Origin of the sequence: Pseudomonas sp. P39-UII1 (assembly GCF_039672635.1) — a bacterium.
In the GTDB taxonomy this organism is placed as follows: Bacteria; Pseudomonadota; Gammaproteobacteria; order Pseudomonadales; family Pseudomonadaceae; genus Aquipseudomonas.
The window spans coordinates 1-112869 of sequence record NZ_JBDFPP010000014.1 but is presented as its reverse complement, the minus strand read 5'-3'; the positions used below and the strand labels follow the sequence as shown (position 1 = coordinate 112869).

Sequence of the window (112869 nt, the reverse complement as noted above, 5' to 3'; positions counted from 1 at the left end):
GGAAAGCGTTGAGTACTCGGATGACAGCGGCGGCGAGCGCATGCTCGACAGCGACGGTAACTTCTGGGCCGCCTTGCAGGAAACGTTCGACCGGATGATGGAAATGCCACCCATTGCCTGACGCGCAAATGTGAGAGTGCATGGGCCTGCACACACGCGTTGAACGCAGACTCATGCATCAATAACCGCCCGCTCGGATGAGTACTTGAAAAAGGCACTTGATCATGAATGAAGATAGAGATTATCTGGACCTTACCGACATACCGGCACATTTACACGGGTTCGAAGTGCTCAAGCACAAGGCAACCTGGAGACTCGATGAAGCACTGCAGGGGCAAGGCATCGACATACCTGCCGATCAGCTGTTCATCAACAGCGTGAACAATCCCGTCGACAGGATTGTCACCAGCAGTACTGCATTGCCAACCTTTATTGCCAACGCAGTTCTAGAAAACAATCATCCTGTGATCACAGATGAGTTCAGCGGTGTATTTGGTGTGGCGTTCTCCTTCCAGGACGAACACCGCATCGATAGCAGGTTCGCTAGCATTGAAACCTTCGCGGCCATCGCCAGCGATGTTTATCAACAGCTGCAAGGCTGAGTAGGCGCTGTACCAAAACTGTGTAACGCCGTCACTGTAGGCGCTGGCTTGCCTGCGCCTACAGTTACAAACCCTAGTGGCTGAGCTGGCTTGAGAACTGCCCGACTGCATCCACCACCCTCTTCGCCCCTTCCTGAATCTCGACGATCACGCCACCGGTATCTGCGGCTAGCGCCAGCCCTTGCTCGGCCTGGCGTTTGCTGGTGTCGATGATGTCCACCGCCGCCTGGGCCAACTGCTCGTTCTGCTGTACCACCTTGGCGATTTCTTCAGTGGCGGTGCTGGTACGTGAAGCCAGCTGGCGCACTTCGTCTGCGACTACCGCAAAACCACGCCCCTGCTCACCGGCCCGGGCGGCCTCGATGGCGGCATTGAGCGCCAGCAGGTTGGTCTGGCCGGCGATGTCGCTGATGGTCTTGATGATCGCGCCAATCACCTTGGACTGCTTGTCCAGCGCTTGAATGCCTTCGGCGGCATCCTGCATCGAACCTTCCAGGCCACGCATCACCTCAACCGTCTGGGTCACCACATCGGTGGCCTTGCGGGCACTGCTGTCGGTTTCCAGCGAGGTGTTGTAGGCAATGTCTGCTGCCTGCGCCACGGCCTGCTCCTGATTGACCTGGTCGGTAATCACCGTGGCGAACTTGACCACCTTGTACAGCACGTCATGGGCATCCATGATCGGGTTGTAGGACGCCTCCAGCCATACCGTGCGGCCATGGGCATCGATCCGTTTGAAGCGATCGGCCACGTACTCGCCGCGGCGCAGCTTGTCCCAGAACGCCTGGTAACCTGCCGAGTTGGCTTCCTCCGGTTCACAGAACATGCGGTGATGCTTGCCGCGCACCTGCTCAAGGCTATACCCGACCGTTTGCAGGAAACGGTCGTTGGCGGTCAGCACCTGCCCATCCAGGTTGAATTCGATCACGGCTGTAGAACGCATCAGCGCCTTGATCAGGCTTTCGTGTTCGCGTGAGGCTTCGATGGTGCGGGTCAGGTCGCTGGAGTGCATCGTGAAGTACTTGATGCGGCCGTCGCTGCCCTTTACCGGTTGCAGGATCGAGCGCAGCCAGGCCTCTTCACCAGTACCACGCAGCAGGCGGAAGGCGCCATTGAGGTGCTCACCGCGGGTGATGGCGTTTTTCATGCGCTGATGGAAGTCGAGCTTCTTCACATGGGCCGGCACGATGTCTTCGATGTGACGCCCGATCAGTTGCTCGGGGCGGTAGCGCATCTCTTTCTCGAAGTTGCCGTTGACCATCTCGATACGCCCCTGAGGGTCGAGCTGGAGCACCAGCATTTCGCTGTCCAGGCTGTTCTTGACCTGCTCGACGGAAAACAGCTCCTCGCGCAGTTGCTGGATTTCTTGCTTGAGCTTGTTGTTGAACATCACCGCTCCCGGAGCGCATCACCTGATCGAATGCATCTCCATCGGCTGCCCAGGGTCGGTTCTTGAGTGCACGGCACGGAAATATTCACGCAGACGTTATACGCGTCATCTGCGCATCACCAGGCTGTCACATGGGCGCAACGCAGCAGGCGGAAACTTTTTGTCATGAACACACCTGCCCTACGCATCACCCTCGTCAGCGAAACCTTCCCGCCCGAAATCAACGGCGTGGCCAATACCCTTGGGCGCCTTGGCGATGGCTTGCGCCAGCGCGGGCATCACGTGGAAGTCGTGCGGCCCAGGCAGGTGGGTGAACAGCCTGCAGGTGATGCCCCTGACTTGTTTTTGTGCCGTGGCTGGGGCGTGCCGGGCTACCCGGGCCTGCAGTGGGGTGAGGTGTCGATGCACACACTGTTGCGCCGCTGGCGCCGGCACCGCCCGGATGTGCTCTTCATCGCCACCGAAGGCCCGCTGGGGCTGAGTGCCTTGCGAGCAGCGCGGCGCCTGGGCGTGGTCGTCGTCAGCGGTTTTCATACCAATTTCCCGCAGTATTGCGGGCAATACGGCCTCGGTTTGTTGGCACGTCTGCTTACGCATTACTTGCGCTGGTTTCACCGGCGTAGCGTTGCCACGTTGGTACCCAGCGCCAGCCAGCGCCTTGAACTGCAGCGGCGCGGCTTCGAGCGCCTGGTGCTGATGGCCCGTGGCGTGGATGCCGGGCTGTTCAACCCGGCCCGGCGCAGCCAGGCCTTGCGCGATGCCTGGGGGCTCGGCCCGGAAGATATTGCCGTGCTGCATGTCGGGCGCCTGGCCGCAGAAAAGAACCTGGGCCTGCTGCGCCCGTGCCTGCAAGCCTTGCAGAACACTTATCCACAGCGGCGGCTGCGCCTTGTCGTGGTCGGTGATGGGCCGCAGCGCGCCACCCTTGCACAGCAGTTGCCGGATGCCGTGTTCTGCGGTACCCAGCGCGGTGAGGCGCTGGCCGAACACTTCGCCAGCGGCGACCTGTTCCTGTTCCCGAGCCTGACCGAAACCTTTGGTAATGTGGTGCTCGAAGCGATGGCCTCGGGGCTGGCCGTGGTCGCTTATGACGAAGCCGCCGCCGCCCAGCACATCCGTCATGGCCACAGCGGCGCGCTGGCCATGCCGGGTGATCAGGCCGCCTTCATCGATGCGGCCTGCTGGCTGCTGGAGGAAAGCGAAACCTTGCGCCGAGTGCGCCTCAATGCCCGCCAACATGCCAGCCGCCAAGGCTGGTCGGCGATAATCGAGCAGTTCGAGGCGCACCTTTACGCCGCCTGCCACACGGTACGTGCGGGCCGCGAGCCCGCAGGCCCCGGCCTGGAAATCAAGCCAACGTCGCCAGCGCCTCGCGGCTGAACGGCAACACGTCCGCTTCACGCCCGTCGCGCACTTTCTGCGCCCACTCGGCATCCACCAACAGGGCCCGGCCTACCGCCACCAGGTCGAACTCCTCATCGCCCAGACGCCGCAGCAAGCCTTCCAGGCTGGCGGGTTGGGCCACCTTGTCGGTAGCGACCATGAACTGCAGGAATTCGCCATCGAGCCCGACACTGCCCACCGTGATGGTCGGTTTGCCCGTCAGTGCGCGAGTCCAACCGGCCAGGTTCAGCTCGGAGCCTTCGAATTCCGCCTCCCAGAACCGGCGGGTGGAACAGTGGAAAATATCCACACCCGCGTCGGACAGTGGCTTGAGGAACGCCGCCAGCGCCTCGGGTGTGTCCACCAGCCGTGCGCTGTAGTCCTGCTGCTTCCACTGCGAAAAGCGGAAGATGATCGGGAAGCCCGGCCCTACAGCTGCCCGCACAGCCTGGATCAGCTCGATGGCAAAGCGCGAACGGCCGGCCAGATCGCCGCCGTACTCATCGTCGCGGCGGTTGCTGGCCGCCCAGAAGAACTGGTCGATCAGGTAGCCGTGGGCGCCATGAATCTCCACGCCGTCCATGCCGATGGCCTGGGCATCGCGGGCCGCCTCGGCGAACGCTGCGATCACCTCACGGATGTCGTCGTGGGTCATGCCATGCACCTGCACCTGGCCGTCCTTGACCTCGTCGCTCGGGCCGAAGCCCGGCACGCTGGCGTCAGGCTCGGTACCCAGGCGGCGCACCGCACCGACGTGCCACAGCTGGGGCACGATACGGCCGCCTTCGGCGTGCACTGCATCGACCACACGTTTCCAGCCAGCCAATGCATCCTCACCATAAAAACGGGGGACATTGGCGTAGCCGTTGGCAGCCCTGTGCCCAACCGTGGTGCCTTCGGTGATGATCAGGCCTACCCCGGCGGCGGCGCGGCGGCGGTAGTACTCGACCACACCGTCGTGGGGCACGCCACCGGGGCAGAAGGTACGGGTCATGGGTGCCATGACGACACGGGTCGGCAGCTCGAGTGCGCCAAGGGTGAACGGCTTGAACAGGGGATGGGTGGACATGGGGGCGCTTCCGTCAGGGTGAGGAAATGCGCTGAGGTTAGGAGCAGTGGAAAGGTTGGCCCAGCATTATTGATCTGGGTGATTCTGCAGTATCGCCGGGGCCGCTTGGCAGCCCCTTGGATATTCAACCCAGCGCTTTCTCGATGGCCTGCACCACCGTCGGGTCATCCGGTGCAGTACGCGGCGCGAAGCGGGCCAGTACGCGCCCATCCTTGCCCACCAGGAATTTTTCGAAGTTCCAGCTGATGTCACCCGGAAACTCGGCACCCTCGCCGGCCAGCAGGCGATACAACGAATGACGCTGCGGCCCGTTGACCTCAAGCTTGGCGCCCAGGGGGAAGCTCACACCATAGTTGAGGCTGCAGAACTCCTGGATGTCCTTCTCGCTGCCAGGCTCCTGGCCGGCAAACTGGTTGCAGGGCAGGCCCAGCACATTGAAGCCCTTGCCCTTGAACTGCTGATGGAGCTTTTCCAGCGAAGCGTATTGCGGCGTCAGGCCACACTTGGAGGCGACATTGACCACCAGCACCACCTGGCCCTTGAACGGTGCCAAGGGCAGGTCCTGGCCGTTCAGCGCCTTCAACGTCAGGTCGTGAAATGCACTCATGATGAATCCCCTCTCAGGTTCCCAGGTGTCGCTGGGGCGAATTGCGCCCACTAAAAAGGCGCTCGTCCAAGCCGTTCACCTCCCGCGGGAGGCGTGTCGGCTTGTCCGAGCGCCTGGCGACTTTCTGAGCTTAGCGCAGAAAATCAGTGGTGATGGCCACCTTCACCGTGGATGTGCTTGTGAGCGATTTCTTCCTGGGTGGCGTCACGCACGTCAACAACCTTGACCTGGAAGGTCAGGCGCTGGCCGGCCAGCGGGTGGTTGCCGTCGACAGTCACGTCGTCGCCGTCCAGGTCACGGATGGTGACGATCTGCATCTGGCCGTCCGGCGCAGAAGCGTGGAACTGCATGCCCACTTCCAGTTCGTCGACGCCTTCGAACATGCTGCGGTTCAGGGTGCTGACCAGTTCGGCCAGGTATTCGCCGTAGGCATCTTCAGGCTCGATGGTGACGTTCAGTTCGTCGCCAGCTTGTTTGCCTTCCAGGGCTTTTTCCAGGCCCGGGATGATGTTCTGGGCACCGTGCAGGTAGACCAGCGGCGCGCCACCGGCGGAGCTGTCGATGGTCTCCCCGGCGTCGTTGGTCAGGGTATAGTCGATGGAGACAGCCTTGTTGGCGGCGATCAGCATGGGGCAAGACCTTTTGCAAAAGTATGTAGAACGGACAAGTGTAACCAACGCATCGTCTGATTGCGAACCCAGCAGGGACGAGGGGTGCCCCATCAGTCGGATCATTGGCTTCCACCAGGACGATGAGGGCCACTGGGTGGTCGACCTGTCCTGCGGCCACACCCAGCACCTGCGCCACCAGCCACCGTGGCAAGCGCGCCCTTGGGTGCTCGACCCCGAACAGCGCGCGCAGCGCATCGGCCAGGCTTTCGCCTGTGGCTGGTGTGCACAAGGGGCCGATAGCGCTACCCTTGCCCGTTGATTCCTTGCAACGCTTTATTTCGAGAAGCACGCATGCAGACATTTTTCATAGCGCCGACCGATTTCGGTGTCGGCCTGACTTCGATCAGCCTGGGCCTGGTGCGCACCCTGGAGCGCGCCGGGCTCAAGGTCGGCTTTTTCAAGCCGATTGCCCAGCCGCACCCTGGCGACACCGGCCCGGAACGCTCCACAGAGCTGATCGCCCGCACCCACGGCATCAAGCCACCCAAGCCACTGAGCCTGGCCCAGGTCGAGCGCATGCTTGGCGATGGCCAACTGGACGAGCTGCTCGAGGAAATCATTCGTCTTTACCAGCAAGCCTGCATCGGCAATGACGTGGTGGTGGTCGAGGGCATGGTGCCGACCCGCCATGCCAGCTATGCGGCGCGGGTAAACCTGCACCTGGCCAAGAGCCTGGACGCCGAAGTGATTCTGGTGTCGGCGCCGGAAAACGAAGTGCTCAGCGAACTGTCGGGGCGGGTCGAACTGCAGGCCCAGCTGTTCGGTGGCCCGCGCGACCCGAAAGTGCTTGGGGTGATCCTCAACAAGGTGCGCACCGACGAGAGCATGGCCGAGTTCGCCACGCGCCTGCGCGAGCACTCGCCGCTGCTGCGTGGCAGCGACTTCCGCCTGCTCGGTTGCATCCCCTACCAGCCCGACCTGAATGCCCCGCGCACCCGTGACGTGGCCGACCTGCTGGGCGCTCAAGTGCTCAATGCCGGCGACTACGAACAACGGCGCATGAACAAGATCATCATCTGTGCACGCACCGTGGCCAATACCGTACCGCTGCTCACCCCCGGCACGCTGGTGGTGACGCCGGGCGACCGCGACGACATCATCCTCGCCGTCAGTCTGGCGGCGATCAACGGTGTGCCGCTGGCGGGCCTGCTGCTGACCAGCGACAGCAAGCCCGATACCCGCATCCTCGGCCTGTGCCGCGGCGCCCTGCAGGCCGGGCTGCCGATACTCTCGGTGAGCACTGGCTCCTACGACACGGCCAACCAGCTCAACTCGCTCAACCGCGAAATCCCGGTGGATGATCGCGAGCGCGCCGAGTTCATCACCGACTTTGTCGCCAGCCACCTCGACGCGGCCTGGCTGCACCAACGCTGCGGCACCCCGCGCGAGCTGCGCCTGTCGCCAGCGGTGTTCCGCTACCAGCTGATACAGCGGGCGCAGCAGGCGAATAAGCGCATCGTCCTGCCGGAAGGCGCCGAGCCTTTGCTGGTGCAGGCTGCCGCCATCTGCCAGGCGCGAGGTATCGCCCGTTGCGTGCTGCTGGCAAAACCGGAAGAAGTCGAAGCCGTGGCCCGAGCGCAGGGCATCACCTTGCCGGCGGACCTTGAAATTCTCGACCCCGAGCTGATTCGCGGTCGCTATGTGGAGCCGATGGTCGACCTGCGCAAGAGCAAGAACCTCAATGCGCCCATGGCCGAGCAACAGCTTGAAGACCCGGTAGTGATCGGCACCATGATGCTGGCACTGGACGAAGTCGATGGCCTGGTCTCGGGCCTGGTGCACTCCACCGCCAACACCATCCGCCCTGCCCTGCAACTGATCAAGACCGCGCCGGGCGCAAGCCTGGTGTCATCGGTGTTCTTCATGCTGTTTCCCGAACAGGTGCTGGTGTACGGCGACTGCGTGATGAACCCGCACCCCAGCGCCAGCGAACTGGCCGAGATCGCCCGGCAGAGCGCCGAATCGGCACAAGCCTTCGGCATCGCGCCACGGGTGGCGATGATCAGCTACTCAAGCGACTCGGCGAGCGATGAAGAAGTGGAAAAAGTGCGCGAAGCCACGCGCCTGGCGCAGAGCGCGGAGCAGAACCTGCTGATTGATGGGCCGTTGCAGTACGACGCTGCCGCCAACCCTGATATTGCCCGCCAGCTCGCCCCCAACAGCCCGGTGGCCGGGCGCGCCACGGTGTTCGTGTTCCCCGACCTGAATACCGGCAACACCACCCACAAGGCGGTGCAGCGCAGTACCGACGGGGTCAGTCTGGGGCCGATGCTGCAAGGCCTGCGCAAGCCGGTAAACGACCTGCCACGCGGTGCTCAGGTGGATGACATCGTGCATACCATCGCCCTTACAGCTATTCAGGCCAGCGTCGTGCGCTGAAACCTGAGGGCTGCTGTGCAGCCCAATCGCCGGCAAGCCGGCCCCCCAGCGATGTGCAGCGGTTGCGATCCTGTGGGAGCCGGCTTGCCGGCGATAGGGCCGCACAGCGGCCCTGAAAACTCACGGGTACTGCTGAACCTGCCCCTGCTGGTCATACTGCTGACCCGGGATCGGCTTCAGGTTGACCTCTACCCGGCGGTTCTGAGCGCGGCCATTGGCATCGGCGTTGCTGGCAATCGGCTGGTCCGGGCCCATACCACGTACGGTAACGCGCGAGGCATCCACACCTTGCGAGGTCAGGTAGGCGCTGACCGCCTGGGCGCGGCGCTGGGACAAGTCCATGTTGTGCTGGCGGCTGCCGGTGCTGTCGGTGAAACCGACCACTTCGATGGTGTTCTGGTTGAACTGCTTGAACGAGGTCGCCAGGTTGTTCAGCGGCGAGTAGAAACTCGGCGCGATGTTCGCCGAATCGGTGGCGAAGGTGATGTTGCCTGGCATGATCAGTTTGATCTGGTCACCCTGGCGTTGCACTTCGACGCCGGTATTGGCCATTTGCGCACGCAGTTCGGCTTCCTGCTTGTCGGCGTAGTAGCCGTAACCGGCAGCGGCGGCACCGACAGCGGCGGCGCCAATCAACGCGCCCTTGCCACGGTTGTTGTGATCGATGGCGGCACCGGCGATGGCGCCGGCCAGCGCGCCCAGGCCACCGTACTTGGCGGTCTTGCTCATGCCCGTCGAGCCGCCCTGTGCCTGACCTTGGTTGTCATAAGGGTTCTGGCTGGCGCAGCCGGTCATCAGGGCTGCAGCGGTCGCGACGATAATCAGACGACGCATGGTGAACATGGACAAGCTCCTACAAAAATTCGTGTGTGCGGCAAATCGTGAATGGATCTATGCCAGCCTTGGATTACAGCGCGGCGAAATAATTCCATGAAAACCTGTTCATGCCCGCACGAACGGGTTCTCGCGCATTTCGTCGCCAAGGCGGGTATCCGGCCCGTGGCCGGTGACCACGATGGCGTCTTCATCCAGACGGTACAGCCGCTCCTTGATCGAACGAACGATAGCCCGTTGGTCGCCCCCCCACAAATCGGTCCGGCCAATGCCACGGCGGAACAGCGTATCCCCCGCTACCAACAGCTTGGCATCGGCGAACCAGAAGCTCATCGAGCCCGGCGTATGCCCTGGGGTGTGCAGGGCCACGCCACAGCCGCAGGCCAGCGCTTCGTCATCACCCAGCCAGCGGTCCGGCGGTGGCACCGGGGTGTAGGGTACGCCGAACATCTGGCACTGCATCTCCAGGTTGTCCCACAGCGGCTGGTCGTCCTTGTGCAGGTGCAAGGTGGCGCCGGTCAGCTCCTTGAGCTTGCCCGAGGCCAGGAAATGGTCGAAGTGCGCGTGGGTGTGGATGATGCTCACCAGGGTCAGGCCGTGGGCCTGCAGGCGGGCGAGGATCTTGTCCGGGTCACCGCCCGGGTCGACGACGATGGCTTTTTTGCTGAGCGGGTCGCCGATCAGGGTGCAGTTGCACTGCAGCGGGCCTACGGGGAAGGTTTCGCGGATGAGGGGGGGCTGGGAAAGCATCTGGGGCTACCGCTGCGAGTCGTGAGTGGGTGGAACCGGGCGCTTGCCTTTAGTGGTATGGCGCCAAGCAGATCGAGCGCCGCGCGGGCGGCGCTCGATTTCATGTGCGCAGGATAACCCAAGGCAAGCCCTGGGCCCCACGCGCTCAATCACGGCAAATACAACCGGAACAACCCACCCCCAAGCGCCCCGCCATTGGCAATCTCGATCCGCCCTTGCACCCCATCGCGCTCGTGCAACGCCGCAATCCGTGCCGCGAAATACAGGCCAAGCCCGGTGCTGCCACTCTGCCCGTCGATCCCGAGCGCGTAGTCCTGCTGCCGCTCGAGCAGGCGCGCGGGGTAGCCGGGGCCGTCGTCGTTGACGCTGATTACCAGTTGCTCGTCTTCTTCCTCGATGCTGATCAGCAGCGCATGCCCGGCGTAACGGGTGGCATTGGTGATCACGTTGGCGATCACCGAAGCGACCAGCTCACGGTCGAAGAAGCCCAGCGGGTTGTCGCTGTCGACACGCCAGGTGGCGAGGATGTCGTTGTGCTCAAGCACCTGCTGGTGGGCCGCCAGTTGCGCTTCGATGAAGTCGTCCAGCTCGTGGTAGTCCGGGCACACCGGAAGCTGGTTGACGCCCAGCTTGTACAGGCCCAGCAACTGCACCAGCATGCCGTTGAGGTGACGGAACTCATGCTCCATTACGCCCTGCTCGGTGCCACTGCGCAGCTCTTCGGGCAGGCGCGCCAGCCACTGGTCGTGGGACTGGATGAGCGCGGACAACGAGTTTTTCAGGTCGTGCACGGTGGAGGCGATCACCGTGGAAAAATCCAGCCCCTGATTATCCTGGCTCATGCGCCGAAAACCTTGATGTGCAATTTGCGGTAGCGGTCATAGCGGCTGTCACTGGCAGGGATGCCTGCCACGCTGGTCAGGCAGCTGCGACACTCCTCCAGGATGGCAGGCGGGGTCACTTCGCCACCAATCCGCAACAGCGCCTGGGAGGTGTTGAGGGCAATGCTGATGTTCTTGGGCTGCAGCGACAATGCCCTGCGGAACATCTGCAAGGCTTCGTTGAGTTGCCCAGCCTGGTAGCTGCGCACGCCTTGGCGGTTGAGGTCGACTGCCTCGGTGACGGCGTTGAGCACTGCCGGGTCGTCGGTCAGCGCGGCTACACTCTGCATGACCTTGGGGTCATCACCATAGGTTTCCACACACGCCTTGAGGATGGTGTTCGCCGCGCCAGCCTGGTCGAGCCCTTGCAGCTGCCTGGCCACGGTCAGTGCTGCTTCGACCGAGAAGAACTGGTCCATCTTGTCCAGCCGCTGCAGGGCCTGTTCGGTGAGCTTGGCGGCGGTATCGGCATCACCGGCCTGCTGCAGGCTGGCGGCCTTCATCATGCGCGCCCGCACCTGCAGGCCTTGATCGTCGAGGTTGTCCTTGGCCACCTCGCTGAGCACGGTGTTGATCTCGACCCGGGTGCGCGCATCCAGGCCAAAACCGGCGTTCTTGCTCATCAGTGCCTGCACCAACCCGAGGTTGCTCTCGGCATCCTTGTAGCGCGAACTCTGCCCCTGGTTCACCGCATGGCGGAAGGCCTTCGCCGCGCTCTCGAAGTCTTCGTTACCCAGCGCCAGCTTGCCCAGTGCAGCCTGGCGCCGCACTGCCAGGGGCGACAGGCGCACCGCTTCTTCAAGCATGCCCTGGGCGCGCTTGGTGTCGCCTTGGGCCACCAGCACGTCGGCCATGCCGTCATACAGGCTCGGCATGATCGGGAACGCCTTGAGGCCTTGCTCGTAAACCCCCTGGGCCTGGGCGTTCTGGCCACGCTTGTGCATCAGGCTGCCCAATGCTGCGTATGCCCAAGGCTGCGGCCGGCTGGCAAGGATGCCCTTGAGGAACTTGTCGAGCTCTTCGAAACGGTTGAGGCCGCGCAGGGCATCGGCGCGGTAGCGCAGGCACAGCGGCGCGAAACGCGGGTCTTTCTTGCACAGCTCGGCGCACGCCGCCAGCACTTCGGCCGGGCGGCCGCGGTCCAGCGCCTGGAGGATAGGCTTGAGCAAGGTCTTGCGTTGCGTCAGTTTGTCGAGGCGCTGGGCCAGGCCAACCCGGTTGAACGGTTTGGTCAGGTACGCATCGGGCTCGTGCTCGAGCGCGCTGAGCACGATGGCCTGGCTGCTTTCGGCGGTCACCATGATGAACACGCACTCATGGCTGATGAGCTTGTCGAGGATCAGGTCCTCGAGCACTTGCTGGCCATTCTTCTTGCCATCACCCAGGTGAAAATCCTGAAGAATGTAGTCGTAGCGCTTTTGCCCGCACATGCGCAGGGCCTGCTCGCCGCTATCGGCAGTGTCGACGTCGCGCACGCCCAGCTCACGCAGCATGGAGCGGGTCGACGTACGAAAGTCGGTGAAGTCATCGACGATCAAAAAGCTCTTTTGCCCGTACTGCAGCATCAACACGACCTGTATTGGATGATGGGAGGATGGCGCGGGGTGATGCATACCGCCGAATACTGTATCGGCCGCTGGTCGGAAAAGATTAGCCAGGCATTGCTACGCCAGGACTGCCCCCTCAAGCCACTGCTTTTTTATCGGACAAACGCTCGGCAGCTACCGTCAGGCGAGCAAGCCCAGCGACTTGGCCCGCGCCACCGCCTGGGTTCGTCGCTCCACGCCAAGCTTGCTGTTGATGTGGCTGGCGTGGGTCTTGACGGTGTGCAGCGAGATGAACAGGCGCTCGCTGATCTGCTGGTTGGAACAGCCTTGCGCGATCAGCTCGAGTACCGCCAGCTCACGCCCGCTCAGGGCTTCGTTGGTGCCGCTGCTGGGCGCCACCAACTCGGGCAGGCGCGCCAGCAGGTCGGCTTGCACCTTGCAGGCCGGGCGCGCCAGCAGTTGCTCGCGTAACCATAGCGGGTGCTGCTCGATCAGCCGCTGGAATGGCTGCATCACCCCACCCTGGGCCGCCGACAGGGCCGCAGGCAGCAACTCCGTGGCCTGCGCTTCGCGCCCTTGCTCCAGTGACAATGCGATCCATTGGCACAGCGCGCTGAGGGTCAACATCATGCCGCCGCTGCCCTGCCCACGCTCGACCAGACCGCGCAGGCGCACCACAGCATCTTCACTGCGCCCCTGGATGCGGTCGAGCAATGCCTGCTGCAATTCGATGTGCAAGGGCAGCAATGGGTGGAACTCCGGCGCCGCGGCCGGGTGTTCGCCGCCATAGGTCTGGCCAAGGCGCAGCAACCAGGATTCGGCCAGGTCGGTACGGCCCTGGGCCAGCCACAGCTCACACTTCACCAGGGTAATCATGGCCAGGTAGAAGATCGGCGGCACATCCCAGATATGCATCAACCGCTCGGCCTCCGCCAGCTCGGCGAACGCCTCAGCGTAATGGCCTTCGCGGCCGTCGAGCGTGGCAATCACGCAATGGCCGATCAATACGCTGATATCACGGCAGGCACGCGCTTCACCCAGCCCTGCACGCAAACGCGCACGCCCTTGTGCAGGTTGCAGGCGCGTAACCAACAGGTAGCCCTCGTACAAGGTCAGCCGTGCACGTACCGCATACAGCCGCTGGGCCGATAGATCCTGCAAGCGCTGCAACCCTTGGCGCACTTCATCCAGGGCGCGCAGTGCTTCGCCGCGGGCATGCAGCACCCGCGCACGGTCGTAGTGGGCCAAGGCTTCGAACAACGGATTGCCGACCCGCTGGGCCAGTTCGAGCGCCTCGCGGTTCCACCCCCGCGCGCGCCAGAAATCGCCATCGGCAATGGCCAGGTTGGACAGTGTCGACAGGCACACCAGGCGCTGACCATAGCGCTTGCACGGCAGGCTCTGCAGCGCCTCGCCACAGTAGGCCAGGGTGCGTTCACGGTCGCCGCGGCCACGGGCGATTACCCCGCTCAAGGCTAGCCACTGCGCCAACATGGACTTCTGCGCGGTGGCCGAAGGCGCTGGCAGGAAGCGGCTGAGGTAGCTTGCCAGCTCCTGCGCAGCATCCAGTTGACAGGCCAGGCCCAGCGCCCAGCTGTACAGCACGATCAACCGTGGCGTGCTGATCAGCAGGCTATCGGGCAGGTCCATTTTCCAGCGCAGCAACATGCCGACATTCTGCTCGGCCAGCAGTTGCTCTTCCGACAGGCTCTGCACCAGATCGGCGGCGACATCCAGGTGGCCGGCGCGCAACGCCTGCTCCACCGCTTCGTCGAGCAGCCCCTGGGCCTGGAACCAGCGGCAGGCACGCAGGTGCAGGCGCGCTTGCGGTTCGCTGGACTGGCGGCTGCGCAACAGGTCGGAGAACAGGTGGTGGTAACGGTACCAGTGGCCATGCTCGTCCAGTGGCACCAGGAACACCTGGTGGGCCTGCAGGTAGCGCAGGATGGCAGCGCTGTCGTCGCGCTCGCGCAGGGCATCGCACAACGCCGCACAGAAGCGCTCCTGGCAGGCGGTGTCGAACAGGAAGGCCTGTACTTCGGCCGGCAGGATATCGATGACTTCTTCGAGCAGGTAATCGCGGATCAGCCCTTCGCCGCCATGCAAGGCGTGGGGCAAGGCATGTTCATCGCCGGACTCGCTGGCCGCCAGCTGCCAGAAACGGAGCCCGGCCACCCAGCCGTCACTGCGCTGGATCAGGTTATCCAAGGCCTGGCCACGCAGGCCAGTGGGCTGCCGGCCAATGACAGCCAGGGACTCGTCGGGCGTCAGGCGCAATTCCTGCTCATTGAGCTCGACCAGCTGCCGCGACAAACGCAGGCGCGCCAGGTGCCAGTCTGGCCGTTGGCGGCTGGTGACCAGCAGTACCAGGCCGCCCGGCAAGTGGTTGAGGAAAAACTGCAGGCAGCGATCGAGAACCGGGCCCTGCGCCAGGTGATAGTCGTCCAGCACCAGTAGCAGCGGCGTATCGGCTTGCAGGTACAACGCCAGTTCATCGAGCAGGCCGTCGATCCACTCCTCGAAGGCGAAGGGCTGATGGCGCTGGCGCATCTTCAACAGGCCCATCGCCTGGCCGCCGAGGGCCGGGCAATATTGCTGCAGGCCTTCGAGCAGGCGTTCGAGGAAGCGGCCGGGGTCGGCATCGCGCTGGCTCAGGCCAAGCCAGAGGCTACGCCAGTGGCCAGGCAGCGCCTCGCAGAATTCGATGGCCAGGGAGCTTTTACCAAAGCCTGCCGGGGCATTGACCAGCAGCAAGCGCCCGCCAAGGCCGGCCTGCAGGCGCTGGCACAGGCGTGCGCGGTGCACGTGACCGTCCGGCAGCGGTGGCCGGAAGAAACGCCCGTCCAGCAGGCCCAGGGCCTGGCTGGCGAATCCATGCGTACGGGACAAATCTGTCATGACCGGCTCGTTCTGGTTGAAAAACTACGGCGGTACGGATTGTTGCGAGACTAGCGGGTAACGCGGCGCATTTGAAGATGATGGGCGCAAATCGTCCGGAAAAGACTACGACAAAAAGCGACAACCCTGGTGGACAGCAGCTGTAACGCGGGTTTGGCAGGGTATTCAGCAGCTTTATCGCAGCGCTGGAACAGAAACGCCCCGGCAAGCCGGGGCGTTCTGGGAGATCACACGGAGGTGTGGACTAGCGGTTCAACGGATGCCCGACTGGCGCAGCGCAGCGGGCTGGAAGTCAGCCTTGCTGGCACTGAAGCCGAAGTCGTAGGATCTTTTCTCTTCGTTCTTCATCCCCAAAGCCAGGTAACGGCCCGATTGCAGGTCGTAGATGGTTTCCAGGGTGTACCACGGCACCTGCACGTTGTAGTAGTCCTGGGCATGCGCCTCAGACACGCGCCACAGCTGGTTACGGCCGTCATACTGGTCGATTACCGCTGCCTGCCAGGTATCCTCGTCGATGTAGAAATCACGCTTGGCGTAGATGTGACGCTGGCCAGGCTTGAGCGTGGCGACCACATGCCATACCCGGCGCAGCTCGTAACGGGCCAAGTCCTGGTTGATATGGCCGGCCTTGAGGATGTCGCTGTACTTGAGCTTCGGATCGTCGAGCTTGTAGGCGTTGGAGGCGATGTACATTTCCTTCTTGCCTTCAAGCTTCCAGTCGTAGCGGTCCGGCGCACCGTTGTACATGTCCAGGTTGTCCGAGGTGCGCAGGCCATCGGCGGCGGTGCCCGGCCCGTCATACGACACCTGCGGGGCCTGGCGCACGCGGCGCTGGCCGGCGTTGTAGATCCACGCCTTGCGCGGCTCCTTCACCTGGTCGAGTGTCTCGTGTACCAGCAGTACGGTCCCGGCCAGGCGGGCTGGCGCGGTCACTTCCTGCTTGAAGTAGAACAGGATGTTGCCCGGGTTGTTCGGGTCGTAGTCCTTCATCCGGTCACGGAAGACGAACTGGTCCTGGAAGTACACCAGGCTGTAGGAGCCGTTCTGCTGAGGAGTGGCCTGGGTTACCAGGCGCGTCACGCTGCCGCCACGGTAACGGGTAATGTGGTTCCAGATGACCTCGAGGCCGCTTTTGGGGATCGGGAACGGTACGGCGGTCTGGAAGTTGTTCAGCCCGTTGCCGCCCTCGACCAGCGTGGTCGCGGTGGCGTTCTTCTTGATGGCGGCAAACACTTCATCAGGCACGGTAGCGCCGCGGTGGGTCTTGTACACCGGGATCTTGAAGGTATCCGGGTAGCGCTTGAACATGGCCACCTGGCCCGGTGACAGCTTGTCCTTGTACTGCTCGACGTTCTGCGCGGTGATGGTGAACAGCGGCTTGTCGCTGCCATACGGGTCGGAGAGGAAGCCTTTGGCATCGACGCTGCCGGCGGTCTTCGACAGCGGCTGCCACGCGCTGATGGAGCCATCAGCGTTACCGGCCTTTTCCGCGCCCATCGGTGTGAGGGTGCTGCCCAGCTTTGCCGCTTCATCGGCGGAAACCGCAGCCATGACGCTGGTCGCCAGCAGGGACAGGCCCAGTACACCGGCTTGCAGCAGACTTCTGGTCTTGTTCATGTCGTGTCGTCCTGGATCTGATTGCTTAGAAGTTCACGCCGAAGCTGAGGGCGACGAAGTCGCGATCATCCACGGTGCTGTACTTGCCGTCGAAGAAGTTGGTGTACGACAGGCTCGCGGTGTAGGTGTTCTGGTACTCGGCGTCCAGGCCAAGGCTGACTGCCTTGCGGCCTTCCTCGAAGTTGCCGCCAGGGCCTGGCGAGTAGCCGGACACGTCATGCGACCAGGCCACGTTGGGCTTGAGGTTGACCCCGGCGAACACGTCGTTGTAGTCCCAGATGACCCGGGCGCGGTAACCCCAGGAAGTGCTGGTGGTGTAACCGTCGTTTTCGCACTTGCGGTTCAGGTTGGTGGTCGAAGCCCCGGCACCTGCGCCAGCGATGGTGCTGGTATTGAGCGCCTGGCAGGTATCGGCGCCGCCGGTGGCTGGCAGCGGGCCTGGGCCGAATACCGGGTCACGGCCGTAACGGGTTTCGTGCGCGTTCTCCAGGCCACCCACGTGGGTGACACCCACTTCACCCACTACGGTCATGCGGCTGGCACCCATCACCTGGTCGAAGAAGTGCGTCAGGGTGGTCTGGAACTGGGTAACTTCCTTGCGGCGGTAGCCGTGCAGGTCTTCCCCTGGGGTACCGGTGAGCAGCGAGGCGTTGCTCAGTGCGCCGCCAATCGGGCGTACGCCAGCGAACAGGATGTCGGTGGTGTTCAACTGCACCGGGGCATTGGGCCGGTAGCTGATTTCACCGCTCCACGCGGTGCCGGTGGGCAGCGTGGTGGAGAAGCTCAGGCCATACAGGCGAATGTCCTCGGGGTACTCGACGAAATACTTCGAGTTGCCCGCCACGATCAATGGCGCCAATGCACGCAACTGCGCTGGCAGCTGGCTCAGGCCGGCAAACACCGACGGCGAGGCGCCTGTGGCGCTGAAGATCGGCGCACGGCTGTGGTAGTTCATGAAGTAGGCGCCGAACTCGGTGTCGAGCGGTTCGAACATGTAGCGCATGGCCACCCCGAACTGGCCGCTGTCACGGGCGTCGCGGTCGGCGCCACGGGCCACCATCACACCTTCTTCGTTGATGTTCACGCCACGGGTCGCGAGGAACTGCTGGGCCGCTGCCGGCACTGTGCGGCTGCTGTTGAGCACGCGCAGGTTGTCGGTGCAGCCGTCGGCGATGATGTCGGGTTGCGAGAAGAAGGTGCCGCAGTTGTCGACGACAGTCTGGTCCCACTCGACCTGGTAGAAGGCTTCGGCCGACAGGTTGTCGGTCAGGCTCTGCGAGATGTAGAACATGTTGACCGGGATCAGGCCTTCCTTGATCTCGGCGCCAGGGCGGCGGAAGGCGGCGACGTCGATCGGGTTGATCGAGTTGATGCCACCACCGATGAAGGTGCTTTCGCCCCAGCTCACCACCTGCTTGCCGAAGCGCACCGAACCGGGCTGATCGCCGATCGAGTAGTTGTGGTACACGAACGCATCGAGCAACTGGGCGCCGGAAGACTTGGCGCCTTCCTTGCGGCCGGAGTCGCTGATGTCCTTGAACTCGCGGCTCTCATCCTTCAGTTCGAAGTCGTACCAGTACTTGCCTCGCACGAAGACGCCGGTGTCGCCGTACTTCAGTTCGAGGTCATGGATGCCCTTGAAGATTTTCGAGAAGGTTTCACCCTTCTTGAAGTTGAGGTGGCCATCGTCAGAGGTTTGCGACAGGCCCTTGCCGCCATTGTTGACCCCGATCAGGTTCTTGTTCGGGTTGGCGGTCGACCAGCTGGCGCCGACAGAGAGCGACGAGTCGAACTGACCTTCGATTTCCCCGATGTTGAAACTGACTGCGAAAGCAGGGCTTGCGAGCGTGGAAGCAAGGCTGACGGCCAAGGGCAGCTTGGCCCGACGCCAGAACGGGTTTGCAGATGTCATCGACGCTACTCCATGTACTTTTTTGTTATGGCAGTGAGTCCTTTCAAGAACGGCCCGAGCGACCGGTATGCAGGCTTTCGCCTGCAGCGACACGTGTTGCGCGTGTCGCCCTCCCCCATTCCTGAAAATCCCCTGGCCCCGACTATAGCCAGCAGACTTGGGTGCTTGATCCCTCTAAAGTGTGATTTGCACACTAGCCGCCAATTCGCCCCCGCGTGGTTGCGGGTTGCGCGCTGGCAAGGCAGAAGCATGGCGCATTTTTTTCGTTTGGCAAGGCGCGGGCCGCTCTGGCCTGCGGGTCATGTTCCGAGGTACATGACCCGCAGCGCGGTTACAGCGTGGAAAGGAACGCGCTGTTGCTGGCTTGCCACTGCACGATGTCCTGGCGGATACGCTTTTTGTCGAGTTTTCCTACGCTGGTCTTGGGAATTTCTGTAACAACGGCAATCTGGCTGGGAATCGCCCACTTGTTGATGTGGCCTTCCTCGACAAACGGCTTGAGGTGTTCCTTCAACGCCTTGGCATCGACAGCCTCCCCCTCGCGCACCACCAGCAGGGCAAACGGGCGCTCGCCCCACTGCGGGTCGGCAACGCCCACCACCGCCACTTCGCGCACGGCAGGGTGACGGCTGATCAGGTCCTCGAGGTCGAGCGACGAGATCCACTCGCCGCCGGTCTTGATCACATCCTTGATGCGGTCGCGGATATCGATGTAGCCCATGCCATCGAGGGTGGCGACGTCACCGGTGTGCAACCAGCCGCCTTGCCACAGTTCCTCGCTTTTTTCCGCTTCCTTGAAATAGCCCATGGTCAGCCAGGGCGCGCGCAGCACCAGCTCGCCCTGTGTCTCGCCGTCGGCCGGGAGGAAATTACCGTCGCCGTCGACGATCGCCGCTTCCACCAGTGGTACCGGCACCCCGGCCTTGATGCGGTAGGTAACGCGCTCGTCTTCGCTGCCGGCCTGCAACTCATCGTTAAGGTGTGCGGCGGAGATCAGCGGGCAGGTTTCGGACATGCCGTACGCCGCCGTCAGCTGAATGCCCCGCGCCAGCGCAGCCTGGTAAAGCGAGCGGTTCAGCGCGCTGCCGCCGATGATGATCTTCCAGCCGCCGAAGTCCTGGCCCTGTGAGCTTGGGCAGTTGAGCAGCATCTGCAGGATGGTCGGCACGCAGTGCGAGAAGGTGACCTTCTCTTCGCGCCACAGCTTGACCAGCATCTCTGGCTCGTAGCGCCCCGGGTACACCTGCTTCATGCCGAGCATGGTGGCCGCGTACGGGATGCCCCAGGCATGCACATGGAACATGGGCGTGATGGGCATGTACACGTCGTTGCTGCCGAGCAGGCGCACGCTGTCGATGCTGCCCGTCACCGAAGCCTCGGCCAGGGTGTGCAACACCAGTTGGCGATGGGTGAAGTAGACGCCCTTGGGGTTGCCGGTGGTGCCGGTGGTGTAGAAGGTCGTGGCGACCGAATTCTCGTCGAAGTCGGGGAAATCGTAGTGCGGGCTGGCCGCTGCCAGCAGTTGCTCGTACTCGCCGACCAGGTTCGGCAGCTCGGCGGTCTTGTCCGGGCCATCGGTCAGCAGCAAGGTCTTGTCGACCGTGGTCAGCTGCCCGGCAATGCCCTGGTACAGGCCGACGAAGTCACTGTTGACCAGCACGACGCGGTCATCGGCGTGGTTCATGGTGTAGAGGATCTGTTCCGGCGACAGGCGCACGTTGATGGTGTGCACCACCGCGCCGATCATCGGGATGGCGAACATGCATTCCAGGTAGCGGTGGCTGTCCCAATCCATCACTGCCACGGTGTCACCGGCCTTGACCCCGGCCTCGGTCAGCACGTTGGCCAGGCGGGCGATGCGCTCGTTGAGCTGTGGATAGGTCAGCCGCAACTGGTCGCGATAGACGATCTCGCGGGTCTTTTCATACCGGCTGCCGGACATGAGCAGGCGTTTGATCAACAGCGGGTATTCATAGGCGCCCTCGGCGGGCTTGATGATGCGGGTCTGCAACATGGGTATCCCTTATCTGGAAAGCGGGCCGAACAAGTCTGGGATCTACTGTAGTTCGCCTATGTGACGGTCAAATCAGCCGAAGGAATGATTTGGCTGCGCAAGGTATGAGTGGCATTGTTCGGGTGACGGACCATCCCTGCCCTGCCAACGGAGCCCTACTGATGCCCAGCCCGCGTCGCGCCGTGTTTCTCGATCACCAATCCCTGGACCTTGGTGACCTGGACCTTTCCCCGCTGCAAAGCCAGTTCGATGAGTTCGAACTGTTCGACGCCACCCGCCCGGACCAGGTGGCCCAGCGCCTGCAGGGCGCCGTGGCGGTGGTCAGCAACAAGGTCATGCTCGACGCCGAGGCCCTGGCGGCCAACCCGCAGCTCAAGCTGATCCTGGTGGCCGCCACCGGCACCAACAACGTCGACCTGGCAGCGGCCCGCGCCCAGGGCATCACAGTGTGCAACTGCCAGGGCTACGGCACGCCCTCGGTGGCCCAGCACACCATCGCCCTGCTGCTGGCGTTGGCCACGCGCCTGTGCGACTACAACCAGGCGGTGGCCGACGGCCAATGGGCCAAGGCCAGCCAGTTCTGCCTGCTGGACTTTCCCATCGTCGAACTGGAGGGCAAGACCCTCGGCCTGCTCGGCCATGGCGAACTGGGCGGCGCGGTGGCCCGGCTTGCCGAAGCCTTCGGCATGCGCGTGCTGAGCGGGCAGATCCCGGGGCGCCCGGCACGCGACGATCGCCTGCCGCTGGAAGACCTGCTGCCGCAGGTCGACGCCCTGACCTTGCACTGCCCGCTCAACGAGCATACCCGGCACATGATCGGCGCCCGTGAACTGGCGCTGCTCAAGCCGGGGGCACTGGTAGTCAACACCGCCCGTGGTGGCCTGATCGACGAACAAGCCTTGGCCGACACCTTGCGCAATGGCCACCTGGGCGGCGCTGCCACCGACGTGCTCAGCGTCGAACCGCCGGTCCACGGCAACCCGCTGCTGGCCGGGGATATCCCGCGCCTGATCGTCACCCCGCACAGCGCCTGGGGCGCCGTGGAGTCGCGCCAGCGCATCGTCGGTCAACTCAGCGAGAACGCGCAGGCCTTCTTCGCCGGCCAGCCACGCCGCGTGGTCAGCTGAGCACACAAGCCGGCTCTGCTACACTGCGCCACTTTTTTCAGGAGGCGCCGTCCATGGACCCGCGCAGTGAAGTATTGCTCCGCCAGGCGGACCTGTTCCAGGGTCCGCTGCTGCTCGCCGGCGCGCCGGCTGACGACCTGCTCGGCCAGTTGCCCAACGCCCATGGCTGGACCTGGCATGCCGGCGACCAGGCCATGCTCGATGGCCGTTTTGCCGGGCGTAGCCATTACGGCGTCGAAGTGCCGCCGGTAGCCTTCGAATCGGCGGTGTTGTTCCTGCCCAAGTCGCGCGAACTGGCGGCCTACCTGCTCAACGCGCTGGCCTCGCGCCTGGCCGGCCGCGCACTGTACCTGGTGGGCGAAAAACGCGGCGGCATCGAGGGTGCAGCGAAGCAGCTGCAAGCCTTCGGCAAGCCACGCAAGCTGGACAGCGCCCGGCACTGCCAGCTGTGGCAGGTCACCGTGGACAACGCGCCCGAAGCCAAGGCGCTGGAAAGCCTGGCCGAGCGCTTCGAGCTTGAACTGGACGACGGCCCGCTGCAGGTGGTCAGCCTGCCCGGCGTATTCAGCCATGGCCGCCTCGACAGGGGCACGGCGCTGCTGCTCAAGCACCTGGACAACTTGCCGGTGGGCCATGTGCTGGACTTCGGCTGCGGGGCCGGGGTGCTTGGCGCCACGGTCAAGCGCCGTTATCCACAGAGCCAGGTCACCCTGCTGGACGTGGACGCCTTCGCCGTGGCCGCCAGCCGTCTCACCCTGGCAGCCAACAACCTTGTAGGAGAAGTCATCAGTGGTGACGGGATTGATGCCGCGCCCGGCGACCTGAGCCTTATCCTGAGCAACCCGCCGTTCCACACCGGGGTGCACACGAACTATCAGGCATCGGAAAACCTGCTGAAAAAATCAGGGCAACATCTGCGAAAAGGCGGCGAAATGCGCTTGGTCGCCAACAGTTTCCTGCGCTATCAACCGCTGATAGAAGGCGCGTTGGGCAACTGCAAGACCTGCGCCGAAGCCGACGGTTTTCGGATATACAGGGCAACACGCGGTTAAAAACAGGGCTTGCCGAAACCGTTTCGGCTAGGCAGAATCCGCTCCGTCCTAGGGGAGTAGTCTCCCGCAAGCGCCCTGCTTGCCCGGCACGCGTCAACATACTTGGCCCACAGGCCATGGCGCGTGCGACCCAGCTCTGATGAGCAAGATCCGCACAGACGGATCCAGGGTTTGACAAGACCTATGACACGCACACCTTACCCGGGGCGGGAAGGCTGTACGTGTCATAGCCGTGTCGACCCGCCCCCGTAGGAAACCTGATGCTGGAATCTTTGCTGGTCCCCACTGCGATCGTCGCCCTGGCCGAAATCGGCGACAAGACGCAATTGCTCGCACTCATCCTTGCCGCGCGCTTCCGCAAACCCTGGCCGATCATCGCCGGTATCATTGCCGCCACCTTGGCCAACCATGCCGCCGCAGGTGCCGTGGGTGCCTGGGTCAGCGGGTTCTTCAGCGAAACCACGCTGCACTGGATCCTTGCCGCGAGCTTTACCGCCACGGCCCTGTGGACACTCGTGCCGGACAAAATGGATGACGACGAGAACCCTGCCCGCCGCTTCGGCCCGTTCCTTACCACGCTGATCGCGTTCTTCCTGGCCGAGATCGGTGACAAGACCCAGGTGGCCACGGTGATGCTGGCTGCCCAGTACCCGCACCTGATCATGGTCATCATCGGCACCACATTGGGCATGCTGATTGCCAACGTGCCAGTGGTGCTGGCGGGTAACTTTGCTGCAGAGAAGCTGCCGCTGACGCTGATTCGCCGGCTGGCGGCGACCGCGTTCGTCGTGCTGGCGATCGTCGCCGTCTACTCGGCGATGAAGACCAGTGGTTGGGTGGGGTAACGTTCGAAGCTGGGGCTGCTGTGCAGCGCTATCGCGTCACAAGGCCGCGCCTACAGAACAGCGCGGACCTTGCAGGGGCGGCCCCTCGGCAGCTCGAATTACTTCTTGGCCGCTTCGTACAACGGCATCACTTTCGGAATCGCCGCCTGCAACGAAGCGATCCGGCTATCAGACGCCGGGTGAGTGCTCATGAACTCGGGCGGGGCGCCCTCCGAAGCCTTGCTCATCTTGTTCCACAAGGTGATCGCGGCATTCGGGTCGTACCCGGCCCGTGCCGACAGCTCCAGGCCGATCAGGTCGGCTTCGTTCTCGTTGGCACGGCTGTTGGGCAGGGTCATGGCGTAGTTCACCACCTGGTCTGCCAGGGCGATGCTGTTCTGGCCCAGGCCAAACAACGCACCCGCGCCCTGCCGGGCCATTTCCACGCCATAGGCCTTGGACATGGCTTCACGGCTGTGCTCACGCAAGGCGTGGGCGATTTCGTGCCCGACCACCGCGGCGATCTCGGCATCGGTGAGCTTGAGCTGATCGATCAGGCCGGTGTAGACGATGATCTTGCCGCCCGGGCCGCAGTTGGCGTTGAGCTCATCGCTCTTGATCACGTTGACTTCCCACTGCCACTGCGCGGCATCAGGGCGGAACTTCGGCGCCTGGGCGATCAGCCGGTTGGCGATGGCCTGCACCCGTTTGGCATCGGCGCTGGACTTGTCCAGCACGCCTTTGGTCGAGGCTTCGCCAAGGGTCTGCTGGTACGACTGGGCGTACATCTGGTTGACCTCATCGGTCGAGAGCATGCTGAACATGTACTGCTTGCGCTCGACGCCTACAGCACCGCCGCTGGTGGTATTCACCGCCTGGCAGCCAGCCAGCAGGATGCCAGCACTCAACAGGCTGACGACAAAAGACTTACGCATGAAAACACTCCCTTTTTACATGCGGCGTATCCTAGGCCGAGTCGTCCACGGCTGCCATAGCCGCAGGTAAGATTTCTTCGCCTACGCGAGCCCTATCGCGGGCTTGCCCACGAAGAGGCCGGTGAAGGCCACGATCAGGCCGGCGTCAGGCACTCCGGCGCATCCAGCTTCGGATCGTTGACGAAATTCGCCAACGCCCGCTCCCGCAGCGTTGCCGGCGGGCTGGCCAGCAGTTCATGCAAACGCGGCAGCGGTGTTTCAGGGTCCAGCCAGGCGGCCTGCCCCTCCTTGTCCAGAATCAACGGCCGCCGCTGGTTCATGGCCGCCTGGGTCACCACCGCGCAGCTCAACCACACCTGGTCCTGCACCGGGTAAGCCTCCCAGATCGCCGCAAAATACAGCGACGAGCCCTCACCGGGCGTCAGCCAGTACGGCCGCTTGCGCACCGTGCCGCGCCACTCGTAAAAGCCGTTGGCCGGCATCAGGCAACGCCGCAGGCGCAGCGCTTCGCGAAACATGGGTTGCTCGGCCAGGGTTTCGGCACGGGCATGGGCTGGGGTGCGAGACAGGTCGGTAAGCCAGGCGGGGGTCAGCCCCCAGCGCGCCTTGGCCAGTTGCAACTGGCCGTCGACCTGGCGCTCGATCAGCACCGAAGCGGCGGGCGAGATATTCCATTGCGCCGGCTGGCCGGCAGGAAAACCTGGCAGGCTTGCCAGCTCCTGGGGCCAGCGAAACAGGGCGTAGCGTCCACACATGGGCGAATTCAGAACCTAGCAGATCAAGGTACCGGGATAACTCTCCGGTTCGTCGCCGGCAAGCGGCTGGGCACCATTGTACGCATCGATCAGTTGCCGTGCGTAACCGGCCTGCTCATCGGGCACCGCCAGGCCGAGCAAGCCTTGCACCGGTAGCTCGCCGACGGCGCCGATCAGGTCGCGGCCGACCAGGTGCACCTCGACCCCCTCGCTGGCCAACATGCCCACCAGCATTTCGGCCTCCAGCAGGTTTTCCGGTTCGTAGATTCGTCGCATCAGTCGTTCTCACCGTAGACATCGAGCATCCATTCGTCGCCGTGAACCTGCAGCACGAAGCGAATCGGCTTGCAGCACACCTGGCAATCCTCGATGTACTCCTGATCGCCACCGGAAAGATCCACCGTGGTCTCGACTTCCTCGCCACAATAAGGGCAATCGTAGAACGCAGTTTCCAGCATCGCGGCCTCCGGGGTGACTTGTGCGTATAATTGCCGGTCTGTTTACAGGGCCTGCGTGTGTCCGAGCCGTTTTTCGGACCCCGTCCCTACCTATTACCCTAGCCGTTTCCAACAAGAGAGCATGATGGGCGAATTCGATGCCATCCGACCGTACGACGATGCTGAGGTCCCTGCCGTTCTGGCACGCCTGCTCAGCGACCCGGCATTCCTCGATATCCTCACCCACTTCCGCTTCCCGCGCGCCGCTGGCGCTTTCGGCTGGCTGCTCAAGCCGCTGATCGCCCGCCGCCTGCGCCAGGAGTTTGCTGGGGTCACCTGCGTTTCCACCTTGCAGGACAAGGTCGAATACTACGTCGACCAGACCATCGAGCGCGCCACGGACGGCGTCACCTACACCGGCGTCGAACAGCTCAAGTCCGGTACTGCCTATCTGTTCCTGGCCAACCACCGTGACATCGTCATGGACCCGGCCTTCGTCAATTACGCGGTGTACCACGCCGGCCTGCCGACACCGCGCATCGCGATCGGCGACAACCTGCTGCAAAAGCCGTTCGTCAGCGACATGATGCGCCTGAACAAGAGCTTTATCGTCCACCGTTCGCTGAGCGGCCGTCGCGAAAAGCTCGCGGCCTATCAGCTGCTCTCGGCCTACATCAATCACTCCATCCGCAACGACAGCGCCTCGATCTGGATCGCCCAGGCCGAAGGCCGCGCCAAGGATGGTGACGACCGCACCGACTCGGCCATCCTCAAGATGTTCCACATGAGCCGCAAGGACGAGCCGTTCGGCGCAGTGATCCAGAGCCTGAACCTGACACCGGTGTCGATCAGCTACGAGTACGACCCCTGCGACCAGGCCAAGGCGCGCGAGCTGTATATCCGCGCCACCACCGGCACTTACCAGAAGGCGCCGGGCGAGGACGACAACAGCATTGCCAAGGGCATCACCGGCTACAAGGGCCGTGTGCACATCAACTTCGCGCCGCCGGTGACCGAGTTCTACGAGGATACCAAGCAGCTGGCGCAGGAAATCGACCGGCAGATCCTCGGTGGCTACCGGCTGTTCCCGGTGCACTACCTGGCCTATGCGATGTGGGGCGAGAAGGACGAGGCACTGCAGGTGCCGAGCGCCGAACAGGTGTTCCCGGCCGAAGAGCTGGCCAAGGCCAAGGAAGAGTGGCAGCGCCGCCTGGACGCGTGCCCACAAGAGCAGCGGCCGTATCTGGTCTTGCAGTACGCAACGCCAGTGCGCAACCAGTATCAGGTCAAGCTGCAGGCGCCGGTTGCCTGACCGTGGGGCTGCTGTGCAGCCCTTTCGCCGGCAAGCCGGCTCCCACAATGCCCGCGCTATCCTTGAGCGCGCCGCTGTACCTGTGGGGCCGGCTTGCCGGCCAATGGCCGCAAAGCGGCCCGGAAGCATCAGACCCAGGTACTGAACCAGGACAGCAGCAAGGCCATGGCCAGGCAGGAAAAACCGAGGATGTAGTAGTAGCGCGGCACGCGCTGGTCGAATGCATCCACCACCCCTTCATCCATCGCCAGGCTCTCCCGACTGATGGCCTCGCGGCGCCGTGCATTCTGTAGCAGCAGCCCGCCAGGGCAGGTCATCAGCAGCGCCAGCAGGTTGATCAGCTTGGTCGGGTGGGCGGCCAGAAACCCCCAGAACACTTGCAAGGACATTACACAACCTCGGTTTGAACGACGGCGAAGGCCGGCATTCTACCGAAGCGCAACCTTGGCGCCCGGGTTTGGCGACAAAGTGTCACTTAATTTCATCTGTCACATGCTCGTCATCAGAACAGGCCACCCTGTCGGCCTTTTCCCGATCCGGAGCGCGTTCATGCTGCACGCCGAAAACCAGGACCGCCTCTATTTCGTTGCCCAGAGCGATGAGCAGCAGGCGCTGATCGATGGTTTTGCCATCAACGTCCAGGACCGTCAGTGGCTGGTTTACTGCGCGCTGGGGGGGCATGTGCATGAGCACCTGCCAGAGGTGGACATGCTGACTGGCGTCAGCCTGCTGGATTTTCATATCGAAGCAGCGTAAGACCGCACAGGCCATAAAAAACCCGCTACCTGGTAACAGGCAGCGGGTTTCTTCTGACCCGGCGAGAGGCTTATTCGCCCAGCACTTGCCCGATGGTCGGGTCCTTGAACAGGCGGGTCAACGCATCGCTGAGTACGTCACCCACCAGTTTGGTGTTGGTTTCCTGGTTCGGCGCCATGCCGAAGCGTTGGTCCAGGGAGGCGCCGTAACGGCCGCTGTAACGGCGGTTGGCGTTCGACACATCGGCACGGAAGGTGGCGCCGATGGTGGCTTCGGTCACGTACATGTTGTCTTTCGGCGACTGGTACTTGAGCTCTGCCAGGGTCACGGTCAACTGTGGCGCATTGTAGGCATTGGGCGTAGGCGTGAAGCCCAGCAGGCGCACGGCGGCCTCGGCCTGAGCCTGCAGCTTGGGCACGACGTCATTGCCATTGACGCTGATGGTGCTGGTCTCGGGGTACATGCCACCGCGCGTACCGAGGGACTGCGAAGCCCGACCGTCGACGACCTTCACCACCACCGGCTGGCCATGGCCGACCGCAGCGAGCTGGGCGTTGAGCTTGGGTTGCGGGCTGAGTTGTTGCGGGCTGTGGGCACAACCGACCAGGCTGAGGCTGGCCACGGCCAGCACACCGAACAACAGACGTTGCAACATGCGCGTTTCTCCAGAAAATGCGGCAAAGGCCCACAGTATACCTAGCGGCGAGCTACTAGCGGCAAGCTACAAGTAAAAGCGGATCGCGCTGGGCCGGCTTTTATCTTGCCGCTTGCAGCTTGCAGCTTGGCCGCTGTTGTCATAATCGTTTCATGGCCGCACCGTTAAGCTTGGCACAAGCCCAAACGCACAGGACTGACGATCATGGCCTCGCTCTGGACCCTGCTCTTCCAACGCCCGCGCCACACCACCTATGCCCGCCTCGACAGCGACGGCAACTGCCTGGCCTTCAAGCAATGCCGCCAGCCGCCAAGCGGCAGCAACTGGGTCCAGGTCGAGGAAATACAGCTCACCTGGCTGGGCCGCCCACTGCCCGCCAACGCCCGGGTTTGCGCTGACGCAAGCCGCCATTGGCAGCGACGCACCCTGCCAGCCTGACAAACGCTGCAATAAAAAGCACGAATAACGACCTTTCTGCCCGCGACATCGTTATAATCTCCCCCCGATTATAAGGACGTCTCCTGATCGGGCCCCGCACTCGCCGTTTGACCCCGGCACCTTCACCGCTTCGCCCACAGAGAGCCTTCCACTCAGGTCTTGCATCGGCTGTCGTGCCTGCTTTTCCGGCCCTTCGCACTGCATGAACCTGTGGGTTGCCATCGCGCAGTCCCCTTTTGAGGTTCACGTCTCCAAAAGAGCGTGAAAAAACGGTTTTTCACAACTTCACGAGAGTGTGGCGAGCAAATGAACAGTCTGGCATGTGCAAAAGCAGCTGATGTGTCCCTTACAGCCCTGAACAGGCGGCTGAAGCGCTCATTTCACATGGGCATCTGAGGTCGCTCCATAGCGCACGCACGACACCTTGACCATAAGTCGAATTGCCGCACCTGTGGCAAACGGCGTTCAATAGCTGAACCCGAAGACTGATTGGCGGTGTCCGCGGAAGTTGCAAGAACTGCGAAGAGTCGGACATGGCGATCCCGGCACCCTGGGGTCCTGTGCTGTCAATTAGGTAGCTGTAGATTGTGGAGACGCGTTAAATGGCGCAGAACGAATCGGTTGATGTAGTACTGGTAGGCGCGGGCATCATGAGTGCCACCCTGGCCGTACTGCTCAAGGAGCTCGACCCGACCCTGAAGCTTGAGGTCGTCGAGGCGATGGACTCCGGGGCCGCGGAAAGCTCCAACCCCTGGAACAACGCAGGCACCGGCCACGCTGGCCTGTGCGAGCTGAACTACACGCCGCAGGCCGCCGATGGCAGCATCGACATCAAGAAGGCCGTGCACATCAACACCCAGTTCGAGGTCTCGCGCCAGTTCTGGGCTTACCTGAGCAAGAAAGGCAATTTCGGCTCGGCCCGTGCCTTCATCAACCCTGTCCCGCACCTGAGCTATGTCGAAGGTGACAAGGGTGTGGCTTTCCTCAAGAAGCGTTTCGAGCTGCTCAAGCAGCACCATGCCTTCGCCGAGATGGAATACACCGAAGACAAGGCCGTGATGAATGACTGGATGCCGCTGATGATGCCCGGCCGCCCGGCCGACCAGCACATCGCCGCCACCCGCGTGACGAAAGGCACCGACGTCAATTTCGGGGCCTTGACCAACAAGCTGCTCAAGCTGCTGGGTGATTCGCCGGACGCACAGGTCAAGTACAGCAAGAAGGTCGTTGGCCTGCGCCGTAACGGCACTGGCTGGACCGTCAGCATCAAGGATGTCAACAGCGGCGGCAGCCGTGAAGTCGATGCCCGCTTCGTGTTCCTCGGCGCCGGTGGCGCGGCCCTGCCGCTGCTGCAAGCTTCCGGCATCCCGGAGAGCAAAGGCTTCGGCGGTTTCCCGGTCAGCGGCCAGTGGCTGCGTTGCGACAACCCGGAAATCGTCAAACAGCACCAGGCCAAGGTCTACAGCCAGGCCGCGGTCGGTGCACCGCCGATGTCGGTACCGCACCTGGATACCCGTGTGGTGGACGGCAAGACTTCGCTGCTGTTCGGCCCGTACGCCGGTTTCACCACCAAGTTCCTCAAGCACGGTTCGTTGATGGACTTGCCGCTGTCGGTGCGCATGGGCAACATCGGCCCGATGCTGGCCGTGGCCCGCGACAACATGGACCTGACCAAGTACCTGGTCAGCGAAGTGATGCAGTCGATGGAACAGCGCCTCGAATCGCTGCGCCGCTTCTACCCGCAGGCCAAGGCCGAAGACTGGCGCCTGGAAGTTGCAGGCCAGCGCGTGCAGATCATCAAGAAAGACCCGAAAAAAGGCGGCATCCTGCAGTTCGGTACCGAGCTGGTTTCGGCCCAGGACGGCAGCCTGGCGGCGCTGCTCGGCGCCTCCCCAGGTGCGTCGGTGACTGTCTCGATCATGCTCGAGCTGATCGAACGCTGCTTCCCCGAGCAGGCCAAAGGTGCCTGGGCTGCCAAGCTCAAGGAAATCTTCCCGGCTCGCGAGAAGACCCTGGCCACCGATGCGGCCCTGTACCACAAGATCAGCGCCGACAACGATGCAGCGCTGGACCTGGTGGAAGACAGCCCGGCCAAGCATTACGCCTGAACCGGCTGAAACGGAAAAACGCCCCTCGGGGCGTTTTTTTGTGCCTGCAGATTCTACCTGCAGAGCATCAGCCGCGAGCGTTGTCGATGATCTCGATGTACTCGGGCGCCGTGCGCTGGTCGGCGATCTGCTCGACGAAGGTCTTGCCATGCTCGTCCTTGCCATCGAGGTCGTAGCCCGCCTCGACGAAGAAGCCGACAAAACGCTCGAAGTCGTCCACACGCAGGCCACGGTAAGCCTTGACCAGCTTGTGCAGCGACGGCGAGGTCACGCCATCGGCCGGCTCGAACTGGAGGAACGACTTGATGTAGTCGTCGCTGATTTCGTCACCAATCACCTGCTTCTTGTCTTTACGCATTGCCGGCTCCAACTGGACCATCACGGGATTTCGAAGGCCGGCAGTGTACCCCCCACAGGCAACGGGCCTCAACGCGTACGTACGGTCCCGGTGTGCAAGTCGGCCCAGACATGGCCGTTGGCGTAGGTCAGAAACTGCACATAGACGGTCTCGTTGCGCAGCAGGTCCATGACCACACGGTAGTCGCTGCCCGGGTAGTTCAAGCTCAGCGTACGGGACTTCTCGTCATACACCGGTTTTTTCAGGCTCTTGTTGGCTTCGCCATCGAAGTTCAGCAGCACCTGGGCGATGGTCGCACCTTTGCTCAGCGGCTTGCCTTTGAGGCGAATCTGCAGGGAGGCCGTGATCGGTATCGGTTGCTGGTCAGACTGGCGCTGGGCGCCCACCACCACCGAATAGTCGGTTACCTGCAGCAGCTGCTGGCCGGTCGGCGCTTCCTGGCGCAGAGACTGGTCATCGGGCGGGAGAAACTGGCTGTGCAGCGGTGCCGCAGCGAGGGGCAGGCTGACCGCCAGCAGCAGGGGAAGAATCGCACGCATGTGAGGCTCCTTGGCATGAGGGAGCACTCTAGCATGCGCAGTGACGGCGGCTATCAATCGAACTGCGCGAGCATCCAGGCGTGATACTCGGCCATGCCCTCTGCACCTTCACGCGGCGCCCAAGGGGCATGCTCGCCCTCGACCAACTGCCGGTAGGGCCCGGCCTTGCACTCGAACAGAATACTGTCTGCTTCCAGCACCACCAGGGAATGGAAGATGCCCGGGGGCAGGTCCACGCCCAGGCAATCCCCACCGGCCTCGAGCACGCGCTTGTCGGTCACGACGCCCTGCTCATCGAACATCAACAGGCCCAGGCGGCCCTTGAGCGCCAGCAAGGTCTCGGCCTTGTCATCGCTCAGGTGCCTGTGCGGGGCAATGTAGGTGGAGGGCTGCAAGCCGACTGCCAGGCGGTGGCAAGGGTCTTCCATGGCGTGGAAATTGTGGTGATGACGACCACGCGCGGAGCCTGCGGCTTTTTGTGCCAGCCCAGCGAACAGCGATTGGTCGATGAATGCAGGCTGGCTCATGATCACAGTCCTTTTACGGCGAAGATGCCGTTCGCGTTGCGCCAGTAACCTTTATAGTCCATGCCGTAACCGAAGATATAGCGATCCACGCAAGGCAGGCCGACATAGCTGGCCTTCAGATCAGGGCTGGCCTTGCGGTCGTGGTCCTTGTCGATCAGCACGGCGGTGTGCACCGAGCGCGCACCGGCATGCTTGCAGAACTCGATGATGGCGCTGAGGGTGTGGCCCTCGTCGAGGATGTCGTCGACGATCAGCACGTCTCGGTCGATGAACGACACTTCCGGCTTGGCCTTCCAGAACAGCTCACCACCGCTGGTCTGGTTGCGGTAGCGCGTTGCGTGCAGATACGAGGCTTCCAGCGGGAACTGCAGGTGGGTCAGCAGTTTGCCAGCGAAGATCAGGCCGCCGTTCATCACACAGAACACCACCGGGTTCTTGTCGTGCAGGTCTTTGCAGATCTGCTCGCCGACCTTGGCAATGGCCGCTTCCACTTCGGCTTCGTTGTACAGGCAGTCTGCCTCGCGCATGACTTGACGGATGTGCTCGAGATCAGCGGACATGGCGCTCTCCGGGGGGATTTTGGAAAAGCGGGCAAAGGTACGCATCCGCTCGTCACAGATCAAGCATTTATGGACTAACGTGCAAAAGGACTACACGACAGCAAAGGCTGAATAGATTAATCTAGCGCGGTTTTTTTGCCCGCCTTTCGGAGCCCCCCTATGCCCACTCGTGAGATCCGCCACCCGCTGATCCGCCACAAGCTCGGCCTGATGCGCCGTGCTGACATCAGCACCAAGAATTTTCGCGAACTCGCCCAGGAAGTCGGCGCGCTACTGACCTACGAAGCTACCCAGGACCTGCCACTCGAAACCTACGAGATCGATGGCTGGTGTGGCAAGGTACAAGTTGAAAAAATCGCCGGCAAGAAGATCACCGTGGTACCTATCCTGCGCGCTGGCATCGGCATGCTCGATGGCGTGCTCAGCCTGATCCCGGGCGCCAAGGTCAGTGCCGTGGGCGTCGCCCGCAACGAGGAAACCCTCGAAGCACACACCTACCTGGAAAAGCTCGCGCCGGACATCAACCAGCGCCTGGCGCTGATCATCGACCCGATGCTGGCCACCGGCGCCTCGATGGTCGCGACCATCGACCTGCTGAAAAAAGCCGGCTGCAAGGAAATCCGCGCGATGGTACTGGTTGCAGCACCCGAAGGTATCGACGCGGTGGAACAAGCCCACCCGGACGTACAGATCTACACCGCCTCGATCGACCAACGCCTCAACGAACACGGCTACATCGTTCCAGGCCTTGGTGATGCCGGCGACAAGATCTTCGGCACCAAGCAGAAGGACGCCTGACCATGCAGGACGGCTTCAACGACCCGCTCTGGCGCCAGGTCGTTTCGGGCGCGCAGATGCTCTTCGTGGCATTTGGCGCGCTGGTGCTGATGCCGCTGATCACCGGCCTCGATCCGAACGTCGCGTTGTTCACCGCCGGCATCGGCACCTTGCTGTTCCAGCTGGTCACCGGCCGTCAGGTCCCGGTATTCCTGGCGTCCAGCTTCGCTTTCATTACCCCGATCATTCTCGCCAAGGGCCAGTTCGGGCTGGCCGAGACCATGGGCGGCGTGATGGCCGCAGGCTTCGTGTACACCTTCATGGGCCTTATGGTGAAAATCAAGGGCACCGGTTTCATCGACCGCATGCTGCCACCTGTGGTGATTGGCCCGGTGATCATTTCCATCGGCCTGGCCATGGCACCGATCGCTGCCAACATGGCCATGGGCAAAGGCGGTGACGGCGCCGCGCTGATGCCTTACAAGACCGCCATGCTGATTTCGATGCCGGCGTTGTTGACCACGCTGATCGTCGCGGTCTTCGGCAAGGGCATCTTCCGCCTGGTGCCGATCATCTCGGGTGTGCTGGTAGGCTTTGCCCTGTCGTTCGCCTTTGGCGTGGTCGATACCGCCAAGATCGCCGCCGCACCGTGGCTGGAGATCCCCAACTTCACAGCGCCAGCATTCAACTGGCAGGCCATCCTGTTTATCGTCCCGGTTGCCTTGGCACCGGCGATCGAGCACATCGGCGGCGTGATTGCGGTAGGCAGCGTGACCGGCCGCGACTACCTGAAAAAGCCTGGCCTGCACCGCACCCTGCTGGGTGACGGCCTGGCCACCACTGCGGCTGGCCTGTTCGGCGGCCCGCCCAACACCACCTACGCCGAAGTGACCGGCGCAGTGATGCTGACCAAGAACTACAACCCGAAAATCATGACCTGGGCGGCGGTCTTTGCCATCACCCTGGCCTTCATCGGCAAGTTCGGCGCGCTGCTGCAGAGCATCCCGGTACCGGTGATGGGCGGCATCCTCTGCCTGCTGTTCGGCTCGATCGCGGCGGTGGGCATGAACACCATGATTCGCCACAAGATCGACCTGAGCGAAGCACGCAACCTGGTGATCGTGTCGGTAACCCTGGTGTTCGGTATTGGCGGCGTGCTGATCGGCAGCGGTGACGGCCCGGACGACTGGGGCCTGAAGGGTATTGCCCTGTGCGCCATCGTGGCCATTGCCCTGAACCTGATTCTGCCGGGCAATGATGGCTGGAAGCACAAGAAGCTGGATGATCAGCTGCCTTGAGGCGTGCCAAGCCATGAAACAAAGGGGCTGCATTGCAGCCCCCTCTTGTTTAGGCCTTCTCGCACATCCCAGCCAGCACCCTCACCCACTCCGGGTGATCATTCAGGCATGGCACCAGCACCAACTCCTCGCCCCCCGCCTCGATGAACTGCTCCTTGCCGCGGTCGCCGATCTCCTCCAGCGTCTCGATGCAATCGGCGACGAATGCCGGGCACATCACCAGCAGCTTCTTCACGCCCGCCTTGCCCAGCTCATCCAGGCGCGTCTCGGTGTAGGGCTCGATCCACTTGGCCCGCCCCAACCGCGACTGGAACGAAACCGACCACTTGCCGGCCGGGATGCCCATCTTCGCCGCAAACGCCTTGGCCGTGGCCAGGCATTGCCCGCGGTAACACACCGCACGCATCTCGGCACTGGCGTCCTTGCAGCAATCTGCCGCCTGGAAATCATGCGTGCCGGTTGGGTCGAGCTTCTTCAGGTGCCGCTCCGGCAAACCATGGAAGCTCAGCAACAGATGGTCATAGTCCTGCTGCAGATACGGCCGGGCACTGGCCACCAGGGCATCAATGTATTCCGGGTGATCGTAGAACGGTTGCAGCACGCGCAGCTCCAGCGGCAAGCCGCGCTCGGCGACGGTCTGGTTGGCCAGCGTCACCACTGTGGTCACCGTGCTGTCGGCGAACTGTGGATAAAGTGGCGCCAGGGTCACCTTGCGCACACCTTGGGCCGCCAGGCGCGCAAGCACGTCCGGTAGCGCCGGCTGGCCATAACGCATGGCAACCTCGACCGGGCCATGGGGCCAGTGCTCGACCATCGCGGCCTGCAGGCGGCGCGTGAGTACCACCAGCGGCGAACCTTCGTCCCACCAGATCGAGGCGTAGGCATGCGCCGACTGCTCCGGGCGCTTGATCAGGATCAGTGACACCAGCAAGCGTCGCACCGGCCATGGCAGGTCGATCACGTAAGGGTCCATCAGGAACTGGTTGAGGTAGCGGCGCACGTCGGCCACCGAGGTGGAGGCTGGTGAACCCAGGTTGACCAGCAGCAGGGCGTGATCGGTCATGCAGCGTCCTTTGTCAGAGGCGCCTGGACAGGTTGTCCAGGGCCGATTGCAGATCGTTGAAACGGAAGGTGAAACCCGCTGCCAGCAAGCGCACCGGGCGCGCCCGCTGGCCGCCGAGCAGCAGGGTCGAAAGCTCGCCCAGGCCGGCCTTGAGCAAAAGGCCTGGCATGGGTAACAGCGCGGGCCGATGCAGCGCCCGACCCAGGCGCCGGGCGAACTCGCGGTTGCGCACAGGCTCTGGCGCGCAGGCATTATAAGGACCGCTGGCATCCTTTTGCTGCATGAGAAAATCAATCAGGGCGGCCTGGTCGTCTATATGAACCCAGGGCATCCACTGCCGACCATTACCCAGCGGGCCACCCAGCCCAAGCTTAAAGGGCAGGCGCAGGCGCGACAAAAAGCCGCCATCACTGGCCAGTACCAAGCCGGTGCGCACCAGTACCACGCGCACGCCCAGCGCCTGTGCACGCAGCGCGGTTTCTTCCCAGGCAATGCACAGCTGGCTGGCGAAGTCCTCGCGCACCGGCGGCGACGCCTCCGTCAGCTCGCGCTCACCGCCGTCGCCATACCAGCCCACGGCAGACCCGGAAACCAACACCTCAGGGCGCTGTTCGCGACTGGCCAACCAAGCCAGCAGCTGTTCGGTCAGGGTGATGCGGCTGGCCCACAGCAGGTTGCGTCGGGCAGCAGTCCACGGCCGGTCAGCGATGGGCGCACCGGCCAGGTTGATGACTGCGTCCACTGGCTCATCGGGCGACAGATCCTCCAACTTGGCGATACCGCGCACGCCGCTGCCGCACAGGCGCGCAACCTGCTCGGGGCGTCGGCTCCATACGGTCAGGCGATGGCCCTGGCCTGACCAGTACTGGCAAAGATGCTGGCCGATCAAACCAGTACCGCCCGTCAGCAATATATGCATGGCTGTGTCCTCGCAGAGTCCGGCGATGGTCTATTTTTAACAACAAGGCACTTTTTTAACCAAACGCTCTCGGATGAATCATAGGCCAACCGGCTTTCTGAAGCGGAATAACCTTATACAAACTTTGTGCATTGTACAGGTTTGCCTGACAGCGTAGTCTGCGTATAGCAAGGTTCGAAGAGGCCATCATGACAGTACCTATTGCCATCATCGGTGCCGGTATCGCCGGACTTTCCGCCGCTCAGGCCCTGCAAAAGGCTGGGCAATCCGTTCATCTGTTCGACAAGGGCCACGGCAGTGGCGGGCGCATGGCCAGCAAACGCAGCGACGCCGGTGCGCTCGACCTTGGCGCCCAGTACTTCACTGCCCGCGACCGGCGTTTTGTCGAACAGGTGCAGCAGTGGGTCGCCGCTGGCTGGGCCGCACAATGGAAGCCGCAGCTGTACAACTACCGCAATGGCGAACTCACCCCCTCCCCTGACGAGCAAACCCGCTGGGTGGGCGTACCGCGCATGAGCGCCATTACCCGCGGCCTGCTCAAGGACGTCACGGTGAACTTCGGCTGCCGCATCGCCGAGGTGTTTCGTGGCAAGCAGTACTGGCACTTGCAAGACACCGAAGGCTGCAGCCATGGGCCGTTCAGCCGCGTGGTGATCGCAGTGCCTGCCCCGCAGGCCACGCCGTTGCTCGCTGCCACACCGAAACTCGCCGCCGTGGCGGCCGGCGTGGTGATGGAACCCACCTGGGCTGTCGCCCTGGGCTTCGCCACCGCGCTGGACACGCCGATGCAAGGCTGCTTCGTACAGGACAACCCGCTCGATTGGCTGGCGCGCAACCGCAGCAAGCCTGGCCGGGACGAGCACCTCGACACTTGGGTACTGCACGCCACGTCCGAGTGGAGCAAGCAGCATATCGACCTGGCCAAGGAAGAAGTGATCGAACAGCTGTGGGGCGAATTTGCCGAGCTGGTCGGCTGCGTGATTCCGGCACCCTCTTTCGCCCTGGCCCACCGTTGGTTGTATGCACGGCCCGCCGGCAATCACGAATGGGGCGCGCTGGCCGATGCCGACCAGGGCTTGTATGCGTGTGGCGACTGGTGCTTGTCCGGCCGAGTTGAAGGCGCCTGGCTCAGTGGCCAGGAGGCAGCACGACGGCTGCTGGAGCATCTCGATTAACGCGCGCTGCAAAGCTATACAAAAATACTAGTTTGCATAAGTTTGTGGCTGTGCTGGAATAACCTTGTACACGCATGCGTTCATGTACAAGTATTTCGGAGGCAGCCATGCACGACCCATCCGCCCACAGCAAGCCTCGCATCGCCATCAGCGCCTGCCTGACTGGCCACAGTGTGCGCTACAACGGTGGGCACAAAGCATCCGACTTGTGCCGTACGCAGCTCGAAGCGCATTTCGACTGGTCGCCAGTCTGCCCCGAAGTGGCCATCGGCCTGGGTATACCGCGCGATCCTATCCGCCTGGTAGGCGACCCACAAAACCCTTCGGTGGTCGGCACCCGTGACCCCGACATGGACGTGACCGGCCCGCTCGCCCTGTACGGCGAACGAATGGCCATGGAACTCGATGACATCTGTGGCTACATCTTCATGCAGAAGTCGCCCTCCTGCGGGCTGGAGCGGGTCAAGGTGTATCAGGAAAACGGCTACCCCGCCCTTCAAGGCGGCACAGGTGCCTACGCAGCAGCCTTCTGCGCACGTCGCCCCGACCTGCCGGTCGAAGAAGAAGGCCGTCTGCACGATCCGGTACTGCGCGAGAACTTCATCAGCCGCGTCTACGCCTATGCAGACTGGCAGCACCTGCTTGCCGACGGCTTGAGCCGCGGCGCACTGGTGCGCTTCCATTCGCGCTACAAATACTTGCTGATGGCCAACAACCCCCATGCCTATCGCCAGCTCGGCCGCCTGCTGGGCACCATGCGCCGAGAGGACGACCCGCAGGAGATCGGCCCGCGCTATTTCAGCCAGCTGATGCAGGCCCTGCGCCGCTGCGCCAGCCGTGGCACCCATGGCAACGTGCTGCAGCACCTCAGCGGCTATTTCAAAAGCGCACTGACGGATCAGGACAAGGCCGAGCTGCAGCACCTGATCGACCAGTACCAGCAAGGTGTGGTGCCGCTGGTGGTGCCGCTGACCCTGCTCAAACACTACCTGCGCAAATACCCTGACCCGTACCTGCAGCAGCAGGCCTACCTTCAGCCTCACCCCGACAGCCTGGGGCTGCGCAATGCCGTCTGACACGCCCCTGCCCATCGGTGAACTGGCGCGGCGCACGGGTGTGAACCCGGTGACCCTGCGTGCATGGGAGCGACGCTACGGCCTGCTCAAGCCGCAACGTACTGCCAAGGGTCACCGCCTGTATGGCAGCGATCAAGTCGAGCGGGTCGAGGCTATCCTCGCCTGGCTGGAGCGCGGTGCATCAGTTGGCCAGGTGCGCGAGTTGCTCGACAAACCAGCCGGCGTTGCCCCGCGCGGTGACTGGCAAACCCGTCAGCAACAGTTGATCGAGGCCATCGCCAACCTGTCTCAACGCGCCCTCGACCAGCAACTCAACCAGGCCATGGCGCTGTACCCGGCCATCACGCTTTGCGAGCAGCTGTTGCTGCCGTTGATGGACAGCCTGGCACAACGCTGGCGTAACTATTTCAACGCCCGGCTGGAACAGGTGTTCTTCCATACCTGGCTGCGCAGCAAGCTGGGGGCGCGGGTATACCACGACAATCAATCGCTGCAAGGGCCGCCCGTGCTGCTCGCACAAGACAGTGAGCACGCCTTCGACCCCAGCCTGTGGCTATGCGCCTGGCTGCTGAGCAACAACGGCATCCCCGTCGAAGTGCTCGAACAACCGGTCAGCGGCGTGGAACTGCAACGGGCCGTCACCGCCCTGCAACCTCGCGCACTGCTGTTGCACCTGGGCCCGCGCATCGATAGCCGGGCGTTGCTGCGCACGCTGCAAGGCGTGCCCGGGCCAAAACTGCTGGGCGGCGCCACGGTCTCCCTTCATCAAGCTCAACTGCAAGCCTTCGGCCTTCCCGACCTTGCCCTGTTCGATACCCCCCAGGCGGCATTGCGTGCGCTGCAAGGCAATGACCGCCCGCCTGTAGAGATGATTGCCCCATGCAACTGATCTGGCTGCGCAGCGACCTGCGCATTGACGACAACAGCGCCCTGAGCGCGGCCTGCGAGCGCGGCCCGACCGTGGCCTTATGGCTGGCCAGCCCAGGCCAGTGGCAGGCCCACGATGATGCCGCGTGCAAGGTCGACTTCTGGCTGCGCAACCTGCGCGACCTGCGCCAGTCGCTGGAAAAACTGCATGTTCCGCTGTTGATCCGCACCATCGACACCTGGGACGAGGCCGCGCCGGCGGTGCTCAAGGTATGCCGCCAGCACGCCATCGAAGCGGTGCACTGGAACGATGAATATGGCATCAACGAGAACAACCGTGACCAGGCCACCCGCACGTTGCTTGAAGCTTCCGGCATTCAGGCCCACAGCTACCTCGACCAGCTGCTGTTCCGCCCTGGCACAATCCTGACCCGCAGCGGCGACTACTTTCAGGTCTTCAGCCAGTTCAAGAAGGTCTGCCTGGAGCATTTGCACCGCAGCCTGCCATCGCAAGCCTCACGGGTAAAACGCCAGGCGCCGCTGGAGATTGCCAGCGACCCGATCCCCCAGCACATCGAAGGCTTCGACACACCACCGCGCACCCTCAGCCAGCACTGGCCTGCCGGCGAAGAAGAGGCGCAGGCCCGGCTCTCACGCTTTCTCGACGAGACGGTCGACGATTACCAGCATCTGCGAGACCTCCCGGCCAAACCCGGCACCAGCCAGCTGTCGGCCTACCTGGCAGCAGGGGTAATTTCGCCGCGCCAATGCCTGCACGCGGCCCTGGCCAGCAACCGCGGCGAGTTCGACAGTGGCAGCAGCGGCATCCAGACCTGGATCAACGAATTGCTCTGGCGTGAATTCTACAAACACATACTGACGGGTTATCCACAGGTGTCGCGCCACCGCGCTTTCCGCGCCCAGACCGAAGCCCTGCCCTGGCGCGATGCGCCAGCAGACCTCGAGGCCTGGGAACAGGGGCGCACCGGCTTCCCGATCATCGACGCGGCGATGCGCCAACTGCTGCACACAGGTTGGATGCATAACCGCCTGCGCATGATCGTTGCGATGTTCCTCAGCAAGAACCTGCTGATCGATTGGCGCAAGGGCGAACGGCATTTCATGCGCCACCTGATAGACGGTGATCTGGCCGCGAACAACGGCGGCTGGCAGTGGAGCGCCTCCACGGGCACCGACGCAGTGCCCTATTTCCGTATTTTCAACCCGGTTTCACAGTCGCAACGCTTCGACCCCCAGGGGGCGTTCATCCGCCACTGGTTACCCGAATTAAGCGGGGAAGATGAAAAAAACATCCATCAGCCCATGAAGGTTACGGACCTTTTGGTTAATAATTCGTATCACAGTCCTATAGTCGATCTCAGCAGTAGCCGTAAGCGTGCGCTCGAAGCCTTCAAAGGCCTGCCACGCCGGTCGGATCAGAGGGCAGCAAATTGAATCAATCGCGTATTTTCTGGGTTACGGGCGCCTCCAATGGACTGGGTTTGGCCCTGGTAACGCGTTTGCTCGAACAAGGGCACCGTGTTGCCGCAAGTGCCAAGGAAGGCGATGAACTCGGCGCATTGGCGGCGCGTTATGGCAGCAAGCTGTTGCGCCTGCCTTCGCAGCTGCATGAAGAAGACCAGGCGGCAAGCGCCTGCCAGCAGCTTTGTCATGCCTGGGGCTCACTGGACACCCTGATCATCAACGCAGGTACCAGTGAGTACTTGGCCGACAATTTGCCGCACAGCGAGCTGTTCGAGGCAATCGTCAGCAGCAACCAGCTGGCCGGCGAGCATTGCCTGGCCAAGGTCCAGCCGTTGCTGGCCAAGGGCGACGCACCGCAGGTAATGGCGATATTCAACCGCTATTCAGCGCTGCAGTTGTATGCGCCGACGCAAGTGACAGCGGGCTGGAACAACATGCCGCAGTGGCTACGCGAAGAGCGCCAGGCGTTGAAGGACAAGGGTATCGACCTGACCGTGGTGGCGCCGCAGTCGCTCAAGACACCGGTTACATCGGTGCAAGCTGTGCCGGATGCCTGGACACCTGAGAGTGCCGCTGAGGAGTTGCTGCAGCGCTTGCCGCTGCGCGAGCCGGAGCTGGTGCTGGAAGTGCTCGATGTCAGCAGTTTGTGGCCGTTGCCACGCTGAGTCCTGTATCGGCAGTAGCTGCCTCTTCGTGGGCTAACCCGCGAAAAGGCGGCTACGGAAGAATCAAAGCGCCATACGGTAATGCAGGCTGTAACTTTCAACCCCGTCGTTGGGTTGCTTGATCCCTGCGTTGGAATAGTGAATGGCCCGTACACCGATCTCATGCCCACCGGCAAAGCGCAGGCCAAAACCGATTCGGTCCTCGAACTGGAAAGAGGACCCCAGGTCATTGCTCTCAAGCTTGGTGCGTGAAAACGCAGCGACCCCGATGCCTGCCTCGATGTACGGCTTTACCGACTCCCCGGCAAACTCGTAAACGAACACCGGTGCAAACGACAGGCTGTGGTTGCTGGCCGTCTCGTCACCGTCCCAGTAGGTGTAGGCGCCGTCCCAGTAACCGGTCAAGCGACCGACACTGCTCTGCCACCAGCTCGCATCCCAGTTCGACTGCAGCCCCAAGCGGTAGACCATGGTCGAATCACCCGTCTGCCCTACGGATAACGACACATCGGCAGCCTGCGCCGCCGCGACTTGCCCCAAAACAAGAGCGGCAGCCGCCGCTAAGCCGAGCAGTTTGCTCATGAGAAACATCCTTCTTTCCAATGCTGTTGTAAGTGTTCGCCTAGGTCAGGCAAAAAATAGAAATCAGAAATGGGACGTTAGTTCAGCTGTTTTCACATTTTTTTTACAACTGAAAGGGTTGAACGGCGTCCGACTTATTCCACAGCACAGGAAGGATGTTTTTCAGCGATTGCGGATCGGCACTGGTCCAGAACGCGGCGGCGCGCGCTGGCCCATCGGCAAGCAGGTCGCGGGCGGCCAGCAAGCGCTGCAATTGCCGGGCTACCGCAGCGCCGGTATCGATGATCGCCACGTCGCTGGGCACCATCTCGGCCAGCAACGGGCGCAGGAAGGGGTAATGGGTGCAGCCCAGGATCAGCGTGTCGCAACCGGCTGCCAGCAAGGGTTGCACGTAAGTGATCAGCAACTGGCGCAATTGCGGGCTACCCAGGTCACCGGTCTCGATCAGCTCGACCAGCCCTGGGCAAGGCTGGGTCACCACGCGCACATCGTTGGCGAAGCGGTCGAGCAAGGCGGCGAACTTGGCGCTCTGCAAGGTGCCGGTGGTGGCCAGCACGCCGACCACACCGACGCGGGTGGCTGCAGCAGCCGGTTTTACCGCAGGCTCCATGCCCACCAGCGGCCAGTCGGGGTACAACTCGCGCAGGTCGGCAACCGCCGCCACCGTTGCCGTGTTGCACGCCAGGACCATTGCCTTGGCGCCTTGCGCCTGGAAAAACTCGGCGATGCGCCGGCAACGCTGGCGGATGTAGTCCGGGCTTTTTTCGCCATACGGCACGTGGCCGCAATCGGCAACATAGAGCAGCGACTCGTTGGGCAGCAAGCGCTGGATCTCGGCGAGCACCGACAAACCGCCGACCCCCGAGTCCATCACGCCGACCGGCGCCGAGCGCTCAGCCATCGCGCTTGCCACAGACGGCGCAAGCCGGGTCACGCTTGACCCGCAGCTCACGCAGGCGCGTGCCGAGGGCATCGATCAGCAGCAGGCGGCCCACCAGTGGCTCGCCAAAACCTGCCAGCAGCTTCAAGGCCTCCAACGCCTGCAGGCTGCCGACCAGCCCCACCAGCGGGCCAATCACGCCAGCTTCGCTACAGGTCAGTTCGGCTTCGCTGCCATGGCCGTACAGGCAGTGGTAGCAAGGGCTGGTGTCACGCCGAGGGTCGAACACCGACAGCTGCCCTTCCAGGCGTATCGCTGCGCCGCTGACCAGTGGCTTGCCATGCGCGAAACAGGCGGCGTTAACCGCCTCACGCGTGCCGAAGTTGTCCGAGCAGTCCAGCACCAGGTCAACGGCGGCAACAGCGGCGGCCAGGGAGTCCTCATCCAGCGCCTGGCGATGGGCGACCAGGGTGACTTCAGGGTTGATTGCCTCAAGCCGCTGCAGCGCCGAGTCCACCTTGCTCATGCCAACGCTACTGCTGTCATGGATGACCTGGCGTTGCAGGTTGGTCAGGTCGACGGTGTCGAAGTCGGCCAGGTGCAGCTCACCCACGCCGGCCGCAGCCAGGTAAAGCGCCACCGGCGAGCCCAGACCACCCAGGCCGACGATCAGCGCCTTGCTGTGCTTGAGCCGCAACTGGCCGTCGATGTCCACCTGCGCCAGCAGGATCTGCCGGCTGTAACGCAACAGTTCCTGATCGGTCAGCATGGCAGGCGCCCCAGGGAAATACGTTCATGGCCGCCAAGGTCCTTGCGGCTGGCGACATCGATAAAGCCTTGCGCCACCAGCAGTGTGCGCACTGCATCAGCCTGATCATAGCCATGTTCGAGCAACAGCCAGCCACCAGCCAGCAGATACTGCGGCGCCTCGCTGACGATCAGCCGCAGGTCATCCAGGCCATCGGCACCGGCTACCAGCGCACTGCTCGGTTCGAAGCGCACATCACCTTCGACCAGGTGCGGGTCTTGTGCGGCTATATACGGCGGGTTGCTGACGATCAGGTCGAAACGCTCACCGGCCAGGCTGCTGAACCAATGGCTGGCCAGCACCTTGACGTTCCCCAGGCCCAGGCGCTGGCGGTTGCGCTCGGCCAGGGCCACGGCCTCGTCCACCCGGTCTACCGCCGTGACCTGCCAGGCCGGGCAATCGCTGGCCAGGGCCAGGGCGATGGCACCCGTGCCGGTACCCAGGTCGAGTACCTTGGCGGGCGCGGCAGGCTGCAATTCAAGGGCTGTCTCGACCAACAGCTCGGTGTCCGGCCGCGGGATCAACGTGTGCGGCGCCACTTCCAGGTCGATTTTCCAGAAACCCTGTTGCCCAAGAATGTAGGCAACCGGCTCGCCGGCACGACGGCGCTGAAGGTAGCCGGCGTAGGCCTCGGCATCCTCGCTGCTGACGATGCGCTCGGGCCAGGTGTGCAGGTAGCTGCGTGACTTGCCAATGGCTGCGGCCAGCAGCAGTTCGGCGTCCAGGCGTTCGGTGGGCGAATCCGGCAACTGCGCGTTGCGCAGCAGGCTGGCAATGATGGTCATCAGTCCCCCAGGGCGGCCAGTTGATCGGCCTGGTATTCGGCCAGCAATGGTTCGATCACCGCGTCCACGCCACCGGCGAGGATGTCGTCGAGCGAATAAAGGGTCAGGTTGATGCGGTGATCGGTCACTCGCCCCTGTGGGTAGTTATAGGTGCGAATGCGCTCGGAACGGTCACCGGAGCCCACCAACAGCTTACGCTCACTGGCGATGGCATTCTGCGCGGCGCTGGTCTGCATGTCGTTGAGCTTGGCCGACAGCCAGGACATGGCGCGGGCACGGTTCTTGTGCTGCGAACGCTCTTCCTGGCACTCCACCACGATACCGGTGGGCAAGTGGGTGATGCGGATCGCCGAGTCGGTCTTGTTGACGTGCTGGCCGCCGGCACCCGAGGAGCGGTAGGTGTCCACGCGCAGGTCGGCAGGGTTGATTTCGATCGCCACCTGCTCGTCGGGCTCGGGAAGTACCGCCACGGTGCACGCCGAAGTGTGGATACGGCCCTGCGACTCGGTCTCCGGCACCCGCTGCACACGGTGCGCGCCAGACTCGAACTTGAGTTTGCCGTAAACACTGTCACCTTCGACGCGGGCGATGATCTCTTTGTAGCCGCCGTGCTCGCCTTCGTTCTCGGACAGAATCTCCAGGCGCCAGCCACGCCGTTCGGCGTAACGCGAATACATGCGGAACAGGTCGCCCGAGAAGATCGCCGCCTCATCGCCGCCGGTGCCTGCGCGGATTTCCAGGAACACGTTGCGCCCGTCGTTGGGGTCTTTGGGCAACAGCATGCGTTGCAGCTGCGACTCCAGGCCGACCAGCTGCTCCTTGGCTTCGCGCACCTCTTCGACAGCCATCTCGCGCATGTCGGGGTCGGAGTCCTTGAGCAGCGCCTGCGCGCCTTCGAGGTCATCCTGCACCTTGCGCCACTCTTTATAGGCGGCGATCACCGGCTCCACTTCGGCGTACTCGCGGGAATAGGCGCGGAAGCGGGTCTGGTCGGAAATGACTTCGGCATCACCGAGCAACGCGGTGAGTTCCTCGAAGCGGTCCTGGAGCGTGTCCAGTTTGTTCAGCAGCGACGCTTTCATTGCAAGGATTTGTCCGTCGAGCCCTCGTTGAGGGCAAAGAGTTCCTGGGCCATGGCCAGCGCATCGAGGCGGCCCTCGGCCGAGAGCTTTTTCAACTGCACGCTGGGCGCGTGCAGGAGTTTGTTGGTCAGCCCCCGGGCCAACTGGGCCAGCACATCTTCGGGGTTGCCGCCGTTGGCCAGCAGACGCTGGGCCTTTTGCAGTTCTTCGTCGCGCAGGCGCTCGCTTTGCTGGCGGTAGGCGCGCAGCACATCCACCGCGGCCAGTTCGCGCAGGCGCACCATGAAGTCCTCGGCGCCCACCGAAACCAGCTCCTCGGCCGCCTGAGCCGCACCCTGGCGGCTCTTGAGGTTTTCTGCGACCACTTCGTGCAGGTCATCGACGGTGTACAGATAAACGTCGTCGAGTTCACCCACCTCCGGCTCGATATCCCGCGGCACGGCGATATCGACCATGAAAATCGGCTTGTGCCGGCGCTGCTTCAGCGCGCTTTCCACAGCGCCCTTGCCTAGGATCGGCAATTGGCTGGCCGTGGAGCTGATGACGATGTCGCTGTGGGCCAGCTCCTGGGGGATGTCGGCCAGCAACACGGCATGCGCACCGAACTGCTCGGCCAGCAGGCTGGCGCGCTCCAGCGTGCGGTTGGCCACGACGATACGGCGCACGCCTTGCTCATGCAGGTGGCGGGCCACCAGGGTAATGGTTTCGCCAGCACCGATCAGCAGCGCCTGGCTGCGGCCAAGGTCGCTGAAGATCTGCCGCGCCAGGCTGACCGCGGCAAACGCCACCGACACCGGGTTCTCGCCAATCGCGGTGTCGGTGCGCACCTGCTTGGCCGCACTGAAGGTGGCCTGGAACAGCCGCCCGAGCAACGGGCCGACGGTGCCGGCTTCACGCGCCACGGCATAGGCCGACTTCATCTGGCCGAGGATCTGCGGCTCGCCCAGCACCAGCGAGTCCAGGCCCGAGGCCACCCGCATCATGTGCCGGACGGCGTCGTGCTCTTCGTGGATGTAGGCACTGGCGCGCAGTTCATCCAGGCTCAGGCGGTGATAGTCGGCCAGCCACTGCAGAACCGCCTCGGCGGACAGTTGGTCCTGCTCAATATAGAGCTCGCTACGGTTGCAGGTCGACAGGATCGCCGCTTCGCGGCTGGCGGTCAGTCGGCAGAGCTGCTGCAGGGCGTCCACCAGCTGCTCTGGGGTAAACGCCACGCGCTCGCGTACGTCTACCGAGGCAGTCTTATGGTTGATACCAAGTGCAAGAAAGGCCATGCAAGGTCGCTGGTTGTGACGGGAAGCCGATAATTGTCCTCTTTCGCAGGTTTCAGGACAACCACCGTTCGCTATTGAGCTGATAGCACCTGCTCGCTCGGCCTGCTTTCGCACGGGGAACACAGCCGGCAAGCACACCGGGGCACCCTGGGGGGGCCGGCTTGCCGGCGATGCTACAGCGCGATGATGGCACCGGCTTTGCCGGTGATCGCCGGCAAGCCGGCTCCCACAAAATCTGTGTCGGCCTAAGGAATATTTCCTACAAAATAAGGAGCGCAATGACAACTTTCGATACATTCATAGCGATTTATTCCACGAGTCTGTAGTCCGTTTCTGAAACACAGCCTTAGGTATTGCCCCCTCTCAATTCGACGGCTAGCCTTGCCCTACGCTAAGCGTGCGGCGTTGTTCGCTAAGCTGGATGAGCAGTTGAGCAAAATGGCAGCGTTTGGTGCCAGTTTGCGAAACAACGGGTCGATCAAAAGAACGCTTGGCATCTCCACGAAAAGCTATTTGCATGCAGGGGAAATTGCAGGGTATGCCGATAAGGTCGCAGGGGTTGGCAAGGCAGCGAACCTGATCAAGAAAGGCGCCTATATCGGCATTGCGTTGGAGGTCGCAAGCACAAGCTTATCAATCGAAAAAGCATGCGCAGAAGGGAGAGATGAAGAATGCAAAAGAGCTACCATCGTTGAGAGTGGTGCACTTGCAGATAGCGTGGGAGGAGGCCTGGTTGGCGCAATCGGTGGAAATCTCATTGTAATGGCAGCCTGTAGCGTGGTCTTAGGAATAGCATCAGGCGGGCCTGGAGCGATCGCGTGTGGGGTAGGGGGCGGAGCCTTGGGAGGAATCGTAGGCGGGAAACTCGGAAGTGAAGGAGGAGAATATTTGGGCGAAATTTTGTATGAGCGAGTGACAAAGTGACCACAACCCAACTTGCTTTAGGCGCAGCCTATGGCATTATTTTTACAGCGATTTTTATCTCACTACCTCTAACATTTTATTTATCACATCGTGATACCGAATATATAGAGTCCCTGCTACCCAGCTGCAAAATCATCAACGACAATAGAAAGCTATATTCTGAATTCGGCCTGACCGGCAAAATCATTCGATTTGGAGCGCTGTCTCTGATGTTAGTTTTCCCAGAGGCGTATGCACGCAGAGGCCTGATAAATTTTGACGAGGTTGATCGGCTACCCGAACGAATGAAAAAACGACTCTGCAGACTCGTCATCTTCAACCTCGCCTTATTTCTAGCATTACTGTTAACTCACGCGTGCCGATATCTCATTTGAATCTCGAGATCTGCCAAGCCGGCCCCGGTGTGTGCGTGGGTTTGGGAATTGCCACTGGAGGTTCGGGCGGAGTTTTTTGCGCAGTGGTCGGCGGAGCCATAGGAGGAAAATATGCCGGTGACTACGGCGAAGAGAAGGGTAAAGAATTCGGCGAGATTCTGTACCGAGAACGCCGGAGATGAGCATGATGGAGCCGGGAATAATAGGCTTCCTCATCATCACCCTCATGTCAATCGTCCTGATCGCGCAATGCTATATTGCCCATAAGCACACCGATTCTTTTGAGTCATCTTAGCCAACTGCAAATATATTGCTGACAACAAAAACATTTATCAACACGCAGGACTACTAGAAAAAATTATCCGTACAGGCTCCATCTCACTAGTACTGGCAATTCCTCAACTATTCATATGGCGAGGATTAGCTAAAGCACGTTCGCTATTGTCATCAATCAGCCCGGTATTGGACTATCGCCGGGGTATGCCCTTCCCGCGGGCGCCCTGCCCAGGTGCATGCCAACCCCGGCAAAACGGCCCGGCTCGAGCGAGACGTGAGCGCGGAGCACTCACGCGCCTCGCCGGCCCCTGCTAGACAGGCATAGCTCTCAGATCAAATGGAGTTGGGGCCAACCTTCAACGCCCTCAGGCTCAGCGCGCAACCTGCTCTTACATATTCAACCTGGGCAGTTACCGCATCTTTCACTACTGCTTCGCCAAGATCGGTGAGCTCTTGCCTTTTGATATGTTCGACACTCAGGTGCAGCATGTGCATTGCAACATCCATCGCCTTCTGGAATGCCAGTAGCGTCGTATTCGGCCCTAGCTCAGCAATCACCCTTTCCCAGCGGTTGTCTGCATCCGCCTGCAGGGTCAGGAATTCTTTCATGGAAACCTTGTCGTCGGCATAAATCCTGGTCAGTAAATCTTCAAGCGATTTCGAAACAACTGTCATGGCGATCTCCTTGAGTTCGAGTATTTCGGGAAACGCCTGATGAAGTCGAAAAGATGATTCATCAAGGCGTATTCCGTTAGGCTTCGGTAGGTGAGTCAGTAAACTAACTCAACCACCAAAGGGGGCTATCAGGCCATTCCACTCGAACTGAACAATCCTCCACGCCGACGCAGCGATTTTTTTCAATCGCCCGCTTCAAATGCTCCCTGACATTCTGGTGAACAGGTGCTGGATGCCAGGGGGAGGCCAATCGGGGCCCTCACGCCTCCACCCTCCAACGGGATCGAACGCCCCAAATGCGGATCCCTACAGCTGCACACCCTTGCGAACCTCTACTTCATCCCACTGTCCCACCTAGCAACACCCACGCTGTAAACCGCGACCTTCGCCTGTGGGTTTGCCCCCGCGCTTGTGTCATCATGCTCCGACCGCCGGTAAGTCCTTTTAAGCCTCCTTATATGAACAGACCCTTCGCACTGCTGCTTGCCTTCGCCCTGCTCCAGGGCTGCCAGAGCCTGGCCCCGCAGACGGCCGAGCCTCCCGTTGCCGACGCCGGCAAAGGTGAGGCCGAAAAGCCCGTGGTGTATGGGTCGTTCAAACAGGACACGCTCTATAGCTTGTTGGTGGCCGAGCTGGCCGGCCAGCGCAACCGCTTCGACATTGCCCTGGCCAACTACGCCCACCAGGCCGAGAAGACCCAGGACCCTGCCGTGTCCGAGCGTGCCTTCCGCATCGCCGAGTACCTCGGCGCCGACGAGCCGGCGCTGGACAGCGCGCTCATCTGGGCCAAAAACGACCCGCAGAACCTCGACGCCCAGCGCGCCGCCGCCATCCAACTGGCACGCGCCGGTCGCTATGACGACTCCATGACCTATATGGAGAAGGTGCTGCAGGGCCAGGGCGACACGCACTTCGACTTCCTCGCCCTCTCTGCTGCCGAAACCGACCAGAGCACCCGGGACGGGCTGCTGCAGAGCTTCGACCGGCTGCTGGTCAAGTACCCCGACAACAGCCAGCTGGTGTTCGGCAAGGCGCTGCTGCTGAACCAGGACGGCAAGGCCGAAGAAGCCCTGGAACTACTTGAAGAAAACCCGGCGCAAAATGGCGAAATAGCCCCGATCCTGCTGCGCGCGCGCCTGCTTCAGGCCCTGGACCGTGGCCCGGAAGCCCTGCCGCTGCTGCGCGGGGCCATCCGCGACAACCCCGAAGACAAGCGCCTGCGCCTGACCTACGCGCGTACCCTGGTCGAACAGGACCGTATCGCCGACGCCAAGGGCGAGTTCATCAGCCTGGTGCAGGATTACCCGGAAGACGACGAGCTGCGTTACTCCCTGGCGCTGGTATGCCTGGAAAACAAGGACTGGGACGAGGCCGAGAGCTACCTGCGCGAAATGATCGAGCGCGATAGCAATGTCGATGCTGCTCACCTGAACCTGGGGCGGATCGCCGAAGAACGCCATGACCCGGCCGGCGCCCTGCGTGAATACGCGCTGGTCGGCCCGGGCCCCGATTACCTGCCGGCGCAATTGCGCCAGGCCGATATTCTCATCGCCAACGGCCGGGGTACCGAGGCTTCGCGCATGCTCGCAGAAGCCCGCGAAGCACAGCCGGACATCGCCATCCAGCTGTACCTGATCGAATCGGAAAGCTACAGCAACAACAATAAGGACGCCCAGGCCAACCAGGTACTGCAACAGGCCATCCAGCGCTACCCGGACGACCTCAACCTGCTTTACACCCGCGCCATGCTCGCCGAAAAACGCGACGACCTGCCGCAGATGGAAAAAGACCTGCGCGCCATCATCGCCCGCGAGCCGGAAAACGCCATGGCCCTGAACGCCCTGGGATACACCCTGGCCGACCGCACCACGCGCTATACCGAAGCCAAGGCGCTGATCGACAAGGCCCACCAGCTGACCCCGGATGACCCAGCGGTGCTCGACAGCATGGGCTGGGTCGCCTACCGCCTGGGCAACCTCGACGAAGCCGAAGGCTACCTGCGCCAAGCCTTGCAGCGCTTCCCCGACCACGAAGTGGCCGCCCACCTGGGCGAAGTCCTGTGGGCCAACGGCAAGCGCCGTGAAGCCCGCCAGGTCTGGGCCAAGGCCTTCGAGGCCCAGCCCGACAGCCCTATCCTGCGCAAGACCGTCTTGCGCCTGACCGGATCCGAGACCCTTTAACGCCATGTTTTTGCGCCATTGCATCACCTTCACCCTGATTGCCCTGCTGGCCGGCTGCGCTGGTTTTGGTAGCCGCGAAGCCCTGCAGGGCCACGGCGACCCGCAGCAGTGGCGCGCCCATAAAGAGCAACTGAGCAGCCTCGATGGCTGGCAGATCAACGGCAAGGTCGGTATCCGCGCCCCGCGCGATTCCGGCAGCGGCACGCTGTTCTGGCTGCAACGCCAGGATTACTACGACATCCGCCTGGCCGGCCCGCTGGGCCGCGGCGCCGCGCGCCTGACCGGTCGCCCCGGCGGCGTGGTGCTGGAGGTGGCCAACCAGGGCCGCTACGAAGCCAGCAGCCCCGAAGCCTTGCTTGAAGAACAACTGGGCTGGCAATTGCCGGTTTCGCACCTGGTCTGGTGGGTACGCGGGCTGCCCGCTCCAGACACCAAGAGCAAGCTGACCCTGGACGGCGACAGCCGCCTGGCCAGCCTCGACCAGGATGGCTGGCAGGTGCAATACCTGAGCTACACCGAGCAGAATGGCTACTGGTTGCCCGAACGCCTGAAGCTGCACGGCAAAGACATCGACGTGACCTTGGTGGTCAAGGACTGGCAGCCGCGCCAGCTGGGGCATTGATCGATGCCTACGCTCACCCTGCCCGCCCCGGCCAAGCTCAACCTGTGGCTGCACATCATCGGCCGCCGCCCGGATGGCTACCACGAGCTGGAGACCGTGTTCCAATTCCTCGACCACGGTGACGAGCTGACATTCGCCGTGCGTGAAGACGGCGTGATCCACCTGCACAGCGAAATCGAGTCGGTCCCCCACGACAGCAACCTGATCGTGCGTGCCGCGCGCAAGCTTCAGGAACAGTCGGGCAGCCGCCTGGGTGCCGACATCTGGCTGAGCAAGGTGCTGCCCATGGGCGGCGGCATCGGCGGCGGCAGTTCGAATGCGGCGACCACCCTGCTGGCGCTGGCACATTTGTGGCAACTGGACTGGGACGAAGATCGCCTGGCCGATCTGGGGCTTGCCCTGGGCGCCGACGTACCGGTCTTCGTCCGTGGCCACGCGGCGTTTGCCCAGGGTGTCGGCGAACAACTGACCCCGGTCGCCCCGATCGAGCCGTGGTATGTCGTGCTGGTGCCGCAAGTGTCTGTCAGTACAGCAGAAATTTTTTCACATCCGCAGTTGACACGTGATTCTCTCCCCCTTAAGATGCGCCCCGTTCCCGAGGGAAACAGTCGAAATGACTGCCAAGGGGTGGTTGAGCAGCGGTATCCAGAAGTTCGAAACGCATTGAATTCTCTGGGTAAATTCACCGAAGCTCGACTAACAGGAACTGGAAGTTGTGTGTTTGGGGCCTTCCCAAGCAAAGCCGAAGCTGATAAAGTTCTGGCCCTTCTTTCAGCGACCCAAACAGGGTTTGTGGCGAAAGGAAGCAATGTTTCGATGTTGCATCGCAAGCTGCAAAGTCTGGTCAAGAAGCCGAGTGCCTAGCGCTCGCAGCAACAGATACAGGGGCGTCGCCAAGCGGTAAGGCAGCAGGTTTTGATCCTGCCATGCGTTGGTTCGAATCCAGCCGCCCCTGCCATTTTCCTTATACTCATCCAGGTATACCCTCAGCCTCCAGGTACTGCGCGTGTCCAAGATGATGGTCTTTACGGGGAACGCTAACCCCGATCTGGCTCGGCGTGTCGTACGTCAGCTGCATATCCCTCTCGGTGACGTCTCTGTCGGTAAGTTCTCCGACGGCGAGATCAGCACTGAGATCAATGAAAATGTTCGCGGTAAAGACGTTTTCATTATTCAGCCGACTTGTGCCCCGACCAACGATAACCTGATGGAACTGGTAGTGATGGCCGACGCCTTCCGCCGCTCCTCAGCATCCCGAATCACCGCCGTGATTCCTTACTTCGGATACGCCCGCCAGGACCGCCGTCCGCGTTCGGCACGTGTAGCCATCAGCGCCAAAGTTGTCGCTGACATGCTCACTGTCGTGGGTATCGACCGTGTTCTCACCGTCGACCTGCACGCTGACCAGATCCAGGGATTCTTCGATATTCCTGTCGACAACATCTACGGTTCGCCCGTACTCGTCGACGATATCGAAGACCAGCGTTTCGAGAACCTGATGATCGTCTCCCCGGACATCGGTGGTGTCGTGCGCGCACGTGCCGTCGCCAAGTCCCTGGGTGTCGACCTGGGTATCATCGACAAACGCCGTGAAAAGGCCAACCACTCCGAAGTCATGCACATCATCGGCGACGTCGAAGGGCGCACTTGCATCCTGGTAGACGACATGGTCGATACCGCCGGCACCCTGTGCCATGCGGCCAAGGCTCTGAAAGAACACGGCGCGGCCAAGGTTTATGCCTACTGCACGCACCCTGTCCTGTCGGGCCGTGCGATCGAGAACATCGAGAAGTCGGTACTGGACGAGCTGGTGGTGACCAACACCGTTCCGCTGTCCGCCGCTGCTCAAGCCTGTGACCGTATCCGCCAGCTGGATATCGCACCGGTTGTAGCTGAAGCGGTCCGCCGCATCAGCAATGAAGAATCGATCAGTGCGATGTTCCGCTAAGCGGAACGTGTATTGATATGAAGCGCCCCGCCCCAGCATTTGTTGGGGCGGGGCTTTTTTGCCATCCCCGTTGGCGCTGGTCGCAAACGCCCTCGGGGGGCTATTTTGGAGAAACAAAATGACTGATTTCACTCTGAACGCCCAAGCGCGTACTGACCTGGGGAAAGGTGCGAGCCGCCGCCTGCGTCACTCCGCTCACATCCCAGCCGTTGTTTACGGTGGTAACAAGGACGCCGAGTCCCTGACCATCCTGGCCAAGGAAATCACCAAGCTGTTCGAAGACGAGGCTGCCTTCAGCCACGTGATCGAGCTGAACGTTGACGGCGTCAAGCAAAACGTCATCGTCAAGGCCATGCAGCGTCACCCTGCCAAGCAGTTCATCATGCACGCTGACTTCATCCGCGTCGTTGCTGGCCAGAAGCTGACCGCTGTTGTTCCAGTGCACTTCATCAACGAAGAAGCACCGACCAAGAAAGGCGGCGAGATCTCGCACGTTGAATCGCAGATCGAAGTTTCCTGCGAAGCCAAAGACCTGCCTGAGTTCATCGAAGTTGACCTGGCAAACGCTGAAATCGGCACCATCATCCACCTGTCGGACCTGAAAGCTCCGAAAGGCGTAGAGTTCGTAGCTCTGGCCCACGGTGATGACAAAGCTGTTGCCAACGTTCACGCGCCACGCGTTGCTCCAGAAGCTGAAGAAGGCGCCGCTGAGTAATCCACTCGCGCGCCGGTGTTGATCGGGTTACAGTGCCGCGCACCGTAACCCACCAACTCCAAGGAAGAGCCCCTACGTGACCGCCATCCAGTTGATCGTCGGCTTGGGTAACCCCGGCCCCGAATACGAACAGACCCGGCATAACGCAGGGGCTCTTTTCGTTGAACGCATTGCCAGCGCCCAGCGCGTCTCCTTGACCGCTGACCGCAAGTATTTCGGCCTGACGGCAAAATTCAGCCATCAGGGCAACGACGTTCGTCTGCTCATCCCCACCACCTACATGAACCGTAGCGGCCAGTCCGTGGCGGCCTTGGCCAATTTCTTCCGCATCAAGCCGGAAGCAATCCTGGTGGCGCATGACGAACTCGACCTGCCTCCGGGCGTCGCCAAGCTCAAGCGCGGCGGTGGCCATGGTGGGCACAACGGCCTGCGCGACATCATCGCGCAGCTCGGCAACCAGAACGACTTCCACCGCCTGCGGCTTGGCATCGGCCACCCGGGTGACGCCAAGCTGGTCTCCAACTTCGTCCTGGGCCGCGCGCCGCGCGCCGAGCAGGAGAAGCTCGACGCCAGCATCGATTTTGCCCTCGGCGTGCTGCCGGACGTGCTTGCCGGCGACTTCGCCAAGGCGATGCGCGAGCTGCACAGCCAGAAGGCCTGACACTTTAGAAAGGGGAATACCCATGGGTTTCAATTGCGGCATCGTCGGCCTGCCCAACGTCGGCAAGTCCACCCTGTTCAACGCCCTGACCAAGTCTGGCATCGCGGCGGAGAACTTCCCCTTCTGCACCATCGAGCCGAACAGCGGCATCGTGCCGATGCCCGACGCGCGCCTGGCTGCGCTGGCAGAGATCGTCAAGCCTAACCGCATCCTGCCGACCACCATGGAGTTCGTCGACATCGCGGGCCTGGTGGCCGGTGCCTCGAAAGGTGAAGGCCTGGGCAACAAGTTTCTCGCCAACATCCGCGAGACCGACGCCATCGCCCACGTGGTGCGCTGCTTCGAAGACGAGAACGTGATCCACGTTTCCAACAGCGTCGACCCCAAGCGCGACATCGAGATCATCGACCTCGAACTGATCTTCGCCGACCTCGATAGCTGCGAGAAGCAACTGCAGAAGGTCACCCGCAATGCCAAGGGCGGCGACAAGGAAGCCCTGGCGCAAAAGGCCATTCTGGAAAAGCTGATTCCGCACTTCACCGAAGGCAAGCCTGCGCGCAGCCTGATGAAGAACATGGCTGACGACGAAAAAACCGTCATCCGTGGCTTCCACCTGCTGACCAGCAAGCCGGTGATGTACATCGCCAACGTGGCTGAAGACGGTTTCGACAACAACCCGCACCTGGACGTGGTCCGCGCCATCGCCGCAGAAGAAGGCGCGGTCGTGGTACCGGTGTGCAACAAGATCGAAGCCGAAATCGCCGAACTCGACGACGGTGAAGAGAAAGACATGTTCCTCGAGGCCCTGGGCCTGGAAGAGCCTGGCCTGAACCGCGTTATCCGCGCCGGCTACGAGCTGCTCAACCTGCAGACCTACTTCACTGCCGGCGTGCAGGAAGTCCGTGCATGGACCGTGCGCGTCGGCGCCACCGCCCCGCAGGCCGCTGGCGTGATCCACACCGACTTCGAAAAAGGTTTCATCCGCGCTGAAGTGGTGGCTTATGACGACTTCATCCAGTTCAAGGGTGAAGGCGGTGCCAAGGAAGCCGGTAAATGGCGCCTGGAAGGCAAGGACTACATCGTCAAAGACGGCGATGTGATGCACTTCCGCTTCAACGTATAACGGCAGTAAATCCGCGGCGCCCCGTTCGCGGGTAGACCCGGCCCCACAGGTACTGCGCCGCTCTTCAGGCTGGCGCTAAACCTGTAGGAGCGGGTTTACCCGCGAATGGGGCGCCGCCGTTTCAGGCCAGGGAAAGGAATGACTCACGCCCGTGATGACTTGAGCTGTGTAGGAGCGGATTTATCCGCGAACAATCCACCGCGGAGTATGGCCACCGAGCAACACCTGCCTCAGTGCCAGCTGATATCTCCAGCCTCCCTGGTCAGCACCAATTCGGTCAACGCCCGCCCCATCTGCACGTTGTGTACAGAGTTGACCAGCATGCCGATACCCGGCTCGCCGACATTGCCGCAGATGTATTCGTCCAGGGTGTCTTCGATACCGCGCAGTAGCTGAATCACGTAGAGCAATGCCTCGGCTGAGGGCATGTCGTTGTTGATGGTGTAGAACGAGCGTGTGGTGAGTTTGCTGGGCGGATCAGGAACAATCTTCTTCATGACTTTCTCTCGTTTGATGGCAGAAGCTGCCCCGTTCCCTCTCACAGGATTAGGTGGCAGCTGTACGTGGGGTGAGAGACCGGCCAAACAAGAGCGAAAACCGGCCAGGCAAAGGCCTGCCCACGCACAGCTACCATGACGGTACTGCTCTTGGTTGTAAGCAGGCTCTCACACCCGATCGTCAAACCATGACGACCCGGGGAAATTAGCCCTGATGCTCATCATCGACAACAGCGAAACGGCAGCGGCGCGCGTAGGATAATTCCCAAGCTAACTTGAACTGAAGCATTTGGTTTCAGGTTAGGAAAGATCCTACGCCTGAAGCGCCAAAACGAGGATCAGAAGCGTTCTTCCACCACTTTGAAGGGATACGCCACCGCCTTGTACTTGCCGATCTTGCCGCGCTTGGGCAGCTTCACCACCTAGTCACGGGTGATGTCCTTGTAAGGCACCCGTGTCAGCAAGTGGCTGAACCCCGCTCCCACATGGGTAGTCGCTAACCTTGCGGCCCGGCTAACGGCTCAAATGCGCCGAGCAACACCTGCCTCAGTGCCAGCTGATATCTCCAGCCTCCCGGGTCAGCACCAATTCGGTCAACGCCCGCCCCATCTGCACGTTGTGTACAGAATTGACCAGCATGCCGATACCCGGCTCGCCGACATTGCCGCAGATGTATTCGTCGAGGGTGTCTTCGATGCCGCGCAGTAGCTGAATCACGTAGAGCAATGCCTCGGCTGAGGGCATGTCGTTGTTGATGGTGTAGAACAAGCGGGAGGTGGTTTTTGCGGTGGGCGGATCAGGTACGAGCTTTTTCATGATGCTTCTCCGAGTTCAGTATACGAAGCCCCCACTCAACTTCCTCTCACAGAAGCAGGGTGGCAGCCGGACGTGGGGTGAGAGACCGGCGAACATCGGAATTCCGGCCAGGCAAACGCCTGCCCACGAACGGCTGCCATAGCACTGGCACGATGTATCACCGGGCTCTCACACCCGATCGTCAAACCATGACGACCCGGGGAAATTAGCCCTGATGCTCATCATCGACAACAGCGAAACGGCAGCGGCGCGGGTAGGATAATTCCCAAGCTAACTTGAACTGAAGCATTTGGTTTCAGGTTAGGAAAGATCCTACGCCTGAAGCGCCTAAACGAGGATCAGAAGCGTTCTTCCACCACTTTGAAGGGATACGCCACCGCCTTGTACTTGCCGATCTTGCCGCGCTTGGGCAGCTTCACCACCTGGTCACGGGTGATGTCCTTGTAAGGCACCCGTGTCAGCAAGTGGCTGATGATGTTCAGCCGCGCGCGGCGCTTGTCGTTGGAGTGGGCCAGGAACCACGGTGCCCAGGACGAATCCGAAGCGGTGAACATCTCGTCACGTGCGCGGGTGTATTCGTCCCAGCGGGTATAGGACTTCAGGTCCATGGGCGAGAGCTTCCACAGTTTGCGGCCGTCACTGATGCGGTCCTGCAGGCGGCGGGTCTGTTCGTCGGCGCTGACTTCCAGCCAGTACTTGATGAGGATGATCCCCGACTCGACCATCAATTTTTCCAGCAACGGCACCACGGTGAGGAATTTGCTGGCCTGCTCTTCGGTGCAAAAACCCATCACCCGCTCGACACCGGCGCGGTTGTACCAACTGCGGTCGAAGATCACCACTTCACCAGCTGCCGGCAGGTGGTTGAGGTACCGTTGGGCGTACATCTGGGTTTTTTCCCGCTCGGTCGGCGCTGGCAGCGCCACCACGCGGAATACCCGGGGGCTCACCCGCTCGGTAATGGCCTTGATGGTGCCACCCTTGCCAGCACCATCACGACCCTCGAACACGATGCACACCTTCAGGCCCTTGGCCACGACCCATTCCTGCAGCTTCACCAGTTCGACATGCAGGCTTTTCAGTTGCTTCTCGTAGGCCTTGCCGCCCAGTTTCTCCGTGGGTGCTTGCAGGTCTTTCTTGCGGGAGGACTTGGCCATTGGCAGGTTCCTGAAGGCGGCTGAACAGTCAGTATGGTTCAAACCTGACGGTTCACTTCGCCAGCTTGTCGTAGCTGGTCATCAGGTTGCGGTAGTCCGGGATGTGGTTGGAGAACAAGGTCCCCAGCCCTTCGACATCATTGCGCCAGTCGCGGTGCAGCTCACAGGCCACGCCGAACCAGGTCATCAGTTGCGCCCCCGCTGCCTCCATGCGCCGCCAGGCGGAATCGCGGGTCAGCTCGTTGAACGTACCGGATGCATCGCTGACCACGAACACCTCGAAGCCCTCCTCCAGCGCCGACAACGCCGGGAAGGCCACGCAGACTTCAGTGACCACGCCGGCGATCAACAGCTGCTTCTTGCCGGTGGCCTTCACCGCCTTGACGAAATCTTCGTTGTCCCAGGCGTTGATGTTGCCAGGGCGGGCGATGTACGGGGCGTCGGGGAACAGCGCTTTGAGTTCTGGCACCAGCGGGCCATTGGGGCCGGTTTCGAAGCTGGTGGTGAGGATAGTCGGCAACTTGAAGTACTTGGCCAGGTCGGCGAGGGCCAGCACGTTGTTCTTGAAGCGGTCGGGGTCGATATCGCGGACCAGTGACAGCAAGCCAGCCTGGTGATCGACCAGCAGCACTGCGGCGTTGTTCTTGTCCAGACGTTTATATTGGAAGGCCATGACAAATCTCCTTGCGAACGCAGGTTGGGAGTTTCAGCGTAGGCAAGGATTGAGGTTGGGATCTGCCGTCAGTCGGCGAAGGCCTGGATGATCACATCCCACCGCATGTCAATTACGCACTCGTCGGTACTGCTGGGTCGGACTGCGCGGTGAATCTGGCTCTGTCATTTCGATCAGCCCTGCAGCCAAGGCAGGTTTCAGATAACTTTTGCTAAACGTGGGGCGGTGAGAAAGCCCTAGACGCTGCATCAGCTCATTGCTTTTCAACGCGGAACCCGGCGGAAGGATACTCAAAAGGCTAGCTACTTGATCGGTTACTTGATCGGTTACTTGATCGGTAGCACTGGCTTCAACAAGCGCCTGCAGGAGAGCACTCAGCATGAACTCGGCAAACGGTGTTGCCTCAGCTGCCTGATCAGAAGCTGCAAGCGCTGCGTAATAGGCTTCCTGTTGCTCACGGATAACAGTTTCCACCGGCATGAATGCCATAACAGGGCGCCAGCGACTTAGCAGGAGTGTCTGCCATAACCTCCCCATCCGACCGTTACCGTCAGCGAACGGATGGATGAATTCAAATTCGTAGTGAAAGACGCAGCTTACAATCAGAGGATGCCACTCACTGCGGGCCAGCCAATGCAGAAGGTCTTGTACCAGCGTTGCAACCCGGCTGGCGGGTGGGGCCATGTGCAGCAGCTTTGCCTCACGGTAGATACCCACGCCACTCTCGCGGAAGTGGCCTGCATCATCAATCAGCCCCTGCATCAGTAAACCGTGCGCAGTCAGCAAATCGGATTGACGATCCGGCTGCCAGGTCGGCATCGCATCGTAAGCAGAGAAGGCGTTGCGGACTTCCTGGATCTCGCGTGGCAAACCCATTACTCGCTTGCCATCCAATAGCGCGGTCACCTGCTCGACGGTAAGGGTATTGTTTTCAATAGCAAGCGATGCCTGGATGGTCCGTATACGGTTACCTCGGCGCAGTTGGGGTGTGAAGGTATCTTCCCGATAAGCCGTCAGGTGCCCCACGCACTCACTGATCTCGGCGACCAGTGCCAATATTCGCGGCGTTACTGTCAGCGGCGGCTGATAATTGCTCATCGCCTGTATTTCCCTTGAATTCAAAAGACCTGAAGAGGGCTGCATTGCCACCCAAAGGCCACACGCAATTGCCTTCACCTTATCCACTGCTATGGCATGGGTAAAGCAAGCGGGACTGTTGGTTCACGAATTTCTAAACTAATTATTTCCCCCCAGCGATTTTTCCCCCCGCCCCTCCCCACCAGAATCGCTTCACCACAATCACAATAACCGTGAGGCCACTCCCGTGGACCAGACACTCCAGGTACGGCAGGCTGCCGCCGACCTCGTCGCCGCCTTTGCCAGCAACGACACCGCCCGCTACTTCGCTTGTTTCAGCGAGGACGCCACCTTCCTCTTTCACACTCTGCCGCAACCGTTGCTGTCGCGCCGTGCCTATGAAGACCTCTGGGCTCAATGGCAGGCCGAGGGTTTTGCGGTGCTGGGCTGCGTGTCGAGCAACGTGCAGGTGAGCCTGCAGGGAGAAGTGGCGATCTTCATGCACGATGTGGCCACGCACATCCGCATCGCCGGCGAAGAACACCAACTGGCCGAACGCGAGACCATCGTGTTCCGCCGTCAGGGTGAACGCTGGCTGGCGTGCCACGAGCACCTGTCGGTGGTCACCGCAGCCTGATCCACCCCTTACGCGGCCCTGCCGCCCTGCCATCGCACCCACAAGAGGGCCGCGCCCCGCGCCGGCCTACAACAACGCGCTGGAGCATCACCATGAGCCACTCGACCGGTATCGAGACCAATGGCGTCGAACAGATCCCTGACGATCAACGCGACGCCGCCCCGCTGGACCTGTTCCGCCTCATTTTTGGCGGTGCCAACACCTTCGCCACCGCCGTGCTGGGCAGCTTCCCAGTGTTGTTCGGCCTGTCGTTCCAGGCCGGGGTCTGGGCGATTCTGCTAGGGGTCGGCGTGGGCGCGCTGATCCTCGCACCCATGGGCCTGTTCGGTGCGCTCAACGGCACCAACAATGCGGTGTCGTCAGGCGCGCACTTCGGCGTGCATGGGCGCATCGTCGGCTCGTTCCTGTCGCTGCTGACCGCCGTGGCATTCTTCTCGCTGTCGGTATGGAGCTCGGGCGATGCCCTGGTCGGCGGCGCCAAGCGCCTGGCCGGCCTGCCGGAAACCGACCTGACCCTGGGCCTGGCCTACGGCCTGTTCGCCATCCTGGTATTGGTGGTGTGCATCTTCGGCTTCCGCTTCATGCTGTGGGTGAACAAGATTGCCGTATGGGCGTCGAGCCTGCTGTTCCTGCTGGGCATCGTCGCCTTCGCAGGGCCCTTCGATGCGGGCTACGCCGGTAGCGTCAACCTCGGGCAGGCCGGCTTCTGGGCCGCATTTGTAGGCGCTGCGATCCTGGCCATGAGCAACCCGGTATCGTTCGGTGCCTTCCTTGGCGACTGGTCGCGCTACATCCCGCGGCAAACGCCGAAGGCGCGCATCATGCTGGCGGTGATCGCCGCACAGGCCGGCACGCTGATCCCGTTCCTGTTCGGCCTGTGCACCGCTACGCTGGTGGCCACCCAGGCACCGGACTACATCGCCGCCAACAACTACGTGGGTGGTTTGCTGGCTGTTGCGCCAAGCTGGTTCTTCCTGCCGGTGTGCCTGATTGCGGTGATTGGCGGCATGTCCACCGGCACCACGGCGCTGTATGGCACGGGCCTGGACATGTCCAGCGTGTTCCCGCGCCTGCTCAGCCGCGCCGGCGCCACCCTGCTGATCGGCGTGCTGGCCATTGCCTTCATCTTCATCGGCCGCTTCACCTTCAACCTGGTGCAGAGCGTGTCGACCTTCGCCGTGCTGATCATCACCTGCACAAGCCCTTGGATGGTGATCATGATCCTCGGCCTGATTACCCGCCGCGGCTTCTACCATGCTGACGACCTGCAGGTGTTCACCCGCGGCCAACGTGGTGGGCACTACTGGTTCCTGCACGGCTGGAACTGGCGCGGCATGGGCGCGTGGATCCCCAGCGCGGCCGTCGGCCTGTGCTTCGTCAACCTGCCGGGGCAGTTCGTCGGCCCGCTGGGTGACCTGGCCAGCGGTATCGACCTGAGCCTGCCAGTCACCTTGGGCCTGGCCGGCGTGCTCTACCTGCTGCTGCTCAACCTGTTCCCTGAACCTGCTGGCGTGTATGGCCCCAATGGCCCGCGCTGGGTGCGCTGCAAAAGCACCCCGCACACGCCGGTGCTGACCACTGCCGAAATGGCCTGACTGGATACCGACCATGACCACTTCCCACTACATCGCCGGCCGCTGGGTCGAAGGCCAGGGCAGCGACTGCATCAGCGTCACCGACCCTGCGCTGGGCCTGCCCTTCGCCGAACTGATGGCTGCCAGCGTTGCCCAGGTTGACCAGGCCGTTGCTGCAGCGCGTAAAGCCCTGCCCGCCTGGAAGCACACCAGCGCCAGCGACCGTGCAGCCTACCTGCGCGGCTTTGCCGAGCAGCTCGGGCAGCGCCGTGAAGCGTTGATTGCCCTGCAGATGCGCAACAACGGCAAGCCGCGCCACGAGGCCGAAATCGACCTGGACGATGCGATTGCCACATTCAGCTACTACGCCGACCTGGCCGAGCAACTGCCGTCGAAAAACCGCGACGTCCCCCTGGCTGCGCCCGGGTTCACTGCGCGCACCCGCCTGGAACCGGTGGGCGTGGTCGGCCTGATCGTGCCGTGGAACTTCCCGCTGGTGACCAGCGCCTGGAAGCTCGCCCCGGCCCTGGCCGCTGGCTGCACGGTGGTGCTCAAACCGTCGGAGGTCACCCCGCTGATCGAGCAGGCTTACGGCCAGATCGCCGACACCCTCGGCCTGCCCGCCGGCGTGCTGAACATCGTCAACGGCAAGGCCGAAACCGGCGCGGCGCTAAGCAACCACGCAGGCCTCGACAAGCTGTCGTTCACTGGCAGCAACAGTGTCGGCAGCCAGGTGATGCGCAGTGCTTCGGCACAGTGCCGGCCGGTGACGCTGGAGCTGGGCGGCAAGTCGGCGATCGTGGTGTTCGACGATTGCGATGTCGACCAGGCAGTGGAATGGATTGTCGCCGGCATCACCTGGAATGCCGGGCAGATGTGCTCGGCCACCTCGCGCCTGCTGGTGCAGGATGGCATCGCCGATACCCTGCTGGCGCGCCTGCAGCAAGCCTTGGAGAAGCTGCGGGTTGGCAACCCGCTGGCTGAAGAAGTGGACATGGGCCCGCTGACCAGCCAGGCACAGTGGTTGAAAGTTGCCAGCTACTTCGCGACGGCACGCGAAGAGGGCCTGCAATGCCTGACGGGCGGGCATGCGCTGGACCGTGAGGGTTGGTTCGTGAGCCCCACGCTGTATGCCGACGTGCCTGTGGACAGCCGCCTGTGGACGGAGGAGATCTTTGGCCCCGTGCTGTGCGCACGCCGCTTCTCGACCGAAGCACAGGCGATTGCCGAGGCCAATGACAGCCGTTTCGGCCTGGTTGCCACCGTCTGTTCGGCCGACCTGGAACGCGCCGAGCGTGTGGCCGATGCGCTGGAAGTCGGGCATGTGTGGATCAACTCGGTGCAGGCGGTGTTCGTCGAGACGTCGTGGGGCGGGACCAAGGGCAGCGGGATCGGTCGCGAGCTCGGGCCTTGGGGGTTGTCAGGTTATCTTTCGGTGAAGCACGTCACCCGGTGCCTGGGCTGATACCAACAGGGGCCGCTGCGCGGCCCAATCGCCGGCAAGCCGGCTCCCACAAAGTTTTGCGCAGCCGCTGAAGGCGGCGAGGCCCTGTGGGAGCGGGCTTGCCCCGCGAATGGGCCGCACAGCGGCCCCTGATTCACGCCGGCTCGTCCGCCGGGCGCGAGCCTTCCTGCAGCAGCACCATGCTCTGTGGCGAGGACAGCGGAATATTCTCATCTCGCAAGCGGCCGAGGATAGTGAACAGCAGATCGCTGCGGGCACCCGACACCTGCCGCGGCCCAGCCACATAACCACTGACGCTGATCACCATGCCACTGGTCGTCAGGTCCTTGAACGTCACCGAAGGCGTTGGCGCATCCAGGATCGCCTCGTGCTCGTGATAGGCCGCCAGCAACAGCTCGCGCACCTGGTTGGCATCCGTCTCCAGCGGCAGGGTCAGGGTGATGCCCACCACGCCCAGCGCATTGCCCATGGTCACGTTACGCACGTTCTGCGAGATGAACTGCGAGTTGGGCACGATCACCGTGGAGCGGTCGGACATCTGGATCTCGGTGGCGCGCACGTTGATCCGGCGAATGTCACCCTCGACACCGGCCAGGCTCACCCAGTCACCCACCTTGACCGGGCGCTCGGTGAGCAGGATCAGGCCGGAAATGAAGTTCTGCACGATCTGCTGCAGGCCGAAACCGATACCGACCGACAACGCACTGACCACCCAGGTCAGGCTGGTGAGGTTGATGTGCAGTGTCGACATCACCAGCATGGCCAGGAACAGGAAGCCCAGGTAGCCGACCAGCGTCACCAGCGAAGCACGCATGCCGGCGTCCATGTCGGTTTCCGGCAGCAGGCGCTCGCTCAACCAACGCTTGAGCACGCGAATGCCGAGCATGCCGCCGAATAGCATCCCCACTGCCAGCAGAATGTCGCCAGGCACGATGTTCAAGTTGCCGAGCATCTTGCCACCGGTGCCATCCCAGTCACCCAGGCTCAGCAGCAGCTCGCCCGGGCTGGTGCCCGATGGCATCAACGCCAGCATCACGGCCAGGAACAGCAGGAACGTGCGGCCGATACCGGTCAGGATGGTACTGGCCTGCGCCTGATGGCGTGGCGCCAGGCCCAATGTCGAGGCCAGCGCCAGGCCGCCGGGTTGGCGCGGCGACAGCAGGGTTTCGAACAGGTCACCGATAAAGGTGGTCAGCAGGTAGGCACAGGTGGCGACCACGCTGATCCACAGCAGCTTGGCGGTGAGGAAGTAGGCCAGGGTCAGGTAACCGGCCAGCAGTGTCAGCACGATCAGGCCAACCCACACCACGATCACGAAAGGGATCAGCCCGGCCACGCCGGTCGGGCGCTCCAGTTCATGCTTGCGCAAGGTGCGGCGGTAGCGGACGAGCGCGGTCGTGAAGATTGCCGCCACCACCAGCGCAGTCAGGCCGTTGGTCGCCACCGTCAGCGCCAGGCTGGTGCCGATCACGCTGTTGATGCGCTCCATGGTCAACATCACCATCAGCGCCAGCGCCAGCAACTTGGGGAACCAGCCCAGCGCGCTGGCCACTTCGTCATGGATCGGCGGCAGGCGCCAGGACGGGCGCTGCAGCATCAACATGGCGCGGCCCAGGCCGGTGATGAAGGCACTGAACACCACCAGGGTGAGGAAGTGGTTGGTCAGGCTGGCAATGTCGGAACCCAACTCGGCGCTGCTCTGCAGGCCCCAGCGCAGCAGCGACACGGAACCGGCGATGGTGCCCAGGGTGGCCAGGCTTACGCTCAGGGCCAGTGCGCTGCGGCGCAGGCGACCTTCGGGCAGCCAGCGGATCATGGCATCGGCAAGCAGGCGCTCGAAGAGCAGGCGCACCAGTGTCCAGACCAGAATCGCCGCCACCAGGCTGCTGATGAAGAACCAGCGGTGCTCAGGGCTCAAGGCGCTGGCCAGGGCATCGCCTGCCTCGCCACGCAGGTCGCGCAGGCGCATCACGTCATCTTCGGTCGGGCGTATCAACGACTGCCAGAACGCGGGGGTCAGCGGGCTGGTTGCGCGGCTGGTGACCTGCGAGTTGAACTGGCTGCGGCGCAAGTTGACGATCTGCGTGGACAAGTCGCGGGCTGACTGGGTCAGCTTGGTGGCCTGGTCCTGTTCGGCAACCAAGGCCTTCTTCTGCGCCTCGAGATCCTTGCGTTGCAGGGTGAGGCTTGCGGCTTCATCAGGCTGCGGCGGGCCGATGACTTTCAGCTGGTCATCGATTTTTTGCACATCACCCGTGCGCACCGTACTCAACGCGTCGGCTTGGCGTTGTACCTGCACGGCGGCCATGCGTAGCTGCGAGAGCACGTCATCATTGGCGTTGCTGGTGACCCCCTGACGAATCTGATCGAGCCGATCGCTCAGCTGCTCGATGCTGGCATTCTCATCAAGCGCCGGCAGCTCGCCAGCGGCCAGGTTGGACACTGGCGTGGCGGCCGACCAGGCTGGGGCAGCGAGCGCCAGCATCAGGGCCATGACACCCAGGCAATAACGGGCAAGGCTTACACGCCTCATCGAACATTCCTCTATGCAACTCGATTTGGCGGTGGATTCTACGCGGCTTATGGCAATCAGGAGAGTGCCGTCTCTCGCGCCAATAGCTGTTGTTTTCGCTCCACCCCCCACCGGTAGCCACTGATGTCGCCGTCCCGGCGCACGATTCGGTGGCAGGGGATGGCCACGGCGATGCGGTTGGCCGCGCACGCCATGGCCACGGCACGTACCGCTTTGGGTGCGCCGATGCGTTCGGCGATTTCGGTGTAGCTGGCCCGGCTGCCCAACGGCACCTCGCGCAGGGCTTGCCAGACCCGCTCCTGGAAGGCGGTGCCCTGCACGTCCAGCGGCAGGTCCAGGCCCAAGGCGGGGGCTTCGATAAACCCCACCACTTCGGCGACCACGCGTTCGTAGTCGGCATCACCGCCGATCAGCCGGGCCTTGGGGAACTGGTCCTGCAATTGCTCGAGCAACGCTTCAGGGGCCTCGCCCAACAGAATCGCGCAGATGCCCTTCTCGCTCTGCGCCACCAGGATTGCGCCGAGTGAACATTGGCCAACGGCAAAGTGAATCGTCGCGCCGTTGCCACCTGCGCGATACTGCCGCGGGCGCATGCCCAACCGCTGGTCGGCACTTTCGTAGAAACGGCTGCTGGAGTTGTAGCCCGCGTCGTAGATGGCGTCGGTCACAGAACACTGCCCATCGTTCAGGCTTTCACGCAGGCGCTGGGCGCGGAACGCCGAGGCATAGGCTTTGGGCGTGAGGCCCGTTTCGTCCTTGAACATGCGGTGCAGGTGAAACGGGCTAACGGCCAGTTGCGTGCCGAGCTGGTTCAGGCTGGGTGGGTTGTCGCTGGTTTCCAGTAGACGACAGGCGCGGGCCACGAGATCGGAGCGGCGGTTGGCCGCAGGTTTGGCCTGGCAACGGCGGCACGCGCGATACCCGGCGGCTTCTGCGGCGCTGGCATCAGCGAAGAACTCGACATTCTCGCGTTTGGCCATGCGTGACTTGCAGCCCGGCTGGCAGTACACACCCGTGGTGCGTACGGCGTAGACGAAATGCTTGGCGGCGCTGGGGTCGCGGGTTTGTACGGCTTGCCAGCGTTGGTCGTCGGTTGTGAAAGCGTTCATCACGCTATGCCTCGTGAAGTCATGAAACATCAAGCCCGCCACAGGTACCAGGCTGCCACTGTCCGATGCGGGCTCCATGGGCCACCCAGCGACCGCATCTGCGCCGGCGTCGGCGCCTTTTCCAAGCCCTTGAGCCGACGATACCCCTCGCGCACGCCAAAATCGTCCACCGGCAAGATATCCATGCGCTCCAGGCTGTAGATCAACAGCATTTCCACGGTCCAGCGGCCCACGCCGCGCAACGCGACCAAGCGTTCGATCAAGGCATCGTCAGGCATGCCCAATGCCTCAGCGCGGCCAGGCACCGCACCGTCCAGCGTGGCTTGGGCAATGCCTTGGACAGCGGCCAGCTTGCTCGCTGAAAACCCGCAGGCGCGCATGGTTTCCGGCGCCACCGCCAACAACTGCTGCGGTGCGGGGAATGGTGAGTCCGGAAACAACGCCAGCATTCGCCCCAGAATCGCTTCGGCAGCACGCGCATGCAACTGCTGATAGGCAATCGCCCGCACCAGCGCCTCATAGGGCTCGCGCCCGGGTGTGGCGCGGTGCAGGCACGGCCCGATGGCAGCGATATGCCGCGCCCAGTCCGGGTCCAGCGCAGCCAGGTAATCGCTGGCGTCGCGGTAGGCATCAGGGGAGAGGTCGGCAAGGATCATCCAGGGCTCCAGCGGGTTCAGGGCTGGTCCAGCTTAGCCCAGCCGCACATCGGGTAAACGCCGGATCTTGCGCAGCTAATTCCTGGCATACCATTGCTCCGCGCCACTGTCCCCGCATAGAATTGAGAACCATTAACAGTCGTACACGTTTCTCGGGGTCAGGCCTTCGCTACGATGCAGATCAACGACACGCTCAAACCGGCCGAGGTCGCCCTGCTCTACCAGTCCCATAACGCGTGGCTTCGCGGCTGGCTGCGTAGCCGGGTTGGTTGCCAGGAACACGCCGCCGACCTGGCGCAAGATACCTTCGTGCGCCTGCTGCGCGCACGCCAGGTATCGCCGCTGCGCGAACCCCGCGCCTACCTGAGCAGCATCGCCCGCGGCCTGATGATCGACCAGTTCCGCCGCCATGCCCTGGAACGCGCCTACCAGGAAAGCCTGGCTCATCTGCCCGAAGGGGAAGTGCCCAGTGAGGAACACCGCCTGGTGATTCTCGATTCGCTCGAACGCCTCGACCGCGCCCTGCACCAGCTCAAACCACGCGCTCGCCAGGCCTTTCTGCTGGCCCAGCTCGATGGCTTGAGCATCCCGCAGATCGCCCTGCGCCTCGAAGTGTCGCGTGCCACCGTCGAACGTGACTTGGCCAAAGCCTTGGGCGTTTGCTATCGGTTGCGTTATGCCGAGCTCTGATCGCGCACCCGCACAGGCGCAAGTCGACCAAGCCATCGAGTGGTTGGTGAAACTGCGCTTCGATACCCCGAGCCCGGCAACCGAACAGCAGTTTCAGCAATGGCTGGTCCGCCACCCGCTCAATGCCCAAGCGTGGCAAAGGGTGAGCAACCTCAGTGACGAACTGGCCGGGCTGCCCACCGAACTGAGCCGTCGCACCCTCAATGGCACCCAGCGCCAGCGCATCAACCGCCGTGACCACCTCAAGCTGTTGGCGGTGCTGGCGGTTGGCGGCGGCCTCGGCTGGGCCATGCGCGAACCTTTGGGCCTGCCGGCACTGATGGCCGACAGCAGCACCGGCACCGGCGAACGCCGCCGGTTACAGGGCAGCGATGGCAGCCAGATCCAGCTCAACACAGCCACCGCCATCGACCTGCGCTTCAGCGCCGAGCAACGCGAGCTGATCCTGCTGCGCGGCGAAGTCAGCCTGGCCAGCAACCCCGGCGACAACCGACCATTCCGTATCACCACCGGTGTCGGTGCACTCGGCACCCATGACGCCCAACTGCTGCTACGTGAGAACGACCAGGGCCTGCTGCTGGCTGTGCGCAGTGGAGAAGCCACGCTGTTCCCCTCCTCCGCTTCGCCGCGCCTGGTACACGCGGGCGAAACCCTGCAAGTTTCGCCGAGCGGGCAATACCAGCCCGCCACGCTGCATGGCGACCCGTGGGGCTGGACCGATGGCGTGCTGAGCGTGCAGCAGATGCCACTTGCCGAGTTCTGCACAGAGCTTGCGCGCTACCGCCCGGGCTTGTTGCGCTGCGCGCCAGAGGTAGCCGAATTGAAGGTCTCCGGCACCTACCAGCTTGGCGACACGGAACAGATCCTGCGATTGCTCGCCCGCAGCCTGCCGGTGCGTATCGATTACCGCACACGCTATTGGGTCAGCATCGGCGCTGCCTGATTATTTTCAAAAAAGAATGAGGTGGAATCTCATTCTCGTGCGGCCTGAAGGAACAAAGCCCGAAAAGTGGTCCAAGAAACCTTCAGGAGCGGTCAATGATTCACCCGTGTCTCCCCCGCAACGACAGGCTGCGCCATGCCGTGCGCGGCGCCGTGCTAGGCCTTGGCCTGGCCAGTGCCTTCACCCTGCCCGCGCACGTGCAAGCCGCGCCCGCCAGCCAGAACCTGCAAATCGACTGGAACATCCCGGGCGGCCCATTGGCACCAGCGCTGGACCAATTTGCCCGGCAAGGCGGCTTGAACCTGTCGTACGACGCGAACAGCCTGCAAGGCAAGACCACCCAAGGCGTACAGGGCCGCCACGAGGCTGCCCGGGCGCTGGCCATCCTGCTGCAGGGCAGCGCCGTGCAGGTGCAACAGGAGGGCCCCAGCAGCTTTTTACTGATCCCGGCAATGGACGCTGGCGGTGCTCTGGAGCTGGGCGCTACCAGCATTTCCAGCAATAGCCTGGGCGAGACCACCGAGCACAGTGGGTCATACACCACTGGCGCAGTGACCATCGGCAAGACCGCGCAAAGCATCCGCCGCACCCCGCAGTCGGTAACGGTGGTCACCCGCCAGCGCATCGACGACCAGAACATCACCAACCTCACCAACCTGCTGGAGCAAACCCCCGGCGTGGTGGTGAACCTGACCGACAGCGAACGCGTGCAGTACTACTCGCGCGGCTACGCGATCGATGCCATCCAGTACGACGGCGCCACCGTGGTGCAAGGCAGCGGCGGTGGCTCGTTCATCCAGAGCGATTCGGCAATCATCGACCGTGCCGAAATCCTGCGCGGCGCCACCGGCATGATCCGTGGCGCGGGCAACCCCTCCGGCACCGTCAACCTGGTGCGCAAGCGCCCCACCCACGAATTTCAGGGCGAAGGCAGTGTCACCCTCGGTTCCTGGGATGCCCAGCGCTATGTCGCCGACATCTCCGGCCCGCTGACCGAAACCGGCAACGTGCGTGGCCGGGTGATCGCTGTGCATGATGACAAGGACCACTTCCAGGATTCTCGCCAGGAACGCAAAGAGGTGTTCTACGGTGTGCTGGCTTTCGACCTGACCGACAGCACCACCCTGACCACCGGCCTGGAATGGACCAAGCTCGATGCCACCGGCGCCTGGGGCAACCTGCCCGCGGACTATGATGGCTCGCCCCTGCCGTTGGGTCGCAGCACCTACCTGGGCGCCGACTGGAACCGTTGGGATCGCAGCAACCTGCAGACCTTCGCCGAGCTCGAGCACCGTTTCGCCAACGACTGGAAGCTCAAGCTGATGGCCCAGCGCACGCACTTCGAGCTGGACGACAACGGCTTCAAGCAGACGTACTTCACCCGCGCCAGCGGCGCCGCCAACCCCGGCAACAACCCTTACCTGATGAACTACCAGGTTACCGAGGGCGATGGCGGTGAGAGCCTGCAGAACAACCTCAGCGCCACCCTCAATGGCCCGTTCGACCTGCTGGGCCGTACCCATGACCTGATGCTCGGCGTAGAGCGCATCCGTAATGATTCCTACGCCTCGGCGACCAACTTCGTATCCTCGGGCGTATTCGACATCCGCGAATGGGACCCCAAGACCAGCCTGGCCGAACCGGACATCAACATCACGGCACACCCGGTGCGTACCCGCACCACTCAGGAAGCGGCCTACGCCACCTGGCGCATTTCCCTGGCCGACCCGCTGACCGCGATCATCGGCGCACGTGCCAACTGGTACGACTACGAGCAGGAAAACAACACCAAGTCGAACGGCACCTTCAGCGTCGACAACAAGATCGTGCCGTACGCAGCGCTGATCTACGACCTCAATGACAACTTCAGCACCTACGCCAGCTATACCGAAATCTTCAACCCGCAGACGGCCACCGACGTCAGCGGCTCGGTCCTGGAGCCGACCACCGGCGAGGCGTATGAGACCGGCATCAAGGGCGAGTTCTACGAGGGGCGGCTGAACACCTCGCTGGCGTTCTTTCGCATCTACCAGGTTGGCAACGCCCTGGATGACGTGAGCGGGCCCAACCCTTGCCTGCCCAACTACACCTCGGGCTATTGCAAAGTGGCCGCCGGCAAGAACCGCAGCCAGGGCTTCGAACTGGAGATTTCCGGCGAAGTGCTGCCAGGCTGGAACGTGAGCGGTGGCTACACCTACAACACCACCGAATACCTCAAGGACACCACCAGCAACACCGGCAACGCCATCCGCACCACCGACCCCAAGCGCATGCTGCGGCTGTTTACCAGCTATCGCCTGCCTGGCGAGCTGCAGGCCTGGACCGTGGGTGGCGGTGTGCAGGCGCAGAGCGACATCTATAACCGCAGTGGCAACGTCGAGGCGTCGCAGTCGGGGTATGCGGTGTACAACGCGATGGTCAACTACCGCTTCAACGACCATTACTCGTTGCAGCTCAATGCCAACAACATCTTCGACAAGAAGTACTACCGCCAGGTGGCGCCAACGCCGACCGGTTATTACTGGGGTGATCCGCGCAATGTGTCGGTGACCTTGCGCGGGAGCTTTTGACTTAGGCTGACAACTCCGGCCCTATCGCCGGCAAGCCGGCTCCTACAGAATGGTGGTTTGACTGTGGGAGCCGGCTTGCCGGCGATAGGGCCAGCACTGCCAGCAGCAGAATTTCAGTCTGCCACGGCCCGCAACTTCCCCGCGCGCCGATACGACTGCCGCGCAAAACACACAAACAGCCCGGCCATGATCGCCAGCGCCATCGGCAACCCATGCGGCGCCACGTCCATCGCCGCGCCGCTGACCAGCGGCCCGACCAGGCTGCCCACGCCCCACAGCAAGCCCACGCTGGCATTGGCCGTGACCAGGTCCTGGCCCTTGAAGCGCTGGCCGATCAACACCAGCGCCAGGGTGTAGATCCCCCCCGCCACCGCGCCCAACACCACCAGCAACGGCCACAGCAGCCAGGTCATCTGCAACAGCCACGGCAAGGCAATACCAATCGCCATCGCCACCAGCCCGCAGACCAGGTGCAGCCCGGTCCGCTCGACCCGGTCGGCCAGCCAACCCAGCGGCAGCTGGAAGACCATGTCGCCGGCGAACACCACCGTCACCATCAGCGCCGCGACACCTACTGCAAAGCCATGGCTGGTGGCGTACACCGGCAGCAGCGACAGCACCACGGCATCGAAGAACGAGAAGAACAGCACTGCCACGCACAACGCCGGCGCCACGCGGAAGAAGCCCGCCAGGCCGAAGCTTTTCTCGCCTTCTTCGCCGTGCTCCACGTGGTCGTTGGGTACCGTGAACAGGATGCACAGCAGCGCCAGGCCACAGCAAAAGGTCACCACACCGGTGATCCACGGGCTGTTGGCGCCGATCACCGCGAGCATTGCCGGGCCCAGTACCTGAAAGCCGGTGAAGCTGGTGGCATACAGCGCCATGATCTTGCCGCGGTTGTGGTCAGGACACAGCTCGTTGACCCACGACTCGCCAAGGATGATCGCGATGCCCATGCCGATACCCAGGCCCAGGCGCAGCGCGGCCAGCAGCCAGATCGAGCCGAACGCTGATTCGAGTAACGCGATGCTGACGGTGCACAGGCTGAAGCTGAGGAGGTAGATGGTGCGGCGGGTCAGGTGGCGGCAACAGGCGTCGACCATGAATGCCGAAAGCATCATGCCCGCAGCGGGAATGGCCGAGATGATACCGATCTGCAAGGTGCCGGCACCGGCCTCATGCAAACGCAACGACACCAGCGGCAGGCTGGCCCCCAGGCTGAAGCCGACCACCGACACGGCGAACAGAAGGCCCGCCAGCAAACGCATGTTCATGTACCACTCCTAGCAAACTGAAAAGACGCGCAGATACAGGCGCCCACGCGCACGCCGGAAGGCGGCGACGCAAAGGCGCAGGTCAGTTCAGAACGAGGTGTGGCGAAAAGGTGAACGCAAACAGCACGCTGCGGCGACGCTTGAGCACCGTATCGCTCGGCCACGCACGACGCATGGCCTGCAAAGCAGGCTGGCGAGCGTGTGGGAGGGACTGGTTACGGCGCATTGCTTTGGCTACTACGCAGGTGGATGAGAAGAGGCGGCACTCTAGGCCAAGCCAGCTTGAGCCGTCAATTGCCAGGGCCGCTGCGCGGCCCATTCGCGGGCAAGCCCGCTCCTACAGGAGCCCGGCTGAATCCAGGGCCAGCACTGAACCTGTGGGAGCGGGCTTGGCCTGCGAGTGGGTTGCAAAGCAGCCCGATCAATCTCAGCGCTTACCGGTATTTGGCAGAAACACCGCCAACAACCCGAACAACGGCAGGAACGAGCACAGCCCATACACGTACTCGATGCCGCGCAAGTCCGCCAGGTACCCCAGCAACGCCGCGCCAATGCCGCCGAAACCGAACATCAAGCCGAAGAAGATCCCGGCAATCATGCCCACGCTGCCCGGCACCAGTTCCTGGGCATACACCACGATCGCCGAGAATGCCGACGCCAGGATGAAGCCGATCACCACGCTCAGCACGGTGGTCCAGAACAGGTCGGCATACGGCAGCGCCAGGGTGAACGGCGCTACACCGAGGATCGAGAACCAGATCACCGCCTTGCGCCCGATGCGGTCACCGATTGGCCCGCCGAAGAAGGTACCCGCCGCCACCGCGCCCAGGAACAGGAACAGGTGCAGCTGCGAGCTGGCCACCGACAGGTCGAACTTCTCGATCAGGTAGAAGGTGAAGTAGCTGGTGAAACTGGCCATGTAGAAATATTTGGAGAACACCAGCAGGCCCAGCACGATCAGCGCCGCGATCACCCTCTTGCGCGAGATGCCATGGCTGGCCTGCACCGCCTTGCGCGCCTTGGCCTGGCTAAGGTGCTCGGTGTACCAGCGGCGCAGCATCAGGGTCACGGCAAAGAACAGCAGCCCCGCCACACCGAACCAGGCGACGTGGGTCTGGCCGAACGGGATGACGATGGCGGCCGCCAGCAACGGGCCAAAGGCCGAGCCTGCGTTGCCGCCTACCTGAAAGGTCGACTGCGCCAGGCCGAAACGCCCGCCCGAGGCCAGGCGCGCAATACGCGAAGTCTCCGGGTGGAAGGTCGACGAGCCGATCCCCACCAGCGCCGAGGCCAGCAGAATCATCGGGAAGCTGCCAACGAAGGCCAGCATGACGATCCCCACCAACGTGCACAGGGTGCCGAGCGGCAACAAGTTCGGCGTGGGCCGGCGGTCGGTGAAAAAGCCCACCCAGGGTTGCAGCATCGAGGCGGTGATCTGGAATGTCAGAGTGATCAGGCCGATCTGGGCGAAACTCAGGTCGTAGTTGGCCTTGAGCATCGGGTAGATCGCCGGCAGCACCGACTGAATGAGGTCATTGATCAGGTGCGCCAGCGCGCAGAAGGTGATGATGCGCATCACCAGCGGGTTGGCTTGGCTAGCCGAGCTGGCGGTGGAGGTGCTGCTGATGGCCATGGGCTTGATTTCCGTCCGCAGGGTTGGGATCCGATTATCAGGAAACAAATGGATACATAGCTACCTTTTTATCCCTCCGTCACCGCGTACTTGTAAATGGTTCTCAATATATTTAGCATCCTCGAACTAATTTCCCCGTAATCGTTGGGCGAAACCGCCCTTTCGCGAGCACATCCTCATGAGCCCGATGCCCGCCACGCAGATTCAGGCTGACCCTCAGCAGGAAGCACTGGAATGGTTTTCCCGCCTGCGCCAACCCGGCTGCACTGAACGCGAGCGCCAGGCGTTCGCCATTTGGTGCCAGGCCCCGCTCAACGCGCACGCCTATGCCGAGCTGGAAGCCTGTTGGCAGCAGCTGCAAGTGCCGCCGGCACGGCCGCGGCCACGCCTTGTCAGTGCCCGCCGCAGCCACCTGGGCAAAGCGCTGGCCTTGCTGTTTCTGACAGCCTTGGCGGTGCTGGCGTATGTGTACTGGCCGCTGCTGCAACGCCTGGGCAGTGAGTTGCACACCGACGCGGGCGAACGGCGCAGCCTGCGCCTGGCCGACGGCTCGACGCTGCACCTGGACAGCGCCAGCGCGATGAATGTCGACCTGCGAGGGCGCACGCGGCTGCTGCATCTGGTGCAGGGCCAGGTCTACCTGGAAGTGATGCTGGACGGCCGCGCCATGGAAGTGCAGGTGAACGATGCGCGCATTCAGGTATTCGGCACCCGCCTGATGGTGGCCCGCCACGCCGATCACGACGAACTGGTGGTGCTCAACGGCAAGGCCATGATCGTTCAGGGGGGCGACCAACGCATGGTGTCGGCCGGCGAACGGGTGACATTCACTGAAGCACGTATCAACCCTGTGCAAAAAGTCGATGTCAAAACCGCAGACGCCTGGCGTACTGGCCACCTTCGTGCCAGCGACATGCCCTTGGGGCAGGTGATCGAGCGCCTGGCCAGCTACCAGGGCCGCCGCGTATGGCTGATGGATGAACAGACGGCGTATCGGCGCGTGAGCGGTGACTTCAACCTCGACCGGCCCGGCGAAACCCTCGATGCACTGGCTAGCGAACAGCGCTTGCAAGTGCACGCCGTGCTCGGGCAGTGGCTGATCGTCCAATAAAATCAGGCTTGGCGGCTAAGTTTTTGAAAGCGTGCAAATTTTTTTTGAAATGAGTGTTGACACAGGGGCCTCACAAGCGAATAATGCGCGCCATCGGCTACATAGCTCAGTTGGTTAGAGCATAGCATTCATAATGCTGGGGTCCGGGGTTCAAGTCCCTGTGTAGCCACCAAACTTGAAAAGGGCTTACCGCAAGGTAGGCCCTTTTCTTTTGCCTTCGATAAAGCTCAGCGCCCCTCCCCTCAACGTACGCCCGCTACCACCACCGCCAGCCCCAAGCCAATCAGCGCCACACCGATCACCCGGTCGACAACGACCTGCCGCTCGATCATTGCCTTGCGCAACCCCGCACTCGAGAAGAACACCGCCACCAGGCTGAACCACACCCAATGGGCAAATGACATGAATGCTCCGTAGGCGAAATCCAACCCCAGCGGTGTGCCCGGCTGCACGACCTGGGTGTAGGCGCTTACGACGAAGAGCATGGTCTTGGGGTTCAAGGCATTGGTGAGGAACCCTGTGCGCATTGCCGCGAGCAGCCCGGTGGCCGAGGGCTGCCCTTCAAGGCTGATGCGCGTGGTGTTGGTCAGCGACTGGTAACCCAGGTAGATCAGGTACCCCGCCCCGAGCACCTTCATGGCCAGGAATAGCACAGGGCTCTGGCTGATGATCACGGCGATACCCAGCACCGTGTACAGCACATGCACCTGCACGCCCAGGGCAATGCCCGCTGCTGCCGCCAACCCGGCCTCGCGGCCCTGTGCATAACTGCTGCGGGTAACCATGGCGAAATCGGCCCCAGGGCTGATGACGGCCAGGAGGGTGAATAGAGCAACGGCAAGCAGTTCGGTCACGGGTAGGTCCTCGATAGACGATGAAAATGCACAGATGTGCGCATTATCGAGGCCGGGCAAAGCGCGGAAAATCGATTTATAGTGAGGTAAATCCGCTAGCTTTTCTCACAGAGGTGCATTGCCGCTGCGGGCCTCTTCGCGGGGCAAGCCCGCTCCCACACATGCTCTACAAGTACCCAGGGCGGTGTGCGTTCTGTGGGAGCGGGCTTGCCCCGCGAAGAGGCCCGCAGCGGCAACCATGAAGCCCATGAAACTGCCCCCCCTCACCGCCTTTCGTTACTTCGACATTGCCGCCGAGACCGAGAGCTTCGTGCGCGCCGCCGAGCGCCTGCACGTTACCCATGGCGCCGTCAGCCGTCAGGTGCGCCTGCTTGAAGAAAGCCTCGGCATCGCGTTGTTCGAGCGGCGCAACCGGGCGATCTTCCTGACCCCGGCGGGCCGCGCACTGCAGGGCACAACCCAGGCCATTTTCGAGCAGCTGGAAGGCGCAGTGCAGCGCCTGCAGCAGCAGGAACGGGACAATGTGCTGGTGCTCTCGTGCGAACCGACCATCGCCATGCGCTGGCTGATCCCGCGCCTGCCCCGCTTTCATGCCGCTCACCCGGACCTGCAACTGCACCTGGTGGCCGCCGGCGGGCCACTGGACTTTGCCCGCAGCGGCGTCGACCTGGCGCTGCGCCGCGATGACTTCCACTGGCCACCCGCGCTGCACACCCTGAAGATCTGCGATGAATGGATTGGCCCGATCAACAACGATGGCAGTACCGCGCTCGACGGCCAGCGCTTGCTGCACAGCAACACCCGGCCGAGCGCCTGGCCTGCCTGGCTGCGCCTGAGCGGCCAGCAGGCGCGGCACAGCCAGCGCAGCGACTACGAACATTTCTACCTGTCACTGCAAGCGGCCAGCGCCGGCCTGGGCCTGGCCATCGCCTCGGCATTGATGGTGCGTGATGAACTCGGCAGTGGGCAGCTGAAAGCGCCGTTCGGCTTCATGCGCGATGGCTCCGCCTATCACCTATTGAGCCCGCAGCCGCTGGATGATGGCGGCAAGCGCCAGCGCTTTGCCGAATGGGTGATTGGCGAAAGCCAGGCCTGCCTTGCTCAGCTGGGCTTGCTGCAGAACGACGAACCCGCACTGCCATCGCCGCCCCAGGTGCGATAACCCGCAGTGTCGACATGGATACGGCCTGATGGGTAACGCCCCAGGCCCATGTTCCAGGCCTGGCCGTGCCGCTGCCAGAAGCTGCACAACGGGTTGGGGTCAGCCCAGGCCGGCAGCAGGATATCGACCGCAAACGCTCGGGTATGGGCACTGCCCACGGCGCCGCCGGCGCAGCGGTTGAGGCTTGGATCGCGGTAGGCCGAAACCACTTCGAACTGGCGCAGGATACCCTCGTCATCCAGTGTCTTGATCAGCGCCAGCGTGGAACGCACCGCAGGCCAGTTACCGGGCGGTGGCACTGCGAAGGGTGAAGCCTTGCACAGCCGCCAGTCCGAGGCCGAGCGCAGCAATTGGTGAATCGGCACTACGCCATACAGGCGGGCATCCACCAGCATCTCGCGAAATGGCCGGGTCTGATGATCCCCAGCCCATTGCGCGAACATCCACAGGTCGCGCTCATCCGCCTGCGCCGCACCTGCGCTCAACGCCAACGCCAGCAGCCAGCCTTTTGCACTTCTCATTGCCGCCCCCACTCCAGTATGAGCTCGGCCGCCAACCCTGGCGGTTTGCTGACAAGAGTTAAGCACGCACAGACTGCGCCATGGTGCTTAGGCATCATTGTGGTAATGAAGAAACTGGTGAGCTTGTGCAAACCCGCAGAAACCGAATGATATTTTTCAAGTCATTTCGAGAGCAATGCGGAGCAACACAGTTTTCCGTGGATTTTTGACCCATGATCGAGCCTCATCGGTCATTATTACTCGGCAGCAATAATCCGGACCGGAGATGCTTGTTGACTGGCCCAGTCACGATGGCATAATCACTCTCACTACTCAGCCCCGTACGCGACGATTCAGTTCTTCGGCTGTTGGGGTGAAGAAACCGGCCTAGCGCCGGTTTTTTCGTTTTCAGGAAATGAAAACCTTGCGTACTGCCTGTTTTATCGACGGATACAACGTGTTTTACGGGCTGGTAGCAGGCACAGTCTTCAAATGGCTGGACCTGCCTGCCCTGCTCTGCCACATCATCAAGGTCGAACAACCAGCAAGTGAGCTGACCGCAATCACCTTTTTCACATCTGGCGTGAAACCCTCACTCGCGAGTCGGGGGAACTTGTCCAAAGAAGCTCAAGACACTTACCTACGCGCTCTGATCGCAAGAGGCGTCGTTGTTCATTACGGACGCCATCAACTAGAGCCTCGTAATGCGCCTCGCTTCGTCGACAAGGAGACGGCACCCTCAAGGCACGACAAGGTAGCCATCTGGAAGCTCGAAGAAAAGGAAACGGATGTCCACATTGCCATCAGCATGTACCGACTCGCCTCGCAACAAGTCGCACTCCCCACAGAAGAGCGAATCCAGCAGATGGTTCTCGTTTCGGCGGACACTGATATGACGCCAGCCTTGAGAGCCATCAGAGAAGACTTTCCAGAACTGAAGATAGGCGTGATCCTGCCGCACCGCGAGGGTATGAAACGAACCACGCCTGGCTCACTCAAAAACCATTCACACTGGATGCGTCACCTGGTGACAACCGAGGAGCTCGCCTCACACCAATTTCCAGACCGCGTACCTACCCTGAAAAGACCAGCAATCAAGCCGGAGTACTGGTAACAGATCAGTAAACTTCAGGACAGAAGCACCGTCACTCTCCAAACAACGTACAAGCCATCACCAGCGCATCCTCGCGCCCACCCGCCACCGGGTAGTAATCCCGCCGGCGGCCGATCTCGTTGAAGCCGTACCGCTCATACAACCGATACGCCGACTGGTTGCTGGCCCGCACCTCCAGGAAGCACTCGCGCCCATTGAGCTGATACGCCCGCGCCATCAAATGTTCGAGCAAGCGCAGGCCCATGCCTCGCCCCTGGCTCTCCGGCTTGACGGTAATGTTCAGCAGGTGCGCCTCATCGATGATCACGTTGATCACGCCATGGCCGACTTGCTGCTGGCCATCGAACATCAACCACACTTCGTAGGATTTGAGCGCATCCTGGAAGATCCCGCGGGTCCAGGGATGGCTGAACGCGGCATATTCGATCTTAAGCACGGCATCCAGATCCGCCTCGGTCATGGGGCGGAAACTGATCGATTCACTCATTCAACGCTCTTCCAGCGCGCCATCAGCTGGCGCATCGCTTGCCAGACGTCCGCCTTGCGGTGCGGCTCGTCCATCAACAGTTCAAGGCCCGGCAACGCCCAGGCGTCGCCCAGGCCGTCGAGCTTCAGTACGTGGTAATACGCTTCGGTGTCGGCACTGGCGGCAAAACGCAGGGCCGGCAGGCCGATCAGCCACAGGCAACTACAAGGGGTTTCTTCGAGGCGCGCCTGGATGAAGCCTTTGACGAAATCACGCGCAGCGTCCGGGCCCTGGTCCATGTTGCCGCGCACCAGCAGCGGCCAACGCACCGGCTCGCCGATGATCTGCGGGGCGTCGGGCAGGCCGGCGGCGCGCAGCATGTCCTTGAGCAGCAGGTAGGACGGGTCGCGGCTCTGGAACGGTTGGCCGGTGGCCAGCTCGACCAGCAGCAGGCAACTGCCAGCGCGCAATAGTTGCAGCGAGAAGCGCGGCGGTGGCGCCAGGGCCGGACGTGGCGCGGGGGCCTGCGCCTCGGCCTCGACCGGTTTGGCCACGGGCTTTGGCGTGTTGCCCGGGCGCGGGATTTCGATTTTCGGCCGCTCGCCGGAGCGCGCCTGCGGTACCGGCGGCGCGTCGTGGACGGCCGGTGCGGATGGCCTGATCTCGAATTCGGCTTCCTCGACCGGCACCTGCGGCAACAGCAGCTCGGGGCGCGACGGGGCGGCGAACGGCAGTTCGGCGCGCGGCAGCCAATGCACCACTTGCATGGCGGAAAGGTAGGCGCGGCGGCGGGACTCGGTCAGCAAGGCACGGGTATCCGGAGGGTTGAATCAATCGCGCATTCTAACGCTGTTGGGAGGCGAGCGCCGCAACTGGTCGGCAGAAAATTGCTGCCAGTACTGGCCTCATCGCCGGCAAGCCAGCTCCCACAGGGCTCGGTGGCGTACCTGTGGGAGCCGGCTTGCCGGCGATGAGGCCAGTGAATCCCTTAGCAAACTCAGGGGTAATTCCTCATTACAGACCAAGGGGTGAAATCCTCCCCCCGGGATGCAGTACAATCGCCCCCTTTTTACTTGGCAACGAGTAGACGCCAATGATCGAACCCAAGCGCGTCCTGCGCGCCCTAGCTGAACACTGGGCCCTGATCGAGCCGCTGTGCGAGCGTTTCGACCAAGGCACCCTGAGCCTGGTCGAACTGCGCCAGCAACTGGGCCGCCAGCAAGTGGAAAGCACGCCGCAGGACATCACCCAGCTGCTCGACGTGTGGATCCGCCTGGATATCCTGGTGCCGGTGGCCAAGAGCCCGAACCGCTTCGAGCTCAACGCCCAGATCCACGATTTCCTCGCCTACCTGCGCCGCGAGCACCGCCTGGGCCTGTGCCTGGAGATCGAGGCCTACCTGCGCCACCTGGAGCGCCTTGCCGGGCACATCCAGGATGCCTTCGACAACCGCGACAGCGACGACCTGGCGCGCCAATTGCGCCTGCTCGACATGCGCGTGCGCGACGTACTGAAGAAACTCGACAACGACGAACAGGCACTGGTGGCCGTGGCCGAACGGGCCAAGACCAGCAACCGCCAGATCCCGTTGCGCCAGCGTTATGCCGAGGTACTGGCGACCTGGGACGAATACGTCGAGCCGATGATCCAGCTGGTCAACGCCGACGGCGCCTTCGAACAAGGCGTGCGCAAGGTCGAGACCGTGCTGCTGAAACTGCTGGGCGAACAGGCGCGCCTGGGCCACCTGGTCGACGACGACATGCTGCTGCGCACCCACGCGCGCATCCTCGAAATGCAGACCAGCGCCCAGCTGACCCTGCGCCACGCCCGCGAACTGCTGCTGCCGCTGCGCGAAGAAGCGCGCCGGCACAACGCCGTGACCCGCGGCGCTGCCCTGGCCCTGTCGGTGATCCGCCGCAAAGGCATCGATGCCGTGCCGCACGCAGCCATGCCGCTGTTCACCCGCCCGCAAAGCACCTTCCTCGGCAGCGCCAGCCAGGTCGAGGCGTATGTCTACGCCCTCGCCCGCTTCGAGCCGAAACCGGCCAAGTTCCCCAAGGCGCACAAGACCCAGAACGGCCCGCTGCCGCGTGCGCCACGCACGGTCAAAGAAATGCTCGAACGCTGCGAGAATGCCCTGCCGCTGCCCGACCTGATGGTCTGGCTGCTGGACCAGGAGCCCGAAGGCGCAACCGACGAACTGCTGTACTGGTTCTCGCGCCTGTCGCGCGAGAAGCGCTTCAAGCGCGAACGCCTCGACCGCCGCGAATACACCACCCAGGAACACTTGGTCAGCCTGCGCTCGTTCGCCCTGACCTCCAGCCGCGAAGCGCCACCTGAAACCAACGCGAGCCCAGCCAATGCATCTTGATCTTTCCGAACTGTCCCAGCTCGCGCCGATCTTCCGCGAGCTGTTCAAAGGGTTCCATGTCAGCCGCCGCGACCCGGAGCTGTACGCCCAACTGTCGAACTTCCAGGACCAGTACCGCACCTTGTTCAAGGCCCTGGGCTTCGAGCTGGTGTGCGATACCCGCGGCTTCTACTACTTCGTCCCCGAGCAGGCCGCCGCGCAGGTCAACAAGACCGCCCAGCGCCTGTCGCTGTTCACCTTCATCCTGGTCGAGCACCTGGCCGACCAGGGCCGCGACCCGATGGCCGTGCTCGACGGCGGCAGCATTGGCCGCGACGAGCTGCCGTCGCTTTTGGAAAAGTACCGCGACCTGTTCCTGCAGGCCGAAGTGCAGACCGTCGACGAGCTGGAAGAAAAGATCATGCGCCGCATGACCCAGCTCGGCTTCGCCCACGAAGAAGGCGGCATCTACCGCTTCCTGCCACCGATGCACCGCTTCCTCGACGTGTGCCTGTCGGTGCAGCAGGACCGCGACCTGGCCGCTACCCTGCACAGCGACCTGCCGCTGCCAACCCCGGTGCTGGTCGAAGAAGAAAGCCCGGAAGAACTGGCGCGCACTGACGACCCGCTCGACCTGGCGCCGTTTGAAGGCGACGAAAGCGAAGAAGAGGCCCTGGCCCGGGCCATCCGCGAAGAGCAACAGGAGATTGACGCATGAGCCAGGAACGCTACGGCATCCGCCGCTTCGCACTGCTCAACACCGCCGGCTACAGCCTTGGCCTGTTCCCGCTGGAACACCCGCTGTCGGTCTACGGCGCCAACAACCTGGGCAAGTCGGCGTCGATCAACGCCCTGCAGTTCCCGATCCTGGCACGCATGTCCGACATGAGCTTCGGCAAGTACAGCCTGGAGCAGTCGCGCCGCTTCTACTTCGCCAGCGACACCTCTTACATCCTTTGCGAACTGAACCTGCCCCACGGCCCGCACGTGGTCGGCGTGGTCGGCCGCGGCCCGGGCGGCGGTTTCGGCCACCAGTTCTTCGCCTACAAAGGCGAGCTGGACCTGGCCCACTACCAGAAGAACGACACCTGCCTGCGCCAGAAAGAGCTGTTCACCAACCTCGAGCGCCTGGGCCTGAAGGCCTACGAGCTCAAGCCGGATGAACTGCGCCGGCTGCTGGTCGGCGGCCACACGTCGGTGCCGCTGGACCTGACCATGATCCCGCTGCGCTCGACCAGCGAGCAGAGCCTCAAAACATTCCGCGCACTGTTCATCAACCTGCTGCACATGCGCGAAATCACCGCCGCCAAGCTCAAGCAGCTGTTCCTCGACGCCTTCGAGCACAGCCTGCGCTCGGGCAGCGTCGACTACATTGCTGCCTGCGAAGAAGCCTTCCGCGACGTGCGCCGCATGGAGCAGGACTATAACGCCCTGGTCGCCGCCGGCCCGCTGGTCGAGGCCCTGGCTGGCGGCGTGGCCCAGCGCGACATCCTGCGCGGCAAACTGCACCGCCTTTCGCCGCTGCTCGATAACCTGCTGGGTACCTGGCAGGAATACGCCATGGCGCGCAAGGAAGAGCTGGTGATCCAGGCCGAGCACTTCCGTGGCGAGCAAGACCGGCTGCAGAACGACCAGCGCGGCGGCACCCAGGAGCTGATGCGCCTGGAGCGTGAAATCACGGGCATCCAGCGCTGGCTCGGCGAGCTGTCGGTGCTCAAGCACCGCTTCGCCCTGGTCGACGACGTCAAGGTTCTGGAACAGCAACTGCTGGCGGCCAAGGATGCCCACGACGAACTGGCCGGCGCCCTGGCGCAATCGCGACAGTTCTCCGCCGAAGACCTCGACGAGCGCGTGCGTGACCTCGAAAAACGCATGAAGCAGGTCAAGCAGCAACTCGACCACGCCGACAACAACAGCTATGCCCGCCTGCGCGAAGAGTTCTCGCAGGCCGACGTCGACCGCCTGATGCGCCTGTTCAACGGCGCGCTGTTCAGCCTGCCGTTGGGCGACCGCGGCATCGAGCTGGACGACAGCGACCTGTGGGTGAAATCGCTCGAAGGGGTACTCGATGGCTTCAAGGGCGAGCGTTTCGAGGCCCCGGGCATTTCCATCGACATCTCCCATATCGACCCGCCGGCCCTGCAGGCCTTGGCCGACCGTGCCGCCCTGCGCGATCAGAAGGACCGCCTGGAGCGCGAGCTCAAGCAGCTCAAGACCCAGCAGTCGGTAGCCGCCGACCGCACCGCCTCCAAGGCGCAGACCGAAGCCCTGTACCAACAGGTGCTGGATGCTCAGAAGGCCCTGGAAGACTACCGCCGCAGCGAAACCCTGGCCGCTGAAGAGCCCGAGAAGCTGGAGCAACTGGCGCAGCTGGAAGCCGCCCAGGACGAGCTGAAGCGCTCCAGCGATGCCTTCACCGAACGCGTTCAGCAACTGTCGGCCAAGCTGCAACTGGTCGGCCGCCAGATCGGCGACCTGGAGTCCAAACAGCGCACGCTGGAAGATGCCTTGCGCCGTCGCCAACTGCTACCGGCCGACCTGCCGTTCGGCACGCCGTTCATGGAAGCGGTCGATGACTCCATGGACAACCTGCTGCCACTGCTCAACGACTACCAGGACAGCTGGCAGGGCTTGCAGCGCGTCGACAACCAGATCGAGGCGCTATACGCCCAGGTGCGCCTGAAGGGCGTGGCCAAGTTCGACAGCGAAGACGACATGGAGCGCCGCCTGCAGCTGCTGGTGAACGCCTATGCGCACCGCACCGACGAAGCCCTGACCCTGGCCAAGGCGCGCCGCGCTGCGGTCACCGACATCGCCCGGACCCTGCGCAACATCCGCAGCGACTACGACAGCCTCGAGCACCAGCTGGCCCTGTTCAACCGCGAGATCAACAAGCGCCAGGTGTCCAACCTGGAGAGCTTCCGCGTGGTACTGGCGCCGAACAAGGAAGCGCTCAAGCACATCGACCAGATCATCCACAGCGCCGGCCAGTACGAGGAAGGCGAGACCCTGTCGGTATTCGACCTGACGCAGAACTCGGACCAGGACCACAAGAACGAAGAGGCCAAGGAATACCTGGCACGGCTGGTGGCGGCCAACCATAACCAGTTGGGCCTCAAAGACCTGTTCGAGCTTGCGTTCGAGATCACCAAGATCAACAGCCAGCCGGTGATCCACGCCGACATCGACGGCGCCGCGTCCAACGGCACCACCATGACCATCAAGGCGCTGACCAACATGTACTTGTTGCTGCACCTGATGGACCGCGACCTGGCCGGGCGCATTCGCCTGCCGTACTACCTGGACGAAGCGGCGGACATCGACGAACGCAACCAGGCGGCGCTGCTGGAAACCAGTTTGCAGTTGGGCTTCGTGCCGATTTTGGCGAGCGTGAAGCCGCAGGTGTCGGCGCACGTGGCGATCGACCTGGAAGGCGGTAGCGGGCCGAATGGCATCTACATCGATGAGGCGGATTGGAAGTTCATCAGCCCTCGGGATGTGGAGAAGGCGGTTGTGCGAGAGGATCAGGCTGAGGAGTTGGCCTGAGTCTGGAGTCATGGGGCCGCTTAGCGGCCCTTTCGCCGGCAAGCCGGCTCCCACAGAGATCCGCACAGCCCTCAAGCGCAGTGATAACCCTGTGGGAGCTGGCTTGCCAGCGATTGGAGGCCAAAGGCCTCCCGATTACATCAATGCGCCCAAGGCAGGATCGGAATTGCCGTCACCGCATTCTGCGGGCTACCTTCGATCATGCGGTCGCTGTACACCAGATACACCAGCGTATTGCGCTTCTTGTCCAGGAAGCGCACCACCTGCATGGTCTTGAACACCAGCGAGGTGCGCTCCTTGAACACTTCCTCGCCGTCCTTCAACTCACCCTTGAAGCTGATCGGCCCGACCTGGCGGCAGGCGATCGACGCCTCCGCACGGTCTTCTGCCAGGCCCAGCCCACCTTTCATGCCGCCCGTCTTGGCACGCGACAGGTAGCAGGTCACACCTTCGACCTTGGGGTCATCGAAAGCCTCGACCACTATACGGTCGTTCGGCCCGAGGAACTTGAACACGGTCGACACCTGGCCGACCTCCTCTGCCCCGGCCAGCATCGGCAACGCCAGCGCCGCCACGGCAATTACACGCTTGAGCAGGCTCATACCAGCACCAGGTTGTCGCGGTGCACCAGCTCCGGCTCGGCGCTGTAACCGAGCAGCGATTCGATGGCCTCGGACGACTGGCCGATGATTTTCTGGGCTTCCAGTGCGCTGTAGTTGGCCAGCCCGCGAGCCACTTCCAGGCCATCGGGGCCCACGCAGACGACCATCTCGCCGCGACGGAAGCTGCCTTGCACGGTCTTCACGCCAACCGGCAGCAGGCTCTTGTTGGCCTGACGCAGGGCCTGCACGGCACCGGCGTCGAGCACCAGGGTGCCACGGGTTTGCAGGTGGCCAGCCAGCCACTGCTTGCGCGCCGCCAGCATGCCGCGCTCGGGCGACAGCAAGGTGCCCAGGCGCTCGCCGGCCTTCAGGCGGTCCAGCACACGCTCGATACGGCCACCAATGATGATGGTGTGGGCCCCGGAACGGGCAGCCAGGCGCGCAGCGCGCAACTTGGTCTGCATGCCACCACGGCCCAGGGCGCCACCGGTACCGCCAGCCACGGCGTCGAGCGACGGGTCATCGGCACGGGCTTCGTAGATCAGCTGGGCTTCGGGATTGTTGCGCGGGTCGGCGTCGAACATGCCGTCACGGTCGGTGAGGATCACCAGCAGGTCGGCTTCGACCAGGTTGGCCACCAGCGCGGCCAGCGTGTCGTTGTCGCCGAAGCGGATTTCGTCGGTGACCACGGTGTCGTTTTCGTTGATCACCGGCACCACACCCAGGTCGACCAGCGTGCGCAGGGTGCTGCGGGCATTGAGGTAACGCTTGCGGTCGGACAGGTCGTCGTGGGTCAGAAGGATCTGCGCGGTGTGCTTGCCGTGCTCGCCGAAGCTCGACTCCCAGGCTTGCACCAGGCGCATCTGGCCGATCGAAGCAGCGGCCTGCAGCTCGTTCATCGCGCTCGGTCGCGAAGTCCAGCCCAGCTGGCTCATGCCGGCTGCCACGGCCCCGGAGGAGACCAGTACCAACTCCACGCCTGCTTCACGCAGCGCGACCATCTGCTCGACCCACACGGCCATGGCGCCGCGGTCGAGGCCTTTGCCATCCGCCGTGAGCAGCGCACTGCCGATCTTCACGACCCAGCGCTTGGCGCCAGTCACCTTGCTTCGCATCTTCTCTTCCAACCTATGTCGAATCTGTAGATACCGTAGATACAAAAACGCCGCTCCAGAGAGCGGCGTTTAGTGTACTGCAACCGGTCAGTCGCGCACGTAAATGATTTCCGGGCCGTCTTCGTCGTCCTCGAAATCGTCATCCCATGCATCGTCGTCGCCGATGTCGTGCACGCTCTTGACGCCGGTACGACGCAGGGTACGGGCGTCGTCCAGGGCCTGCAGCTGGGCACGGGCTTCGTCTTCGATGCGCTGGTCGAGTTCGGCCAGCTCTTCGGCGTAGGCCGGGTCGTTGGCCAGGCGGTCGGCGCGGTCTTCGATGTAGCGCATCAGGTCGTGGCTGAGCTGCTCGGTGCCTTGCTTGGAGATGGCCGAGATCACATAGACCGGGCCTTCCCACTGCAGGCGCTCGACCACTTCCTTGACCCGCTCGTCGCGCTCGTCGTCCATCAGCATGTCCGACTTGTTCAGCACCAGCCAGCGCTCACGGTCGGTCAGCGACGGGCTGAAGCGAGTCAGCTCGTTGATGATCACTTCGGCGGCATCGGCCGGGCTGCTGCCGTCCAGCGGCGCCAGGTCGACCAGGTGCAGCAGCACGCGGGTACGCGCCAGGTGCTTGAGGAAGCGGATACCCAGGCCGGCACCGTCGGATGCGCCTTCGATCAGGCCGGGGATGTCGGCGATGACGAAGCTCTTCCAGCGGTCGACGCTGACCACGCCCAGGTTTGGCACCAGGGTGGTGAACGGGTAGTCGGCGACTTTCGGCTTGGCGGCCGATACCGAACGGATGAAGGTGCTCTTGCCGGCATTTGGCAGGCCCAGCAGGCCAACGTCGGCCAGGACCTTCAGCTCCATCTTCAGGTCGCGCTGGTCACCCGGCTTGCCTGGGGTGGTCTGGCGCGGCGCACGGTTGGTACTGGATTTGAAACGGGTGTTGCCCAGGCCGTGCCAGCCGCCTTGGGCGACCATCAGCTTCTGGCCTGGGGTAATCAGGTCGCCGATCACTTCCTGGGTGGACGCGTCGATCACCGTGGTGCCGACCGGCACGCGCAGGAACAGGTCTTCACCCTTCTTGCCAGTGCAATCGGTGCTGCCACCGTTGGAGCCGCGCTGGGCTTCGTGGTGACGGGTGTAGCGGTAATCGACCAGGGTATTGAGGTTTTCGTCGGCCACCATGTACACCGAACCACCATCGCCACCGTCGCCGCCGTTGGGGCCACCGTTCTCGATGAATTTCTCGCGACGGAAGCTCATGCAACCGTTGCCGCCGTCACCGGCTTTGACCCGAATCGATACTTCGTCAACAAACTTCATTTAAAACCGCCCCTCGCCTTCCGGCGAGCTGAATACTTGAAAAACCTGAGGCTCTTGCAAAAATGAGCGCGGCGGCCCCGTACGACCGTAGAAACCCACGCCGGCAGCCCATACAAACAGCTTTGCAAGAGGCTCACCACAAACGAAAAAGCCCCGTCGCATGACGGGGCTTCTGGAGCGACGTCGCGATTAAGCGGCGACGATGCTCACGTAACGGCGGTTGAACTCGCCTTTCTTCTCGAACTTGATCACGCCTTCGATCTTGGCGAACAGGGTGTGATCCTTGCCCATGCCAACGCCGTAGCCGGCGTGGAACTGGGTGCCGCGCTGACGGACGATGATGTTGCCGGCCTTGACGACCTGGCTGCCATACATCTTCACGCCAAGGCGTTTCGATTCTGAGTCGCGACCGTTACGGGTACTACCACCAGCCTTCTTGTGAGCCATGGTTCAATTCTCCAAATAAATTCAGGGGATCTAGGGGATTAAGCCTGGATGCCGGTGATTTTGATCTCGGTGAACCACTGGCGGTGGCCCATACGCTTCATGTGGTGCTTACGACGACGGAACTTGATGATGCGTACTTTATCGTGACGGCCTTGCGAAACGACTTCGGCAACAACTTTAGCGCCAGCGACGACTGGAGCGCCGATGGTGACTTCTTCACCGTTGGCAACCAGCAGAACGCGATCGAAGGTCACGGATTCGCCAGTGGCGACTTCCAGTTTTTCGATCTTGAGGAATTCACCTTCAGCGACTTTGTACTGCTTGCCGCCGGTAACGATTACTGCGTAAGACATGGGTATTTCTCCGATAATCCTGCTCACCCAGCGCTTTATATATTGAGTATTGGCTGGCATGGCTGCATGGGGCTGGAACGGCCCGGTGCAATTGCGTAAGGCAGGTGCTGCCCAGGAAGTTAGGGTGCGCGATTGTACGCAACCCGGGTTTTGCTTGCAAGTACCGGCCCCGCCGCCCGGGCACCGCGCCTTGACACCACGGGACCCGCGACCTAGCATGCCGCGCAACCTCAATGGAGCAGCCGATGCAACCCCAAACCTTCTACCGCGCGGTAGCTGACGATTTCAGCGCCGTCGACGAGATCATCAAGAAGCAGCTGACCTCGCGCGTGCCGCTGGTATCGAAGATCGGCGACTATATCACGTCCGCCGGTGGCAAGCGCCTGCGCCCCCTGCTGGTGCTGCTGTGCGGCAAGGCCCTGGGCCGCGAAGGCGACGACCTGCGCCTGCTGGCCGCGACCATCGAGTTCCTGCACACCGCCACCCTGCTGCATGACGATGTGGTCGACATGTCGGGCATGCGCCGCGGCCGTTCCACCGCCAACGCACTGTGGGGCAACGCGCCGAGCGTGCTGGTGGGCGACTTCCTTTACTCGCGCTCGTTCGAAATGATGGTCGAACTGGGCTCGATGCCGGTCATGCAGATCCTCTCCAAGGCCACCCGGGTGATTGCCGAGGGTGAAGTGCTGCAGCTGTCGCGCGTGCGCGATGCCAGCACCACCGAAGAGGTGTACATGGAGGTCATCCGCGGCAAGACCGCGATGCTGTTCGAGGCCTCGACCCACAGCGCCGCCGCGCTGGCCGAAGCCACCGACGAGCAGCGCGAGGCCCTGCGTACCTTCGGTGACCACCTGGGTGTGGCCTTCCAGCTGGTCGACGACCTGCTCGACTACAAAGGTGACTCGGAAACCCTGGGCAAGAACGTCGGCGACGACCTGGCCGAAGGCAAGCCTACCCTGCCGCTGATCTACACCATGCGTGAAGGCACGCCTGAGCAGGCGGCACTGGTGCGCAAGGCAATCCAGAAAGGTGGCCTGGAAGACCTGGAGCAGATCCGCGTAGCGGTCGAGGCTTCTGGCGCGCTGGACTACACCGCGCAAATGGCGCGCGATTACGTCAAGCGGGCCATTGCCTGCCTGGAAGTGCTGCCGGCCAGTGAATACCGGGATGCGCTGGTTGAGCTGAGTGAGTTTGCGGTCGCGCGTACACACTAAGCCAGCATCGCCCTCTTCGCGGGACAAGCCCGCTCCCACAGGTTATCCACCAAGCTCAAGGCAGAGGGTGTAACTGTGGGAGCGGGCTTGTCCCGCGAATGCTTTTGTACAGACAAAACATTTCCCGGCTAAAACCTTATACAATATGGGCCTTTAACCGCCTGTCTGTTTAAGGAACCGAAGTGAGTACTCTGCCAGCCTGCCCAAAATGCAATTCCGAATACACCTATGAGGATGGCACTCAGCTGATCTGCCCCGAATGCGCCCACGAGTGGTCGGCCAACGGCGAAGCCGATGCTGCCAGTGATGACGTGGTGAAAAAGGATTCGGTCGGCAATGTGCTGCAGGATGGCGACACCGTTACCGTGATCAAGGACCTCAAGGTCAAGGGCTCCTCCCTGGTGGTCAAGGTCGGCACCAAGGTCAAGAACATCCGCCTGTGCGACGGCGACCACGACATCGACTGCAAGATCGACGGCATCGGTGCCATGAAGTTGAAGTCGGAATTCGTGCGAAAGGTCTGATGTTAGTGTGCGACGGGGCTGCCACACGGTGGCCCTGACAGATCCTGCAACAGGATCAGCCGCACCATTCGGAAGAATTCTTCCAATAGTCTCTTGCTATTTTGATAATAAGAATTATTCTCATTGGAACTGCTATCCAAGGAGAATAGCCATGACTTATCTGATCGACGCCTGGCTGGACCGCCCCCACCCTTACCTGCGCATCTTGCACCGCGAGACCGGCGAAGTGTGCGCCGTACTCGAGGAAGAAGCGCTCGACGAACTGCGCGACCAAGGCGACCTGGACCTGCAGGGTTTGAATTCGAGTGAGCCGGTGGTGCTCAAGGAGTTGGTGCGCAATCTGTTCCTGTTCTGCTATGCGCGGGCCTTGCGCCCGGTGGGAACAGACTGGAATTGAGACCGGCAGTACCGGCCTCATCGCCGGCAAGCCGGCTCCCACAGGTACAATGCAGCCCTCAGGTACAGCACAACACTCAGGTACTGCGCGGTCCTTGTGGGAGCCGGCTTGCCGGCGAATGGGCCGCGTAGCGGCCCCAGGGGCATTACAGAACGTCGAGCAGTTCGACGTCGAATACCAGCACGCTGTGCGGCGGGATGCTGCCAACGCCTTGGGCGCCGTAGGCCAGCTCGCTCGGCACGTACAGGCGCCATTTGCTGCCAGCGTTCATCAGCTGCAGGGCTTCGGTCCAGCCAGCAATCACGCCGCCAACCGGGAATTCCGCTGGCTGACCACGATCGTAGGAGCTGTCGAACACAGTGCCGTCGATCAGGGTGCCGTGGTAGTGCGTACGCACGTTGCTTTCGCGGGTCGGCTTGGCGCCTTCGCCGGCGGTCAGCACTTCGAACTGCAGGCCCGAAGCCAGGGTGGTGATGCCTTCACGCTTGGCGTTTTCGGCCAGGAATGCCTTGCCAGCGCCAGCGGCGGCTTCAGCCTTGGCTGCTGCTTCTGCTTGCATGATGTCGCGGATCACTTTGAAGCTGGCCGACAGGTCGGCTTCATTTACGCGGCTGTCGGCGCCGTTGAAGGCGTCGGTCAGGCCGGCCACGATAGCTTCCAGGCTAACGCCCGGTGGCGGGTTGTCGCGCAGCTGGCCGCCCAGCTGACGGCCGATGCCGTAGCTTACGCGGGTTTCGTCGGTGGACAGGTTGAGTTCGGACATTGTCGTGCTCCACTGCAGGGCGCAGTGCAGCCGCGCCCTTGATGAAAAGGGCGAGCAGCCTAGCACACTGGGGCGCTGCGAGCAGCTACCAGGCCGAGCGCGGCGAAATGGGCACCTTGAGGTCTTCTTCCGGGTGTTGCCCCATGCCACACATCTCGTCCTGCACAGACCAATGCAGCAGGTTCATCGACATCATCGGCAAAGGTTTCAACAGCTCCCGCGCCTCTTCCACCGAGCGCACGCGCAGGCGTTTGCCCTGGCTGTCAGCAAGCGGCTGGGCGCGCCCGTTGACCCGGGCTTCGAGCAGGTAATCCCCGCCTTCGATGGCGATCAGATTCAGTTCGTTGACATGGCCGGCCCTGGCCTCGGTATTGAGCTGATGCAGGTTCATGAGAGCACCTCGCTGCTGGAACCAGGCATGAGTGCTCATTTTTTGTACAGCCCCGCCGAAAGCACAAGCCGAAAACGACACCGCCCGTCCGTTTTGCAACGGACGGGCGGCGCAGGCTTGGCAGCACTCAGTGCTTGGTCAGCTTGTCCAGGTAACCCATGCAGAACGCCGATACCACGAAGGTCATGTGAATGATCACGTACCACATCAGGTAGTCGGTGGAGATGTTCTGGGCATCCATGAACACCCGCAGCAGGTGGATGGAGGAAATGGCCACGATCGAGGCGGCGACCTTCATCTTCAGCGACGAGGAGTCCATCTTGCCCAACCAGTTGAGCTTCTCCTTGCTTTCGTCGATGTCCAGTTGCGACACGAAGTTTTCGTAGCCGGAGATCATCACCATCACCAGCAGGCCGCCAACCAGCGACATGTCGATCAGCGACAGGATCACAAGGATCAGGTCCGCTTCGCTTAGGGCAAAGACATTGGGCAGGACGTGGACAACTTCCTGGAAAAATTTCAGCGCCAGGGCCAGCAGCCCGAGGGACAGGCCAAAGTAGATGGGGGCGAGCAGCCAGCGCGAGGCATACATCGCGTTTTCGAGAATACGTTCCATGGAGGGTTTGGGACTCGTCAGGTGACTAAAAAGCGACCGCGAGTATAGCCAGCCACCTGTTACAGCAAAAGCCTGCTTGAAAGGCGGGCCGCTGCGCAGCCCAATCGCCGGCAAGCCGGCTCCCACATGGCCTGCATCGTCTTTACCGCCAAGTCGCCCCTTTGCGGGCCGGCTTGTCGGGGGTGAGGCGACTGAAGGTTCTCAGGTCTCGGGGTGGAACTGGTAATCCCCAAGGTTGCGGCAACGCTCGCCGTTGATCCGTCGCAGTTGCGCCTGCAAGTGCAGGCACCAGATCTGCGGATCCTCGGCCACCTGGTACCCATGCAGGGTCAGGCTGTCGACGATGGCATTGAGCACAGACTCGGCCACCAGCGGGCCATGGAAAGGCCCCTGGGCCTTGATGGCAGAGGGTTGTTCACCGGCCATGCCGGCGGCGAACAGCAAAGTCCACATGCCGTTGTCGCCGGCCAGCGGACGAATGCTGCATTCGATACGGGTCACCAGGCCCAGGCACTGGCGAGTAAGGCTGAGGTTGCGCATGGCAGCGTCCCCCTCCAATAAGCCCTGTTCAGCCCGAAACGTTCGGGCTGTCTCCATCCTGAACCCTGCTGCCGTCCTTAAGTTCCAGCATAGAATAATGCTGTAAAAAGATGGAAAACCGGCGCTGAACGGTAGCACATGGCCGCCAGCGCCGATTTATTGACTCAGGCCGGTTTGGCCTGGGCAATGACCTCTTCCAGGCGTTCCTTTTCCGCCTTCTCGATGTCTTCCTCGCTGATCATCTCGGCAATTTCCCGCAGGCGCTCGACCACCCGGGCATTGACGCTGCCTTCGGTGAACAGGCCTTCGTCGTTCAGCACCCCGGCCTCCTCGCCCACCAGCAAGCTCAGCGCCTCATCGGCCTGGCTGACCGCATAGACATGGAACATGCCGTTCTCGACCGCCTGCAGCACGCGCTCGTCGAGCATCAGCGTGGCGACGTTGGCGCGTGGGATGATCACCCCTTGCTCGCCGGTCAGGCCACGGGCCTCACACAGGCGGAAGAAGCCTTCGATCTTCTCGTTGACCCCACCCACCGCCTGCACTTCACCGAACTGGTTGATCGAGCCAGTGATGGCAAAGCACTGCTTGAGCGGTGTGCGCGACAGCGCCGAGATCAGTGTGCACGCCTCGCCCAGCGACGCACTGTCACCGTCCACATAGCCGTAGGACTGCTCCAGCGCGATGCTCGCCGAGATCGCCAGCGGGAATTCCTGGGCGTAGCGGCTACCGAGGTAACCGGTAAGGATCATCACCCCTTTGGAGTGGATCGGCTGGCCCAGGTTGACCTCACGCTCGATGTCGACGATGCCGCTGCCGCCCGGGTACACCGTGGCGGAAATACGCGCCGGCATGCCGAACGCCGAGTCGCCCACTTCCAGCACGGTCAGGCCGTTGCACTTGCCGATGGCCGCGCCTTCGGTGTCGATCAGGATGATGCCGGCAAGCATGTCGTCGAGCACCCGCTGCGAGACGCGCCCAGTACGGGTGGCCTTGGCCTTGAGCGCACGTTCTATGTGCCCTGCGTCAGTCATCGCGTCACTGGCCAGCTGGCGGATGAAATCGGCCTCGCTGACCAACTGGAACAGGTCGCCGATGCGTGCCGACAGGCGGGACTGGTTTTCCGCCAGGCGTGCGCTGTAAGTGGCCAGGCGCGCCACCGCATCGCTGGTCAGCGGCGCCATGCCTTCCTCGTTGGTACGCGTGCGCAACAGCTGGGCGAACTGCTCCAGGTTCTCGTCGACCATCGGCATGTCTTCGTCGAAGTCGACCAGCACCCGGAACATTTCCTGGAAGTCCGAATCATGATCCTGCAGCGCGTAGTACAGCTGGCGCGAGCCGATGATCACCAGCTTGACGTTGAGCGGAATCATCTGCGGCTGCAGGCTGACGCTGGCAACGCGGCCCAGTTCGCCGATCGGCGACTCCATCTTCAGCTTGCGCGACTGCAGGGCGCGCTTCAGCGCATCCCAGACGAACGGCTCGCCAAGCATCTTCTCGGCTTCGAGGATCAGAAAACCGCCATTGGCACGGTGCAGCGCACCTGGGCGCAGCTGGCGATACGAGGTGTACAGCGCGCCCTGGTCGGTGCTGTATTCAATGCGCCCGAACAGGTTGTCATAGGTCGGGTGCGGCTCGAACACCACCGGTGCACCGCCGGCAGCGTGATGGCCAACCACCAGGCTTGGCGCGTACTGCTCTTCGAGCAGCTTGCGCGCCACGGCGTCGGCCTTGCTGTCATCGACCAGTTGCTCTACCACGGTGCGCAGCAGGTTCACCTGTACCGATTGCAGATAGGCGCACACCGCCGCGTTTTCGGCGTACTTTTCCGACAGCGGCGCCAGCAATGGCTGCAGTGCCAGGGTGATGGTTTCTTCGTTGAGCTGGCGCAGCTGGTTGTTCGACTCGCGCTTCCACTGCGGCAGGCTGGCCAGTTCTTCGTTGAGGCGCTCCTCGAGGAAGGCGATGTCCTCGTGGAACTGCTCGCGGACTTCGTCCGGCAGCTGGGCGAATTCCGCCTCGTCCAGCGCCTTGCCGTCGGCCATCGGGGTGAAGGCCACGTTGCTGGCGTCGCGGTACAGGGCCACGTCCTTTTCCAGCGAGGCGCGCTCGATCACATCCAGGGCGCGGTCGTAACGCTGGTTGAAGGCGCGGTCGATGGCGCCCTTCTTCTGCTGGTAGGACGGGTGCTCGAACACCGCCGGGAAGGTCGCCAGCAGGTTGTCGATCAGGCCACCCATGTCGCTGATGAATTCAGCGGCGCTGCCCGACGGCAGCTCCAGGGCACGCGGCTCGCGGGTGTCATCGAAGTGGTTGACGTAAACCCAGTCGGCCGGGGTCTGCTGGCGCTTGCCCTCGGCCTTGAGGTAGCGCTTGACGAACGAGAAGCGCCCGGTGCCAGGCTCACCCATCACATACACGTTGTAACCCGGGCGTGGCATGGCCACGCCGAACTGCAGGGCCTCGACAGCACGTTCCTGGCCCAGGACTCCGCGAAACGGCTCCAGATCGTCGGTGGTGGCAAAGGCAAACTGCTCGGGGGAAAAACGCCTGGTCAAAGCTTCAGGCGCGAGACGCAGGCGCGCAGCGACAGGATCGGGCATTGGGTTTCCTTACTTCGGCGGGCAGATACGCAGCATTCTGGCGCTGCCCGCGCGCGCCTTGCAAGGCTCCTCGGGACTTTATGTCGCAGGCGGGTCGCTTGATGCACAAGCAAATTTTTCGCAATCAACAACGCAACCTTTAGATCGTGCCTAAACTCCAAGCTGCGCGGGTGGGTGAAACGCTTTCCCGACTTGGCAACCGAGTTGCCAGAAACCTGACCCTTGGTTAAGACAAATAGAGAACAAATGCTATGAAACGGATTCTTCTGGGTACTCTGTTCACCGTGGTTTCCCTCAACGCCATGGCCGAAGCGCCAGGTGGCCCGAACTGCGGCTGGGGCAACATGCTGTTCGAAGGCCAGCGCGGCACCCCGGCTCACTTCCTGGCCTCCACCACCAACGGCACCTCCGGCAACGCCACCTTCGGCATGACCTCCGGCACCAACGGCTGCTCCACCAAGGCTTCGCTGACCTATGGCGGCAAGTCCTGGTTCGCCATGAATGGCATGATGAACGAGCTGTCCGAAGACATGGCCATGGGCCAAGGCGAAGCGCTCACCACCTACGCGGTGGTACTGGGCGTGGCGCCGGAAGACCGCGGCTACTTCAACTCGGTCGCCCACCAGCACTTCAACCAGATCTTCAGCAGCGCCGACGTGACTGCCGAAACTGTCCACACCAACACCCTGGCCGTCCTGAAAAACGACCCACGCCTGGCCAAGTACGCAACCGAAGCTTAAGCGCGGCTGCTCCCGCCCCATCACGGGGCGGGTTTTCGCCTTTCTATCGGCATCGTTAAGAAGTAGTTGCCCGACATGCTCAAACGCCTCGCTTACCTGGCGCTGTGTGCCTGCGCCCCTGTTCATGCCGCACCTGCGCTGGATGAAGGCCGCCTCCAGCAACTGGCCAACACCCCCTACTGGATCGCCCTGGGCCATTACGAAACCGCCAAGCTCGGCGGCTGGCGCAGCTATGTCGACGACCGCAAGTTCTTCCTCGCCGAAGACGGTGCACACCACCCGGACCAGGAACTGCGCGCCACCGTACAGGCGCTGTACGCCCCGGCCAGCCTGGGCGACAAGCATGCCCAGTGCGTATTCCCCGCGCGCACCCGCTGGCTGCGTGAGCAACTCGGCCTGCAAGGCCTGCCGCAACCGGACTGCCAGGAGTTCAAGACCTGGTACCAGTCGATCGACCCGCACAGCGCGGCGCTGATCTTCCCGGCCGCTTACCTGAACAGTCCATCGTCGATGTTCGGCCATACCTTGCTGCGCATCGACCAGTCCAATACCCGCAGCGACGACACCACGCTGCTGAGCTACGCCATCAACTTCGGCGCCTATATCGAGGGCAGCGACAACAGCATCCTGTATGCCTGGAAGGGCCTGATGGGCGGTTATCCCGGCCTGTTTGCGCTGATGCCCTACCAGGAGAAGCTGTCCGAATACCGCAGCCTGGAAAACCGCGACCTGTGGGAATACCAGCTGGACCTGACGCCGGAAGAGACCGGGCGCATGGTCGAGCACGTCTGGGAGCTCAAGCAGGTCCAGTTCGATTATTTCTTCTTCGACGAGAATTGCTCCTATCGCCTGCTTGAGCTGCTGCAGGTGGCCCGGCCGAGCCTTGACCTGACCTCGCAGTTCCCGCTGACCGCGATCCCCACCGACACGGTCAAGGCCGTCAAGCAATCCGGCCTGGTCGCCAGCGAAACCTACCGCCCTTCGCGCGAACGTGAGTTACTGGCCCGCGCCGAGCCGCTGGACCATGACGAAAAGCGCCAGGTACTGGCCGTGAGCGCCGACACCGCGCAGCTGCAAAGCCCCGCGTTCACCGCCCTGCCCCGTGACCGCCAGGCGCTGGTACAGGATGCCGCCTACCGCCTGGAGCGCTACCGCGCCAACGGCCAGCAACGCGACCCGGGCCAGGCCACGCGCAGCTTCGAGCTGCTGCGAGCGATCAACCGCAACCCGCCGCCGCCACTGCAGATCGAGCGCCCAGGCCTGCCCGAAGACGGCCACGACTCGCGCACCTGGCAGCTTGGCGTCGGCACCCGTGAAGACCGCGCCTATGCCGAATACGGGCTGCGCATGGCCTATCACGACCTCAACGACAACGCCTACGGCTTCCCACTCGGCGCGCAGATCGAGATTCTGCAGCTCAAGGTGCGCCAGTACGAAGGCAACGACTGGCAGGTGCAACAGCTGGACCTGGCGACCATTCGCTCGCTGACACCGCGTAACGAACTACTCAAACCCTGGTCGTGGCAGGTTACCGGTGGCCTGGAGCGGGTGCCGGGCAAGCATGACGACGAGGTGCTGGTCAGCCATGTGAACGGTGGTGCCGGCGGCACCTGGCAACTGGCCGACGGGCTGCTGGGCTTTGCCTTGGGCACCGTGCGGGTCGAGCACCACAACGACTTCGCCCAGTTCATCGCCCCGGCGGCGGGGTTCAACGGCGGGCTGCTGTGGCGCAACGGCCTGGGCAACCTGACGCTGGAGGCCAAGGGCGATTACTTCACCAATGGCGAGGTGCGCCGCAGCGTGAGCCTGAACCAGCAGTGGGAGATCAGCCAGAACCTGGGGTTGAGGTTGAGTGCCTCACGGGAGTTCAGCCACCTGGCTACGGCGCAGAACGAAGTGATGCTCGAGCTGAAGTGGTATCACTATTGACTGTACTGGCCCTATCGCCGGCAAGCCGGCTCCCACAGGTACACCACAGCCTTGCCGGCGATAGGGCCGGCAAAGCCTCCACTAGACACTGTGAACCAACCGACTCTTTGACACTGTTTTGACAGCGCCTCGACAACTGGCCACCTAGACTTTTCAGCATCATTCCGAGGGTCTTGTGGCCATGTCGCGGTACTGGTTTGGCGTGTGCATCGCATTGTTGCTTTCCGGTTGCGAAACCACTCACGAGCAGATGGTCCAGAGCGGCTATCCCCCTGCCTACGCCGACGGTTACCGGGACGGCTGCAGCAGCGGCCGCCAGGCGGCCGGGCTGATGGTGGGCAACTTTCGCAAGGACGTGTCGCGTTACCTGCACAACCGCCAGTACGAAAGCGGCTGGGACGACGGCTTTCGCCAGTGCCATGCGATGCAGAACAGCGAAGAGCAGCGCCAGTACCACGAGCGCTTCTGGGACGATCGCGACCGCGAGTGGCAGCAGGAAAAGGACCGCGGCGCCGCGCGAGCCTACCGCCACGACTGAGTCGCAAACGGACATCCATTGAAACCCGCAACCTGCCACCATGGTCTCCAGCAAAAGGAGGCCCAGCATGAGCCGAGCATTCGTCAACGAGGACCAGGCCGCCGCCCAGGCCGACCAGCCGGTGGAGCGGCGTGTCAGCGACCAGCCCAATTACGTTACCGCCAGTGGCCTGCGCCAGCTGCAGCAGCGCGTCGCCGAACTCAATGCCCTGCGAGCCGAGCTGCAGGCCCAGGGCGAACGCGGTGACAAGCAGCGCCTGGCGGATACCGAACGTGATTTGCGTTACTTCAGCGCCAGGGTGCAGAGCGCGCAGGTGGTGCCTGCCGCTACCTCGAACAGCAAGGTGCAGATTGGCAGCCGGGTGAGTTTTAGCGATGAGCAGGGCCAGGAGCAGCGGGTGCAACTGGTTGGGGAAGATGAAGCCGATGCCAGCCGGGGGCTGATCAATTGGGCATCGCCGCTGGGGCGGGCGTTGTTGGGCGCGGGGCCGGGGGACGAGGTGGTGTGGCGGCGGCCGGTGGGGGATCAGATGATCGAGATCATTGAGATCGTTAGCGAGGCTTGAAAAACATCAGGGCCGCTGCGCGCCCCAATCGCCGGCAAGCCGGCTCCCACAGGTACCGCGCTGAGCCTGAGGCCATCGCGGTACCTGTAGGAGCTGGCTTGCCGGCGATTGGGCTGCAAAGCAGCCCCCAGACTTCAAGCTCAGACCACGCCCTGCGCCAGCATGGCATCGGCAACTTTCACGAAGCCGGCAATGTTGGCGCCTTTCACGTAGTTGATCTTGCCATCGGCCTCTTCACCGTAGTGCACGCAAGCATGGTGAATCGACTGCATGATGTTGTGCAGTTTGCTGTCCACTTCACCGGCGGTCCACAGCAGGCGCATGGCGTTCTGCGACATTTCCAGCCCCGACACGGCCACGCCGCCGGCGTTGGAGGCCTTGCCCGGTGCATACAGGATGCCGGCATCAATGAAGATATCCACAGCCTCCAGAGTGGTCGGCATGTTGGCGCCTTCGGCTACGCAGATGCAGCCGTTGCGCAGCAGGGTGCGGGCGTCTTCGGCGTCCAGCTCGTTCTGCGTGGCGCACGGCAGGGCGATGTCGCACGGCAGCGTCCATGGGGTCTGGCCTTTGCGGAACTCCAGGCCGAACTGTGCAGCCAGTTCGCTGATGCGGCCACGCTTGACGTTCTTCAGCTCCATCACCGCATCCCACTGGGCGTCGGTAAGGCCGGCTTCGGCGTACAGGGTGCCTTCGGAATCGGACAGCGAGATGACCTTGCCACCCAGGTCCATGACCTTGCGCGCAGCATACTGGGCCACGTTGCCGGAACCGGAGATGGCCACGCGGCGGCCGTCGATGCGCAGGTCGCGACGCTTGAGCATTTCTTCGGCGAAGTACACGCAGCCGTAGCCGGTAGCTTCAGGGCGGATCAGGCTGCCGCCGTAAGTCATGCCCTTGCCGGTCAGCACCGAGGTGAACTGGTTGGCCAGGCGTTTGTACTGGCCGAACATGAAGCCGATCTCGCGGGCACCGACGCCGATGTCACCGGCCGGTACGTCGCAGTCGGCGCCGATGTGGCGGTACAGCTCGCTCATGAACGCCTGGCAGAAGCGCATGACTTCGGCGTCGCTCTTGCCCTTCGGGTCAAAGTCCGAACCGCCTTTGCCGCCGCCCATGGGCAGCGAGGTGAGGGAGTTCTTGAACACCTGCTCGAAGGCCAGGAACTTGAGCACGCCCAGGTTCACCGACGGGTGGAAGCGCAGGCCGCCCTTGTACGGGCCGATCGCGCTGCTCATCTGGATGCGGTAGCCGCGGTTGACCTGAACCTTGCCCTGGTCATCCACCCACGACACGCGGAACAGCACGGCGCGCTCGGGCTCGACCATGCGCTCGAGGATGCCGGCTTGCAGGTAGTGGGGATTGGCTTCGAGGAACGGCCAGAGGCTGCGCAAAACTTCTTCCACCGCCTGATGGAATTCGGGCTGGGCCGGGTCGCGTTGCTTCAGGCGCGCGAGGAAGTTGTCGACGGATTCGATCATGGTAGACGTCTCACCAAGAGGGATTGGACTTATTGGTTTTTTCCCGAATGTACCAAGAAGCAATCGCACTGGAATAGGGCGAAATGTCGTTTTTATGAAATTATTTGGTGCGTTTTATATAAGTGTATACAAAATGCCGACCTATCGCGGACAAGGCCGCCCCCCCAAAGGCCCTCCTTGACCCTGGCATTGCGCGGCCCTTGTAGGAGCGGGCTTGCCCGCGATAGGCCCAACCCGAATTATCCCAAGCACAAAAATGGGGCCACCAAGGGCCCCATTCTTGTGCAACTGAAACCGGCTTACTGCGCCAGCTTCTTGTGCCGTACACGGTGCGGCTGGGCAGCAGCATCGCCCAGGCGCTTCTTGCGGTCGGCTTCGTACTCGGTGTAGTTGCCCTCGAAGAACATCACGTTCGAGTCGTCTTCGTACGCCAGGATGTGAGTGGCCACACGGTCCAGGAACCAACGGTCGTGGGAAATCACGATCGCGGCGCCTGGGAAGTCCAACAGGGCTTCTTCCAGCGAACGCAGGGTTTCGACGTCAAGGTCGTTGGACGGTTCGTCGAGCAGCAGGACGTTGCCGCCCTCCTTCAGGGTCAGGGCCAGGTGCAGACGGCCACGCTCACCACCGGACAGGTCCTTGACGAACTTCTGCTGGTCGCCGCCCTTGAAGTTGAAACGGCCAACGTAGGTGCGCGACGGAATCTCGTAGTTGCCGATCTTGATCATGTCGGAACCGTCGGAAACCTGCTGGAACACGGTCTTGCCGCCGTCCAGGTCTTCGCGGCTCTGGTCCACACAGGCCAGCTGTACGGTTTCACCAATCTCGATGCTGCCCGAATCCGGCTGTTCCTTGCCCATCAGCATGCGGAACAGGGTCGACTTACCGGCACCGTTACCGCCGATAACACCCACGATAGCGCCCTTGGGCATGGCGAACGACAGGTTGTCGATCAGCACGCGGTCGCCATAGCCTTTGGAGACGTTCTTGAACTCGATGACCTTGTCGCCCAGGCGCGGGCCGGCCGGGATGTAGATCTCGTTGGTCTCGCTGCGCTTCTGGAATTCCTGCGACTGCATTTCTTCGAAACGCTGCAGACGGGCCTTGGACTTGGACTGGCGGGCCTTGGCGCCTTTGCGCACCCACTCCAGCTCCTCTTTCATGGCCTTCTCGTGGGCGCTCTGCTGCTTGGACTCTTGCGCCAGACGGTCCGACTTGGCCTCCAGCCAGCCCGAGTAGTTACCTTCGTACGGGATACCGGCGCCGCGGTCCAGTTCAAGGATCCAGCCGGCAACGTTGTCGAGGAAGTAACGGTCGTGGGTAATCGCAACCACGGTGCCCGGGAAGTCGTGCAGGAAGCGCTCCAGCCAGGCCACCGAGTCGGCGTCCAGGTGGTTGGTCGGTTCGTCGAGCAGCAGCATGTCGGGAGCCGACAGCAGCAGGCGGCACAGGGCCACACGGCGCTTCTCACCACCGGACAGGTGTTCGATTTTTGCGTCCCAGGCCGGCAGGCGCAGGGCGTCGGCGGCGACGTCCAGCTGGCGTTCGAGGTTGTGGCCGTCGGCTGCCTGCAGGATCGACTCGAGCTTGGCCTGTTCGGCGGCCAGCTTGTCGAAGTCGGCGTCGGGTTCGGCGTAGGCGGCGTAGACCTCGTCCAGGCGAGCCTGGGCGTCCTTGATCACGCTGACCGCTTCCTCGACCACTTCACGCACAGTCTTGGTCGGGTCCAGTTGCGGTTCCTGCGGCAGGTAACCCACGTTGATGTCGGGCATCGGACGGGCTTCGCCGTCGAATTCCTTGTCGACGCCCGCCATGATCCGCAGCAGGGTCGATTTACCCGCGCCGTTCAGGCCGAGTACGCCGATCTTGGCGCCCGGGAAGAACGACAGGGAAATATTCTTGAGAATTTCCCGCTTCGGCGGCACGACTTTGCTCAGCCGATGCATGGTGTAGACGTATTGAGCCAAAACCAAGCCCTCTAATCAGATAGGTAAAGACATCGACGATCGCCCAGCCAGGTGGCCAGGGGGATGTGTTTACGGGGTGTCATTGAACAAAGTCGACCATTCTACGCCAACGCGCGGCGTTGCACAGGGTGGCCGGATGGTGGGGCGAATTGGGGCCGCTGTGCGGCCCATCGCCAGCCAGCCGACACCCACGGGCCTGTGGTGGTGACCCTGTGGGAGCCGGCTTGCCGGCGATGAGGCCAGTACTGGCCACACAAAAAATCAGACGTGACGCTGTTTGGCCTTGCCACGCGGCAACCGGCATCGGCCGCCCTGTTCCGCCAGGCGCGCGGCCCAGGCGGATTTGACGCTGAAGCCACCGCTGCGGGCAGGCTGCTCGGCAACCTTGGCCGGCTGGGCGGCAGGCTTGCTGACGACCTTCGCCGCAGGCTTGGCCGCAGCCACAACCTCAGCCGGTGCTGCAGCCGCCTTGGCGGTCTTGCGCAGTTCGGCCAGCGACGGCGTCTTGTTCTTGGCGGCCGAAGCCTCCGGTTTGACCAGCGAACGCTGGCACGACTTGCAGGATACGTCCTCGGTCACGGCAGTGCTGACAAGGGTCTGACTGCTGCGCCCGCAGGCGGAATCGAGGCCATTGGTGGAAAAGTGAGTAACCAAAACCGAACATCTCCGATGCGTTGTCATTTGAAGCGGCCGGCATTCTCGCACAGGAAGCAAGGCCTTGCCGAACCGCCAGCCTTCACCACGACCATCGGCACCTCGAAGCGCAGCTGGCACTTTGCCACAATGACAGGCATGCTAGCCGGTTTCAGGTGTCCGGCCTTATAGTGCGCCACCGCGGTCCGGCCACTGCAGCACCGGCATACACCGTGCATGATCAATCCCTGCCATCGCCAGCCCAGTAGCAGGATCAACGCTTGACCAATCTCAATCATCCGTCTCCGCTGCGCCCCGCCTTACCGCACCCGCGTGCTTCGCTGCGCGGTTCGCTCAAGGGTGCGCTGGCCATGCTGGCCTTGGTGCTGCTGAGTTTGCTGCTTTGGCAACTGTTCGCGCAGTTCCGCCACACCCAGGCCGACCAACGCCAGCAGCACCTCGATGCGAGTGCCGAACTGGCCGACCACCTGGGCCTGAACATGGCGCTAAAGGCCCAGCAGGCGCTGAATGTGGTCCAGCCCTACGTCAAAGCGCCGACGCCCGCCGCCCTGCCCAGCCTGCTCGGCACCTTGCGCGAACGGCTGCCAACCCTGCGCGACATGGCCTGGCTGGACCACAGTGGCCAGTTGCTGGGCGACAGCCTGGCCGGCAGCCCCGACCGTCAGCTGATTGACGAGCTGGTCACGCTGAACCAGGGGCGCCCCTACTTCTTCTCCAATTCGGCAGACAACCGCACCGTCTACCTGCTATTGCGCCAGGCCACCGAGCAGGACCGCGGCTACTGGCTGTTGCGCCTTACCGCTGACTATTACCGCGCCCTCACCGTGCACCTGGACGGCCCCGGCCATCCGCTGTGGCTGCTGGAAAACAGCCGCAGTGGCAATGTGCTGGAACGCCATGCACCCGCACAGACCAGCGGCGAGCCCCTGCAAAGCGTGATGCTGGCGTTCATCGACAACAGCGCCTGGCAATTGCGTGGGCTGTACGATGCAAGCCTGGCCCAGCACAAGCTGCTGCCGGCGCTGCTCGGCAAGGTGCTACTGGCGCTGTTCTGCGCCCTGCTGCCGGTGCTGGCGCTGATCAACATGCGCCGTCGCCAGCGCGCCCTGCAGGAAGACCGCCGGCGCTACCACGAAATCTTCGAGGGCACCGGCGTGGCCCTGTGCGTGCTCGACCTCTCCAGCCTGCCCGGCCAGCTCGACCGCTACCACCTGCGCAACCTCGCCGCGCTCAAGCAAAGCCTGGCGCTGGACCCTGACCTGCGCCGTTCACTGCTGCAGGAACTGAAGATCACCGAGATCAACCAGGTGGCGCGCCAGCTGCTCAATGTCCAATGCCACGAGGGCGCCTGGCAACGGCTGATCGCCGGCAGCGGCGACGGCCGGGATAGCATTGGCATGCAACTGATCGACGCGCTGATCGAACAGCGCCCGTTGCTCGAACTGGAAGTCCGCCTGCCCGCCCCGCTGGGCGGCGAGCTGCACCTGTGGCTGATGGCGCGCCTGCCCACGCAGCGCCGCGACTACCAGGCAGTGATCCTCAGCATCAGCGACATCACCAGCCGCAAGCAGGTGGAGTTGTCGCTGCTGGAGCGCGAAAGCTTCTGGTCGGACGTGGTGCGTACCGTGCCCGACCAGCTGTATGTGCAGGACGTGCTCAGCCAGCGGATGATCTTCAGCAACCGCCACCTCGGCCAGACCCTGGGCTACAACCGCACCGAACTGGCGCAGATGGGCGACCGCTTCTGGGAGCTGTTGCTGCACCCCGAAGACGCCGCGCATTACCAAGCCCTGCGCCAGCAGCAGCGCGACAACGGCCACGGCCAACCGCTGCATTGCCAGCTGCGCTTTCGCCACCGCGACGGCGGCTGGCGCTGCTACGACATCCGTGAACAGGTGCTGACCCGCGACGGCGATGGCCTGGTTACGCGCATCATCGGGGTGGGCAAGGACGTCACCGTGCAGATCGAGGCCAGCCAGTCGCTGCGTGACAGCGAACAGCGCTACCGCATGCTCGCCGAAAGCATCAGCGACGTGATCTTCTCCACCAACAGCCGCCTGCAGCTCAATTACGTCAGCCCCTCGGTGCACGCCGTGCTCGGCTACCAGGCCGACTGGATCTTCGAAAACGGCTGGCAGTCGATCGTCGCCAACCCGTCCCAGCTCACCGGCATCTACAGCCTGATGGAGCGGGTCAGCAAAGCCATGGGCGACAGGGAGCAACTGGCCCAACTGCGCAGCCAGCTGCCGACCCAGCTGTTCCTGTTCGACTGCCTGCGTGCCGATGGCCGCAAGATCCCCATCGAGCTGCGCCTGGTGCTGGTGTGGGACGACCACGAGCGCTTCGAGGGCGTACTGGGCGTAGGCCGCGACATCAGCCAGCAACGCCGCGCGGAAAAAGACCTGCGCATGGCCGCGACGGTGTTCGAGCACTCCACCTCGGCCATCCTCATCACCGACCCGGCCGGGTACATCGTGCAGGCCAACGAAGCGTTCAGCAGGGTCAGCGGCTACGCGGTCAGCGACGTGCTCGACCAACTGCCCGGCATGCTCACCGTCGACGAACAACAGGAAGGCCACCTGCGCTACGTGCTCAAGCAGCTGCACCAGCGCGGCAGCTGGGAAGGCGAAGTATGGCTCAAGCGCCGCGATGGCGAGCGCTACCCGGCCTGGGTCGGCATCACTGCGGTGCTTGACGACGAAGGCGACCTGGCCAGTTACGTGTGCTTCTTTACCGACATCAGCGAGCGCAAGGCCAGCGAGCAACGCATCCACCGCCTGGCCTACTACGACGCCCTGACCCACCTGCCCAACCGCACGCTGTTCCAGGACCGCCTGCACACCGCGCTGCAGCAGGCCGAACGGCAGAAATCGTGGGTGGTGCTGATGTTCCTCGACCTCGACCGCTTCAAGCCGATCAATGACTCCCTCGGCCACGCCGCGGGCGACCGCATGCTCAAGGACATGGCCCTGCGCCTGCTGGCCTGCGTCGACGACGACGACACCGTGGCACGCATGGGCGGCGACGAATTCACTCTGCTGCTGCAATCGCGCGCCACCCGCGAGATGGCGCTCAACCGCGCCATTCACGTGGCCGAGAACATCCTCGCCAGCCTGGTGCGGCCGTTCGTGCTGGAGGGCCGCGAGTTTTTCGTCACCGCCAGTATCGGCATCGCCCTCAGCCCGCAGGACGGCAGCGAGCTGAGCCAGCTGATGAAGAACGCCGACACTGCCATGTACCACGCCAAGGAGCGCGGCAAGAACAACTTCCAGTTCTACCAGGCCGAGATGAACGCCAGCGCCCTGGAGCGCCTGGAGCTGGAAAGCGACCTGCGCCACGCGCTGGAGCAGAACGAGTTCATCCTCTACTACCAGCCGCAGTTCAGCGGTGACGGCAAGCGCCTGACCGGTGCCGAGGCGCTGCTGCGCTGGCGCCACCCGACCCGCGGCCTGGTGCCGCCGGGCGACTTCATACCGGTGATCGAAGAGCTGGGGCTGGTGGTGGATGTTGGCGACTGGGTACTGCGCGAGGCCTGCCGCCAGCTCAAGGCCTGGCACAAGGCAAAGGTGCGCGTGCCCAAAGTGTCGGTGAACATCTCGGCGCGGCAGTTCTCCGACGGCCAGTTGGGCAACCGCATCGCCACGATTCTCGAAGAAACCGGCCTGCCGCCCGCCTGCCTCGAACTGGAGCTGACCGAAAGTATCCTGATGCGCGATGTGAACGAAGCGATGCAGATTCTCGATGGCTTGAAGGTGCTGGGCCTGAGCATCGCGGTCGACGACTTCGGCACCGGCTACTCATCGCTGAACTACCTCAAGCAGTTCCCCATCGACGTGCTGAAGATCGACCGCACCTTCGTCGACGGCCTGCCCGAGGGCGAGCAGGACGCGCAGATCGCCCGCGCGATCATCGCCATGGCCCACAGCCTTAACCTGGCGGTGATCGCCGAGGGTGTGGAGACCCACGAGCAGCTGGAATTCCTGCGCGAACATGGTTGCGACGAAGTGCAGGGCTACCTGTTCGGGCGGCCCATGCCGGCCAACCAGTTCGAGGCGCAGTTCGCCAACGAGACGTTGTTCATGTTCCAGTGATCTGCACCGAACGCCGCCCCCCTGTAGGAGCGGGTTTACCCGCGATACCGGCAAAGCCGGTGCCATCCACCGCGTCGCCTGCTTCGCGGGTACCTACAGGTGCAGTGCTGCGGTTGGATATCGGCGTCGAAAAACGGACCTGAAGGTCAACTCCGCACCCCAGCCGGCCCAGAAACGGCGCGGGATGCAACATGAAGGCCATTGGTCCGCGACTTGACGCCACTTCATATGCCAGGCGCGAATCAATCGGTTAGAATGCCCCCCCAATTCAGCCCGATCCTTGAGGACCGTTATGTTCAGCCGTGATTTGACCATTGCCAAGTACGACGCCGAGCTCTTCGAAGCCATGCAACAAGAAGCTCTGCGCCAGGAAGAGCATATCGAGCTGATCGCTTCGGAAAACTACACCAGCCCAGCGGTCATGGAAGCTCAGGGTTCGGTCCTGACCAACAAGTACGCCGAAGGCTACCCAGGCAAGCGCTACTACGGTGGTTGCGAGTACGTCGACGTGGTCGAGCAACTGGCCATCGACCGCGCCAAAGAGCTGTTCGGCGCCGACTACGCCAACGTCCAGCCGCACGCCGGCTCCCAGGCCAACGCCGCTGTCTACCTGGCCCTGCTGTCGGCCGGTGACACCATCCTGGGCATGAGCCTGGCCCACGGTGGCCACCTGACCCACGGTGCTTCGGTAAGCTCGTCGGGCAAGCTGTACAACGCCATCCAGTACGGCATCGATGCCAACGGCCTGATCGACTACGACGAAGTCGAGCGCCTGGCTGTCGAGCACAAGCCGAAGATGGTCGTTGCCGGTTTCTCGGCCTACTCGCAGGTACTGGACTTCGCTCGCTTCCGCGAAATCGCCGACAAGGTCGGTGCCTACCTGTTCGTCGACATGGCCCACGTAGCCGGCCTGGTTGCCGCTGGCGTGTACCCGAACCCGGTGCCGTTCGCCGACGTGGTCACCACCACCACCCACAAGACTCTGCGCGGCCCACGTGGCGGCCTGATCCTGGCCCGTGCCAACGCCGACATCGAGAAGAAGCTGAACTCGGCCGTCTTCCCAGGCGCCCAGGGCGGCCCGCTGGAGCACGTCATCGCGGCCAAGGCCATCTGCTTCAAGGAAGCCCTGCAGCCTGAGTTCAAGGCTTACCAGCAGCAAGTGGTGAAGAACGCCCAGGCCATGGCCGAAGTGTTCATCGAGCGTGGTTTCGACGTGGTTTCCGGCGGCACCCAGAACCACCTGTTCCTGCTGTCGCTGATCAAGCAGGAAATCTCCGGTAAGGATGCTGACGCCGCACTGGGCAAAGCCTTCATCACCGTGAACAAGAACTCGGTACCGAACGACCCACGTTCGCCGTTCGTCACCTCGGGCCTGCGTTTCGGCACCCCAGCCGTGACCACCCGTGGTTTCAAAGAGGCCGAGTGCAAAGAGCTGGCTGGCTGGATCTGCGACATCCTCGCCGACCTGAACAACGACGCCGTCATCGACGCCGTGCGTGAAAAGGTCAAGGCCATCTGCAAGAAGCTGCCGGTATACGGCAACTGATTGGCAGTAGCCTGAGGTGAAAAAGCCCGGCCTTTGTGCCGGGCTTTTTCGTGTTTGGGGTGGCCGGAAGCGCTTCCGAGTAGGACGGCCATGCTGATCGAACTAGCGTGTGGCCTCCTTGAATCTGCGGAGAATCCCCATGTTCGACCACGTAGCGCACTCCTTCATCGCCACGCTGCAATTTGAAGAAAACCCGATCAATACACTCGACAGCATGACCACAGGCCCCGTGGTCCTTACCTCACTCAAAGGCGGGCCGGTGCACAGCATCGAGGGGGCCTTTACGCTCGCCGTGCTGGATGGCAGCGATGAAGACTGGCGGCACAGTAAGGAGATAGGGTTGATCACCTTCGACAAAGGTGCCCAGCCAGAACCGCTGAAGCTTTACTTCCGCCATGGCGACAGTGGTTACCGAATTTATGTGCGCAGCGGCGCCCACTTTGGCGAAGGCGTGTTCGTAACCGACGAAGGCCTGGTCAATGTGCAGCCAATCGAGGACAAGGACCCGACCCTGTGGGTTGTAACCGATGCGCAAACCGACGAGGCCTTCGACCTGACGCAGTCGGAGGATAACCAGCGGGAAATCCAGCTGGTTACCGACAATGGAGGCGCACTGACGCTGCACAACCTCTACCCGGTAGGCGGCTTTCTGACCATTTACGACGGCGCCCCGCACGACACCCTCAGCCTGCTGATCGAAGCCCGTGGCGTCGACTGGCTGAAGCCCTGATAAGCGCATTTGCGTAACCTGCCTTGCCCTTGCAGGAGCGGGCTTGTTCTGGTCAAGTTTTTCCGGACACCGATTACGGTGATCACGCCGCCTGCTGCTCCATAGCTATCGGCGACAGATAGTTGTTATGGCTGTGGAGCCTGATTCGGTTGTATCGCATGAAGAAGCTGG

Annotated in this window: 107 protein-coding genes, 2 tRNA genes, 1 pseudogene and 1 riboswitch (1 of these 111 only partly in view); of the genes and pseudogenes, 51 read left to right on the top strand and 59 right to left on the bottom strand. The window is 62.8% G+C overall.

Annotated elements, in window-relative coordinates:
- On the top strand, positions 1–121 hold the final stretch of the coding sequence (locus ABEH27_RS18370; RefSeq protein ID WP_346614937.1) for a hypothetical protein. The gene continues 404 nt to the left of window position 1, outside the view; 121 of the gene's 525 nt are visible here — the last part of the coding sequence; its start codon lies beyond the left edge, outside the window; its stop codon occupies positions 119–121.
- 103 nt (positions 122–224) lie between these two features.
- A complete protein-coding gene (locus ABEH27_RS18365; RefSeq protein ID WP_346614936.1) occupies positions 225–602 on the top strand; it encodes a hypothetical protein in 378 nt (125 codons plus the stop codon).
- Between the two features lie 73 nt (positions 603–675).
- Here the strand turns inward: ABEH27_RS18365 and ABEH27_RS18360 are convergent, their stop codons facing one another.
- Positions 676–1992, bottom strand: coding sequence for a PAS domain-containing methyl-accepting chemotaxis protein (locus ABEH27_RS18360; protein WP_346614935.1), 1317 nt, complete (start codon positions 1990–1992; stop codon positions 676–678).
- A gap of 165 nt (positions 1993–2157) precedes the next feature.
- Between ABEH27_RS18360 and ABEH27_RS18355 the strand changes: the two genes are divergently transcribed.
- Positions 2158–3372, top strand: a complete 1215-nt coding sequence (locus tag ABEH27_RS18355) for a glycosyltransferase family 1 protein (RefSeq protein ID WP_346614934.1) — start codon at positions 2158–2160, stop codon at positions 3370–3372.
- Here the strand turns inward: ABEH27_RS18355 and ABEH27_RS18350 are convergent.
- From ABEH27_RS18350 to ABEH27_RS18340, 3 genes are all read right to left on the bottom strand, one after another.
- Entirely contained in the window at positions 3341–4444 is a 1104-nt protein-coding gene (locus tag ABEH27_RS18350; RefSeq protein WP_346614933.1) for an NADH:flavin oxidoreductase, read from the bottom strand. The genes ABEH27_RS18355 and ABEH27_RS18350 overlap by 32 nt on opposite strands.
- Positions 4445–4568: 124 nt before the next feature.
- Positions 4569–5051: a glutathione peroxidase gene (locus ABEH27_RS18345; protein ID WP_346614932.1), complete on the bottom strand. Its 483-nt coding sequence runs from the start codon at positions 5049–5051 to the stop codon at positions 4569–4571.
- 143 nt (positions 5052–5194) lie between these two features.
- Entirely contained in the window at positions 5195–5680 is a 486-nt protein-coding gene (locus tag ABEH27_RS18340) for a peptidylprolyl isomerase (RefSeq protein WP_346614931.1), read from the bottom strand.
- Between ABEH27_RS18340 and ABEH27_RS18335 the strand changes: the two genes are divergently transcribed.
- Together ABEH27_RS18335 and pta are read left to right on the top strand one after the other, a co-directional pair.
- Positions 5679–5981, top strand: a complete 303-nt coding sequence (locus tag ABEH27_RS18335; protein WP_346614930.1) for a DUF3565 domain-containing protein — start codon at positions 5679–5681, stop codon at positions 5979–5981. The two genes, ABEH27_RS18340 and ABEH27_RS18335, sit on opposite strands and share 2 nt — an antisense overlap.
- A 32-nt stretch (positions 5982–6013) precedes the next feature.
- On the top strand, positions 6014–8101 hold the full coding sequence (gene pta / locus ABEH27_RS18330; protein ID WP_346614929.1) for a phosphate acetyltransferase: 2088 nt from the start codon (positions 6014–6016) through the stop codon (positions 8099–8101).
- Between the two features lie 120 nt (positions 8102–8221).
- On the opposite strand, the gene ABEH27_RS18325 is transcribed toward pta, so the two are convergent.
- From ABEH27_RS18325 to ABEH27_RS18290, 8 genes are all read right to left on the bottom strand, one after another.
- A complete protein-coding gene (locus tag ABEH27_RS18325; RefSeq protein ID WP_346614928.1) occupies positions 8222–8944 on the bottom strand; it encodes an OmpA family protein in 723 nt (240 codons plus the stop codon).
- Positions 8945–9043: 99 nt separating this feature from the next.
- The gene (locus tag ABEH27_RS18320) at positions 9044–9685 is read right to left on the bottom strand and encodes an MBL fold metallo-hydrolase (RefSeq protein ID WP_346614927.1); all 642 of its coding nucleotides are present in this window, start codon (positions 9683–9685) and stop codon (positions 9044–9046) included.
- Positions 9686–9834: 149 nt separating this feature from the next.
- The gene (locus ABEH27_RS18315) at positions 9835–10527 is read right to left on the bottom strand and encodes a HAMP domain-containing sensor histidine kinase (protein WP_346614926.1); all 693 of its coding nucleotides are present in this window, start codon (positions 10525–10527) and stop codon (positions 9835–9837) included.
- Positions 10524–12131, bottom strand: a complete 1608-nt coding sequence (locus ABEH27_RS18310) for a response regulator (RefSeq protein ID WP_346614925.1) — start codon at positions 12129–12131, stop codon at positions 10524–10526. The genes ABEH27_RS18315 and ABEH27_RS18310 overlap by 4 nt, the downstream gene beginning before the upstream one ends.
- 162 nt (positions 12132–12293) lie before the next feature.
- Entirely contained in the window at positions 12294–15011 is a 2718-nt protein-coding gene (locus ABEH27_RS18305) for a LuxR C-terminal-related transcriptional regulator (protein WP_346614924.1), read from the bottom strand.
- 252 nt (positions 15012–15263) lie between these two features.
- The gene (locus tag ABEH27_RS18300) at positions 15264–16628 is read right to left on the bottom strand and encodes a DUF1329 domain-containing protein (RefSeq protein WP_346614923.1); all 1365 of its coding nucleotides are present in this window, start codon (positions 16626–16628) and stop codon (positions 15264–15266) included.
- A gap of 25 nt (positions 16629–16653) precedes the next feature.
- Positions 16654–18540: a DUF1302 domain-containing protein gene (locus tag ABEH27_RS18295; RefSeq protein ID WP_346614922.1), complete on the bottom strand. Its 1887-nt coding sequence runs from the start codon at positions 18538–18540 to the stop codon at positions 16654–16656.
- Between the two features lie 331 nt (positions 18541–18871).
- Positions 18872–20554: a fatty acid--CoA ligase gene (locus ABEH27_RS18290; RefSeq protein ID WP_346614921.1), complete on the bottom strand. Its 1683-nt coding sequence runs from the start codon at positions 20552–20554 to the stop codon at positions 18872–18874.
- 161 nt (positions 20555–20715) lie between these two features.
- On the opposite strand from ABEH27_RS18290, the gene ABEH27_RS18285 reads away from it, so the two are divergent.
- From ABEH27_RS18285 to ABEH27_RS18275, 3 genes are all read left to right on the top strand, one after another.
- The gene (locus ABEH27_RS18285) at positions 20716–21681 is read left to right on the top strand and encodes a 2-hydroxyacid dehydrogenase (protein ID WP_346614920.1); all 966 of its coding nucleotides are present in this window, start codon (positions 20716–20718) and stop codon (positions 21679–21681) included.
- A gap of 53 nt (positions 21682–21734) precedes the next feature.
- A complete protein-coding gene (locus ABEH27_RS18280; protein WP_346614919.1) occupies positions 21735–22733 on the top strand; it encodes a class I SAM-dependent methyltransferase in 999 nt (332 codons plus the stop codon).
- A 39-nt stretch (positions 22734–22772) separates the two neighbouring features.
- A riboswitch (yybP-ykoY riboswitch) is annotated at positions 22773–22905 on the top strand.
- Between the two features lie 91 nt (positions 22906–22996).
- On the top strand, positions 22997–23578 hold the full coding sequence (locus tag ABEH27_RS18275; RefSeq protein ID WP_346614966.1) for a TMEM165/GDT1 family protein: 582 nt from the start codon (positions 22997–22999) through the stop codon (positions 23576–23578).
- 98 nt (positions 23579–23676) lie between these two features.
- On the opposite strand, the gene ABEH27_RS18270 is transcribed toward ABEH27_RS18275, so the two are convergent.
- The 4 genes from ABEH27_RS18270 to ABEH27_RS18255 form a co-directional block, all read right to left on the bottom strand.
- The gene (locus ABEH27_RS18270) at positions 23677–24492 is read right to left on the bottom strand and encodes a M48 family metallopeptidase (RefSeq protein WP_346614918.1); all 816 of its coding nucleotides are present in this window, start codon (positions 24490–24492) and stop codon (positions 23677–23679) included.
- 134 nt (positions 24493–24626) lie between these two features.
- Positions 24627–25247: an SOS response-associated peptidase gene (locus ABEH27_RS18265; protein WP_346614917.1), complete on the bottom strand. Its 621-nt coding sequence runs from the start codon at positions 25245–25247 to the stop codon at positions 24627–24629.
- A 15-nt stretch (positions 25248–25262) separates the two neighbouring features.
- On the bottom strand, positions 25263–25523 hold the full coding sequence (locus tag ABEH27_RS18260) for a DUF2007 domain-containing protein (RefSeq protein ID WP_346614916.1): 261 nt from the start codon (positions 25521–25523) through the stop codon (positions 25263–25265).
- Positions 25523–25705, bottom strand: coding sequence for a CPXCG motif-containing cysteine-rich protein (locus ABEH27_RS18255; RefSeq protein WP_346614915.1), 183 nt, complete (start codon positions 25703–25705; stop codon positions 25523–25525). Before ABEH27_RS18255 ends, ABEH27_RS18260 begins: the two co-directional genes overlap by 1 nt.
- Positions 25706–25826: 121 nt before the next feature.
- On the opposite strand from ABEH27_RS18255, the gene ABEH27_RS18250 reads away from it, so the two are divergent.
- Positions 25827–26996, top strand: coding sequence for a 1-acyl-sn-glycerol-3-phosphate acyltransferase (locus ABEH27_RS18250; RefSeq protein ID WP_346614914.1), 1170 nt, complete (start codon positions 25827–25829; stop codon positions 26994–26996).
- Between the two features lie 128 nt (positions 26997–27124).
- On the opposite strand, the gene ABEH27_RS18245 is transcribed toward ABEH27_RS18250, so the two are convergent.
- Positions 27125–27385, bottom strand: coding sequence for a hypothetical protein (locus ABEH27_RS18245; protein WP_346614913.1), 261 nt, complete (start codon positions 27383–27385; stop codon positions 27125–27127).
- Between the two features lie 160 nt (positions 27386–27545).
- Between ABEH27_RS18245 and ABEH27_RS18240 the strand changes: the two genes are divergently transcribed.
- Positions 27546–27752, top strand: coding sequence for a hypothetical protein (locus ABEH27_RS18240; RefSeq protein WP_346614912.1), 207 nt, complete (start codon positions 27546–27548; stop codon positions 27750–27752).
- A gap of 70 nt (positions 27753–27822) precedes the next feature.
- Here the strand turns inward: ABEH27_RS18240 and ABEH27_RS18235 are convergent, their stop codons facing one another.
- Positions 27823–28407, bottom strand: coding sequence for a YajG family lipoprotein (locus ABEH27_RS18235; RefSeq protein WP_346614911.1), 585 nt, complete (start codon positions 28405–28407; stop codon positions 27823–27825).
- 204 nt (positions 28408–28611) lie between these two features.
- On the opposite strand from ABEH27_RS18235, the gene ABEH27_RS18230 reads away from it, so the two are divergent.
- Positions 28612–28845, top strand: a complete 234-nt coding sequence (locus ABEH27_RS18230) for a hypothetical protein (protein WP_346614910.1) — start codon at positions 28612–28614, stop codon at positions 28843–28845.
- Positions 28846–29447: 602 nt separating this feature from the next.
- Positions 29448–30953 (top strand): malate dehydrogenase (quinone), encoded by a 1506-nt coding sequence (mqo, locus tag ABEH27_RS18225; protein WP_346614909.1) that lies wholly within the window; start codon positions 29448–29450, stop codon positions 30951–30953.
- Positions 30954–31020: 67 nt separating this feature from the next.
- On the opposite strand, the gene ABEH27_RS18220 is transcribed toward mqo, so the two are convergent.
- From ABEH27_RS18220 to ABEH27_RS18205, 4 genes are all read right to left on the bottom strand, one after another.
- Positions 31021–31311, bottom strand: coding sequence for a PA4642 family protein (locus tag ABEH27_RS18220; RefSeq protein WP_346614908.1), 291 nt, complete (start codon positions 31309–31311; stop codon positions 31021–31023).
- A gap of 68 nt (positions 31312–31379) precedes the next feature.
- On the bottom strand, positions 31380–31850 hold the full coding sequence (locus ABEH27_RS18215) for a hypothetical protein (protein ID WP_346614907.1): 471 nt from the start codon (positions 31848–31850) through the stop codon (positions 31380–31382).
- A gap of 53 nt (positions 31851–31903) precedes the next feature.
- Positions 31904–32377 carry a WbuC family cupin fold metalloprotein gene (locus tag ABEH27_RS18210; RefSeq protein ID WP_346614906.1) on the bottom strand — a complete coding sequence of 158 codons (474 nt, stop codon included), beginning with the start codon at positions 32375–32377 and terminating at the stop codon, positions 31904–31906.
- A gap of 2 nt (positions 32378–32379) precedes the next feature.
- The gene (locus ABEH27_RS18205; RefSeq protein ID WP_217886500.1) at positions 32380–32937 is read right to left on the bottom strand and encodes a hypoxanthine-guanine phosphoribosyltransferase; all 558 of its coding nucleotides are present in this window, start codon (positions 32935–32937) and stop codon (positions 32380–32382) included.
- Between the two features lie 159 nt (positions 32938–33096).
- Between ABEH27_RS18205 and upp the strand changes: the two genes are divergently transcribed.
- Both upp and ABEH27_RS18195 read left to right on the top strand, forming a co-directional pair.
- Positions 33097–33735: a uracil phosphoribosyltransferase gene (gene upp / locus ABEH27_RS18200; RefSeq protein ID WP_346614905.1), complete on the top strand. Its 639-nt coding sequence runs from the start codon at positions 33097–33099 to the stop codon at positions 33733–33735.
- A gap of 2 nt (positions 33736–33737) precedes the next feature.
- Positions 33738–35012, top strand: coding sequence for a uracil-xanthine permease family protein (locus tag ABEH27_RS18195; RefSeq protein ID WP_346614904.1), 1275 nt, complete (start codon positions 33738–33740; stop codon positions 35010–35012).
- Positions 35013–35061: 49 nt separating this feature from the next.
- Here ABEH27_RS18195 and hemH read toward each other — a convergent pair whose 3' ends face one another.
- Both hemH and ABEH27_RS18185 read right to left on the bottom strand, forming a co-directional pair.
- Positions 35062–36075: a ferrochelatase gene (gene hemH / locus ABEH27_RS18190; RefSeq protein ID WP_346614903.1), complete on the bottom strand. Its 1014-nt coding sequence runs from the start codon at positions 36073–36075 to the stop codon at positions 35062–35064.
- A gap of 13 nt (positions 36076–36088) precedes the next feature.
- The gene (locus tag ABEH27_RS18185) at positions 36089–36994 is read right to left on the bottom strand and encodes a TIGR01777 family oxidoreductase (RefSeq protein WP_346614902.1); all 906 of its coding nucleotides are present in this window, start codon (positions 36992–36994) and stop codon (positions 36089–36091) included.
- A gap of 188 nt (positions 36995–37182) precedes the next feature.
- Here ABEH27_RS18185 and ABEH27_RS18180 point away from each other — a divergent pair, with 188 nt between their 5' ends.
- The 5 genes from ABEH27_RS18180 to ABEH27_RS18160 all read left to right on the top strand — a co-directional run bounded on the left by ABEH27_RS18180 (position 37183) and on the right by ABEH27_RS18160 (position 42262).
- Positions 37183–38169: an NAD(P)/FAD-dependent oxidoreductase gene (locus ABEH27_RS18180; protein WP_346614901.1), complete on the top strand. Its 987-nt coding sequence runs from the start codon at positions 37183–37185 to the stop codon at positions 38167–38169.
- A gap of 107 nt (positions 38170–38276) precedes the next feature.
- Positions 38277–39245: a DUF523 and DUF1722 domain-containing protein gene (locus tag ABEH27_RS18175; protein WP_346614900.1), complete on the top strand. Its 969-nt coding sequence runs from the start codon at positions 38277–38279 to the stop codon at positions 39243–39245.
- Positions 39235–40134: a MerR family transcriptional regulator gene (locus ABEH27_RS18170; RefSeq protein ID WP_346614899.1), complete on the top strand. Its 900-nt coding sequence runs from the start codon at positions 39235–39237 to the stop codon at positions 40132–40134. The genes ABEH27_RS18175 and ABEH27_RS18170 overlap by 11 nt, the downstream gene beginning before the upstream one ends.
- Positions 40125–41567, top strand: a complete 1443-nt coding sequence (phrB, locus tag ABEH27_RS18165) for a deoxyribodipyrimidine photo-lyase (protein WP_346614898.1) — start codon at positions 40125–40127, stop codon at positions 41565–41567. Before ABEH27_RS18170 ends, phrB begins: the two co-directional genes overlap by 10 nt.
- Positions 41564–42262 carry an SDR family NAD(P)-dependent oxidoreductase gene (locus ABEH27_RS18160; protein ID WP_346614897.1) on the top strand — a complete coding sequence of 233 codons (699 nt, stop codon included), beginning with the start codon at positions 41564–41566 and terminating at the stop codon, positions 42260–42262. Before phrB ends, ABEH27_RS18160 begins: the two co-directional genes overlap by 4 nt.
- 63 nt (positions 42263–42325) lie before the next feature.
- Here the strand turns inward: ABEH27_RS18160 and ABEH27_RS18155 are convergent, their stop codons facing one another.
- The 6 genes from ABEH27_RS18155 to hemA form a co-directional block, all read right to left on the bottom strand.
- A complete protein-coding gene (locus ABEH27_RS18155; protein WP_346614896.1) occupies positions 42326–42844 on the bottom strand; it encodes an acyloxyacyl hydrolase in 519 nt (172 codons plus the stop codon).
- A 103-nt stretch (positions 42845–42947) separates the two neighbouring features.
- Complete coding sequence (murI, locus tag ABEH27_RS18150; protein WP_346614895.1) at positions 42948–43745, bottom strand: glutamate racemase; 798 nt, start codon at positions 43743–43745, stop codon at positions 42948–42950.
- Positions 43738–44493: a molybdopterin-synthase adenylyltransferase MoeB gene (locus tag ABEH27_RS18145; protein WP_346614894.1), complete on the bottom strand. Its 756-nt coding sequence runs from the start codon at positions 44491–44493 to the stop codon at positions 43738–43740. The genes murI and ABEH27_RS18145 overlap by 8 nt, the downstream gene beginning before the upstream one ends.
- The gene (gene prmC, locus ABEH27_RS18140) at positions 44487–45317 is read right to left on the bottom strand and encodes a peptide chain release factor N(5)-glutamine methyltransferase (protein WP_346614893.1); all 831 of its coding nucleotides are present in this window, start codon (positions 45315–45317) and stop codon (positions 44487–44489) included. The genes ABEH27_RS18145 and prmC overlap by 7 nt, the downstream gene beginning before the upstream one ends.
- Positions 45317–46399, bottom strand: coding sequence for a peptide chain release factor 1 (gene prfA / locus ABEH27_RS18135; RefSeq protein ID WP_346614892.1), 1083 nt, complete (start codon positions 46397–46399; stop codon positions 45317–45319). Before prfA ends, prmC begins: the two co-directional genes overlap by 1 nt.
- Positions 46396–47673 carry a glutamyl-tRNA reductase gene (gene hemA / locus ABEH27_RS18130; RefSeq protein ID WP_012316263.1) on the bottom strand — a complete coding sequence of 426 codons (1278 nt, stop codon included), beginning with the start codon at positions 47671–47673 and terminating at the stop codon, positions 46396–46398. Before hemA ends, prfA begins: the two co-directional genes overlap by 4 nt.
- 429 nt (positions 47674–48102) lie before the next feature.
- Between hemA and ABEH27_RS18125 the strand changes: the two genes are divergently transcribed.
- Positions 48103–48597: a hypothetical protein gene (locus tag ABEH27_RS18125; RefSeq protein ID WP_346614891.1), complete on the top strand. Its 495-nt coding sequence runs from the start codon at positions 48103–48105 to the stop codon at positions 48595–48597.
- A 983-nt stretch (positions 48598–49580) separates the two neighbouring features.
- Here the strand turns inward: ABEH27_RS18125 and ABEH27_RS18120 are convergent.
- Entirely contained in the window at positions 49581–49922 is a 342-nt protein-coding gene (locus ABEH27_RS18120; protein WP_346614890.1) for a hypothetical protein, read from the bottom strand.
- A 458-nt stretch (positions 49923–50380) separates the two neighbouring features.
- On the opposite strand from ABEH27_RS18120, the gene ABEH27_RS18115 reads away from it, so the two are divergent.
- The 8 genes from ABEH27_RS18115 (at position 50381) to ychF (ending at position 57171) form a co-directional block, all read left to right on the top strand.
- Positions 50381–52102 carry a tetratricopeptide repeat protein gene (locus ABEH27_RS18115; RefSeq protein ID WP_346614889.1) on the top strand — a complete coding sequence of 574 codons (1722 nt, stop codon included), beginning with the start codon at positions 50381–50383 and terminating at the stop codon, positions 52100–52102.
- 4 nt (positions 52103–52106) lie between these two features.
- The gene (gene lolB, locus ABEH27_RS18110) at positions 52107–52724 is read left to right on the top strand and encodes a lipoprotein insertase outer membrane protein LolB (protein ID WP_346614888.1); all 618 of its coding nucleotides are present in this window, start codon (positions 52107–52109) and stop codon (positions 52722–52724) included.
- 3 nt (positions 52725–52727) lie between these two features.
- A complete protein-coding gene (gene ispE, locus ABEH27_RS18105) occupies positions 52728–53588 on the top strand; it encodes a 4-(cytidine 5'-diphospho)-2-C-methyl-D-erythritol kinase (protein WP_346614887.1) in 861 nt (286 codons plus the stop codon).
- 19 nt (positions 53589–53607) lie between these two features.
- A tRNA-Gln gene (locus ABEH27_RS18100) sits at positions 53608–53682 on the top strand.
- Positions 53683–53730: 48 nt separating this feature from the next.
- Positions 53731–54672 carry a ribose-phosphate pyrophosphokinase gene (locus tag ABEH27_RS18095; RefSeq protein WP_003247410.1) on the top strand — a complete coding sequence of 314 codons (942 nt, stop codon included), beginning with the start codon at positions 53731–53733 and terminating at the stop codon, positions 54670–54672.
- A 118-nt stretch (positions 54673–54790) separates the two neighbouring features.
- Positions 54791–55387, top strand: coding sequence for a 50S ribosomal protein L25/general stress protein Ctc (locus tag ABEH27_RS18090; RefSeq protein ID WP_346614886.1), 597 nt, complete (start codon positions 54791–54793; stop codon positions 55385–55387).
- 76 nt (positions 55388–55463) lie between these two features.
- Positions 55464–56048: an aminoacyl-tRNA hydrolase gene (pth, locus tag ABEH27_RS18085; protein WP_008099045.1), complete on the top strand. Its 585-nt coding sequence runs from the start codon at positions 55464–55466 to the stop codon at positions 56046–56048.
- Positions 56049–56070: 22 nt separating this feature from the next.
- The gene (ychF, locus tag ABEH27_RS18080) at positions 56071–57171 is read left to right on the top strand and encodes a redox-regulated ATPase YchF (protein ID WP_346614885.1); all 1101 of its coding nucleotides are present in this window, start codon (positions 56071–56073) and stop codon (positions 57169–57171) included.
- Positions 57172–57401: 230 nt separating this feature from the next.
- On the opposite strand, the gene ABEH27_RS18075 is transcribed toward ychF, so the two are convergent.
- The 6 genes and pseudogenes from ABEH27_RS18075 to ABEH27_RS18050 all read right to left on the bottom strand — a co-directional run bounded on the left by ABEH27_RS18075 (position 57402) and on the right by ABEH27_RS18050 (position 61412).
- The gene (locus ABEH27_RS18075; RefSeq protein ID WP_346614884.1) at positions 57402–57668 is read right to left on the bottom strand and encodes a hypothetical protein; all 267 of its coding nucleotides are present in this window, start codon (positions 57666–57668) and stop codon (positions 57402–57404) included.
- A gap of 338 nt (positions 57669–58006) precedes the next feature.
- A pseudogene (locus ABEH27_RS18070) lies at positions 58007–58138 on the bottom strand (polyphosphate kinase 2); the annotation flags it as partial.
- Between the two features lie 76 nt (positions 58139–58214).
- Positions 58215–58484, bottom strand: coding sequence for a hypothetical protein (locus ABEH27_RS18065; protein ID WP_346614883.1), 270 nt, complete (start codon positions 58482–58484; stop codon positions 58215–58217).
- Positions 58485–58822: 338 nt separating this feature from the next.
- A complete protein-coding gene (ppk2, locus tag ABEH27_RS18060; RefSeq protein WP_346614882.1) occupies positions 58823–59641 on the bottom strand; it encodes a polyphosphate kinase 2 in 819 nt (272 codons plus the stop codon).
- 52 nt (positions 59642–59693) lie between these two features.
- A complete protein-coding gene (ycaC, locus tag ABEH27_RS18055; RefSeq protein ID WP_346614881.1) occupies positions 59694–60314 on the bottom strand; it encodes an isochorismate family cysteine hydrolase YcaC in 621 nt (206 codons plus the stop codon).
- Between the two features lie 108 nt (positions 60315–60422).
- Entirely contained in the window at positions 60423–61412 is a 990-nt protein-coding gene (locus ABEH27_RS18050) for a Fic family protein (RefSeq protein ID WP_346614880.1), read from the bottom strand.
- Between the two features lie 226 nt (positions 61413–61638).
- On the opposite strand from ABEH27_RS18050, the gene ABEH27_RS18045 reads away from it, so the two are divergent.
- The 3 genes from ABEH27_RS18045 (at position 61639) to ABEH27_RS18035 (ending at position 65067) form a co-directional block, all read left to right on the top strand.
- Entirely contained in the window at positions 61639–62028 is a 390-nt protein-coding gene (locus ABEH27_RS18045) for a nuclear transport factor 2 family protein (RefSeq protein WP_346614879.1), read from the top strand.
- Between the two features lie 92 nt (positions 62029–62120).
- Positions 62121–63623 carry a cytosine permease gene (locus ABEH27_RS18040; RefSeq protein WP_346614878.1) on the top strand — a complete coding sequence of 501 codons (1503 nt, stop codon included), beginning with the start codon at positions 62121–62123 and terminating at the stop codon, positions 63621–63623.
- Between the two features lie 13 nt (positions 63624–63636).
- Positions 63637–65067: an aldehyde dehydrogenase family protein gene (locus ABEH27_RS18035; protein WP_346614877.1), complete on the top strand. Its 1431-nt coding sequence runs from the start codon at positions 63637–63639 to the stop codon at positions 65065–65067.
- A gap of 133 nt (positions 65068–65200) precedes the next feature.
- On the opposite strand, the gene ABEH27_RS18030 is transcribed toward ABEH27_RS18035, so the two are convergent.
- The 3 genes from ABEH27_RS18030 to ABEH27_RS18020 are packed head-to-tail and all read right to left on the bottom strand — an operon-like array spanning position 65201 to position 69365.
- Positions 65201–67600 (bottom strand): DUF3772 domain-containing protein, encoded by a 2400-nt coding sequence (locus tag ABEH27_RS18030; RefSeq protein WP_346614876.1) that lies wholly within the window; start codon positions 67598–67600, stop codon positions 65201–65203.
- Positions 67601–67656: 56 nt separating this feature from the next.
- On the bottom strand, positions 67657–68709 hold the full coding sequence (gene ada, locus ABEH27_RS18025) for a bifunctional DNA-binding transcriptional regulator/O6-methylguanine-DNA methyltransferase Ada (protein WP_346614875.1): 1053 nt from the start codon (positions 68707–68709) through the stop codon (positions 67657–67659).
- 29 nt (positions 68710–68738) lie between these two features.
- Positions 68739–69365 (bottom strand): DNA-3-methyladenine glycosylase, encoded by a 627-nt coding sequence (locus tag ABEH27_RS18020; RefSeq protein WP_346614874.1) that lies wholly within the window; start codon positions 69363–69365, stop codon positions 68739–68741.
- Positions 69366–69539: 174 nt separating this feature from the next.
- On the opposite strand from ABEH27_RS18020, the gene ABEH27_RS18015 reads away from it, so the two are divergent.
- The 3 genes from ABEH27_RS18015 to ABEH27_RS18005 all read left to right on the top strand — a co-directional run bounded on the left by ABEH27_RS18015 (position 69540) and on the right by ABEH27_RS18005 (position 73568).
- Entirely contained in the window at positions 69540–70055 is a 516-nt protein-coding gene (locus ABEH27_RS18015) for a sigma-70 family RNA polymerase sigma factor (RefSeq protein ID WP_346614873.1), read from the top strand.
- Positions 70042–70998 carry a FecR domain-containing protein gene (locus tag ABEH27_RS18010; RefSeq protein WP_346614872.1) on the top strand — a complete coding sequence of 319 codons (957 nt, stop codon included), beginning with the start codon at positions 70042–70044 and terminating at the stop codon, positions 70996–70998. The genes ABEH27_RS18015 and ABEH27_RS18010 overlap by 14 nt, the downstream gene beginning before the upstream one ends.
- Before the next feature lie 95 nt (positions 70999–71093).
- Positions 71094–73568 (top strand): TonB-dependent siderophore receptor, encoded by a 2475-nt coding sequence (locus ABEH27_RS18005; RefSeq protein ID WP_346614871.1) that lies wholly within the window; start codon positions 71094–71096, stop codon positions 73566–73568.
- 113 nt (positions 73569–73681) lie between these two features.
- Here the strand turns inward: ABEH27_RS18005 and ABEH27_RS18000 are convergent, their stop codons facing one another.
- Both ABEH27_RS18000 and ABEH27_RS17995 read right to left on the bottom strand, forming a co-directional pair.
- The gene (locus tag ABEH27_RS18000) at positions 73682–74842 is read right to left on the bottom strand and encodes an MFS transporter (protein WP_346614870.1); all 1161 of its coding nucleotides are present in this window, start codon (positions 74840–74842) and stop codon (positions 73682–73684) included.
- Positions 74843–75269: 427 nt separating this feature from the next.
- The gene (locus tag ABEH27_RS17995) at positions 75270–76475 is read right to left on the bottom strand and encodes an MFS transporter (protein ID WP_346614869.1); all 1206 of its coding nucleotides are present in this window, start codon (positions 76473–76475) and stop codon (positions 75270–75272) included.
- Positions 76476–76653: 178 nt separating this feature from the next.
- Here ABEH27_RS17995 and ABEH27_RS17990 point away from each other — a divergent pair, with 178 nt between their 5' ends.
- Positions 76654–77586, top strand: a complete 933-nt coding sequence (locus ABEH27_RS17990; protein ID WP_346614868.1) for a FecR domain-containing protein — start codon at positions 76654–76656, stop codon at positions 77584–77586.
- Positions 77587–77681: 95 nt separating this feature from the next.
- Positions 77682–77758, top strand: a tRNA-Met gene (locus ABEH27_RS17985).
- 70 nt (positions 77759–77828) lie between these two features.
- Here ABEH27_RS17985 and ABEH27_RS17980 read toward each other — a convergent pair.
- Entirely contained in the window at positions 77829–78440 is a 612-nt protein-coding gene (locus ABEH27_RS17980; RefSeq protein ID WP_346614867.1) for a LysE family translocator, read from the bottom strand.
- Between the two features lie 247 nt (positions 78441–78687).
- Between ABEH27_RS17980 and ABEH27_RS17975 the strand changes: the two genes are divergently transcribed.
- Positions 78688–79602, top strand: a complete 915-nt coding sequence (locus tag ABEH27_RS17975) for a LysR substrate-binding domain-containing protein (RefSeq protein WP_346614866.1) — start codon at positions 78688–78690, stop codon at positions 79600–79602.
- Here ABEH27_RS17975 and ABEH27_RS17970 read toward each other — a convergent pair.
- Positions 79542–80123 carry a D-Ala-D-Ala carboxypeptidase family metallohydrolase gene (locus ABEH27_RS17970; RefSeq protein WP_346614865.1) on the bottom strand — a complete coding sequence of 194 codons (582 nt, stop codon included), beginning with the start codon at positions 80121–80123 and terminating at the stop codon, positions 79542–79544. The two genes, ABEH27_RS17975 and ABEH27_RS17970, sit on opposite strands and share 61 nt — an antisense overlap.
- Before the next feature lie 403 nt (positions 80124–80526).
- Here ABEH27_RS17970 and ABEH27_RS17965 point away from each other — a divergent pair, with 403 nt between their 5' ends.
- On the top strand, positions 80527–81216 hold the full coding sequence (locus tag ABEH27_RS17965; RefSeq protein WP_346614965.1) for an NYN domain-containing protein: 690 nt from the start codon (positions 80527–80529) through the stop codon (positions 81214–81216).
- Positions 81217–81247: 31 nt separating this feature from the next.
- Here the strand turns inward: ABEH27_RS17965 and rimI are convergent, their stop codons facing one another.
- The gene (gene rimI / locus ABEH27_RS17960) at positions 81248–81703 is read right to left on the bottom strand and encodes a ribosomal protein S18-alanine N-acetyltransferase (protein WP_346614864.1); all 456 of its coding nucleotides are present in this window, start codon (positions 81701–81703) and stop codon (positions 81248–81250) included.
- Positions 81700–82488 (bottom strand): energy transducer TonB, encoded by a 789-nt coding sequence (locus tag ABEH27_RS17955; RefSeq protein ID WP_346614863.1) that lies wholly within the window; start codon positions 82486–82488, stop codon positions 81700–81702. The genes rimI and ABEH27_RS17955 overlap by 4 nt, the downstream gene beginning before the upstream one ends.
- Positions 82489–82775: 287 nt before the next feature.
- On the opposite strand from ABEH27_RS17955, the gene mksB reads away from it, so the two are divergent.
- The 3 genes from mksB to mksF are packed head-to-tail and all read left to right on the top strand — an operon-like array spanning position 82776 to position 87578.
- The gene (gene mksB / locus ABEH27_RS17950) at positions 82776–84053 is read left to right on the top strand and encodes an Mks condensin complex protein MksB (protein WP_346614862.1); all 1278 of its coding nucleotides are present in this window, start codon (positions 82776–82778) and stop codon (positions 84051–84053) included.
- On the top strand, positions 84043–84750 hold the full coding sequence (mksE, locus tag ABEH27_RS17945; protein ID WP_346614861.1) for an Mks condensin complex protein MksE: 708 nt from the start codon (positions 84043–84045) through the stop codon (positions 84748–84750). The genes mksB and mksE overlap by 11 nt, the downstream gene beginning before the upstream one ends.
- Positions 84747–87578, top strand: coding sequence for an Mks condensin complex protein MksF (gene mksF / locus ABEH27_RS17940; RefSeq protein WP_346614860.1), 2832 nt, complete (start codon positions 84747–84749; stop codon positions 87576–87578). The genes mksE and mksF overlap by 4 nt, the downstream gene beginning before the upstream one ends.
- A gap of 140 nt (positions 87579–87718) precedes the next feature.
- On the opposite strand, the gene ABEH27_RS17935 is transcribed toward mksF, so the two are convergent.
- The 5 genes from ABEH27_RS17935 to rplU all read right to left on the bottom strand — a co-directional run bounded on the left by ABEH27_RS17935 (position 87719) and on the right by rplU (position 91409).
- Positions 87719–88180 carry a CreA family protein gene (locus ABEH27_RS17935; RefSeq protein WP_346614859.1) on the bottom strand — a complete coding sequence of 154 codons (462 nt, stop codon included), beginning with the start codon at positions 88178–88180 and terminating at the stop codon, positions 87719–87721.
- On the bottom strand, positions 88177–89295 hold the full coding sequence (proB, locus tag ABEH27_RS17930; protein ID WP_346614858.1) for a glutamate 5-kinase: 1119 nt from the start codon (positions 89293–89295) through the stop codon (positions 88177–88179). The genes ABEH27_RS17935 and proB overlap by 4 nt, the downstream gene beginning before the upstream one ends.
- Before the next feature lie 87 nt (positions 89296–89382).
- The gene (gene cgtA / locus ABEH27_RS17925; RefSeq protein ID WP_346614857.1) at positions 89383–90609 is read right to left on the bottom strand and encodes an Obg family GTPase CgtA; all 1227 of its coding nucleotides are present in this window, start codon (positions 90607–90609) and stop codon (positions 89383–89385) included.
- A 189-nt stretch (positions 90610–90798) separates the two neighbouring features.
- On the bottom strand, positions 90799–91056 hold the full coding sequence (rpmA, locus tag ABEH27_RS17920) for a 50S ribosomal protein L27 (protein ID WP_008092023.1): 258 nt from the start codon (positions 91054–91056) through the stop codon (positions 90799–90801).
- 38 nt (positions 91057–91094) lie between these two features.
- Entirely contained in the window at positions 91095–91409 is a 315-nt protein-coding gene (gene rplU / locus ABEH27_RS17915) for a 50S ribosomal protein L21 (RefSeq protein ID WP_003247466.1), read from the bottom strand.
- 245 nt (positions 91410–91654) lie between these two features.
- Here rplU and ABEH27_RS17910 point away from each other — a divergent pair, with 245 nt between their 5' ends.
- From ABEH27_RS17910 to ABEH27_RS17900, 3 genes are all read left to right on the top strand, one after another.
- Complete coding sequence (locus tag ABEH27_RS17910) at positions 91655–92623, top strand: polyprenyl synthetase family protein (RefSeq protein WP_346614856.1); 969 nt, start codon at positions 91655–91657, stop codon at positions 92621–92623.
- Between the two features lie 182 nt (positions 92624–92805).
- Positions 92806–93147, top strand: a complete 342-nt coding sequence (locus tag ABEH27_RS17905; RefSeq protein WP_346614855.1) for a zinc ribbon domain-containing protein YjdM — start codon at positions 92806–92808, stop codon at positions 93145–93147.
- 151 nt (positions 93148–93298) lie between these two features.
- Positions 93299–93544 carry a hypothetical protein gene (locus tag ABEH27_RS17900; RefSeq protein ID WP_346614854.1) on the top strand — a complete coding sequence of 82 codons (246 nt, stop codon included), beginning with the start codon at positions 93299–93301 and terminating at the stop codon, positions 93542–93544.
- Positions 93545–93689: 145 nt separating this feature from the next.
- On the opposite strand, the gene ABEH27_RS17895 is transcribed toward ABEH27_RS17900, so the two are convergent.
- From ABEH27_RS17895 to ABEH27_RS17875, 5 genes are all read right to left on the bottom strand, one after another.
- Positions 93690–94307 (bottom strand): FKBP-type peptidyl-prolyl cis-trans isomerase, encoded by a 618-nt coding sequence (locus tag ABEH27_RS17895; protein ID WP_346614853.1) that lies wholly within the window; start codon positions 94305–94307, stop codon positions 93690–93692.
- Between the two features lie 85 nt (positions 94308–94392).
- Entirely contained in the window at positions 94393–94698 is a 306-nt protein-coding gene (locus ABEH27_RS17890) for a DUF6482 family protein (protein WP_346614852.1), read from the bottom strand.
- 127 nt (positions 94699–94825) lie between these two features.
- Positions 94826–95314, bottom strand: a complete 489-nt coding sequence (locus ABEH27_RS17885) for a TIGR00645 family protein (protein ID WP_003247486.1) — start codon at positions 95312–95314, stop codon at positions 94826–94828.
- Positions 95315–95515: 201 nt separating this feature from the next.
- Positions 95516–95854, bottom strand: coding sequence for a hypothetical protein (locus ABEH27_RS17880; RefSeq protein WP_003247487.1), 339 nt, complete (start codon positions 95852–95854; stop codon positions 95516–95518).
- A 164-nt stretch (positions 95855–96018) separates the two neighbouring features.
- Complete coding sequence (locus ABEH27_RS17875; RefSeq protein WP_346614851.1) at positions 96019–98457, bottom strand: AAA family ATPase; 2439 nt, start codon at positions 98455–98457, stop codon at positions 96019–96021.
- A 251-nt stretch (positions 98458–98708) separates the two neighbouring features.
- On the opposite strand from ABEH27_RS17875, the gene ABEH27_RS17870 reads away from it, so the two are divergent.
- From ABEH27_RS17870 to ABEH27_RS17855, 4 genes are all read left to right on the top strand, one after another.
- Positions 98709–99197 (top strand): DUF3015 domain-containing protein, encoded by a 489-nt coding sequence (locus ABEH27_RS17870; RefSeq protein WP_346614850.1) that lies wholly within the window; start codon positions 98709–98711, stop codon positions 99195–99197.
- Between the two features lie 75 nt (positions 99198–99272).
- Entirely contained in the window at positions 99273–101126 is a 1854-nt protein-coding gene (locus ABEH27_RS17865; protein ID WP_346614849.1) for a DUF4105 domain-containing protein, read from the top strand.
- A 181-nt stretch (positions 101127–101307) separates the two neighbouring features.
- Entirely contained in the window at positions 101308–101664 is a 357-nt protein-coding gene (locus tag ABEH27_RS17860) for a hypothetical protein (RefSeq protein WP_346614848.1), read from the top strand.
- Positions 101665–101731: 67 nt separating this feature from the next.
- A complete protein-coding gene (locus ABEH27_RS17855; RefSeq protein ID WP_346614847.1) occupies positions 101732–102229 on the top strand; it encodes a GreA/GreB family elongation factor in 498 nt (165 codons plus the stop codon).
- Between the two features lie 140 nt (positions 102230–102369).
- On the opposite strand, the gene gdhA is transcribed toward ABEH27_RS17855, so the two are convergent.
- From gdhA to ABEH27_RS17840, 3 genes are all read right to left on the bottom strand, one after another.
- Positions 102370–103710 carry an NADP-specific glutamate dehydrogenase gene (gdhA, locus tag ABEH27_RS17850; protein WP_346614846.1) on the bottom strand — a complete coding sequence of 447 codons (1341 nt, stop codon included), beginning with the start codon at positions 103708–103710 and terminating at the stop codon, positions 102370–102372.
- A 299-nt stretch (positions 103711–104009) separates the two neighbouring features.
- The gene (gene ettA / locus ABEH27_RS17845) at positions 104010–105677 is read right to left on the bottom strand and encodes an energy-dependent translational throttle protein EttA (protein WP_346614845.1); all 1668 of its coding nucleotides are present in this window, start codon (positions 105675–105677) and stop codon (positions 104010–104012) included.
- 261 nt (positions 105678–105938) lie between these two features.
- Complete coding sequence (locus ABEH27_RS17840) at positions 105939–106331, bottom strand: hypothetical protein (RefSeq protein ID WP_346614844.1); 393 nt, start codon at positions 106329–106331, stop codon at positions 105939–105941.
- A gap of 260 nt (positions 106332–106591) precedes the next feature.
- Between ABEH27_RS17840 and ABEH27_RS17835 the strand changes: the two genes are divergently transcribed.
- The 3 genes from ABEH27_RS17835 to ABEH27_RS17825 all read left to right on the top strand — a co-directional run bounded on the left by ABEH27_RS17835 (position 106592) and on the right by ABEH27_RS17825 (position 112698).
- Positions 106592–110422, top strand: coding sequence for an EAL domain-containing protein (locus ABEH27_RS17835; protein ID WP_346614843.1), 3831 nt, complete (start codon positions 106592–106594; stop codon positions 110420–110422).
- Positions 110423–110714: 292 nt separating this feature from the next.
- Positions 110715–111968 (top strand): serine hydroxymethyltransferase, encoded by a 1254-nt coding sequence (gene glyA, locus ABEH27_RS17830; RefSeq protein WP_346614842.1) that lies wholly within the window; start codon positions 110715–110717, stop codon positions 111966–111968.
- A gap of 139 nt (positions 111969–112107) precedes the next feature.
- Entirely contained in the window at positions 112108–112698 is a 591-nt protein-coding gene (locus tag ABEH27_RS17825) for a hypothetical protein (RefSeq protein ID WP_346614841.1), read from the top strand.
- Positions 112699–112869: the final 171 nt, after the last annotated feature.

Bases quoted from the DNA above. Each gene is read 5' to 3' on its own strand.
- ABEH27_RS18310 (WP_346614925.1), bottom strand. From the start codon at position 12,131: ATGCTGCAGTACGGGCAAAAGAGCTTTTTGATCGTCGATGACTTCACC.
- ABEH27_RS17895 (WP_346614853.1), bottom strand. From the start codon at position 94,307: ATGTCCGAACTCAACCTGTCCACCGACGAAACCCGCGTAAGCTACGGC.
- prfA (WP_346614892.1), bottom strand. From the start codon at position 46,399: ATGAAAGCGTCGCTGCTGAACAAACTGGACACGCTCCAGGACCGCTTC.
- lolB (WP_346614888.1), top strand. From the start codon at position 52,107: ATGTTTTTGCGCCATTGCATCACCTTCACCCTGATTGCCCTGCTGGCC.
- ABEH27_RS17860 (WP_346614848.1), top strand. From the start codon at position 101,308: ATGTCGCGGTACTGGTTTGGCGTGTGCATCGCATTGTTGCTTTCCGGT.
- mksF (WP_346614860.1), top strand. From the start codon at position 84,747: ATGAGCCAGGAACGCTACGGCATCCGCCGCTTCGCACTGCTCAACACC.
- ABEH27_RS18245 (WP_346614913.1), bottom strand. From the start codon at position 27,385: ATGTCCTTGCAAGTGTTCTGGGGGTTTCTGGCCGCCCACCCGACCAAG.
- ABEH27_RS18240 (WP_346614912.1), top strand. From the start codon at position 27,546: ATGCTGCACGCCGAAAACCAGGACCGCCTCTATTTCGTTGCCCAGAGC.
- ispE (WP_346614887.1), top strand. From the start codon at position 52,728: ATGCCTACGCTCACCCTGCCCGCCCCGGCCAAGCTCAACCTGTGGCTG.
- prmC (WP_346614893.1), bottom strand. From the start codon at position 45,317: ATGACCATCATTGCCAGCCTGCTGCGCAACGCGCAGTTGCCGGATTCG.
- ABEH27_RS18215 (WP_346614907.1), bottom strand. From the start codon at position 31,850: ATGCGTGCGATTCTTCCCCTGCTGCTGGCGGTCAGCCTGCCCCTCGCT.
- mqo (WP_346614909.1), top strand. From the start codon at position 29,448: ATGGCGCAGAACGAATCGGTTGATGTAGTACTGGTAGGCGCGGGCATC.
- ABEH27_RS18365 (WP_346614936.1), top strand. From the start codon at position 225: ATGAATGAAGATAGAGATTATCTGGACCTTACCGACATACCGGCACAT.
- rimI (WP_346614864.1), bottom strand. From the start codon at position 81,703: ATGAGTGAATCGATCAGTTTCCGCCCCATGACCGAGGCGGATCTGGAT.
- ABEH27_RS18325 (WP_346614928.1), bottom strand. From the start codon at position 8,944: ATGTTCACCATGCGTCGTCTGATTATCGTCGCGACCGCTGCAGCCCTG.
- ABEH27_RS18260 (WP_346614916.1), bottom strand. From the start codon at position 25,523: ATGCGACGAATCTACGAACCGGAAAACCTGCTGGAGGCCGAAATGCTG.
- ABEH27_RS18155 (WP_346614896.1), bottom strand. From the start codon at position 42,844: ATGAGCAAACTGCTCGGCTTAGCGGCGGCTGCCGCTCTTGTTTTGGGG.
- ABEH27_RS18120 (WP_346614890.1), bottom strand. From the start codon at position 49,922: ATGACAGTTGTTTCGAAATCGCTTGAAGATTTACTGACCAGGATTTAT.
- ychF (WP_346614885.1), top strand. From the start codon at position 56,071: ATGGGTTTCAATTGCGGCATCGTCGGCCTGCCCAACGTCGGCAAGTCC.
- ABEH27_RS18170 (WP_346614899.1), top strand. From the start codon at position 39,235: ATGCCGTCTGACACGCCCCTGCCCATCGGTGAACTGGCGCGGCGCACG.
- ABEH27_RS18035 (WP_346614877.1), top strand. From the start codon at position 63,637: ATGACCACTTCCCACTACATCGCCGGCCGCTGGGTCGAAGGCCAGGGC.
- ABEH27_RS18305 (WP_346614924.1), bottom strand. From the start codon at position 15,011: ATGACAGATTTGTCCCGTACGCATGGATTCGCCAGCCAGGCCCTGGGC.
- ABEH27_RS18115 (WP_346614889.1), top strand. From the start codon at position 50,381: ATGAACAGACCCTTCGCACTGCTGCTTGCCTTCGCCCTGCTCCAGGGC.
- ABEH27_RS17875 (WP_346614851.1), bottom strand. From the start codon at position 98,457: ATGCCCGATCCTGTCGCTGCGCGCCTGCGTCTCGCGCCTGAAGCTTTG.
- proB (WP_346614858.1), bottom strand. From the start codon at position 89,295: ATGCGAAGCAAGGTGACTGGCGCCAAGCGCTGGGTCGTGAAGATCGGC.
- ABEH27_RS18230 (WP_346614910.1), top strand. From the start codon at position 28,612: ATGGCCTCGCTCTGGACCCTGCTCTTCCAACGCCCGCGCCACACCACC.
- ABEH27_RS17990 (WP_346614868.1), top strand. From the start codon at position 76,654: ATGAGCCCGATGCCCGCCACGCAGATTCAGGCTGACCCTCAGCAGGAA.
- murI (WP_346614895.1), bottom strand. From the start codon at position 43,745: ATGGCTGAGCGCTCGGCGCCGGTCGGCGTGATGGACTCGGGGGTCGGC.
- ABEH27_RS18180 (WP_346614901.1), top strand. From the start codon at position 37,183: ATGACAGTACCTATTGCCATCATCGGTGCCGGTATCGCCGGACTTTCC.
- ABEH27_RS18195 (WP_346614904.1), top strand. From the start codon at position 33,738: ATGCAGGACGGCTTCAACGACCCGCTCTGGCGCCAGGTCGTTTCGGGC.
- hemH (WP_346614903.1), bottom strand. From the start codon at position 36,075: ATGACCGATCACGCCCTGCTGCTGGTCAACCTGGGTTCACCAGCCTCC.
- glyA (WP_346614842.1), top strand. From the start codon at position 110,715: ATGTTCAGCCGTGATTTGACCATTGCCAAGTACGACGCCGAGCTCTTC.
- ABEH27_RS18020 (WP_346614874.1), bottom strand. From the start codon at position 69,365: ATGATCCTTGCCGACCTCTCCCCTGATGCCTACCGCGACGCCAGCGAT.
- ABEH27_RS18185 (WP_346614902.1), bottom strand. From the start codon at position 36,994: ATGCATATATTGCTGACGGGCGGTACTGGTTTGATCGGCCAGCATCTT.
- ABEH27_RS17880 (WP_003247487.1), bottom strand. From the start codon at position 95,854: ATGCGCAACCTCAGCCTTACTCGCCAGTGCCTGGGCCTGGTGACCCGT.
- upp (WP_346614905.1), top strand. From the start codon at position 33,097: ATGCCCACTCGTGAGATCCGCCACCCGCTGATCCGCCACAAGCTCGGC.
- ABEH27_RS17890 (WP_346614852.1), bottom strand. From the start codon at position 94,698: ATGAACCTGCATCAGCTCAATACCGAGGCCAGGGCCGGCCATGTCAAC.
- rpmA (WP_008092023.1), bottom strand. From the start codon at position 91,056: ATGGCTCACAAGAAGGCTGGTGGTAGTACCCGTAACGGTCGCGACTCA.
- ABEH27_RS18315 (WP_346614926.1), bottom strand. From the start codon at position 10,527: ATGAGCCAGGATAATCAGGGGCTGGATTTTTCCACGGTGATCGCCTCC.
- ABEH27_RS18295 (WP_346614922.1), bottom strand. From the start codon at position 18,540: ATGACATCTGCAAACCCGTTCTGGCGTCGGGCCAAGCTGCCCTTGGCC.
- ABEH27_RS18290 (WP_346614921.1), bottom strand. From the start codon at position 20,554: ATGTTGCAGACCCGCATCATCAAGCCCGCCGAGGGCGCCTATGAATAC.
- ABEH27_RS18090 (WP_346614886.1), top strand. From the start codon at position 54,791: ATGACTGATTTCACTCTGAACGCCCAAGCGCGTACTGACCTGGGGAAA.
- ABEH27_RS18175 (WP_346614900.1), top strand. From the start codon at position 38,277: ATGCACGACCCATCCGCCCACAGCAAGCCTCGCATCGCCATCAGCGCC.
- ABEH27_RS18220 (WP_346614908.1), bottom strand. From the start codon at position 31,311: ATGCGTAAAGACAAGAAGCAGGTGATTGGTGACGAAATCAGCGACGAC.
- ABEH27_RS18015 (WP_346614873.1), top strand. From the start codon at position 69,540: ATGCAGATCAACGACACGCTCAAACCGGCCGAGGTCGCCCTGCTCTAC.
- cgtA (WP_346614857.1), bottom strand. From the start codon at position 90,609: ATGAAGTTTGTTGACGAAGTATCGATTCGGGTCAAAGCCGGTGACGGC.
- ABEH27_RS18250 (WP_346614914.1), top strand. From the start codon at position 25,827: ATGATGGGCGAATTCGATGCCATCCGACCGTACGACGATGCTGAGGTC.
- ABEH27_RS17825 (WP_346614841.1), top strand. From the start codon at position 112,108: ATGTTCGACCACGTAGCGCACTCCTTCATCGCCACGCTGCAATTTGAA.
- ABEH27_RS18145 (WP_346614894.1), bottom strand. From the start codon at position 44,493: ATGCTGACCGATCAGGAACTGTTGCGTTACAGCCGGCAGATCCTGCTG.
- ABEH27_RS18075 (WP_346614884.1), bottom strand. From the start codon at position 57,668: ATGAAGAAGATTGTTCCTGATCCGCCCAGCAAACTCACCACACGCTCG.
- ABEH27_RS18050 (WP_346614880.1), bottom strand. From the start codon at position 61,412: ATGAGCAATTATCAGCCGCCGCTGACAGTAACGCCGCGAATATTGGCA.
- ABEH27_RS18065 (WP_346614883.1), bottom strand. From the start codon at position 58,484: ATGAAAAAGCTCGTACCTGATCCGCCCACCGCAAAAACCACCTCCCGC.
- ABEH27_RS18340 (WP_346614931.1), bottom strand. From the start codon at position 5,680: ATGCTGATCGCCGCCAACAAGGCTGTCTCCATCGACTATACCCTGACC.
- ABEH27_RS18285 (WP_346614920.1), top strand. From the start codon at position 20,716: ATGCCCAGCCCGCGTCGCGCCGTGTTTCTCGATCACCAATCCCTGGAC.
- ABEH27_RS18265 (WP_346614917.1), bottom strand. From the start codon at position 25,247: ATGTGTGGACGCTACGCCCTGTTTCGCTGGCCCCAGGAGCTGGCAAGC.
- ABEH27_RS17870 (WP_346614850.1), top strand. From the start codon at position 98,709: ATGAAACGGATTCTTCTGGGTACTCTGTTCACCGTGGTTTCCCTCAAC.
- ABEH27_RS17935 (WP_346614859.1), bottom strand. From the start codon at position 88,180: ATGAGCCTGCTCAAGCGTGTAATTGCCGTGGCGGCGCTGGCGTTGCCG.
- ABEH27_RS17865 (WP_346614849.1), top strand. From the start codon at position 99,273: ATGCTCAAACGCCTCGCTTACCTGGCGCTGTGTGCCTGCGCCCCTGTT.
- gdhA (WP_346614846.1), bottom strand. From the start codon at position 103,710: ATGATCGAATCCGTCGACAACTTCCTCGCGCGCCTGAAGCAACGCGAC.
- ABEH27_RS18355 (WP_346614934.1), top strand. From the start codon at position 2,158: ATGAACACACCTGCCCTACGCATCACCCTCGTCAGCGAAACCTTCCCG.
- pta (WP_346614929.1), top strand. From the start codon at position 6,014: ATGCAGACATTTTTCATAGCGCCGACCGATTTCGGTGTCGGCCTGACT.
- ABEH27_RS18030 (WP_346614876.1), bottom strand. From the start codon at position 67,600: ATGAGGCGTGTAAGCCTTGCCCGTTATTGCCTGGGTGTCATGGCCCTG.
- ycaC (WP_346614881.1), bottom strand. From the start codon at position 60,314: ATGGCCTTCCAATATAAACGTCTGGACAAGAACAACGCCGCAGTGCTG.
- ABEH27_RS17970 (WP_346614865.1), bottom strand. From the start codon at position 80,123: ATGAGAAGTGCAAAAGGCTGGCTGCTGGCGTTGGCGTTGAGCGCAGGT.
- ABEH27_RS18000 (WP_346614870.1), bottom strand. From the start codon at position 74,842: ATGAACATGCGTTTGCTGGCGGGCCTTCTGTTCGCCGTGTCGGTGGTC.
- ABEH27_RS17910 (WP_346614856.1), top strand. From the start codon at position 91,655: ATGCAACCCCAAACCTTCTACCGCGCGGTAGCTGACGATTTCAGCGCC.
- ABEH27_RS18345 (WP_346614932.1), bottom strand. From the start codon at position 5,051: ATGAGTGCATTTCACGACCTGACGTTGAAGGCGCTGAACGGCCAGGAC.
- ABEH27_RS18205 (WP_217886500.1), bottom strand. From the start codon at position 32,937: ATGTCCGCTGATCTCGAGCACATCCGTCAAGTCATGCGCGAGGCAGAC.
- ABEH27_RS18270 (WP_346614918.1), bottom strand. From the start codon at position 24,492: ATGCGTAAGTCTTTTGTCGTCAGCCTGTTGAGTGCTGGCATCCTGCTG.
- ABEH27_RS18335 (WP_346614930.1), top strand. From the start codon at position 5,679: ATGGGGCAAGACCTTTTGCAAAAGTATGTAGAACGGACAAGTGTAACC.
- phrB (WP_346614898.1), top strand. From the start codon at position 40,125: ATGCAACTGATCTGGCTGCGCAGCGACCTGCGCATTGACGACAACAGC.
- ABEH27_RS17855 (WP_346614847.1), top strand. From the start codon at position 101,732: ATGAGCCGAGCATTCGTCAACGAGGACCAGGCCGCCGCCCAGGCCGAC.
- ABEH27_RS18040 (WP_346614878.1), top strand. From the start codon at position 62,121: ATGAGCCACTCGACCGGTATCGAGACCAATGGCGTCGAACAGATCCCT.
- ABEH27_RS17975 (WP_346614866.1), top strand. From the start codon at position 78,688: ATGAAACTGCCCCCCCTCACCGCCTTTCGTTACTTCGACATTGCCGCC.
- mksE (WP_346614861.1), top strand. From the start codon at position 84,043: ATGCATCTTGATCTTTCCGAACTGTCCCAGCTCGCGCCGATCTTCCGC.
- rplU (WP_003247466.1), bottom strand. From the start codon at position 91,409: ATGTCTTACGCAGTAATCGTTACCGGCGGCAAGCAGTACAAAGTCGCT.
- ABEH27_RS18255 (WP_346614915.1), bottom strand. From the start codon at position 25,705: ATGCTGGAAACTGCGTTCTACGATTGCCCTTATTGTGGCGAGGAAGTC.
- ABEH27_RS17995 (WP_346614869.1), bottom strand. From the start codon at position 76,475: ATGGCCATCAGCAGCACCTCCACCGCCAGCTCGGCTAGCCAAGCCAAC.
- ABEH27_RS18350 (WP_346614933.1), bottom strand. From the start codon at position 4,444: ATGTCCACCCATCCCCTGTTCAAGCCGTTCACCCTTGGCGCACTCGAG.
- ABEH27_RS17900 (WP_346614854.1), top strand. From the start codon at position 93,299: ATGACTTATCTGATCGACGCCTGGCTGGACCGCCCCCACCCTTACCTG.
- ppk2 (WP_346614882.1), bottom strand. From the start codon at position 59,641: ATGGCCAAGTCCTCCCGCAAGAAAGACCTGCAAGCACCCACGGAGAAA.
- hemA (WP_012316263.1), bottom strand. From the start codon at position 47,673: ATGGCCTTTCTTGCACTTGGTATCAACCATAAGACTGCCTCGGTAGAC.
- ABEH27_RS18010 (WP_346614872.1), top strand. From the start codon at position 70,042: ATGCCGAGCTCTGATCGCGCACCCGCACAGGCGCAAGTCGACCAAGCC.
- ABEH27_RS18235 (WP_346614911.1), bottom strand. From the start codon at position 28,407: ATGTTGCAACGTCTGTTGTTCGGTGTGCTGGCCGTGGCCAGCCTCAGC.
- ABEH27_RS18300 (WP_346614923.1), bottom strand. From the start codon at position 16,628: ATGAACAAGACCAGAAGTCTGCTGCAAGCCGGTGTACTGGGCCTGTCC.
- ABEH27_RS18280 (WP_346614919.1), top strand. From the start codon at position 21,735: ATGGACCCGCGCAGTGAAGTATTGCTCCGCCAGGCGGACCTGTTCCAG.
- ada (WP_346614875.1), bottom strand. From the start codon at position 68,709: ATGAACGCTTTCACAACCGACGACCAACGCTGGCAAGCCGTACAAACC.
- ABEH27_RS18360 (WP_346614935.1), bottom strand. From the start codon at position 1,992: ATGTTCAACAACAAGCTCAAGCAAGAAATCCAGCAACTGCGCGAGGAG.
- ABEH27_RS18210 (WP_346614906.1), bottom strand. From the start codon at position 32,377: ATGAGCCAGCCTGCATTCATCGACCAATCGCTGTTCGCTGGGCTGGCA.
- ABEH27_RS18005 (WP_346614871.1), top strand. From the start codon at position 71,094: ATGATTCACCCGTGTCTCCCCCGCAACGACAGGCTGCGCCATGCCGTG.
- mksB (WP_346614862.1), top strand. From the start codon at position 82,776: ATGATCGAACCCAAGCGCGTCCTGCGCGCCCTAGCTGAACACTGGGCC.
- ABEH27_RS18320 (WP_346614927.1), bottom strand. From the start codon at position 9,685: ATGCTTTCCCAGCCCCCCCTCATCCGCGAAACCTTCCCCGTAGGCCCG.
- ABEH27_RS17885 (WP_003247486.1), bottom strand. From the start codon at position 95,314: ATGGAACGTATTCTCGAAAACGCGATGTATGCCTCGCGCTGGCTGCTC.